Source organism: Pseudomonas sp. LjRoot277 (assembly GCF_964253845.1).
GTDB lineage: Bacteria > Pseudomonadota > Gammaproteobacteria > Pseudomonadales > Pseudomonadaceae > Aquipseudomonas.
This window is the reverse complement of record NZ_CAXURI020000001.1, coordinates 6,528,183-6,641,536: the sequence shown is the minus strand read 5'-3', so window position 1 is coordinate 6,641,536 and position 113,354 is coordinate 6,528,183. Positions and strand designations below refer to the sequence as shown.

The 113,354-nt window shown below is 58.8% G+C and carries 104 protein-coding genes, 1 tRNA gene and 1 pseudogene (2 of these 106 cut by a window edge); 58 read left to right on the top strand and 48 right to left on the bottom strand.

What is annotated here, in order from left to right:
- The 7 genes from ACSQ87_RS30710 to ACSQ87_RS30680 form a co-directional block, all read left to right on the top strand.
- Nucleotides 1–346, top strand: partial view of a MarR family winged helix-turn-helix transcriptional regulator gene (locus ACSQ87_RS30710; protein WP_033052997.1) — the 3' portion only. It extends 83 nt beyond the left edge of the window; only the last 346 of its 429 coding nucleotides appear in the window; its start codon lies beyond the left edge, outside the window; it ends in the stop codon at nt 344–346.
- Nucleotides 343–2,415 (top strand): FUSC family protein, encoded by a 2,073-nt coding sequence (locus ACSQ87_RS30705; RefSeq protein WP_436275044.1) that lies wholly within the window; start codon nt 343–345, stop codon nt 2,413–2,415. Before ACSQ87_RS30710 ends, ACSQ87_RS30705 begins: the two co-directional genes overlap by 4 nt.
- A complete protein-coding gene (locus ACSQ87_RS30700) occupies nt 2,412–2,621 on the top strand; it encodes a DUF1656 domain-containing protein (RefSeq protein WP_008148151.1) in 210 nt (69 codons plus the stop codon). Before ACSQ87_RS30705 ends, ACSQ87_RS30700 begins: the two co-directional genes overlap by 4 nt.
- On the top strand, nt 2,618–3,505 hold the full coding sequence (locus ACSQ87_RS30695; RefSeq protein ID WP_403139364.1) for an efflux RND transporter periplasmic adaptor subunit: 888 nt from the start codon (nt 2,618–2,620) through the stop codon (nt 3,503–3,505). The genes ACSQ87_RS30700 and ACSQ87_RS30695 overlap by 4 nt, the downstream gene beginning before the upstream one ends.
- Nucleotides 3,502–4,950 carry an efflux transporter outer membrane subunit gene (locus ACSQ87_RS30690; protein WP_436275043.1) on the top strand — a complete coding sequence of 483 codons (1,449 nt, stop codon included), beginning with the start codon at nt 3,502–3,504 and terminating at the stop codon, nt 4,948–4,950. Before ACSQ87_RS30695 ends, ACSQ87_RS30690 begins: the two co-directional genes overlap by 4 nt.
- A gap of 82 nt (nt 4,951–5,032) precedes the next feature.
- On the top strand, nt 5,033–5,671 hold the full coding sequence (locus ACSQ87_RS30685) for an NADH:ubiquinone oxidoreductase subunit N (RefSeq protein ID WP_150656890.1): 639 nt from the start codon (nt 5,033–5,035) through the stop codon (nt 5,669–5,671).
- Between the two features lie 293 nt (nt 5,672–5,964).
- On the top strand, nt 5,965–7,470 hold the full coding sequence (locus tag ACSQ87_RS30680) for a YdgA family protein (RefSeq protein ID WP_436275042.1): 1,506 nt from the start codon (nt 5,965–5,967) through the stop codon (nt 7,468–7,470).
- 119 nt (nt 7,471–7,589) lie between these two features.
- Here the strand turns inward: ACSQ87_RS30680 and ACSQ87_RS30675 are convergent, their stop codons facing one another.
- Nucleotides 7,590–9,119, bottom strand: coding sequence for an FAD-dependent oxidoreductase (locus tag ACSQ87_RS30675; protein ID WP_436275041.1), 1,530 nt, complete (start codon nt 9,117–9,119; stop codon nt 7,590–7,592).
- 139 nt (nt 9,120–9,258) lie between these two features.
- Here ACSQ87_RS30675 and ACSQ87_RS30670 point away from each other — a divergent pair, with 139 nt between their 5' ends.
- The 6 genes from ACSQ87_RS30670 (at nt 9,259) to ACSQ87_RS30645 (ending at nt 13,706) form a co-directional block, all read left to right on the top strand.
- Entirely contained in the window at nt 9,259–9,819 is a 561-nt protein-coding gene (locus ACSQ87_RS30670; RefSeq protein ID WP_223432425.1) for a YbhB/YbcL family Raf kinase inhibitor-like protein, read from the top strand.
- Nucleotides 9,820–9,908: 89 nt separating this feature from the next.
- Entirely contained in the window at nt 9,909–11,621 is a 1,713-nt protein-coding gene (locus ACSQ87_RS30665) for a vWA domain-containing protein (RefSeq protein ID WP_436275040.1), read from the top strand.
- 1 nt (nt 11,622) lies between these two features.
- A complete protein-coding gene (locus tag ACSQ87_RS30660) occupies nt 11,623–12,189 on the top strand; it encodes an RNA polymerase sigma factor (RefSeq protein WP_436275039.1) in 567 nt (188 codons plus the stop codon).
- Nucleotides 12,186–12,818 (top strand): hypothetical protein, encoded by a 633-nt coding sequence (locus ACSQ87_RS30655; protein ID WP_436275038.1) that lies wholly within the window; start codon nt 12,186–12,188, stop codon nt 12,816–12,818. Before ACSQ87_RS30660 ends, ACSQ87_RS30655 begins: the two co-directional genes overlap by 4 nt.
- Before the next feature lie 20 nt (nt 12,819–12,838).
- Entirely contained in the window at nt 12,839–13,105 is a 267-nt protein-coding gene (locus ACSQ87_RS30650; RefSeq protein ID WP_436275037.1) for a hypothetical protein, read from the top strand.
- A 268-nt stretch (nt 13,106–13,373) separates the two neighbouring features.
- Complete coding sequence (locus ACSQ87_RS30645) at nt 13,374–13,706, top strand: type II toxin-antitoxin system HicB family antitoxin (protein ID WP_436275036.1); 333 nt, start codon at nt 13,374–13,376, stop codon at nt 13,704–13,706.
- 118 nt (nt 13,707–13,824) lie between these two features.
- On the opposite strand, the gene ACSQ87_RS30640 is transcribed toward ACSQ87_RS30645, so the two are convergent.
- Nucleotides 13,825–13,901, bottom strand: a tRNA-Arg gene (locus tag ACSQ87_RS30640).
- Nucleotides 13,902–14,251: 350 nt separating this feature from the next.
- Between ACSQ87_RS30640 and gabD the strand changes: the two genes are divergently transcribed.
- The 3 genes from gabD (at nt 14,252) to ACSQ87_RS30625 (ending at nt 18,533) form a co-directional block, all read left to right on the top strand.
- Nucleotides 14,252–15,694 (top strand): NADP-dependent succinate-semialdehyde dehydrogenase, encoded by a 1,443-nt coding sequence (gene gabD, locus ACSQ87_RS30635; protein WP_436275035.1) that lies wholly within the window; start codon nt 14,252–14,254, stop codon nt 15,692–15,694.
- Between the two features lie 197 nt (nt 15,695–15,891).
- Complete coding sequence (gene gabT, locus ACSQ87_RS30630) at nt 15,892–17,169, top strand: 4-aminobutyrate--2-oxoglutarate transaminase (protein WP_436275034.1); 1,278 nt, start codon at nt 15,892–15,894, stop codon at nt 17,167–17,169.
- A gap of 149 nt (nt 17,170–17,318) precedes the next feature.
- Nucleotides 17,319–18,533, top strand: coding sequence for an HDOD domain-containing protein (locus ACSQ87_RS30625; protein ID WP_436275033.1), 1,215 nt, complete (start codon nt 17,319–17,321; stop codon nt 18,531–18,533).
- 127 nt (nt 18,534–18,660) lie between these two features.
- On the opposite strand, the gene ACSQ87_RS30620 is transcribed toward ACSQ87_RS30625, so the two are convergent.
- Both ACSQ87_RS30620 and desA read right to left on the bottom strand, forming a co-directional pair.
- Nucleotides 18,661–19,650: a GGDEF domain-containing protein gene (locus tag ACSQ87_RS30620; RefSeq protein ID WP_436275032.1), complete on the bottom strand. Its 990-nt coding sequence runs from the start codon at nt 19,648–19,650 to the stop codon at nt 18,661–18,663.
- 238 nt (nt 19,651–19,888) lie between these two features.
- Nucleotides 19,889–21,076 (bottom strand): delta-9 fatty acid desaturase DesA, encoded by a 1,188-nt coding sequence (gene desA, locus ACSQ87_RS30615; protein ID WP_008148210.1) that lies wholly within the window; start codon nt 21,074–21,076, stop codon nt 19,889–19,891.
- 147 nt (nt 21,077–21,223) lie between these two features.
- On the opposite strand from desA, the gene dibA reads away from it, so the two are divergent.
- From dibA to ACSQ87_RS30585, 6 genes are all read left to right on the top strand, one after another.
- On the top strand, nt 21,224–23,143 hold the full coding sequence (gene dibA, locus ACSQ87_RS30610; protein WP_436275031.1) for a phosphodiesterase DibA: 1,920 nt from the start codon (nt 21,224–21,226) through the stop codon (nt 23,141–23,143).
- Nucleotides 23,144–23,399: 256 nt separating this feature from the next.
- On the top strand, nt 23,400–23,582 hold the full coding sequence (gene oscA, locus ACSQ87_RS30605) for a sulfur starvation response protein OscA (protein WP_007945260.1): 183 nt from the start codon (nt 23,400–23,402) through the stop codon (nt 23,580–23,582).
- 143 nt (nt 23,583–23,725) lie between these two features.
- Nucleotides 23,726–24,739, top strand: coding sequence for a sulfate ABC transporter substrate-binding protein (locus ACSQ87_RS30600; protein WP_046047285.1), 1,014 nt, complete (start codon nt 23,726–23,728; stop codon nt 24,737–24,739).
- A 70-nt stretch (nt 24,740–24,809) separates the two neighbouring features.
- On the top strand, nt 24,810–25,628 hold the full coding sequence (gene cysT / locus ACSQ87_RS30595; protein ID WP_030131597.1) for a sulfate ABC transporter permease subunit CysT: 819 nt from the start codon (nt 24,810–24,812) through the stop codon (nt 25,626–25,628).
- 12 nt (nt 25,629–25,640) lie between these two features.
- Nucleotides 25,641–26,513: a sulfate ABC transporter permease subunit CysW gene (gene cysW, locus ACSQ87_RS30590; RefSeq protein WP_046047287.1), complete on the top strand. Its 873-nt coding sequence runs from the start codon at nt 25,641–25,643 to the stop codon at nt 26,511–26,513.
- 3 nt (nt 26,514–26,516) lie between these two features.
- Complete coding sequence (locus ACSQ87_RS30585; protein WP_046047288.1) at nt 26,517–27,506, top strand: sulfate/molybdate ABC transporter ATP-binding protein; 990 nt, start codon at nt 26,517–26,519, stop codon at nt 27,504–27,506.
- 109 nt (nt 27,507–27,615) lie between these two features.
- On the opposite strand, the gene ACSQ87_RS30580 is transcribed toward ACSQ87_RS30585, so the two are convergent.
- Entirely contained in the window at nt 27,616–28,140 is a 525-nt protein-coding gene (locus tag ACSQ87_RS30580; RefSeq protein WP_436275030.1) for a DUF962 domain-containing protein, read from the bottom strand.
- Nucleotides 28,141–28,224: 84 nt separating this feature from the next.
- Here ACSQ87_RS30580 and ACSQ87_RS30575 point away from each other — a divergent pair, with 84 nt between their 5' ends.
- From ACSQ87_RS30575 to ACSQ87_RS30560, 4 genes are all read left to right on the top strand, one after another.
- Nucleotides 28,225–28,911 carry a Crp/Fnr family transcriptional regulator gene (locus ACSQ87_RS30575; RefSeq protein WP_436275029.1) on the top strand — a complete coding sequence of 229 codons (687 nt, stop codon included), beginning with the start codon at nt 28,225–28,227 and terminating at the stop codon, nt 28,909–28,911.
- 70 nt (nt 28,912–28,981) lie between these two features.
- Nucleotides 28,982–29,347 carry a response regulator gene (locus ACSQ87_RS30570; protein ID WP_436275028.1) on the top strand — a complete coding sequence of 122 codons (366 nt, stop codon included), beginning with the start codon at nt 28,982–28,984 and terminating at the stop codon, nt 29,345–29,347.
- A 110-nt stretch (nt 29,348–29,457) separates the two neighbouring features.
- Entirely contained in the window at nt 29,458–29,706 is a 249-nt protein-coding gene (locus ACSQ87_RS30565) for a helix-turn-helix domain-containing protein (protein ID WP_056745799.1), read from the top strand.
- A complete protein-coding gene (locus tag ACSQ87_RS30560; RefSeq protein WP_436275027.1) occupies nt 29,699–30,931 on the top strand; it encodes a type II toxin-antitoxin system HipA family toxin in 1,233 nt (410 codons plus the stop codon). The genes ACSQ87_RS30565 and ACSQ87_RS30560 overlap by 8 nt, the downstream gene beginning before the upstream one ends.
- Here ACSQ87_RS30560 and ACSQ87_RS30555 read toward each other — a convergent pair whose 3' ends face one another.
- On the bottom strand, nt 30,932–31,936 hold the full coding sequence (locus ACSQ87_RS30555) for an AraC family transcriptional regulator (RefSeq protein ID WP_223432438.1): 1,005 nt from the start codon (nt 31,934–31,936) through the stop codon (nt 30,932–30,934).
- Nucleotides 31,937–32,036: 100 nt separating this feature from the next.
- Here ACSQ87_RS30555 and ACSQ87_RS30550 point away from each other — a divergent pair, with 100 nt between their 5' ends.
- From ACSQ87_RS30550 to ACSQ87_RS30515, 8 genes are all read left to right on the top strand, one after another.
- Complete coding sequence (locus ACSQ87_RS30550; RefSeq protein WP_436275026.1) at nt 32,037–33,110, top strand: fatty acid desaturase; 1,074 nt, start codon at nt 32,037–32,039, stop codon at nt 33,108–33,110.
- A gap of 380 nt (nt 33,111–33,490) precedes the next feature.
- The gene (locus ACSQ87_RS30545) at nt 33,491–34,072 is read left to right on the top strand and encodes an alpha/beta hydrolase (RefSeq protein ID WP_223432440.1); all 582 of its coding nucleotides are present in this window, start codon (nt 33,491–33,493) and stop codon (nt 34,070–34,072) included.
- A 61-nt stretch (nt 34,073–34,133) separates the two neighbouring features.
- Nucleotides 34,134–35,066 (top strand): sigma 54-interacting transcriptional regulator, encoded by a 933-nt coding sequence (locus tag ACSQ87_RS30540; protein WP_436275025.1) that lies wholly within the window; start codon nt 34,134–34,136, stop codon nt 35,064–35,066.
- A 163-nt stretch (nt 35,067–35,229) separates the two neighbouring features.
- Nucleotides 35,230–36,012, top strand: coding sequence for a MetQ/NlpA family ABC transporter substrate-binding protein (locus ACSQ87_RS30535; RefSeq protein ID WP_033058537.1), 783 nt, complete (start codon nt 35,230–35,232; stop codon nt 36,010–36,012).
- Between the two features lie 654 nt (nt 36,013–36,666).
- On the top strand, nt 36,667–37,332 hold the full coding sequence (locus tag ACSQ87_RS30530; RefSeq protein WP_008148239.1) for an amino acid ABC transporter permease: 666 nt from the start codon (nt 36,667–36,669) through the stop codon (nt 37,330–37,332).
- Nucleotides 37,313–37,972: an amino acid ABC transporter permease gene (locus ACSQ87_RS30525; protein WP_223432442.1), complete on the top strand. Its 660-nt coding sequence runs from the start codon at nt 37,313–37,315 to the stop codon at nt 37,970–37,972. Before ACSQ87_RS30530 ends, ACSQ87_RS30525 begins: the two co-directional genes overlap by 20 nt.
- Entirely contained in the window at nt 37,969–38,751 is a 783-nt protein-coding gene (locus tag ACSQ87_RS30520; RefSeq protein ID WP_436275024.1) for an amino acid ABC transporter ATP-binding protein, read from the top strand. Before ACSQ87_RS30525 ends, ACSQ87_RS30520 begins: the two co-directional genes overlap by 4 nt.
- Nucleotides 38,748–39,614 (top strand): transporter substrate-binding domain-containing protein, encoded by an 867-nt coding sequence (locus ACSQ87_RS30515; protein ID WP_436275023.1) that lies wholly within the window; start codon nt 38,748–38,750, stop codon nt 39,612–39,614. The genes ACSQ87_RS30520 and ACSQ87_RS30515 overlap by 4 nt, the downstream gene beginning before the upstream one ends.
- A 227-nt stretch (nt 39,615–39,841) precedes the next feature.
- Here ACSQ87_RS30515 and ACSQ87_RS30510 read toward each other — a convergent pair whose 3' ends face one another.
- Nucleotides 39,842–41,002 carry an AAA family ATPase gene (locus ACSQ87_RS30510; RefSeq protein WP_436275022.1) on the bottom strand — a complete coding sequence of 387 codons (1,161 nt, stop codon included), beginning with the start codon at nt 41,000–41,002 and terminating at the stop codon, nt 39,842–39,844.
- Between the two features lie 157 nt (nt 41,003–41,159).
- Here ACSQ87_RS30510 and ACSQ87_RS30505 point away from each other — a divergent pair, with 157 nt between their 5' ends.
- From ACSQ87_RS30505 to ACSQ87_RS30495, 3 genes are read left to right on the top strand one after another with little or no spacing between them, the layout of a single operon-like run.
- Nucleotides 41,160–42,263, top strand: a complete 1,104-nt coding sequence (locus ACSQ87_RS30505; RefSeq protein WP_436275021.1) for an efflux RND transporter periplasmic adaptor subunit — start codon at nt 41,160–41,162, stop codon at nt 42,261–42,263.
- A complete protein-coding gene (locus ACSQ87_RS30500) occupies nt 42,260–43,327 on the top strand; it encodes an efflux RND transporter periplasmic adaptor subunit (protein ID WP_150656853.1) in 1,068 nt (355 codons plus the stop codon). Before ACSQ87_RS30505 ends, ACSQ87_RS30500 begins: the two co-directional genes overlap by 4 nt.
- On the top strand, nt 43,324–46,398 hold the full coding sequence (locus ACSQ87_RS30495; protein WP_436275020.1) for an efflux RND transporter permease subunit: 3,075 nt from the start codon (nt 43,324–43,326) through the stop codon (nt 46,396–46,398). Before ACSQ87_RS30500 ends, ACSQ87_RS30495 begins: the two co-directional genes overlap by 4 nt.
- Nucleotides 46,399–46,583: 185 nt before the next feature.
- Here ACSQ87_RS30495 and ACSQ87_RS30490 read toward each other — a convergent pair whose 3' ends face one another.
- The 7 genes from ACSQ87_RS30490 to ACSQ87_RS30460 form a co-directional block, all read right to left on the bottom strand.
- On the bottom strand, nt 46,584–47,210 hold the full coding sequence (locus ACSQ87_RS30490; protein ID WP_436275019.1) for a class I SAM-dependent methyltransferase: 627 nt from the start codon (nt 47,208–47,210) through the stop codon (nt 46,584–46,586).
- Nucleotides 47,211–47,262: 52 nt separating this feature from the next.
- Nucleotides 47,263–47,907 carry a methionine ABC transporter permease gene (locus tag ACSQ87_RS30485; RefSeq protein ID WP_436275018.1) on the bottom strand — a complete coding sequence of 215 codons (645 nt, stop codon included), beginning with the start codon at nt 47,905–47,907 and terminating at the stop codon, nt 47,263–47,265.
- Nucleotides 47,897–49,018 (bottom strand): methionine ABC transporter ATP-binding protein, encoded by a 1,122-nt coding sequence (locus ACSQ87_RS30480; protein WP_436275017.1) that lies wholly within the window; start codon nt 49,016–49,018, stop codon nt 47,897–47,899. Before ACSQ87_RS30480 ends, ACSQ87_RS30485 begins: the two co-directional genes overlap by 11 nt.
- A 2-nt stretch (nt 49,019–49,020) precedes the next feature.
- On the bottom strand, nt 49,021–49,830 hold the full coding sequence (locus ACSQ87_RS30475; RefSeq protein ID WP_223432451.1) for a MetQ/NlpA family ABC transporter substrate-binding protein: 810 nt from the start codon (nt 49,828–49,830) through the stop codon (nt 49,021–49,023).
- Nucleotides 49,831–50,004: 174 nt separating this feature from the next.
- The gene (locus tag ACSQ87_RS30470; protein WP_436275016.1) at nt 50,005–51,363 is read right to left on the bottom strand and encodes an LLM class flavin-dependent oxidoreductase; all 1,359 of its coding nucleotides are present in this window, start codon (nt 51,361–51,363) and stop codon (nt 50,005–50,007) included.
- Nucleotides 51,363–52,568 (bottom strand): SfnB family sulfur acquisition oxidoreductase, encoded by a 1,206-nt coding sequence (locus ACSQ87_RS30465; protein ID WP_436275015.1) that lies wholly within the window; start codon nt 52,566–52,568, stop codon nt 51,363–51,365. The genes ACSQ87_RS30470 and ACSQ87_RS30465 overlap by 1 nt, the downstream gene beginning before the upstream one ends.
- A 23-nt stretch (nt 52,569–52,591) precedes the next feature.
- Entirely contained in the window at nt 52,592–53,833 is a 1,242-nt protein-coding gene (locus tag ACSQ87_RS30460; protein ID WP_223432454.1) for an SfnB family sulfur acquisition oxidoreductase, read from the bottom strand.
- 302 nt (nt 53,834–54,135) lie between these two features.
- Between ACSQ87_RS30460 and ACSQ87_RS30455 the strand changes: the two genes are divergently transcribed.
- Nucleotides 54,136–55,236, top strand: coding sequence for an IS110 family transposase (locus ACSQ87_RS30455; protein ID WP_436273574.1), 1,101 nt, complete (start codon nt 54,136–54,138; stop codon nt 55,234–55,236).
- Between the two features lie 388 nt (nt 55,237–55,624).
- Here the strand turns inward: ACSQ87_RS30455 and ACSQ87_RS30450 are convergent, their stop codons facing one another.
- The 5 genes from ACSQ87_RS30450 to ACSQ87_RS30430 form a co-directional block, all read right to left on the bottom strand.
- Nucleotides 55,625–56,389: a hypothetical protein gene (locus ACSQ87_RS30450; protein ID WP_436275014.1), complete on the bottom strand. Its 765-nt coding sequence runs from the start codon at nt 56,387–56,389 to the stop codon at nt 55,625–55,627.
- A 504-nt stretch (nt 56,390–56,893) separates the two neighbouring features.
- Entirely contained in the window at nt 56,894–57,649 is a 756-nt protein-coding gene (gene tcyN / locus ACSQ87_RS30445) for an L-cystine ABC transporter ATP-binding protein TcyN (RefSeq protein ID WP_056745630.1), read from the bottom strand.
- A 4-nt stretch (nt 57,650–57,653) separates the two neighbouring features.
- Nucleotides 57,654–58,319 carry a cystine ABC transporter permease gene (tcyL, locus tag ACSQ87_RS30440; protein WP_074872530.1) on the bottom strand — a complete coding sequence of 222 codons (666 nt, stop codon included), beginning with the start codon at nt 58,317–58,319 and terminating at the stop codon, nt 57,654–57,656.
- On the bottom strand, nt 58,319–59,113 hold the full coding sequence (gene tcyJ, locus ACSQ87_RS30435) for a cystine ABC transporter substrate-binding protein (RefSeq protein WP_150656844.1): 795 nt from the start codon (nt 59,111–59,113) through the stop codon (nt 58,319–58,321). Before tcyJ ends, tcyL begins: the two co-directional genes overlap by 1 nt.
- Before the next feature lie 240 nt (nt 59,114–59,353).
- The gene (locus tag ACSQ87_RS30430) at nt 59,354–60,346 is read right to left on the bottom strand and encodes a D-cysteine desulfhydrase (protein WP_436275013.1); all 993 of its coding nucleotides are present in this window, start codon (nt 60,344–60,346) and stop codon (nt 59,354–59,356) included.
- Between the two features lie 192 nt (nt 60,347–60,538).
- Between ACSQ87_RS30430 and epsC the strand changes: the two genes are divergently transcribed.
- Both epsC and betT read left to right on the top strand, forming a co-directional pair.
- Nucleotides 60,539–61,465: a serine O-acetyltransferase EpsC gene (gene epsC, locus ACSQ87_RS30425; RefSeq protein WP_033058482.1), complete on the top strand. Its 927-nt coding sequence runs from the start codon at nt 60,539–60,541 to the stop codon at nt 61,463–61,465.
- 394 nt (nt 61,466–61,859) lie between these two features.
- Nucleotides 61,860–63,815: a choline transporter BetT gene (gene betT / locus ACSQ87_RS30420; protein ID WP_223432635.1), complete on the top strand. Its 1,956-nt coding sequence runs from the start codon at nt 61,860–61,862 to the stop codon at nt 63,813–63,815.
- 8 nt (nt 63,816–63,823) lie between these two features.
- Here betT and ACSQ87_RS30415 read toward each other — a convergent pair whose 3' ends face one another.
- Both ACSQ87_RS30415 and ACSQ87_RS30410 read right to left on the bottom strand, forming a co-directional pair.
- On the bottom strand, nt 63,824–64,084 hold the full coding sequence (locus ACSQ87_RS30415) for a hypothetical protein (protein ID WP_223432632.1): 261 nt from the start codon (nt 64,082–64,084) through the stop codon (nt 63,824–63,826).
- A 135-nt stretch (nt 64,085–64,219) separates the two neighbouring features.
- Nucleotides 64,220–64,960 carry an SDR family oxidoreductase gene (locus ACSQ87_RS30410; RefSeq protein WP_436275012.1) on the bottom strand — a complete coding sequence of 247 codons (741 nt, stop codon included), beginning with the start codon at nt 64,958–64,960 and terminating at the stop codon, nt 64,220–64,222.
- A gap of 128 nt (nt 64,961–65,088) precedes the next feature.
- On the opposite strand from ACSQ87_RS30410, the gene ACSQ87_RS30405 reads away from it, so the two are divergent.
- On the top strand, nt 65,089–65,979 hold the full coding sequence (locus ACSQ87_RS30405) for a LysR family transcriptional regulator (protein ID WP_436275011.1): 891 nt from the start codon (nt 65,089–65,091) through the stop codon (nt 65,977–65,979).
- A gap of 155 nt (nt 65,980–66,134) precedes the next feature.
- Nucleotides 66,135–67,172, top strand: a complete 1,038-nt coding sequence (gene mgrA / locus ACSQ87_RS30400; protein WP_223432629.1) for an L-glyceraldehyde 3-phosphate reductase — start codon at nt 66,135–66,137, stop codon at nt 67,170–67,172.
- A 134-nt stretch (nt 67,173–67,306) separates the two neighbouring features.
- Here mgrA and tauD read toward each other — a convergent pair whose 3' ends face one another.
- From tauD to ACSQ87_RS30365, 7 genes are all read right to left on the bottom strand, one after another.
- Entirely contained in the window at nt 67,307–68,149 is an 843-nt protein-coding gene (gene tauD, locus ACSQ87_RS30395; RefSeq protein ID WP_436275010.1) for a taurine dioxygenase, read from the bottom strand.
- 38 nt (nt 68,150–68,187) lie between these two features.
- On the bottom strand, nt 68,188–69,021 hold the full coding sequence (gene tauC, locus ACSQ87_RS30390) for a taurine ABC transporter permease TauC (protein ID WP_223432628.1): 834 nt from the start codon (nt 69,019–69,021) through the stop codon (nt 68,188–68,190).
- A complete protein-coding gene (gene tauB, locus ACSQ87_RS30385; protein WP_046045496.1) occupies nt 69,018–69,812 on the bottom strand; it encodes a taurine ABC transporter ATP-binding subunit in 795 nt (264 codons plus the stop codon). The genes tauC and tauB overlap by 4 nt, the downstream gene beginning before the upstream one ends.
- Nucleotides 69,813–69,827: 15 nt before the next feature.
- Nucleotides 69,828–70,805 (bottom strand): taurine ABC transporter substrate-binding protein, encoded by a 978-nt coding sequence (gene tauA, locus ACSQ87_RS30380; protein ID WP_008149275.1) that lies wholly within the window; start codon nt 70,803–70,805, stop codon nt 69,828–69,830.
- Nucleotides 70,806–71,143: 338 nt separating this feature from the next.
- Nucleotides 71,144–72,727: a glutamate--cysteine ligase gene (gene gshA / locus ACSQ87_RS30375; protein WP_123367067.1), complete on the bottom strand. Its 1,584-nt coding sequence runs from the start codon at nt 72,725–72,727 to the stop codon at nt 71,144–71,146.
- Nucleotides 72,728–73,030: 303 nt separating this feature from the next.
- The gene (locus tag ACSQ87_RS30370; protein ID WP_017335909.1) at nt 73,031–73,414 is read right to left on the bottom strand and encodes a PaaI family thioesterase; all 384 of its coding nucleotides are present in this window, start codon (nt 73,412–73,414) and stop codon (nt 73,031–73,033) included.
- Nucleotides 73,414–75,738 (bottom strand): Tex family protein, encoded by a 2,325-nt coding sequence (locus tag ACSQ87_RS30365; RefSeq protein WP_436275009.1) that lies wholly within the window; start codon nt 75,736–75,738, stop codon nt 73,414–73,416. Before ACSQ87_RS30365 ends, ACSQ87_RS30370 begins: the two co-directional genes overlap by 1 nt.
- A gap of 361 nt (nt 75,739–76,099) precedes the next feature.
- Between ACSQ87_RS30365 and ompR the strand changes: the two genes are divergently transcribed.
- Together ompR and ACSQ87_RS30355 are read left to right on the top strand one after the other, a co-directional pair.
- Complete coding sequence (gene ompR, locus ACSQ87_RS30360; RefSeq protein ID WP_008149284.1) at nt 76,100–76,840, top strand: osmolarity response regulator transcription factor OmpR; 741 nt, start codon at nt 76,100–76,102, stop codon at nt 76,838–76,840.
- Between the two features lie 115 nt (nt 76,841–76,955).
- Nucleotides 76,956–78,269 carry an ATP-binding protein gene (locus ACSQ87_RS30355; RefSeq protein ID WP_008149285.1) on the top strand — a complete coding sequence of 438 codons (1,314 nt, stop codon included), beginning with the start codon at nt 76,956–76,958 and terminating at the stop codon, nt 78,267–78,269.
- Nucleotides 78,270–78,434: 165 nt separating this feature from the next.
- Here ACSQ87_RS30355 and rimK read toward each other — a convergent pair whose 3' ends face one another.
- Together rimK and ACSQ87_RS30345 are read right to left on the bottom strand one after the other, a co-directional pair.
- Nucleotides 78,435–79,340 (bottom strand): 30S ribosomal protein S6--L-glutamate ligase, encoded by a 906-nt coding sequence (gene rimK, locus ACSQ87_RS30350; RefSeq protein WP_008149287.1) that lies wholly within the window; start codon nt 79,338–79,340, stop codon nt 78,435–78,437.
- Nucleotides 79,337–79,798, bottom strand: a complete 462-nt coding sequence (locus tag ACSQ87_RS30345) for an ATP-dependent zinc protease family protein (protein WP_176471525.1) — start codon at nt 79,796–79,798, stop codon at nt 79,337–79,339. Before ACSQ87_RS30345 ends, rimK begins: the two co-directional genes overlap by 4 nt.
- A gap of 234 nt (nt 79,799–80,032) precedes the next feature.
- Here ACSQ87_RS30345 and ACSQ87_RS30340 point away from each other — a divergent pair, with 234 nt between their 5' ends.
- From ACSQ87_RS30340 to ACSQ87_RS30330, 3 genes are all read left to right on the top strand, one after another.
- The gene (locus tag ACSQ87_RS30340) at nt 80,033–80,440 is read left to right on the top strand and encodes an RNA-binding S4 domain-containing protein (protein WP_223432625.1); all 408 of its coding nucleotides are present in this window, start codon (nt 80,033–80,035) and stop codon (nt 80,438–80,440) included.
- A 251-nt stretch (nt 80,441–80,691) separates the two neighbouring features.
- Entirely contained in the window at nt 80,692–81,594 is a 903-nt protein-coding gene (gene hslO / locus ACSQ87_RS30335) for an Hsp33 family molecular chaperone HslO (RefSeq protein ID WP_008149293.1), read from the top strand.
- A 179-nt stretch (nt 81,595–81,773) separates the two neighbouring features.
- Nucleotides 81,774–83,315, top strand: a complete 1,542-nt coding sequence (locus tag ACSQ87_RS30330) for a phosphoenolpyruvate carboxykinase (RefSeq protein WP_150656829.1) — start codon at nt 81,774–81,776, stop codon at nt 83,313–83,315.
- A 61-nt stretch (nt 83,316–83,376) separates the two neighbouring features.
- Here ACSQ87_RS30330 and ACSQ87_RS30325 read toward each other — a convergent pair whose 3' ends face one another.
- From ACSQ87_RS30325 to ACSQ87_RS30290, 8 genes and pseudogenes are all read right to left on the bottom strand, one after another.
- Complete coding sequence (locus tag ACSQ87_RS30325) at nt 83,377–85,185, bottom strand: ATP-binding protein (protein WP_223432623.1); 1,809 nt, start codon at nt 85,183–85,185, stop codon at nt 83,377–83,379.
- Nucleotides 85,178–86,389: a hypothetical protein gene (locus tag ACSQ87_RS30320; protein ID WP_223432622.1), complete on the bottom strand. Its 1,212-nt coding sequence runs from the start codon at nt 86,387–86,389 to the stop codon at nt 85,178–85,180. Before ACSQ87_RS30320 ends, ACSQ87_RS30325 begins: the two co-directional genes overlap by 8 nt.
- A 3-nt stretch (nt 86,390–86,392) precedes the next feature.
- Nucleotides 86,393–86,548 carry a hypothetical protein gene (locus ACSQ87_RS30315; protein WP_223432621.1) on the bottom strand — a complete coding sequence of 52 codons (156 nt, stop codon included), beginning with the start codon at nt 86,546–86,548 and terminating at the stop codon, nt 86,393–86,395.
- A gap of 307 nt (nt 86,549–86,855) precedes the next feature.
- Nucleotides 86,856–86,990, bottom strand: a pseudogene (locus ACSQ87_RS30310) (DUF1493 family protein); the annotation flags it as partial.
- Nucleotides 86,991–87,050: 60 nt separating this feature from the next.
- The gene (locus ACSQ87_RS30305) at nt 87,051–87,533 is read right to left on the bottom strand and encodes a helix-turn-helix domain-containing protein (protein ID WP_223432620.1); all 483 of its coding nucleotides are present in this window, start codon (nt 87,531–87,533) and stop codon (nt 87,051–87,053) included.
- An 82-nt stretch (nt 87,534–87,615) separates the two neighbouring features.
- Nucleotides 87,616–87,969 (bottom strand): DUF1493 family protein, encoded by a 354-nt coding sequence (locus ACSQ87_RS30300; RefSeq protein WP_436275008.1) that lies wholly within the window; start codon nt 87,967–87,969, stop codon nt 87,616–87,618.
- Nucleotides 87,970–88,254: 285 nt separating this feature from the next.
- Complete coding sequence (locus tag ACSQ87_RS30295) at nt 88,255–88,551, bottom strand: hypothetical protein (RefSeq protein WP_436275007.1); 297 nt, start codon at nt 88,549–88,551, stop codon at nt 88,255–88,257.
- A 434-nt stretch (nt 88,552–88,985) separates the two neighbouring features.
- Nucleotides 88,986–89,279, bottom strand: a complete 294-nt coding sequence (locus ACSQ87_RS30290; RefSeq protein ID WP_436275006.1) for a hypothetical protein — start codon at nt 89,277–89,279, stop codon at nt 88,986–88,988.
- A 309-nt stretch (nt 89,280–89,588) separates the two neighbouring features.
- Here ACSQ87_RS30290 and ACSQ87_RS30285 point away from each other — a divergent pair, with 309 nt between their 5' ends.
- From ACSQ87_RS30285 to ACSQ87_RS30270, 4 genes are all read left to right on the top strand, one after another.
- Nucleotides 89,589–90,092 (top strand): polysaccharide deacetylase, encoded by a 504-nt coding sequence (locus ACSQ87_RS30285; RefSeq protein WP_436275005.1) that lies wholly within the window; start codon nt 89,589–89,591, stop codon nt 90,090–90,092.
- Nucleotides 90,093–90,221: 129 nt separating this feature from the next.
- On the top strand, nt 90,222–92,156 hold the full coding sequence (locus ACSQ87_RS30280) for a RecQ family ATP-dependent DNA helicase (RefSeq protein WP_436275004.1): 1,935 nt from the start codon (nt 90,222–90,224) through the stop codon (nt 92,154–92,156).
- 102 nt (nt 92,157–92,258) lie between these two features.
- Nucleotides 92,259–93,485 carry a 3-hydroxyacyl-CoA dehydrogenase NAD-binding domain-containing protein gene (locus ACSQ87_RS30275; protein ID WP_436275003.1) on the top strand — a complete coding sequence of 409 codons (1,227 nt, stop codon included), beginning with the start codon at nt 92,259–92,261 and terminating at the stop codon, nt 93,483–93,485.
- 37 nt (nt 93,486–93,522) lie between these two features.
- Nucleotides 93,523–93,942, top strand: coding sequence for an acyl-CoA thioesterase (locus ACSQ87_RS30270; protein WP_150656818.1), 420 nt, complete (start codon nt 93,523–93,525; stop codon nt 93,940–93,942).
- A gap of 69 nt (nt 93,943–94,011) precedes the next feature.
- Here the strand turns inward: ACSQ87_RS30270 and ACSQ87_RS30265 are convergent, their stop codons facing one another.
- The 4 genes from ACSQ87_RS30265 to ACSQ87_RS30250 all read right to left on the bottom strand — a co-directional run bounded on the left by ACSQ87_RS30265 (nt 94,012) and on the right by ACSQ87_RS30250 (nt 99,025).
- Nucleotides 94,012–94,503, bottom strand: coding sequence for a glycine zipper domain-containing protein (locus tag ACSQ87_RS30265; RefSeq protein WP_436275002.1), 492 nt, complete (start codon nt 94,501–94,503; stop codon nt 94,012–94,014).
- A gap of 355 nt (nt 94,504–94,858) precedes the next feature.
- A complete protein-coding gene (locus ACSQ87_RS30260; protein WP_436275001.1) occupies nt 94,859–97,207 on the bottom strand; it encodes an FdhF/YdeP family oxidoreductase in 2,349 nt (782 codons plus the stop codon).
- Nucleotides 97,204–98,043 carry a formate dehydrogenase accessory sulfurtransferase FdhD gene (gene fdhD, locus ACSQ87_RS30255; RefSeq protein ID WP_223432611.1) on the bottom strand — a complete coding sequence of 280 codons (840 nt, stop codon included), beginning with the start codon at nt 98,041–98,043 and terminating at the stop codon, nt 97,204–97,206. The genes ACSQ87_RS30260 and fdhD overlap by 4 nt, the downstream gene beginning before the upstream one ends.
- Nucleotides 98,044–98,137: 94 nt before the next feature.
- Entirely contained in the window at nt 98,138–99,025 is an 888-nt protein-coding gene (locus ACSQ87_RS30250) for a LysR family transcriptional regulator (RefSeq protein WP_008149327.1), read from the bottom strand.
- Between the two features lie 136 nt (nt 99,026–99,161).
- Between ACSQ87_RS30250 and lysM the strand changes: the two genes are divergently transcribed.
- The gene (gene lysM / locus ACSQ87_RS30245) at nt 99,162–99,602 is read left to right on the top strand and encodes a peptidoglycan-binding protein LysM (RefSeq protein WP_223432609.1); all 441 of its coding nucleotides are present in this window, start codon (nt 99,162–99,164) and stop codon (nt 99,600–99,602) included.
- 159 nt (nt 99,603–99,761) lie between these two features.
- Here the strand turns inward: lysM and yrfG are convergent, their stop codons facing one another.
- Entirely contained in the window at nt 99,762–100,424 is a 663-nt protein-coding gene (yrfG, locus tag ACSQ87_RS30240) for a GMP/IMP nucleotidase (protein WP_436275000.1), read from the bottom strand.
- An 89-nt stretch (nt 100,425–100,513) separates the two neighbouring features.
- On the opposite strand from yrfG, the gene nudE reads away from it, so the two are divergent.
- Nucleotides 100,514–101,080, top strand: coding sequence for an ADP compounds hydrolase NudE (gene nudE / locus ACSQ87_RS30235; protein ID WP_059406365.1), 567 nt, complete (start codon nt 100,514–100,516; stop codon nt 101,078–101,080).
- On the top strand, nt 101,077–101,904 hold the full coding sequence (gene cysQ / locus ACSQ87_RS30230; RefSeq protein ID WP_436274999.1) for a 3'(2'),5'-bisphosphate nucleotidase CysQ: 828 nt from the start codon (nt 101,077–101,079) through the stop codon (nt 101,902–101,904). Before nudE ends, cysQ begins: the two co-directional genes overlap by 4 nt.
- Nucleotides 101,905–102,004: 100 nt before the next feature.
- On the opposite strand, the gene ACSQ87_RS30225 is transcribed toward cysQ, so the two are convergent.
- The 4 genes from ACSQ87_RS30225 to rfbC form a co-directional block, all read right to left on the bottom strand.
- Nucleotides 102,005–102,460, bottom strand: coding sequence for a YiiD C-terminal domain-containing protein (locus ACSQ87_RS30225; protein WP_436274998.1), 456 nt, complete (start codon nt 102,458–102,460; stop codon nt 102,005–102,007).
- Nucleotides 102,461–102,500: 40 nt separating this feature from the next.
- Nucleotides 102,501–103,892 (bottom strand): sigma-54-dependent transcriptional regulator, encoded by a 1,392-nt coding sequence (locus tag ACSQ87_RS30220; RefSeq protein WP_436274997.1) that lies wholly within the window; start codon nt 103,890–103,892, stop codon nt 102,501–102,503.
- Nucleotides 103,889–105,697, bottom strand: a complete 1,809-nt coding sequence (locus tag ACSQ87_RS30215) for a sensor histidine kinase (RefSeq protein WP_223432605.1) — start codon at nt 105,695–105,697, stop codon at nt 103,889–103,891. The genes ACSQ87_RS30220 and ACSQ87_RS30215 overlap by 4 nt, the downstream gene beginning before the upstream one ends.
- 106 nt (nt 105,698–105,803) lie before the next feature.
- Nucleotides 105,804–106,349, bottom strand: a complete 546-nt coding sequence (gene rfbC / locus ACSQ87_RS30210) for a dTDP-4-dehydrorhamnose 3,5-epimerase (protein WP_223432604.1) — start codon at nt 106,347–106,349, stop codon at nt 105,804–105,806.
- Between the two features lie 422 nt (nt 106,350–106,771).
- On the opposite strand from rfbC, the gene ACSQ87_RS30205 reads away from it, so the two are divergent.
- From ACSQ87_RS30205 to ACSQ87_RS30190, 4 genes are all read left to right on the top strand, one after another.
- Nucleotides 106,772–109,684 carry an aminotransferase gene (locus ACSQ87_RS30205; protein WP_436274996.1) on the top strand — a complete coding sequence of 971 codons (2,913 nt, stop codon included), beginning with the start codon at nt 106,772–106,774 and terminating at the stop codon, nt 109,682–109,684.
- Between the two features lie 213 nt (nt 109,685–109,897).
- Nucleotides 109,898–110,776 carry an N-carbamoylputrescine amidase gene (aguB, locus tag ACSQ87_RS30200; RefSeq protein ID WP_223432602.1) on the top strand — a complete coding sequence of 293 codons (879 nt, stop codon included), beginning with the start codon at nt 109,898–109,900 and terminating at the stop codon, nt 110,774–110,776.
- 5 nt (nt 110,777–110,781) lie between these two features.
- Nucleotides 110,782–111,888, top strand: a complete 1,107-nt coding sequence (aguA, locus tag ACSQ87_RS30195; RefSeq protein WP_436274995.1) for an agmatine deiminase — start codon at nt 110,782–110,784, stop codon at nt 111,886–111,888.
- A 244-nt stretch (nt 111,889–112,132) separates the two neighbouring features.
- Complete coding sequence (locus tag ACSQ87_RS30190; RefSeq protein ID WP_046045525.1) at nt 112,133–112,345, top strand: hypothetical protein; 213 nt, start codon at nt 112,133–112,135, stop codon at nt 112,343–112,345.
- Nucleotides 112,346–112,556: 211 nt separating this feature from the next.
- Here the strand turns inward: ACSQ87_RS30190 and ACSQ87_RS30185 are convergent, their stop codons facing one another.
- Nucleotides 112,557–113,354, bottom strand: the final stretch of a protein-coding gene (locus tag ACSQ87_RS30185) for a TonB-dependent receptor (RefSeq protein WP_436274994.1). Its footprint extends 1,293 nt past the window's final position; only the last 798 of its 2,091 coding nucleotides appear in the window; its start codon lies off the right edge, out of view; the stop codon is at nt 112,557–112,559.

The following is a 113,354-nucleotide window of genomic DNA, read 5'->3' as shown; positions in this document are numbered from 1 at the left end:
CGAAGCCTGCGCCGTTCCGTTGTTGATGATCGGGCGTTTGGGCGAGGGTGTGCGGCAGGTAACGGTGGCGCAGGCGGCTGGGATGGAGAGTCCGTCCCTGGTGCGCCTGCTGGATCAGCTGTGTCATGCCGGTTACGTCTGCCGTACTGAAGACGCCCATGACCGGCGCGCCAAATGCCTGAGCCTGACCGAGACGGGTCGTGAGTTGGTGCAAGCCGTCGAAATCGAGCTGGTGCGTTTGCGCCATGAAGTGCTCGAAGGGATCGATCAGAGTGATCTGGAAGCGGCGTTGCGGGTGCTGAGGGCTTTTGAATCGGCCAATCATCTGCCGGTGATCAACCCTTGAGCGGATTTTTTAACGGCATGCCCCCGGCGCGGGACTGGTTCTACGGTGTGCGGACATTCGCGGCATCGATGATCGCGTTGTACATCGCCATGCTCATGCAAATGCCCCGGCCGTATTGGGCGATGGCCACGGTCTATATCGTTTCCAGTCCGTTTGTCGGCCCTACCAGTTCCAAGGCGTTGTACCGCGCGGTCGGCACCCTTCTCGGTGCCGCCGCCGCGGTTTTTTTCGTACCGATGTTTGTCCAGAGCCCCTATGTGCTGGTGGTGGTCATCGCGCTGTGGACCGGGATTCTGTTGTTTCTGTCGCTGCACCTGCGCACCGCCAACAGTTACGCCTTGATGCTCGCCGGTTACACCCTGCCGCTGATCGCTCTGCCGGTGGTGGATAACCCGTTGGGGGTGTGGGACGTGGCCGAAGCACGGACTGAAGAAATCTTCCTCGGCATCGCTGTGGCGGCGGTGGTTGGCGCCATGTTCTGGCCCCGGCGGCTGGCGCCGGTGTTCAACGATTCGGTGAACACATGGTTTGCCGATGCCTCGACCTACAGCCTGCGTTTCCTCAGTCGCAACGTGCAGCCGGACGAAGTCAGCGCGCTGCGCTCCTCGATGGTCGCGACCTTCAACACGCTGGAATTGATGATCGGTCAGTTGCCCCACGAAGGCGCGCGGCCGCAAACGGTGCGCAACACCAAGGAATTGCGCGGCCGCATGATTCACCTGCTGCCAGTGATTGATGCCCTCGATGACGCGCTGTATGCCCTTGAGCGGCGCACGCCCGAGCTTGTGGATAAGTTCGCGCCGCTGCTGGCTGCAACCACTGAATGGCTCGGCCACAAAGATGCCGACCTCGCCCGCTGGCAAGCGCTGAAAGACCAACTCGAAGCCCTGCAACCGTCCGCCGAAGCGCTGGATGATCGCAAGCAGCTGCTGTTCTCCAACGCCCTGTATCGCCTCGGCGAGTGGATCGATGTGTGGCAGGACTGTCGCAGCCTGCAGTACGCCATCCAATGCGAAAGCCAGGACAACTGGCGCGCGGTGTATAGGCACTGGCGGCTCGGTCGGCTGTCGCCGTTTCTCGACCGTGGGCTAATGCTCTATTCGGCGGCGTCCACGGTCACCGCCATCATCGTAGCTTCGGTGTTGTGGATTCTGCTCGGCTGGACCGACGGTGGCGCCGCGGTGATTCTTGCGGCGGTGGCGTGCAGCTTTTTCGCGTCGATGGACGACCCGGCGCCGCAGATCTACCGGTTCTTTTTCTGGACGGCGATGTCGGTATTGTTCGCCAGTCTTTATCTGTTTCTGGTCCTGCCCAACCTGCATGACTTCCCGATGCTGGTGCTGGCGTTTGCCGTGCCGTTCATTTGCATCGGCACCCTGACGGTCAAGCCGCAGTTCTATCTGGGCATGCTGCTGACCTTGGTCAACACCTCGTCCTTCATCAGCATTCAGGGCGCCTACGACGCGGATTTCCTCAGCTTCGCCAACTCCAACCTGGCCGGCCCCGTGGGCTTGTTGTTCGCCTTCGTCTGGACCCTGATCGCCCGGCCGTTCGGTGCGGAACTGGCGGCCAAGCGCCTGACCCGTTTCAGCTGGCACGACATTGTCAGCCTCACTGAACCGGCGTCGCTGGCCGATCACCGGCACCTAGGCGTGCAAATGCTTGATCGCCTGATGCAGCATTTGCCGCGCCTGGCCATGACCGGCCAGGACACGGGCATCGCCCTGCGAGAAGTGCGCGTGGCGCTGAACCTGCTGGATTTACTCGCCTATACACCGCGAGTACTCGGCGTACCGCAAGTGCTGCTGCATCAGGTGGTGGCCGAGGTTGGCGAGTATTTCAAGGCCTGCCTCAAGGCTGGCGAACGGTTGCCGGCGCCGAGTCCGTTGCTGATGACCCTTGATCGCACCCGTCGTGCCCTCAACACGGAGTGCGATGAAGACGCCCGTTTGCATTTGCTGCACGCCCTGAGCGGCCTGCGTCTGTCGCTGCTGCCAGGGGTGGAATTCGTCGGCACCGGCGAGCTCGAAGAACCGCTTCCCCATGGCATTGATGGAGCGCCTTTATGATCGGTGACCTGGATATCAGCGGGGTGTTCCTGCCCACACTGCTGGTGCTGATGGGCATTACGTACGTGTTGTTCCTGCTGGTGCACGGGTTGCTGACGCGTCTGCACTTTTACCGTCTGGTCTGGCACCGGGCATTGTTTAACGTGGCTCTCTACGCTTTGCTGCTCGGCGCCGTGGACTCACTCAGTCGATACCTGATGACATGAAAAAACCTTTTTTGACCCTCGGTCGCGTGGTGCTGACCCTGCTGATCGTGACCTTCGCCGTTGTCGTGGTCTGGCGCATGGTGATGTATTACATGTTCGCGCCCTGGACCCGGGACGGCCACATTCGTGCCGATATCGTGCAGATTGCGCCGGACGTGTCCGGGCTGATCCAGCGAGTCGACGTGCGTGACAACCAATTAGTCAAACGTGGTCAAGTGTTGTTCAGCATTGATCAGGACCGTTTCAAACTGGCCCTGCGTCAGGCCAAGGCGGCGGTCGCCGACCGTCAGGAAACCCTGGCGCAGGCGCAACGCGAAGCCAAGCGTAACCGCGGCCTCGGCAATCTGGTGCCAGGTGAGCAACTGGAAGAGAGCCAGTCCCGGGTGGCCCGCGCCGAGGTGGCGCTGATGGAGGCCCAAGTGGCGGTGGACAGCGCCCAGCTCAACCTCGACCGCTCGACCATCCGCAGCCCGGTGGATGGCTACGTCAACGACCGTGCACCGCGCAATCAGGAATTCGTTACCGCCGGGCGTCCGGTGTTGTCGGTGGTGGACAGCAATTCATTCCACATCGACGGTTATTTTGAAGAAACCAAACTGGACGGCATTCATGTCGGCCAGAGCGTCGATATTCGGGTCATCGGCGACCGCGCTCGCCTGCGCGGGCATGTGGAAAGCATCGTCGCCGGCATCGAAGACCGCGACCGCAGCAGCGGCAGCAATCTGCTGCCCAACGTCAACCCGGCGTTCAGTTGGGTGCGGCTGGCCCAGCGGATTCCGGTGCGGATTGCATTCGATGACGTGCCGGCGGATTTCCGCATGATTGCCGGTCGCACGGCGACGGTTTCTATTATGGATGACCACCAGCAGGAGCCCGCGAAATGAGCAGGGCCTCGGGTTTGGCTACCGCCGGGTTAGGCCTGTTGCTGTCGGCCTGCCAGGTGGTCGGGCCGGATTATCACTTGCCGGACGAGGCCGCCGTCCACCGTGAAGACTTGCAGGGCGACTTGGTGGTGAACGGCAAAAATGTCGTCTCGGCACCGGTGCCCAGCGATTGGTGGCGCTTGTATCAGGATCCGCACCTCGATCGATTGGTCGAGCAGGCCATGGCCTCCAACACTGATTTGCGCGTGGCGGCGGCGAACCTTTCCCGAGCCCGCGCGCAGGTCGATGAAGCTCAAGCGGCCGGTGGCTGGAGCGGCGGCGTGAAGATGGGCGCCCAGCGTTTGCAGGAGTCCGGCGAAGCATTCCTGCTGCCGGAGAAAGTGCCGGTGGCCAACGTCGGCGACATTGGCATTACCACCTCATATCAGTTCGATTTGTTCGGCACTTTGCAGCGCGGCATCGAGGCGGCCAAGGCTAATGCCGATGCGACTCAAGCAGCGGCCGATACTGCGCGGATTACTTTGGTAGCCGATGTGGTCCGGGCCTACACCCAAGTCTGCGCGGCCAACGAAGAGCAGGAAATCGCCCAGCATTCCCTCGACTTGCAGGCCCAAAGCACCACGCTGATCCAGCGTCTTCGCGACGCCGGGCGCGGAGATGAAACCCAGGTCACCCGCTCGCAAACCCAATTCAAATCCTTGCGCGCCGACATGCCGCGTTACGAGGCGGCGCGTCAGGCCGGGTTGTTCCGGTTGTCGATGCTGTTGGCCAAACCTGTGGATCAACTGCCGGTCGGCACCGACCGCTGCGCGGAGCTGCCAAAGATTGCGCAATTGTTGCCGGTGGGTGACGGCGCCACCTTGCTCAAACGCCGTCCCGATGTGCGGCAGGCCGAGCGTCGATTGGCTGCGTCGACCGCCGGCATCGGCATCGCCACCGGCGAGTTGTACCCGGACATCAGCATCGGCGCGACCGTCGGTACCGTCGGCATCCTGGAAAACCTCGGCAAACCGGCGACCAATCGCTGGGGCTTCGGGCCGTTGCTGACGTGGACCGTGCCGTCCAACGGCTCCCGGGCGCGAATCCGTGAGGCCGAAGCCGCCACCCAAGGCGCGCTGGCGCATTTCGATGGCGTGGTGCTCAACGCCATCCGCGAGACCCAGACCGGCCTGGCCCAGTACTCCGCGTTGCTGCAGCGGCGCGACGCACTGGCCGACGCCGAGCAGTCGGCACAACTGGCGGCAGACCAGACTCACCGCTTCTTCCAGGCCGGTCGCGCATCGTTCCTGGCGGACTTGCAAGCGACCCGCACCTATACCGACGTGCGGGCGCAACTGGCTTCCGCCAGCACGCAGGTTGCCATGAGCCAGATCGATTTGTTCCTGGCATTGGGTGGTGGCTGGGAAAGCGGACGAACGCAAGGCACGAACTCCGGCAAACCCTGAGGCCGTTGCTATGCTTTGAGTTGATGAGGTCGCGCGTCGAACTCATCAATCAAGGCTCGCGTTGGTCATGGGGATTCCAATAATGAAAAACCCTTATGCTCCCGGCTTCTGGTGCGCTATAGCGGCATTGGTGTTGCTATCGGCCACTTATTTCTACGGCATCATGCTGGCCCACCAGATCGACAAGGCACTGGTGTTCCTCGACAGCGCCACGGCACTGATTGCCGTGATGGCAATCGTGGTGGTGGCCTGGGCTTCAGTCCAGGGCGCGCGCATCAAAAAAAGGCAACTCGAACAAGGCAAGACCCTGGTGCTGATCTGGGACACCAAGGTCGCGCTGCGCCGTGTCGAAACGGTGTTCGATCGGTATTTCTGGGGCAGTTACTGGCAACCGGGGCGTACGTTCCAGGAAGTCATGGGCGAACTCACCGGCACACCGCTGGAAAAAAGCCTCGAAACCCTGAAAAAACAATGCCAGGCGCTGGACAAGCAAGTGTCCGAGGACGGCTGGCACTGGCTCAATAACGCCCGAGAACTCTCCGATGTCGCCACCGCCATGGCCCGCGAACGTTATCAACTGGACTTCTGCGACCCGCGCTCGGAATCCCCCAGCGGCACGGCGGTGATCAATCGCGACTTCGAAGTGCTGGTCTATACATGGACTGCACGGCTCAAGAGCTTTGATCATCAGCTTGATGAGATCGAGGTTCAGTATTCCTGAATTGATGTTGCCTGTACTGACGCCTTCGCGAGCAAGCCCGGCTCCCACATTGGATTTGTGATCGACACAAAATCCTTGTGGGAGCGGGCTTGCTCGCGAAGGCGATCTAATGACCGCCGAAACTCTCAACCCCCCTGTGTGCTCATAGACACTCTTTAACCTTTAATCATTGGGCCGCCCGGTGCGCCTGATGCTAATCTCCATCGCACTTTTAACGCAGTCGTGACCACAGCCCGTCATGGGTTCAGGGAAGACGACCACACTTCAAACAACGGACATTGATCGGGTCATTCATGAATAAATCAGCAGGCGTGCTTCTTGGAATCGTCGTTGCCATCGGCGCAATCAGCGCCGGCGGTGCCTGGTACACCGGCACCAAACTCGAAGGGGTGCTGAACACCTCGATCGCCAACGCCAACAAAGAGCTGCAAGCCGCGCTGGTCGGTTCCAACGGCACGGCGTCGCTGGAATTGGTGTCGCTGGAACGCCATGTGTTCAGCAGCACCGCGCACTACCGCCTCAAGGGCGAAGGCGAGATGTTCGGTGAGGCACCGGTGGAGCTGCTGTTCGTCGATCACATCGAACACGGCCCGCTGCCGTTTTCGCGCCTGGTGTCGCTGAAGTGGCTGCCGGTCCTGGCCACCAGTCACTACGAACTGGAAAGAACGCCTAACACCGAGAAGTGGTTCGCCGCCGCCAAGGACAAATCGCCACTCACGGGCGTGGTCAACATCGGTTACGACAATGCCACCAACGGCACTCTTCAATTGCTGCCGCTGGACGTGGCGCTTGACGACAAGTCCAGCCTGAAATTCTCCGGGCTGAACCTCGATGTCGCCGCCAGCGCTCAAGCGCAGAAGGTCAAGGCCGACGGCTACATGGACAGCCTGACGCTAAGCACGGTCGCCGAAGATCAGACGCCGGTGAAGGTCGAATTGAACGGCCTGACCCTGGCCAGCAACCTGACAAAAAGTACCTACGGCTACTACACCGGCGAGAACACCGTCGAGCTGACCGACAGCAAGACCACCTTCGGCGCCAAGCAGTCGGTCTTGGGTTTCAAGAAATTTGAAATGAAGAACCAGACCGAGGAATCCGGCACCAGCGCTTCGGGGCGTGCCGATTACAAGGTGGGTGAGGTGACCCTGAACGGCAAGGCTGTCGGGTCTGCGCAGATGGCCATGAGCCTGAAGAACCTCGACATCCCGGCAACAATGTCGTTGATGCAGATTTACCAGACCAAACTGCAACCGTACGAGAGGGCCGCAGCTGAGGCCGTGGCTGCGGGTGAACCGGCGCCAGAGCTGGTCCTGACCCCGGCCGAAGAGGCGCAGGTCAAAACCGGCCTGGAGAAACTGCTGGCCGCCGGCCCGCAGGTCGCCCTGGAGAACCTGTCGTTCAACACCGCCAATGGCGAAAGCCGCGCCAACCTGGTGCTTGATCTGACCAAACCACAATCCATGGACCTGCCGTCCGACCAACTGACCCAACAGCTGATCGCGCTGCTGGACGTCAACGTGAAAGTGTCCAAACCAATGCTCGTTGACCTGCTGAGCGTGCAGTCGCAAATCGACGGTCAGACCGACGCCAAGCTCATCGCCGATCAGGCCACCGCCACCGCCGACATGTTTGGCAGCATGGCAGTTGGCACGCAGTTGGCAAAACTGGAAGACAACAACATCGTCGCCAAACTGCACTACGCCAATAATCAGGTGGATTTCAACGGGCAGAAGATGACCGTCGAAGAGTTTGTCGGGTTTGTCATGAGCAAATTCGGCGGTAATGTCGCCGTCGAGTAAAACCAGGGTTTACAGACCGACGCCCGGCCTCTGCGCAACGCAGACGCCGGGCGTTTTGCTGTCTGGCTTGTGGCGAGGGAGCTTGCTCCCGCTGGAGGCCGAAGGACTCCCACAGCCCGTTAATTCAGATCCCGAATCAGCCGCCACGCCTCATCCACCGGCAATGGCTGCTTCATCCGTTCGGCGAGCAGCGCTATCGCACGTTCTTCATCGCAAGCCACCGCGGCGACCACCAATCCCTCCTTGCCGAACAGGCCGATAAAGGGTGGATGGTCAGGGTCGCCTTTGAACTCGACCTCATCCCAGGTCGCGGCGTGGCCGAGGTAGTCGTAGTTTTTACCGAAGTGCCAGGTCCAGAAATAAGGCACGTCGAGGTAATGCTCGTCGCCGCCGAGCATGTTCATCGCCGCGATCCGCGCCTGTTGCTGTGCCAGACGCCAATGTTCGATCCGTTGGGGCTGGCCGTTGAGCGGGAAGGTCGCGATATCGCCGGCGGCCCAAAGCCCATCGGTCACGCGCATCCCGCCGTCGACCTTCAGCGACTGGTCTTTTTCCAGGGGAAGGCCGGTAAATGCGCCGGTTGCCGGGCTGACGCCAATGCCGACCAGTACCAAATCCGCCGGTAAACGTTGACCGTTATCCAGGCGCACCGCTTCGACCTTGGCGGTTCCTTCGATGTGCGTTGCGTTGCCATCCGTATGAAACACCACGCCGTTGGCCTCGTGCAGGGCACGAATCGATTTGCCGACGGCCTCGCCAAACTGTTTGGCAAAAGGCACGGTGTGGCGGGCTAGAACGGTGACGTCCAGGCCGTATTGACGCAGGGAGGACGCGGATTCCATGGCTATAAAACTGTCGCCAATGATCACTGCTCGTTGGCCTGGTTTTGCCGAGCCCAGAATCCGTTGCGCCTGATCCTTCGAACGCAGCACGAACACCTGCGGCAGATCGGCGCCAGGCAGCGTCAGTGGATTAGGTGTGCCGCCGGTGGCGAGCAGGGCCGCGTCGTAACTCAGCGATTGACCATCAGCCAGGCGCAACGTCTTGTTCGCGGCGTCCAGGCTCGTCACTTCAGCGTTTATTCGCTCAATGCGCTGCTCTTGGTAAAAGTGTTCATCACGCAGCGGCGGGACTTCTTCCGGCGGCATTTCCCCGGCAATCACGAATTTGCTCAAGACCGTGCGGTCGTAACCGGCCTCGGTTTCACGGTCGATCAACAGCACCCGGCCACCGAAGCCCTTTTCGCGCAACGCTGCCGCGCACGCCGTGCCTGCCGCACCGGCGCCGATGATCACAAAGGATCGCTCGTCATCCGCCGGAGGGGTGTGTGCGTCGGACATCGGTTGATCGTCGACCCAGACCTCGTCATCGCGCACTTCCAGCGGATAGCGCTTGAGGCTGTCCAGGGCCGGCGGTTCGCACAGCGCACCGTCCTCGATCCGGTACGCAGCCTTGTGCCACGGGCAGATCAAACGTCCGTGGCACAGAGCGCCGTCGGCCAGCGGCGCCCCGGCATGGGGGCATTCGCCCTGAAAGGCGCGTAACTGATCGCCCACCCGCAGCAGGACAATTTTCGTGTCTGCGATCTGGACCTCAAGGCCCCGGTTTTCGGACACATCGGCGAAACGGGCGACGCAGTGCAGTGCCATGATCACTCTCCAGGCAAGCGTTTCACTTAAGAGTTTGGCGCTTATCTGGAGGTTCAGCCAATTCCCGCTGCCACCGAATGAGCGGTCCGGCTATAGTTTGCACGCCGACGACGGCCCCACCCGCACAAGGTGCTCCGGTATGACCCGATTGACCTCTCTGAACCCTTGGCTGGCGGCCGTTGCAGTCGCCCTTTGCGTGCAATTTCCGGCGCAGGCCCAGGAGCGTTTTACCCTGAACATCCCTGGCGTAACCGACGATCGACTGTTCACCTCGGCTGCCGCCAGCGATGCGCCCAATTGTGGTGGGCACAACCAGTCACCGGCCTTGAACTGGAACGCCGGCCCGACGGGTACCCTCAGTTACGCCATCGTCATGCATGACCCCGATGGCGCGAAAGGCCAGGGTGTCGATCATTGGGTGCATTACGGCATCAAACCAACCACTCACCAGATTCCGGCCGGTGTCGGCGCCAAATCCGGCCTCGAAGGCGTCGGTGGCACGAACGTCAAAGGCACCACGACCTATGTCGGCCCTTGCCCTCCGGTCGGCGATAGCGCGCACCACTACATCATCCAGATTTATGCCCTGGACCTGGCACCGGACGCCTTGCCCGCTGGCCTTACCCGCGCACAGCTATTGGAAAAGATCAAAGACCATGTGCTGAGAAACAGCAGCGTAGTGCGGCGTTATCACCGCTGAAGATTCTTTTCACTGCGGTTTAACCCGAACCTGTCGGGCTGTCCGTCTCAGAGGATGAATGGATCAATTTCCTCCTGAGGTCAGCCCCCATGTCCCTCCCTCTGCATTTCCTCCGCCCGGCCGCCCAGGGTTTCGCCGCCGGGTTGCTGCTGGCCATTGCCGGTTGCGGCGTTTCATCCAAACCTGATTCCGCCTCGGCTCCTCCACCGGCTCAAGGTGCGCTGCCAGTTGAAGTACTGGTGCGCAGCGAGGCTGTCATGGCGGACACCTCGATGGCCAAGCGCAGTGTTCACCCGGCACCGACGGCAAGCTATGCGCCGCTGCCAGCGGGCGAAGCATCTCCGCAGGGATATCGGGATGAGCAACGGGAGCAGTATCAAGCGCTGGCGGATAACCCGATTCACAGCGTGGCCGAAGCGCCCGTCTCGACCTTCAGCGCCGACGTCGACACCGGTGCTTACGCCAACGTCCGCCGCTTGCTCAATCAAGGGCGCCTGCCACCGGAAGGTGCGGTGCGACTGGAGGAAATGGTCAATTACTTCCCCTACGATTACGCATTGCCCACCGATGGCTCACCCTTCGGCGTGACCACAGAGCTGGCGCCGTCGCCGTGGAACCCGCATACCCGATTGCTGCGCATCGGCATCAAGGCCTCGGACCGCGCGGTTGCGGAACTGGCCCCGGCGAACCTGGTGTTTCTGGTGGACGTGTCCGGCTCGATGGACCGACGCGAGGGTTTGCCGCTGGTCAAAAGCACCCTGAAATTGCTGGTCGATCAATTGCGCGAGCAGGACCGGGTTTCATTGGTCGTCTATGCCGGCGATTCGCGTGTGGTGCTGGAGCCGACTTCCGGACGCGACAAAGCGAAGATTCGTACAGCCATCGATCAATTGACCGCTGGCGGCTCCACCGCCGGGGCGTCAGGCATCGAACTGGCTTATCAAATGGCGCAGCAGGCGTTTATTCCCAAGGGCATCAACCGCATCCTGCTGGCCACCGACGGTGACTTCAACGTCGGCATCAGCGACTTCGACAGCCTCAAGCAAATGGCTGTGGATAAGCGCAAGACCGGTGTTTCCCTGACCACATTGGGTTTTGGTGTGGATAACTACAATGAACACCTGATGGAACAGTTGGCCGATGCCGGCGACGGCAACTATGCCTACATCGACAACCTGCGCGAGGCGCGCAAGGTGCTGGTCGATCAGCTCGGTTCGACCCTCGCGGTCGTGGCGAAAAACGTGAAGCTGCAAGTGGAGTTCAACCCGGCACAGGTCAGCGAATATCGGCTGTTGGGGTATGAGAATCGTGCGTTGAAGCGTGAGGATTTCAGTAACGACAAGGTCGATGCCGGTGAAATCGGCGCAGGACATACGGTGACGGCGTTGTATGAAATCGTGCCGAAGGGTGAGAAGGGCTGGCTGGAGCCGTTGCGGTATGGCAATCCAGGGGCCGCTGTTTCCGAAAAGACTGGGGAATTGGCGATGTTGCGCGTGCGCTATCAGTCGCCTGAGGGTGGGAACAGTCGCTTGATCGAGCGGCCGATCGCCAACGGTCAGGTCGGCAAAGCCAGTGATGACCTGCGATTTGCGGCGGCCGTGGCAGCGTTTTCCCAGCAGCTCAAGGACGGGCGTTATACCGGTGATTTCAGCCTGAAGGACACCGAGGTTTTGGCTCGCGGTGCGCGGGGCGAGGATCGATTTGGTCTGCGGGCAGAGTTCGTGCAATTGGTGGAGTTGGCGCAAAGTCTGCGAACCACGACCGCATCGAATAGTGAGCCGCTAAAAGGAGGCTACAACTGAAATGTCAGCGCCTGAATCGAGCGACGAATCGCTGCTGGCCCGTTATCGCGCAGGCGACGGGCCGGCGTTCGAGATTCTGTACGCCCGTCACCGCCAAGGGCTCTACCGATTCCTGCTCGGCCTGAGCGGCAAGTCCGAGCTGGTCGAAGAGGTTTACCAGGACACCTGGCTGAGCCTGATCCGCAGCACCAGTCAGCCACAAGGCCGGGCGAACTTTCGTACCTGGCTCTACCAGATTGCCCGCAATCGCCTGATCGATCACTGGCGCAAACACGGAATCCACAACCCCTTGCACGACAGCTATGACGAACAGCTCCACGCGCTGAGCGATGACGCTGCTGATCCCGAACAACTGCTGAGCCTGAGCCGTGACAACCAGCGCCTCGAAGCGGCCCTGCAAAACCTGCCCGCTGACCAGCGCGAAGTGTTCCTGCTGCGCGCCCATGGCGATCTCGACCTGCCGCAGATCGCCACCCTCACCGAAACACCGCTGGAAACCGTCAAAAGCCGCTTGCGCTACGCCCAGCAAAAACTGCGTCGGCTGCTGGCCGAGGAGGTACTGACATGACTGACGCCCGTCCTACGCCAGAAGACGAAGTGTTGAAGCACTATCGTGAACACGCGACCGGCGAACCACCGCCCCATCTCGACGCGTTCCTCCTGGCTGCCGCACACCGTGAAGTCCCTGTGCAGAAGCCAGGTCTGTGGAAACGCTGGGTTCAGGCCTGCCAGAAACCCCGTTGGCAAGTCGCATTTGCCAGCCTCGTCGGTGTGGCCCTGATGCTTGCATTGGTGCAACGCACGGAGGAGCAGCTGCCGAGTTACGACTTCGCCCCTGCACCCAAAGCTTCTGTGCCGATCGCCAAAAAAGAAGCCGCAGAGGTATCACCTTCGGTTGCTCGCTCGCTGGCTGCCCCGGCCGGCGCGATGTCCGCCCCCGCGCCTGCGGCGCCAATGGCCGATTTTGCCGCCCCCGCGCAGAACGAATCGATCAGCGCTGAAATGGCTGATGAAGCGAAGGTCAGCAAACGCTCGGCGATAGCTCCAGCAAAGTTTATCGACGATCAATTAAGGGAAGTGATCCGCCTGCAAAAGGTTGGTCAGGATCAAGCGGCCGCTGACCTGATGGCGACATTGCACAAACGCTTTCCCAAGGAAAATCTCACGGCCAGACTCAAGGATTTGCAGAAAAACTGAGTGGTAGAGCGGTCAGTCATTTGGCATCGACACCCGAAAGCGCGCACTATCAGCCCATAGCCGATGCGTTGGAGGAAGTCATGGCGAAAAAAATCGACCGCATCGCCCAAATGCTCAACTGCCCGGTGAAGGGTCAGGAATTACGGCGAGCAGTTACTGAGAGTCGTAAGGAGTTTCTGCTGGCGAAGCAGGCAGAAGAAGTGCTTGAGGAAGACGTTCTTGATGATGAAGTGGTCGAGGACGAAGAGGATGATGAATACGACGAGTTTGATTGGACGACTGAATGAAACACCGCATTAAGCCCGATTCCGACCATGACACGGGCTCACAGCTTGATCGGTTCCTTACAAATCGTCCACAACACGGCCTCTATCGGTTGAAGTGCTTCGGTGCTGAGACTGCTTAGGGGTTTTTTATTGCCTAGGATTTTTCCGTCTTACCGGTCGCGTTTCTGTCAGTCTTGATCACTTCCATCCGTTCAGGCCCAGAAGAATCAGATTCGGGAAGCCAGGTTCGTGATGCTCGGGCTTTCCTTGAACAAGCAGGAGTCACCCCATGAGCGTAATGAATTACAAAGGCTATGCCGCCCGAATTGAATACAGCGAGGAAGATGGCCTGTTTGTCGGCCATATTGCTGGTATCAGAGATATTGTTGGGTTTCATGGCGAGTCAGTACAGGAGCTTCGAGATGCATTTGAAGAGGCCGTCACTGATTATCTGGAGGCTTGCGCCAAGCTCGGGCGCACACCGCAGAAGCCCTATTCTGGCCACCTCAGTCTGCGCTTAGCGCCGGCACTCCACGCAACTGTCGCCGTAAAAGCGCAGTTAGCCCACAAGAGTATCAATCAGTGGGTAGCTGAGGTTCTTGATCGTGAGGTGCATGCCTGACCACTGCCATTGCACCTTCCTGAAAAGAAGCCAGAAGGTGTAAACCTTATTCAGGACGCGACAACACCCACAAAAAAGCCCCAGACCCTAAGATCTGAGGCTTTCTCGTTTCTACGTATGGTGCACCAGGCGGGATTCGAACCCACGACCACTGCCTTCGGAGGGCAGTACTCTATCCAGCTGAGCTACTGGTGCAATGCGGGCGCCATGATACTCATATGCACTGCGGGCGTCCATGCTGCTGAATCGCCTGCGTTTTTCCAAAGCGTAACCTGCGATTGCTACGTTGATCAGAAAAATTAGGCAAATGCGGCGTTTTCGTTCTTTTTTTCGAACAGGCTATTGTCCTTTACCCCCTTTGATCCTAGGATTCGTTTGAGATTTCAAACGCTCTTGTCTGGGTGCTGAACCGCACGAGTTTCAATCAGTGCGCTATTTATGTGCTTCAGCCCGGTGAATGATTTCCCTGACGGCAGCCTATAAGGCGCCTTTCTACAATCATAATTCGCTCCGCGCTTGCCGCGGTGCTGTTAAGGAAAGCCGACATGCAGCTTAAAGACACCCAGTTGTTCCGCCAGCAAGCCTTTATCGATGGCGCTTGGGTTGATGCGGACAATGGTCAGACGATCAAGGTCAACAACCCGGCAACGGGCGAAATTCTGGGCACCGTGCCGAAAATGGGCGCTGCCGAAACCCGCCGGGCAATCGAAGCCGCTGACAAAGCGCTGCCGGCCTGGCGTGCACTGACCGCCAAGGACCGTGCGAACAAGCTGCGTCGCTGGTTCGAACTGATCATCGAGAACCAGGACGACCTGGCTCGCCTGATGACCCTCGAACAAGGCAAGCCATTGGCCGAAGCCAAGGGCGAAATCGTTTACGCCGCTTCCTTTATCGAGTGGTTCGCTGAAGAAGCCAAGCGCGTCTATGGTGACGTGATTCCGGGCCACCAGCCAGACAAGCGTCTGATCGTGATCAAGCAGCCAATCGGCGTGACCGCTGCAATCACCCCGTGGAACTTCCCGGCCGCGATGATCACCCGTAAAGCCGGCCCGGCCCTGGCCGCCGGTTGCACCATGGTGCTCAAGCCAGCTTCGCAAACTCCGTTTTCCGCATTCGCTCTGGCTGAACTGGCCCAGCGTGCCGGCATTCCAGCCGGTGTGTTCAGTGTTGTGTCCGGCAGTGCCGGCGACATCGGCAGCGAGCTGACCAGCAACCCGATCGTGCGCAAACTGTCCTTCACTGGCTCGACCGAAATCGGTCGTCAGCTGATGGCTGAATGCGCCAAGGACATCAAGAAAGTGTCCCTGGAACTGGGCGGCAACGCGCCGTTCATCGTGTTCGACGACGCGGACCTGGATAAGGCCGTCGAAGGCGCGATCATTTCCAAATACCGCAACAACGGCCAGACCTGCGTCTGCGCCAACCGTCTGTACATTCAGGATTCGGTCTACGACGCGTTCGCCGAGAAGCTGAAAGTGGCAGTCGCCAAACTCAAGATCGGTAACGGTCTGGAAGACGGCACCACCACTGGCCCGCTGATCGACGAAAAAGCTGTGGCCAAGGTTCAAGAGCACATTGCTGACGCGATCAGCAAAGGCGCAACCGTTCTGGCGGGTGGCAAGGTCATGGAAGGTAACTTCTTCGAGCCAACCATCCTGACCAACGTGCCGAACAACGCTGCCGTGGCCAAGGAAGAAACCTTCGGTCCATTGGCTCCACTGTTCCGCTTCAAAGATGAAGCCGAAGTGATCGCGATGTCCAACGACACCGAGTTCGGTCTGGCTTCGTACTTCTATGCTCGCGACCTGGGTCGTGTGTTCCGTGTGGCTGAAGCCCTGGAATACGGCATGGTCGGCGTCAACACCGGGTTGATCTCCAACGAAGTCGCGCCGTTCGGCGGCATCAAGGCGTCGGGCCTGGGCCGTGAAGGCTCCAAGTACGGCATCGAAGATTACCTGGAAATCAAATACCTCTGCCTGGGCATCTAAGCTCGAAGGGATAAGTCCGGCTGAGCATTGCTTCAAACGCAAAGGGCACGAGAGCGCTGTCCCTTTGCGTGCAACAAACGGAATTTTCTCTGTGGCCGGGAAAGCTGTGGCAGTCGATCATCGCATGCTGCCGTAGTTGCCTCCCCGCTGCATTTTCCTTGAACCACGCCGCCCGATGAGCGGTGAATGAGGACTTTATGAGCAAGACTAACGCATCCCTGATGAAACGCCGCGAAGCCGCTGTACCACGCGGTGTTGGCCAGATTCACCCGATCTTCGCCGAGTCCGCGAAGAACGCCACCGTGACCGACGTTGAAGGTCGCGAGTTCATCGACTTCGCCGGCGGTATCGCCGTGCTGAACACCGGCCACGTGCACCCGAAAATCATCGCCGCCGTGACCGAGCAGCTGAACAAGCTGACCCACACGTGCTTCCAGGTACTGGCTTACGAACCGTACGTAGAAGTGTGCGAAAAAATCAACGCCAAGGTGCCGGGTGATTTCGCCAAGAAAACCCTGCTGGTGACCACCGGCTCCGAAGCCGTGGAAAACTCCATCAAGATCGCCCGTGCCGCCACGGGCCGCGCCGGCGTGATCGCGTTCACCGGCGCTTACCACGGTCGCACCATGATGACCCTGGGCCTGACCGGTAAAGTCGTGCCTTACTCGGCCGGCATGGGCCTGATGCCAGGCGGCATCTTCCGCGCGCTGTACCCGAACGAACTGCACGGTGTGAGCATCGACGATTCGATCGCCAGCATCGAACGCATCTTCAAGAACGACGCCGAGCCGCGTGACATCGCTGCGATCATCATCGAGCCGGTTCAGGGCGAAGGTGGTTTCTACGTCGCGCCTAAAGAGTTCATGAAGCGCCTGCGCGCGCTGTGCGACCAGCACGGCATCCTGCTGATCGCTGACGAAGTACAAACTGGCGCTGGTCGTACCGGCACCTTCTTCGCCATGGAACAGATGGGCGTTGCTGCCGACCTGACCACCTTCGCCAAATCCATCGCTGGCGGCTTCCCGTTGGCCGGTGTTTGCGGCAAGGCCGAATACATGGACGCCATTGCTCCAGGCGGCCTGGGCGGCACTTACGCCGGTAGCCCGATCGCTTGCGCCGCGGCCCTGGCCGTGATGGAAGTGTTCGAAGAAGAACACCTGCTGGACCGCTGCAAAGCTGTCGGCGAGCGTCTGGTCACTGGCTTGAAAGTCATTCAGGCCAAGTACCCGGTGATTGGCGAAGTCCGTGCCCTGGGTGCGATGATCGCGGTCGAGCTGTTCGTTGATGGCGACAGCCACAAGCCGAACGCTCCAGCGGTAGCCGCCGTTGTGGCCAAGGCTCGCGACAAGGGTCTGATCCTGCTGTCCTGCGGCACTTACGGCAACGTTCTGCGCGTCCTGGTACCGCTGACTTCGCCGGACGAGCAACTGGACAAAGGTTTGGCGATCATCGAAGAGTGCTTCTCCGAGCTGTGATCTCCAAGCTCTGATCGATTTGTGAACTGATCGACAAAAAAACCCGCTTCGGCGGGTTTTTTTGTGTCCCTGGAACCCATCGATGGCAAATGCGCTGTATCGAATGGCCAGCATTGACTAAGGTGCAAGCACTACTTTGGAGTGTGTAAATGACTGCTGTGGTGTTACCCGCTGCGCCGCGTGTGCTGATTGCCGAGGCGGACCCCTGGTCCCGCGACCTGCTCAAGCAGGTGGTGTTGAATGTGCGCTGCGACGCACGGCTGGACCTGTGTGCCGATGGTCAGGAAGCGCTGCACCTGTTGGCGGAAAATCCTTATGACCTGGTGATCGTCGACTGGGAGCTGCCCGGCGTCGATGGTTTGAATGTCTTGCGCAATGTGCGCCAACGCAAGCGTAATCCACCCCTGCCGTTCATTCTGATGAGCAGCCGCAATGACAGCGCCAGTGTGCGCGAAGTCTTGCCCCTTGCGCCTGCGGCGTACCTTACCAAACCCCTGAACATGGAAAGCCTGACCGACCGCCTGCAGGATTTGCTGCTGAACGCCGGTGAAGAGCTGTCTTGTGAAACGCCTTCGCTGTCGCCAGGCATGACGTTGGCGGTTTATCTGGAGCGTCGACGTGAGCTGGCCGACGGTGCACCACTGATGACCGACGTACAGTTGGCGGTCAAGCGCAGCCTCAATCCCAATGGCCTCGATCTGACACTGCTGCATGACGAGATCCGCACCGATCCGCAAATCACCGCTGTGCTGATCGCCGCTGCCAACAGCGCGGCCCAGCACCATGGCGCCGCCGTACAGACCCTGTCCCAGGCGCTGCACCGCCTCGGCACCGGGCAAAGCATGAACCTGATTCTGGGGCTGGCCCTCAAGCGCAGTGCCCGCCTCAGCGATCCGTTTCTGGCCGACTATGCCGAGCGCTATTGGGAGTTGTCGCTGCGCACCGCCGAGTATGGCCGGACCCTGGCGCGCTTGCTGGATCTGGATCAGGAGCGTTGTTATTGCGCCGGCATGCTCCATCGCCTCGGCGACCTTGCGCTGTTGCGGTGTTTGCAGGAGTGGAAGCAGGCCGGTGGTGAGCTAGATGAATGGGAGGCGGTTGGCGAGGCGCTGGCCGAATTCGGCGCGGCTTATGGTTCGGCGCTTCGCACCCGCTGGCGCCTGCCGCTGGAGCTGCGAGAGCTGATTGCGGCGGTCTACCAGTTCGGTGGCGGGGTTTACTCCCGCGAAGCGCTGGTGATGAACATGGCTGCGCAACTGGCGCGACTGACCGAACATGAGGGCATTGACGACCTGGCGAAGAGCCGAACGGCGCGGTTGCTCAAGATCGGGTTGCCGGAAATGATGCGCCTGCGCAAGAAATAGGCATCACGCAAAAACCTGTGGGAGCGAGCCTGCTCGCGATAGCGGTCTATCGGCCAATATCAATGCTGAATGTCAGTCCCTCATCGCGAGCAGGCTCGCTCCCACAGGGGGATTGGGTGTTGACCTATCAGCCCACGACAATCCGGTTCTTGCCCTGATGTTTGGCCTGGTACATCGCCGCATCCGCGCGGGCAAACAGGCTATCGATGCTTTCGTCCTCGGCGGTGAGGCTGGTCAGACCCTGGCTGACGGTGATGCCGAACGTCTGGTCGCCATGGCTGAAACTTAAGCGCTGAATCTCCCGTTGCAGGCGCTCGGCCACTTGCATGGCCATGTCTGGCGCACAGCCGGGAAACACCGCTGCGAATTCCTCACCGCCAACTCGCCCGAACACATCACCTCGACGCAACATTGCGCGACCGCTCTCGGCGATTCGTTGCAGCACGTTGTCGCCTTCCTGGTGGCCGTAGGTATCGTTGATTACTTTGAAGTCATCGATGTCCAGCAGCAGGAAGGCCAGTGGCGTGCCTTGGTGCCGTGCCTGTTCGAATTCACGGTGGGCGCAGTCGAAGAAGTGTCGGCGGTTGCTGCTCTGGGTCAGCACGTCGGTGGTGGCCAGGCGTTGCAGCTCGGTTTCCATCTGCTTCTTGTCAGTAATGTCTTCGGCAATGCCGACGATGATCACCGGTTGCCCCGGCTCGGCCTGACGGTTGATGAAGCACTTGTCACTGATCCAGCGGACCTGGCCGTCGGCGGCAATGATTCGGTATTCGCGGTCTTCATCGGCGCCTTTGACCAGTACTTCGGCCAGGCTGCGTTCGGCATAGTCCAGATCGTCGGGGTAAATGCTGTCGCGCCATTGGTTATAGTCGGACAGCAACAAGCCTGCGGAGCGGCCGAAAATCCGTTCATACGCGGGGCTGACATACAGCACCCGACGGGAATCCCAGTCGAAGGCCCAAAGCACCGCGTTGACGCTCACCAGCAGAGCGCTGAACAGCTGTTCGCGTTCGCTCAGGCGCGCCACTTCGCCTTGTGCATGCATTAGCGCCAGCAGGGTTTGCGAGGCCTCGGGCCACTGCGGGAGGGATGAGTCTTGTAGGTTTTTATTGACCATCGACACAAAATCTCAAAGGGCGTGTGCCGCTCGAGGTTCGAAAGCGGCCAATACCAGAGCCCGCCTGGATGGCGAAGTGTCTTTGAGATATAGGATTTGGAGCTTAGTTCCCGCCTTCTGTGGTGAGGGAGCTTGCTCCCGCCGGGCGGTACTGGCGACGTGTTTTTCAATGAAAGAACGCGTCGTCAGGTTTTGCGACTGCTGCGCAGCCGAGCGGGAGCAAGCTCCCTCGCCACAGTCAGACTGCAGCGGCGGGGCGCAGGGAGTAGGTTTTCAACTGATCGGCGAAGTCGCGCAGGGATTGAATCCCGCTGGCCTCGGCTTCGTGTACCCAATCCTTGATGGCGGCCAGCATGTCGTGACCATTTGAGCTGGTCTTGACCCAGATCTGCTGCAAGGCCAGGCGTTTCTCGTAAATTACCTTCAGCGCCTGACTGTGTTCGAGCATGGTCTGGATGCGAATGTGGTGTTTGTCATCCAGCAGGCTGGTTTCCCGCGAGAGCAGACGCTTGGCGCGGTGGAACTGGTGACGGACCGAGTGATCGACCTTTTCCAGCTCTTGTTTGACCAGCGGTGCGATCACCAATTTGCGGTACTGGGCCATGATCTGGAAGCGATTGTTGAGGATCGCCATGGCGGTGTCCATGTCCAGGTTGCCTTTGCCTTCGACCCGATGGGCGATGGGCGCGACCCGCTGAACCTTGGCCAGACGCAGGAAGCTGAAGACCTGGATCCAGGCCCAGCCGAGATCGAATTCCCACTTCTTCACCGACAGTTTTGCCGAATTAGGGTAGGTGTGATGGTTGTTATGCAGTTCTTCGCCGCCGATCAGGATGCCCCACGGCACCAGATTGGTTGCCGCATCGCGGCATTCGAAGTTGCGGTAGCCGATGGCATGGCCCAGGCCATTGACCACGCCGGCGGCCCAGACCGGGATCCACATCATCTGGATCGCCCAGATGGTGATACCGATGGTGCCGAACAGCAGCAGGTCGATGACGCCCATGATCGCCACGCCCAGCAGCGGAAAACGGCTGTACAGGTTGCGTTCGATCCAGTCTTCGGGGCAGTTCTTTCCGTAGATGCGCAGAGTCTCGGGGTTTTCCGCCTCGGCGCGGTACAGCTCGGCGCCTTTGCGCAGAACGGTGGACAGGCCCTTGATGACCGGGCTGTGCGGGTCATCGACGGTTTCGCATTTGGCGTGGTGCTTGCGGTGGATAGCGGTCCACTCACGGGTGTTCTGTGCCGTGGTCAGCCACAGCCAGAAGCGGAAGAAATGTTTCAGGCCGGCATTGAGCTCAAGCGAGCGATGGGCTGAATAACGATGCAGATAGACCGTGACGCCGATGATCGTCACGTGGGTCATCAGCAGGGTGACTGCCACCAGTGACCAGGGTGACAAGCCGAGAAAACCTTCGTACCACATAGGCTATTTGGCCCTCGATAAAGAAAATAACAGCCGTTGCATTATCACTAAGCTCACAGATAAAACCAGTCGCCCTTTCAGATAAGAGTGGCTGGATGTTTCTTTAAACTATAATTCCATCCTTTTTGAAGGGATATGGACGGCCGAATGTCTGCCACCTATCGCGATGCTTTGCGTGCAGCGCTGCTTTATCTTCTGGTTTCTGTAGGTTGGCTGCTGTTTAGCGGTTATTTATTGAACAGTTTCTTCGATAGCTCTGCTGAGCTAATGCGATGGCAACTGATCAACGGTTATGCCTGGGTGGTGTTCAGTGCCGGTTTGATTTTTCTCGCCCGGGCGCGATTGTTTCGTTGCCTGGGGATCGGCGCAAATTTGCGTGAGCGCACTGAAGAGCGCGAGCGTTTGCGTCAGGCGGCCGCGGTGTTCGATTGCACCCGCGAAGGCGTGCTGGTCACTGATAGCGAAGGCTTGATCGTCCATGTAAACCGGGCCTTCATGGCAATCACCGGCTATCAGAGCGAGGAGGTACTCGGCCAGCGCCCCAACTTGTTCAAGTCCGGTCATCACCCACCGGCTTTCTACCAGGCGATGTTCGCGACACTCAACAGCACCGGCGAGTGGAGCGGAGAAATCTGGAACCGTCGCAAAAGCGGCGAGATCTACCCGCAATGGCAGACCATCCGCATCATTGATGACGAGAGGGGGCGGCGCAGCCATTACGTGGCAGTGTTTTCCGACATTAGCGCAATCAAGAACTCCGAACATGAGCTGACGCACCTGGCTCACTACGATCCGCTGACCGATCTGCCCAACCGCTTGCTGTTCACCGACCGCACCGAGCAGGCCCTGGCTTCGGCGCAGATCCACAAGCGCGGCTGCGCGTTACTGATGATCGATCTTGATCACTTCAAGATGATCAACGACAGCCTCGGGCATAGCATTGGGGACCAGTTGCTCAAGGGCGTTGCCGAGCGCTTGAAAGCGATGGTCGGTCCGGGAATCACCCTGGCGCGCCTTGGCGGTGACGAGTTCGCCGTGCTGGCTGAAAGCTGTCCGCAAATGGTGCACGCGGCGGCGTTGGCTCAGCGGCTCATCGATGGCCTCAAAGAGCCGTTCCAGATCGATGGGCATCAGTTGTTCGTCAATATCAGCGTCGGCATCAGCCTGTTCCCCGGCGACGCCTTGAGCGCCGAGCAGCTGTTGCGCAACTCCGACTCGGCGCTGTTCAAGGCCAAGAGTGCCGGTCGCAACGGCTACGCCCTCTATACCGAAGAGTTGACCGCCCATGCCCAGCAACGGGTCGAGACTGCATTCGAATTGCGCCGTGCTCTGGAGCAGCAGGAGTTGCGGGTTTATTACCAGCCGGTTCACGACCTCAAGACCAGCCGCCTGATCGGCGTCGAGGCATTGGTGCGCTGGGAGCATCCGCAGCGAGGGTTGGTGTCGCCGGCAGAATTCATCCCCATTGCCGAGCGCACCGGTCTGATCGCCGAAATTGATGCCTGGGTGATGCGCCAGGCCTGTGAGCAGATGTGCCAGTGGCAGCAGGCCGGGGTGGTGTTGTCGTTTGTCGCGGTGAATGTTTCTTCTCGATTGTTCGCCCGCCGTGAGTTGTTTGGGCAGGTGGCGAAGGTGCTGCACGAAACCGGGCTGGATCCTGCCTGTCTGGAGCTGGAGGTCACTGAGAGCGCTGTGATGGATGACCCGGAAGTCGCGCTGGAGCAGATGCACAGGTTGCGTGAATTGGGCGTGCGGCTGGCCATCGATGACTTCGGTACAGGCTATTCGTCGTTGCTGCGCCTCAAGCGGATGCCGGTACAGAAACTCAAGATCGATCAGGGCTTCGTTGCGGGGTTGCCGTGGGATGAGGATGACGCGGCGATTGTGCGGGTGATCATTGCGCTGGCCCAGAGCATGGGGATGCAGGTTCATGCCGAAGGGATCGAGCAGGTTGAGCAGGCGGGCTTTTTGCTCGAACACGGCTGCGATCTGGGGCAGGGGTATTGGTTTGGACGGCCGGTGCCGGCGGCATCATTGGATTGGGCTCGGGCGCCAATGATTTCCTGAAAAGCAAAAAGATCGCAGCCTTCGGCAGCTCCTACAAGGGATCGGTGAACCCCTGCATGAGCTGCCGAAGGCTGCGATCTTTTGATCTCCAGGCTAATAACGTTCCGCAATCCCTTGTGCCATCAAATAATATCTTTTAGTTATATTAAAATTCTTAAATAGTCTTTTTAAGAATATCAGCGCTTATCTACTATTGGTCTCACGCCGCAAGCAGTCTCGCCACTGCCAGGCAACCTCTAGTTGAAGGAGCAGCACCATGAGCGCATCCCTACGTAGCGTTGACGGCCAGGACGAAGCAACCATTTTGCGTGAGATCCAGAGCGCCTTGCGCGATCTGCGTTTTGGCGCAGTGGAAATCACCGTGCACAACGCCCAGGTAGTCCAGATCGAACGCAAAGAGAAATTCCGGTTGCAGAACCCAAGCAACAAACCGAGCTGAAACAAAGATCAAAAGATCACAGCCTTCGGCAGCTCCTACGGGGAGCTTTGTGTAGGAGCTGCCGAAGGCTGCGATCTTTGGCAGGCAACCCCGATTCCAGACCATAAAAAGCCATTACAAACAGAATTCCAGGAGCTTTCACCATGTCGTCGATTCGTCATTTCGCTTTGGCCGCCCTGGCCAGTGCCCTTTTTGCTGGTTCCGCGGTTGCCAAGGATTACGAACTGCTCAACGTGTCGTACGACCCGACTCGCGAGCTGTATCAGGACTACAACGCCGAATTCGTCAAGTTCTGGCAGAAAGACCACGCCGGCGACAGCGTGAAAATCCAGCAGTCCCACGGTGGTTCGGGCAAGCAGGGCCGGGCAGTGATCGACGGTCTGCGTGCCGACGTGGTGACCCTGGCCCTGGCCGGTGACATCGACGAAATCGCCAAACTCGGCAAGACCCTGCCAGCGGATTGGCAGAAGCGTCTGCCGGAAGCGAGCACGCCTTACACCTCGACCATCGTGTTTCTGGTGCGCAAGGGCAACCCTAAAGGCATCAAGGACTGGGGCGACCTGACCAAAAATGGCGTGGAAGTCATCACCCCGAACCCGAAAACTTCCGGCGGTGCACGCTGGAACTTCCTCGCGGCGTGGGCCTATGGCCTGAAAGCCAACGGCGGTAACGAAGCCAAGGCCAAGGAATACGTGCAAACCCTGTTCAAGCACGTTCCTGTGCTGGACACCGGTGCTCGCGGTTCGACCATTACCTTCGTCAACAACGGTCAGGGCGACGTGTTGCTGGCCTGGGAAAACGAAGCCTTCCTGGCCCTGAAAGAAGACGGCGGCGCTGACAAATTCGACATCGTCGTGCCTTCGCTGTCGATCCTCGCCGAACCTCCGGTAGCCGTGGTCGACAAGAATGCCGAGAAAAAGGGCAACACCGAGATCGCCGACGCGTACCTCAAGCACCTGTACAGCCCGGCCGGCCAGGAAATTGCGGCAAAAAACTTCTATCGTCCACGTGACAAGGATGTTGCCGCCAAGTACGCCAAACAGTTCCCGACACTGGACCTGGTGACCATCGACAAGGACTTCGGCGGCTGGAAAACCGCTCAACCGAAATTCTTCAACGACGGTGGCGTGTTCGACCAGATTTATCAGGCGCAATAACCTGAAATAAGCCATAAACGAGCCTCGAATTCCGATTCGAGGCTTTGCGCGTTCTCAACCAAGGACTTTTATGTCGCGTCGTATCTCCCCCGTCATACCCGGCTTCGGGCTGACGCTGGGCTACACCTTGGTGTACCTCAGCCTGATTGTGCTCATTCCACTGGCGGCGATGTTCGTGCATGCCGCTCAACTTACCTGGGACCAGTTCTGGGCGATTATCTCGGCGCCACGGGTGCTGGCGGCGTTGAAGCTCAGCTTCGGCACCGCGCTCTATGCCGCGATCATCAACGGCATCATCGGCACGCTGCTGGCCTGGGTGCTGGTGCGCTACACGTTCCCCGGTCGCAAGATCATCGACGCGATGATCGACCTGCCGTTCGCGCTGCCCACTGCCGTGGCCGGTATCGCGCTCACTGCGTTGTACACCCCCACAGGGTTGGTGGGTCAGTTTGCAGCGGACCTGGGTTTCAAGATCGCGTATACCCCCCTCGGCATCACCCTTGCCCTCACTTTTGTGACACTTCCATTCGTAGTACGTACCGTACAGCCAGTATTGGCTGATATCCCGCGTGAAGTGGAAGAAGCGGCGGCGTGCCTGGGTGCAAAACCGTTACAGGTTTTCCGCCACATTCTGGTGCCCGCATTGTTGCCAGCGTGGCTGACCGGTTTCGCGTTGGCCTTTGCCCGCGGGGTCGGCGAGTACGGTTCGGTGATTTTCATCGCCGGCAACATGCCGATGAAAACCGAGATTTTGCCGCTGCTGATCATGGTCAAACTCGACCAGTACGATTACACCGGCGCCACGTCCATTGGTGTACTGATGCTGGTGGTTTCCTTCGTCCTGTTGCTGCTGATCAACTTGCTGCAGCGGCGCATCGAAACCCCATAAGGAGGCGCGAAAATGTCCCAATCGTCTATTAGCGCCGCTTCCTCGGCCAACGCCGCCCGCCGTGGCAGTGCCACTTCGCGGCGAATCCTGATCAGTCTTGGCTGGTTGGTCTTTGCACTGTTTCTGTTGCTGCCACTGTTCATCGTGGTGTCCCAGGGACTGAAAAATGGCCTCGGTGCGTTCTTCACCGCGATCTTCGAACCCGACGCGCTGTCGGCCCTGAAGCTCACGGTGATCGCTGTGCTGATTTCGGTGCCGCTGAACCTGGTGTTCGGCGTCAGCGCCGCGTGGTGCGTGAGCAAATACTCGTTCCGCGGCAAGAGTATGTTGGTCACGTTGATCGACCTGCCGTTTTCGGTGTCGCCGGTAATTGCCGGTCTGGTCTACGTGTTGATGTTCGGTGCTCAGGGCCTGTTTGGTCCGTGGTTGCAGGACCATGACATCCAGATCGTCTTCGCCTTGCCGGGCATTGTGCTGGCGACGATTTTCGTCACCGTACCGTTCGTGGCGCGCGAACTGATCCCGTTGATGCAGGAACAAGGCACACAGGAAGAAGAGGCCGCGCGTCTGCTCGGGGCCAATGGCTGGCAGATGTTCTGGCACGTCACCGTTCCCAACATCAAATGGGGCCTGATCTACGGCGTGGTGCTGTGTACGGCGCGGGCCATGGGTGAGTTCGGTGCGGTGTCGGTGGTTTCCGGGCACATTCGCGGGGTGACCAACACCCTGCCGCTGCACGTCGAGATCCTCTACAACGAATACAACCACGTGGCCGCGTTCGCTGTGGCGAGCCTGTTGCTGATCCTGGCGCTCTTCATCCTGCTGCTCAAGCAGTGGAGCGAAAACCGTATTAACCGCCTGCGCGCCAGCGCCGCGGAGGAATAAGTCATGTCGATCGAAGTGCGTAACGTCAGCAAGAATTTTCACGCGTTCAAGGCGCTGGACAACATCAGCCTGGACATTCAAAGCGGCGAACTCGTGGCGCTGCTTGGCCCGTCGGGCTGCGGCAAGACCACCCTGTTGCGGATCATTGCCGGTCTGGAAACCCCGGATAAGGGCAACATCGTGTTCCACGGTGAAGACGTCTCCGGCCACGACGTGCGTGATCGCAATGTCGGTTTCGTGTTCCAGCACTACGCGTTGTTCCGCCACATGACCGTGTTCGACAACGTCGCGTTCGGCCTGCGCATGAAGCCGAAAAACCAGCGCCCGAGCGAAAGCCAGATCGCGGTGAAAGTCCACGAGTTGCTGAACATGGTGCAACTGGATTGGCTGTCGGATCGCTACCCGGAACAACTCTCCGGCGGTCAGCGTCAACGTATTGCCTTGGCTCGCGCGCTGGCGGTTGAACCGAAAGTCTTGCTGCTCGACGAACCCTTCGGCGCCCTCGACGCCAAGGTCCGTAAAGAACTGCGTCGCTGGCTGGCGCGGCTGCACGAAGACATCAACCTGACCTCGGTGTTCGTGACTCACGACCAGGAAGAAGCGATGGAAGTCGCCGACCGCATCGTGGTGATGAACAAGGGCGTGATCGAGCAGATCGGCTCACCGGGCGACGTTTACGAAAACCCGGCCAGCGATTTCGTTTATCACTTCCTGGGTGACTCGAACCGTCTGCATCTGGGTGAAGACAACCATGTGCTGTTCCGTCCGCACGAAGTGTCGCTGTCGCGTCATGAGCTGGAGGATCACCACGCGGCCGAGGTGCGGGATATTCGTCCGCTGGGCGCGACGACACGGGTGACGCTGAAGGTCGAAGGCCAGAGCGAGTTGATCGAAGCTGAAGTGGTGAAAGATCACGACAGCCTGATCGGGTTGGCGAAGGGCGAAACCTTGTTCTTCAAACCCAAGGTCTGGCAGAAGCTCGCCAACATTTAAGATCAAAAGCTTCGCGAGCAAGCCCGCTCCCACATTAGATCTCCAGTGAACACACCATTTGTGAACACCATCGATTAAATGTGGGAGCGGGCTTGCTCGCGAAAGCGATCTACGCCGCAGCGTTATTCTGACGAAGACGCACCACTCCCACCCGCGCCTCGATCTGCTCTTTCAGGTCATGCCGCAACCCCAGCAAAAACGCCAACTCAACCACCACAAACAACGGCCCGACAATCAACCCCGTCACATCATCGACAAACGCCGGTTTGCGTCCTTCGTAGTGATGACCGACAAACTGAATCGCCCAACCCACCACAAACATCCCGATGCCGCTCGCCAGCCAGACCAGCGTACTCTGCTGCGCGAGCACATGACCCAGCCAAACACATAGCCCCAATAACACCGTCATCAGCACGCCCAGCCGTAACTCCAGTCGCAGATAAAACCACGCCGAAGCCAGCGCCAAGAGCACGACCGGTGACACCCAAACCCCGGCCAGCGACCACTCGGGCCGTGAAAGCAGCACCGCAACGGCGACAACGATCAGCGGAATACCGATAAAGTGGCTGGCAATATTGCGCGGGTCACGGTGATAGGCGGCGTATTGACTGAGATGGTCGACGAGGCTTTTCATTGTTGTTCCTCCTGTTGGGTGATGGATCATGCCCCGGGTCCACATTTCGCTCTGTCAGGCAGACGACAATCTCCAGGAGTTTTCATGGACATGCAGGTTTGGCGTTCGCGGCTGGATAAAGGGCAGTGGTTCAGCCATTTGCCTGTTCCCTTGAAGGATAGTCTGCTGGCCGCCGCCAGGGTGCGGCGGTTGTCGCCGGGCCAGCGGCTGTTCAAGCGCGGCGATCCACCGTGCGGGCTGTACGCGGTGCTCGAAGGTTCGGTGCGCATCGGCGCAGTGAGCGAGCAGGGCAAGGAGGCGCTGTTGAGCCTGGTGGAGTCGCCCCACTGGTTCGGCGAAATCTGCCTGTTCGATGGCCAGCCGCGCACCCATGATGCATTCGGTCTGGGTCATTGCACCCTGTTGCACATCCCGCAAGCTGTGCTGCTGACGTTGCTTGATGAGCAACCGGCGTACTGGCGGCAACTGGCGTTGCTGATGAGCCAGAAACTACGCCTGACCTTCATCAATCTCGAACAGCTGAGCCTCATGCCAGCCGCCGCTCGACTGGCTCATCGCTTGCTGATGATCGCCGAGGGTTATGGCGAGATCGACCCGCCACGCAGTGTATTGCAGCTGCCACAGGAACAATTGGCGTCGATGCTTTCGCTGTCGCGCCAGACCACCAATCAGATTCTCAAGGACTTGCAGGGGCAGGGGATTGTGAATCTTAAGTACGGCGAGATCGAGATTCTGGATGCGCAACGATTGCGGATGTTGGCGATTATCTAAAACCCGGCGTTAGTGGTGGGCTTTGGACGCGAAGGCGCCTAGCCTGTGATGACGACAATCGAGGTGTGCCATGCGTGTGCTGTTAGTGGAAGACGAACCTGAGACCGCCAAACTCCTGGCTAAAGGTCTGAGCGAGGCAAGTTACTCAGTCGATGTGGCGCTCAACGGCATGGACGGCCGGCGCTTTATCGAGTCTGGCGAATACGAGCTGATCATCCTCGACGTGATGCTGCCGGGGCTCAATGGCTGGCAGTTGCTGCAGCAGATCCGCAAACTGGGTGAAACGCCGGTGCTGTTCCTGACCACCAAGGACGGCATCGAGGATCGTCTGCGCGATCTGGAGTTGCATGAGGATGATTACCTGCTCAAGCCGTTTGCCGTCAGTGAACTGGTGAAGCGAGTGCGCAAGTTGTTGCGGCGGGATCGGGGGCGCTGAGACCGGGTCCGATCAATCAATGAGCTAGACTTCGACTTGGTTATGCATTAAATACAATGCAAATAGATTATTTCAATAAATATGCACTGTATATGATGCAGGTGGGCGCGATGGAAAACCTCGGCGAACTGATCAGGTTGCTGCGCAAAGAACGAAAGATGTCTCAACAGGACCTGGCAAAGCAGTACGGCATGAGCCGTTCCACGATTTCGGGTATCGAGAACAACACCATTTCCGAAATTGGCCTGCGCAAGGTTGAAGCGATCCTCAATGGCTTCGGGTACGAGCTGACGGCCGTGCCGCGGCGGTCGACGCGTCCGACACTGGACACCCTCAAAAAGGTCAACTTCCATGGGTGAGCAGCAGGAAAAGGACCGGCTGCACATCAGTGTTTCCGGCACAACGGTCGGAACCCTCGGCCGTGCTCAGTCTCGCATTGATTCAGTGTTTGCCTACGCCGAAGACGCGCTGGAAGAAAACGCCATCTCGTTGACCATGCCCGCTCGTCTCGAGAGCTACACGTGGGAGCGAGGTGTCCCGCCGGTTTTTGAAATGAATCTACCGGAAGGCTCTCTGCGTGAAGAATTGACTCGTCGTTTCAGCAAAGCGATTCGAGGGTTTGACGACTTCGCGATGCTGGCGATCGTCGGCCCGCACCAGCTTGGGCGAGTGGGGATTAAAAACGCGCAAGAGGCAAGTGAACGGCTACCTGAAACCAGCCTCGCAGAACTGCTGGTTCATGACGGTGCGCAAGGTTTGTTCGAAGATCTGCTGCACACCTATGGCCAATATTCGGGCGTTTCCGGTGTGCAGCCGAAGGTGCTTATCCGTGACAGTGCGACAACTGTCGACCGATTGACCCATCGAGGGGCAACGCACCTGGTCAAATCGTTTCGGCCGGAGGAATACCCGGAACTCGCTGCCAACGAGTACTTCTGCATGAGGGCTGCGCGGCATTCGGGTCTTGATGTGCCGGTTTTCGACCTGAGCGATCACGGTAAATTTCTGGTCGTCGAACGTTTCGATCTGAATGAAAGAGGTTATCTGGGCTTTGAGGATTTCTGCGTGCTCAATGCCTGGCCTTCGAAGGCCAAATACGATGGTTCGTACGAAGGCGCCGCGAGGCAGATCAAGGAGTTTGTCTCCCCGCCATTGCTCAACGAAGCCCTTGAGTCTTTTTTCAAAGTAGTGGCGTTGTCATCCGCTCTGAAGAATGGCAATGCTCACCTCAAGAACTTCGGTGTGCTGTACGAACATTGTGGTGCTGATGCGCAAATCAGACTGGCTCCGGCCTACGACATCGTCACGACTTCGGTCTACATCAAGGCAGACAGTATGGCGTTGCTGTTAGGCGGATCAAAGGCGTGGCCCAAATACAAAATGTTGATGCGTTTTGGTCGGTCGGCTTGCAACCTGACCGAGGGACGGTGCAATGAATTGCTGCAGCAAGTCGTTCATGGAATGGATGTAGCGCTGGCGGAAATGGTTGATTACATCAGGAAAAATGGCGCCTTTGCCATGGTGGGCGAAGCGATGATCGAACAGTGGAAATCAGGTGTAGCGCGCAGCTTGGTCAAAAGCTGATTACCGCAACCCATCCCGAAACTGCCCCGGCGTCATTCCCGTCCACCGTTTGAACGCCCGGCTGAAGCTGCTCGTATCCGCAAATCCCAGCAGGTAGCTGATCTCGCTCAATGAGCATTGCGGATCGCGCAGATGCAGCAGCGCCAGGTTCTCGCGACTCTCGTTGAGCAGCGTATCGAACCGGCAACCTTCGTCCGCCAGATGCCGTTGCAGGCTGCGCAAACTCAGGTGCAGGGCGTGGGCGATGTGTTCGGCGCTGGGTTCGCCTTCCGGCAATTGCTCCTCAATGGCGTCGCGAACCTTGCGTTCCCAGGTCATGGGTTTGAGTTGGGCGAGGGTGCGTTTGAGCACGGTTTCGTTGTGCTCGGCCAGTTCCGGGTTGGCGTCGTCCAGGTGGCTGTCGAAGTCCACGACGGCGAACTCCAGTCGGTCTTCATCGGCGGCGAAGTACACCGGTGAGCGGAAGACTTTGTGCCATTGATGCGGGTCCGCCGGTTCCGGGCGACGCAAGTACACCGCCAGCGGGGCGTAATCGCGGCCCAGACGATTGCGGCAGGTGCGTACGTAAATCGCTGTGAAGGCGTCGATGGCTTCGAAGGCCGGGGCCGGATTGCCTGGCGGGATTTTCAGGCGGAAACGGTAGCGGTCCTCGGCGCGAGTCAGTTCCAGATCCAGAGCATCGCTGACCACCTGGTGATAACGCACGATGCGCTCGAACACTTCTCGCAGACTGCCGCTGGCCACCAGCGCATAACCGAGTGCGTGAAACGTGGTGGGGCTGACGAAGCGCGATACCCGCAAACCAATCGCCGGATCACCGCTGACCTGCACCGCGATTTCCCACAGGCGCGTGGTGCCGGACAACGGGTAACGGGCGTTCGGGTCGTCCATCAGTTGCGGGTCGAGCCCCGCCTGTTGGCACAGGGCGGTGCTGTCGAGGCCCAGGGCATCGAGTTGCTTGCGCAGGGCGCGGGTCCAGCTGGCGAGGGAGGTCGGTTCAGTCATGCTGATTGGCGCTTCCGGTCAACAGGTTGGCGTTCACGGCTACCGCGTTGCGAGGGTTCACAAGGCAGGATGCGAACATCAATAATAAGAGGATGGAAGCATGCACGGTACTTCTGCAAGTCCCCAGCGACTGAATGCAGCTCAGCGATCAGCGCATATTCGCCAAGTGGTGCTGGCCAAGGGGGTCGAACTGCGTCAGCGCTACCCGATTCTCAACCATCAGGACGCCCTGGGCGCGGGAATTCTGGCCTTCGCGCTGGTCGGCATGATTGGCTCGGCGACGCTCTACATGACCGGGCACATGGCGTGGTGGGTGTGCCTGCTGCTCAACGCATTTTTTGCCTCGCTGACTCACGAGCTGGAACACGACCTGATTCATAGCATGTACTTCCGCAAACAGCGCGTGCCGCACAACCTGATGATGGGACTGGTGTGGCTGGCCCGGCCGAGCACGATCAATCCGTGGATTCGTCGGCATCTGCACCTCAATCACCACAAAGTCTCCGGCACAGAATCCGACATGGAAGAGCGCGCCATCACCAACGGCGAACCCTGGGGTTTTGCGCGGCTGTTGATGGTCGGCGACAACGTGATGTCGGCGTTCATCCGTATGCTGCGGGCCAAGACCTGGGCTCACAAAATCAGCATCATCAAGCGCACCCTGAAGGTCTACGCGCCACTAGCGCTGGTGCATTGGGGCGCCTGGTACATGTTCCTGGGTTTCCATGCGGCCAATGGCATCGCCTATCTGATGGGAGCGTCGATTGAATGGTCGGCGACTACTTTGTCGGTGATGCAGGTGATCGACATCGCTGCCGTGGTGATCATCGGGCCGAACGTGTTGCGTACCTTTTGCCTGCATTTCGTCAGCTCGAACATGCACTACTACGGTGACGTGGAGCCGGGCAATGTGATCCAGCAGACCCAGGTGCTGAACCCTTGGTGGATGTGGCCGTTGCAGGCGTTCTGCTTCAACTTCGGCAGCACTCACGGGATTCATCATTTTGTGGTGAAGGAACCGTTTTACATCCGTCAGATGACCGTGCCAGTGGCGCATAAAGTGATGCGCGAGATGGGTGTGCGGTTCAATGATTTCGGGACGTTTGGGCGGGCGAACCGATTTGTGCGCACGGAAACAGCAGAGGCGCAGGAGGTTCGTGCCGCTCAGGCTTGATCGATGCGCCCGGAAACTCAAAACAACAATGCTCGTCATCAATCTGACCCAAAAGGTCGCTACGTTATGACGCGAGCAGTGGTACTCAGCGGTCACTGTGGTGTGATTGGTATATGTTTTTTTAATCTAATAAAGTAATTAAATATTCCTTTATTAGATAACAGTTTCAGCCAATCATCGCATCCAGTGATGTTGATCGCGCTAACAGATTTTGAGTTTCCGGGGCCGTCTCCTTGGCAGGGTGCGGCCCCTTTTTTTGTCTGTCCCAAACTGCTGCATATTCTTTATTGGTCTTAATAAATAGCTTCTTATTCCTTAACGAATATAACTCTCCTCCCTATACTTGCTCAGGAACAGACACGCAGCAGGAGAGTTCCCCCATGCGCAACGAATCAATTCGCTACCTGATTGTGCCGGGCTGGCAAGGATCGCCAGAAGATCATTGGCAAAGCCATTGGCAGAACAGCCTGCCGAACAGCGCACGAGTGGAGCAGGCCGACTGGCTGACGCCGCGTCGTGAAGACTGGGTCGCGGCACTGGCTGAGGCGATTGCCGCTGACAGCACGCCGGTGATCCTGATCGCCCATAGCCTGGGTTGCATCACTGTCGCGCATTGGGCGGCCACCGCGCCCGTGCAGTTTTTGCGTCAGGTTCGCGGCGCCTTGCTGGTCGCCCCTGCGGACGTCGAGCGTCCGGCCTGCGCACCGGCCCTGCGCAATTTCGCACCAATTCCAACCCACCTGCTGCCGTTCCCGAGTCAGGTTGTCAGCTCCGACAACGACAGCGCCGTCAGCACACCGCGTGCATTGGAACTGGCACGTCACTGGGGCGCCGAGGCGGGGATTTTGTCGGGTGCCGGGCACATCAACGTGAAGTCTGGTCACCAGCGCTGGGAGCAGGGTTTTGCCTATCTCTATCGCCTGCAAAACCGCATGGAACACCACGCCCTGCGACGTGCTTGAACCCTTTCTTTTTTTTAAAAATTCGCCCCCGTCTCCCGGCGGTTCAGGGCGGGAGTCTGCCATGAGTTTTGAAGCCTTCGGTCAGCCGCTGCTGACCTTCCCCGACGCAGAAAAAAGTCCCCTGAGCATTCGCGCCAAGGCGCTGGTGTTTGTCGATCCGCGTTCGCGTCAGTTACGCCAGGATCTGGAGTTACTCGCACCGCGCTCGATCTCGGTGTTGATCCGTGGCGAAACCGGCAGCGGCAAGGAATTGCTTGCGCGACACATCCATCGTGCGAGTGATCGCGGCGGGTTGTTCGTCTCGGTCAACTGCGGCGCGATCAGCCCGACTTACGCCGATGCTGAATTGTTCGGTTATGCCGCTGGCAGTTACAGCGGTTCGGCCAGCAGTCGTGCGGGTTGGTTCGGTTCTGCCAACGGCGGGACGCTCTACCTGGATGAGATTGGCGACCTGCCGCTGCCGATCCAGATCAAATTGCTCGCGGCGCTGGAAAACCACGAAGTCACCCGTGTCGGCGCTCACCAACCGAGCCCGGTGGACGTGCGCCTGGTCGCCGCTACCAGCATCGACCTGGCCCAAGCGGTGGCCGCTGGAAAATTCAATGAGCGGCTCTACCACTACCTCAGCGAAGGCCAGCTCGAACTGCCGGCCCTGCGTGAACGGGTGGGCGATATTCTGTCGCTGTCCGAATATTTCCTCGGCATCTATAGCCAACGGCTGGACCTGCCGGTGCCGCTGATCAGCGAAGCCGCGCAGCATTTGTTAGAGCAACACAGTTGGCCGGGCAACACCCGGGAGCTGGAAAACGTCATTCACTTTGCGTTGCTGGTCAGCACCGGCGATGAGATTTTGCCAGAGCATTTGAATCTGCCCGAGGCGCCGCCGTCATTGGTGCAGATTGAGCAACAAGCGGCTCAGCTGATTAAAAGCGGCACGGCTGCCGAGCGATCCGCGCTCAAGCATTTGCTCGAAAGCCTGACGCAGACGCTGTAGCGATCTGTATGAACAAAATGGAATATGAAAGTGAATAAAAGATATTGTTCGGGAATAAAAAATCCCGGTATTGTCCGCGTCACGCCAGCGATAGCACTTCACTGGCACTCGTACTAAACAAGCCGTCGTCGATGACGACCGTGATTTTCGATAAGGACACTGCATGAAAAAGGTTCTGTTGTTCACCGCATTGGCGGCTGCCCTGACTGCGGGCCTGGCCCAGGCTGGCGAGAAACTGGTAGTTGCGGCGACCCCGGTTCCACACGCCGAGATTCTGGAACTGATCAAACCCACCCTCGCCAAAGAAGGCGTGGACCTGGAAATCAAAGTCTTCACCGACTACGTTCAGCCGAACGTACAGGTCGACCAGAAGCGTCTGGACGCCAACTACTTCCAGACCCTGCCGTACCTGAAAAGCTTCAACGAAGGTAAAGGCACCCACCTGGTGACCGTGATCGGCGTGCACGTCGAACCGTTCGGCGGCTACTCGAAGAAAGTCAAAACCCTGGCTGAGTTGAAAGATGGCGCGACTATCGCTATCCCCAACGAAGGCAGCAACAGCGGTCGCGCCCTGATCTTGCTGCAGAAGGCTGGCCTGATCGAGTTGAAAGACCCGAAAAACGCTCTGGCCACCCCGAAAGACATTGCCAAGAACCCGCACAACTTCAAGTTCAAGGAACTGGAATCGGCCATGCTGCCGCGTGTTCTGGACCAGGTCGACCTGGACATGATCAACACCAACTATGCGCTGGAAGCAGGTCTGAACCCGGCTAAAGACGCGCTGGTGATCGAAGGTGCAGATTCGCCTTATGTGAACTTCCTGGTGGCTCGTCCGGACAACAAGGACAGCGTTGCCATCCAGAAACTGGCCAAGGCCTTGACCAGTCCTGAAGTGAAAGCATTCATCGAGAAGAAGTACAGCGGCGCGGTACTGCCGGCGTTCTGATTCGCGAGGTAAACCCCTTCAAGGTTTCAAACGCCGACGGCTGATACAGCGTCGGCGTTTTTTTATTGGGTGTTGGGAATTATTTGGAATGTGAGTTCGGCTTTAGAACCACCCCTCACCCCAGCCCTCTCCCCACGGGGGAGAGGGGGAAAGGGAGCAGATCCTCATGCTTTTCAAAACCTGAGTTCGACTCGATTTGTCAGGTCGATGTCACTCCAAGAACACATCGGTCAGTCCCCTCTACCCTCTGGGGAGAGGGTTAGGGTGAGGGGTGGTTCTAACTACTCCCGCGTATTCAACGCCCTGCGCAACGCCATCAACAACTTCACGATGTCCTGCGGATCCAGCCGCTGTGGCACTTTTACGTCAGCCATTTTCTCTTCCTTGTGATGGTTCGGCCGGGGAGTCTGGCCAAAAGCTGTGCATCCTTGGAGGGGGATTCTGAAAAAAAGATCCTTCCTACAGCGCAAAGAAAAATAGTCGTCTTCCGCCGCCACAGCAAATGCGGAGGATAGTTTTTTGCGTGATATCAATATGCTTTAACGGTATTTAAATTCTTCTTTTTATACCTTTAAAGTCGGTGCCTGTCGGGTAGTTATCCACTGCCCATGGACTGCACCACCGTCGCTTACCCTGCGGCGTCCAGGATGTTCAATGAACTTCGATTACGCATTTATCCTCAGCACCTTGCCGGCGTTTCTCAAGGCCGTGGGCGTGACGCTGCAGGTTGGCTTCATCGCTATCGGCACGTCGTTGCTGGTGGCGCTGATCAACGCGACGATTCTGGTGTTCCGCACGCCTTACTTGCAGCGCCTGGTCGGGCTGTATGTGGAGCTGGCGCGCAACACGCCGCTGTTGATCCAGCTGTTCTTCGTCTACTTCGCCTTGCCGGCACTGGGCATCAAGGTCTCGGGCTTTGCGGCGGCGATCATCACCATGACCTTCCTCGGCGGCGCCTACCTCACCGAAGTGCTGCGTGCCGGTGTCGACGCGGTGCCACAGGCGCAGCTCGAGTCCGGCCGCTCTATCGGCCTGTCCCACGGGCAATTGCTGCGCTACGTGATCCTGCCGCAAGCCGGGATCCTCAGCCTGCCGTCGCTGTTCGCCAATTTCATTTTCCTGCTCAAGGAAACCACCGTGGTCTCGGCGGTGGCGGTGCCGGAGATTCTCTACACCACCAAAAGCTACATCGCGCTCTACTACAAAACCTACGAAATGCTCGCCGTGCTGACGCTGATTTGCGTGCTGCTGTTTCTACCGCTGTCGCTATTGCTCAGCCGTCTGGAAAGGAGGCTCCAGCATGGCCAGTTCGGGTCTTGAATTGCTCTGGGTGTCATTGCCGCAACTGGGCAAGGGCGCTGCGCAAACCTTGTCGATCTCTTTCCTGAGCATCGCCATCAGCACCGTTGGCGGCGTGCTTTACGGTGTGCTGCGCACGCTGAATTCGAAATGGCTGAACGCGGTCCTGCGCGTGTATCTGGAATTGTTCCGGGCGATCCCGGTGCTGGTCTGGTTGTATTTGCTGTTCTTCGGTCTGCCGATTTTCTTTGGCCTGAGCATTCCGAGTTTCTGGTGCGCAGTGCTGGTGTTGTCGTTGTGGGGCGCCAGCGAAGTCGGCGAAGTGGTGCGCGGTGCGTTGCATTCGTTGCCTCGCGGGCAGCGTGAAGCGGGGTTGTCGATTGGCCTGGACGGCCCGCAACTCTACGGCTACGTGTTGCTGCCACAAGCGCTGAAACGCATGACGCCGCCGACCATCAACGTCTACACGCGGATCATCAAGACCAGCTCCCTGGCGGTGCTGATTGGCGTGGTCGACGTGATCAAAGTCGGCCAGCAGATCATCGAGCGCACCTACGAATCGGTGCTGATCTACGGCGCACTGTTCCTGTTTTTCTTTTTCATCTGCTACCCGCTTTCGGCCGCCTCTCGCGTGCTGGAGCGGCGCTGGACGCAAGCATGAGCGCATTGATCGAGTTCAAGGGTTTCAACAAGTTTTTCGGCGAGCAGCAGGTGCTCAACGGCATCGACCTGCAAGTGAAGTCAGGCGAAGTGATCGTCATCCTCGGCCCCAGCGGCTGCGGTAAAAGCACCTTGCTGCGCTGCCTCAACGGTCTTGAAGTCGCCCACAGCGGCAGCTTGAATTTTGCCGGCCTCGAGTTGTTGGACAAGGGCACCGACTGGCGCGAAGTGCGGCAGCAGATCGGCATGGTGTTCCAGAGTTACCACCTGTTCCCGCACATGAGTGTGCTCGACAACCTGCTGCTCGGCCCGCTCAAAGTGCAGAAACGCGACCGCCGCGAGGCCCGTGCCCAGGCTGAAGCGTTGCTTGAGCGCGTGGGCCTTTCGGACAAGCGCGATGCCTTCCCGCGCCAGCTCTCCGGTGGCCAGCAGCAACGCATCGCCATCGTCCGCTCGCTGTGCATGAACCCGAACGTCATGTTGTTCGATGAAGTCACCGCCGCCCTCGACCCGGAAATGGTCAAGGAAGTGCTGGAAGTTATCCAGGGCCTGGCCCGCGAGGGCATGACCCTGCTGATCGTCACCCACGAAATGGCCTTCGCCCGCGCCGTGGCTGACCGCATTGTGTTCATGGATGCCGGGCGAATCCTTGAGCAAAACCCTCCCGAGATTTTCTTTACGAACCCGCAAACCGCACGAGCGCAGCAGTTCCTGGAGAAGTTCTCCTACGTCGCCGCACTACCCAAAACGACTCAAACAAAGGAACTGGAACTGCTATGAAAACTGCCAAGACTTCACTGCTGCTACTCCCGCTGCTCGGCCTCGCGTTGCTGGCCGGCTGCAACAAAACCGAAGAACCCGCCAAACCAGCGGCCACCAGTGCCAGTTATCTGGAAAAAATCAAAGCACGGGACAAGCTGATCGTTGGTGTCTTCACCGATAAACCGCCGTTTGGTTTCGTCAATGAAGCCGGGCGTTATGTTGGTTTCGATACCGACATCGGCCGTCAATTCGCCAAGGACCTGCTGGGCGATGAAAACAAGGTCGAGTTCGTCGCGGTAGAACCGGCGAGCCGGATTCCGTTCCTGCAAAGCGACAAGGTCGATTTGATCCTGGCCAACATGACCGTCACCCCGGAGCGCAAGGAAGCGGTGGATTTCACCAATCCGAACCTTAAGGTGGCGGTGCAGGCGTTGGTGCCGCAGGCCAGTTCGGTGAAAAACCTTGATGACCTGGCGACGCGTACCACCATCGTCACCACCGGCACTACGGCCGATATCTGGCTGACCAAGAACCATCCGGACTGGAAGCTTCTGAAGTTCGAGAAAAACTCTGAATCCCTGCAAGCGCTGGCCAATGGGCGCGGCGATGCGTATGCGCAGGACAATCTGGTGCTGTTCAGTTGGGCAAAGCAGAACCCTGGCTATCGCGTGCTGACCCAGACGTTGGGCGCTGAAGCGCCAATTGCGCCGGCGGTGAAGAAGGGCAATGTCGAGCTGCGTGATTGGGTGAATGTCGAGTTGGCGAAGCTGGGTGAAGAGAAGTTTTTGCTCAAACTGTATGACCAATATGTGCGTAAAGAGCTGAGCGATGACACCAAGCCTGAGAGCGTGATCGTTGAGGGTGGGAAGTGGCAGGGTTGATCTGCTGATTATTCGGTGAGGCTAGAAACCACCCCTCACCCCAGCCCTCTCCCCACGGGGGAGAGGGGGAAAGGGAGCAGATTGGGGGCCTTTCAGAACCTGAGTTCGACTCGGGCTTTCAGGTCGATGTAGCTCGAAAGTACAACTCGGTCAGTCCCCTCGCCCCTTGGGGCGGTCCGACGCTTCGGGAGGGCTAGGGTGAGGGGGTGGATCTAAAGCCCAGCCAATCAATCCGGCCAATACCACGCCGGTTCATCCAATATCCGCTGCCCGACAATCCCGGTCTGGCCCAATGTCTTCTCCAGCACAATGCAATTGCACTCCGGATCCTCCTGCAACGCCGAAATCAACCGCCGTGCATGAGAAACCACCCACACCTGACACTGCTCTGACGCCCGAATAATCAACCGCGCCAACGCCGGCAACAGGTCCGGGTGCAGACTGGTTTCCGGCTCGTTCAGCACCATCAGCGTCGGCGGCCGAGGCGTCAGCAGCGCCGCCACCAGCAACAAATACCGCAACGTCCCGTCCGACAGCTCGGCCGCTGATAACGGCCGCAACAACCCTTCCTGATAAAACTCGATGGCAAACCGTCCGCCCTGCAACTGCTCGATATTCAAGCGCGCCCCGGGGAACGCGTCGCTGATCGCGGTCTGCAAAGCCTCCGGATCGCCGATTTCGCGGATGGTTTGCAACGCAGCGGCGAGGTCGCGGCCGTCGTGATGCAATACCGGCGTACGGGTGCCCAATTGCGGTTGGCGCGCCGGCGCGTCGGCGTCGCTGCGAAAGTGATCGTAGAAGCGCCAGCGGCGGATGAACTCGCGCAGTTGCAGGACTTCCGGTGAGGTGCGCAAGCTGCCGACCTGATCGAACAGGCTGTCGAAATTCGGCGTGTGCTGGGTCAGTACTTCCCAGCTGCGACCTTCGCGAGCGCGGATCATCGGGCCTTCGCGGTCCACCAGCAGGCTGGCGGAGCGGTAGAACGGCCCGGACCAGATGCATTCTTTTTTGATTTCCGGGTCGAGGGCAAAGTACGAGCGCGTCGGTGCCGGCAGGCCCAAGGCAATCGAATAGCTGAAATCTTCCCCGGCAAACCCCAGACGCAGGCGTACTGCGCCGTGTCGAACGGTCGCCTCGATCGGGACTTCGCCATTACGCATCCGTCGGCTGATGTTTTCCGGCCCGGCCCAGAAGGTCGAATCCAGCCCACCCTCGCGGGCCAACGCATTGACCACGCCGCCCTGAGCGGTTTCCGCCAGCAGGCGCAACGCGCGGTAGAGGTTGGATTTGCCGCTGCCGTTGGGGCCGGTGATCAGGTTCAACCGACCCAACGGAATCACCAATTTATTGATCGAGCGGTAATTGGCCACCGCGAGGGTTTTGAGCATGGGAAGCTTCCTGCTGCGTGGTGCGCGATTCTGCCTTATTGTCGACGTCATCGTGCGCCAGGCTTTATTTCAAACCGTGAGGCGCACCCTTGGAACCCTGTTCTAAGCTCACAGTCGTATCGCCATTGGCACGAACGTACAACGCAAAGGAGTCTGCATGGTGGGTCCCGGATTGAAAACAGTGGTTGGCCTGAGCCTCCTTGTCCTGCTGAGCGCCTGCGGCGAGAAAAAACCGGTCGAGAAGGACCGCCCTCGGGTGTTCGTGCAAGAGGTCAAATCGGCGGATTACGCGGCGACGGTGACCCTGACCGGTGATGTTCAGGCGCGGGTCCAGACCGACCTGTCGTTCCGCGTTGCCGGCAAGATCATCCAGCGTACAGTCGATGTCGGTGATCGGGTTTCGGCCAAACAGGTTTTGGCAAAACTCGATCCCAAGGACCTGCAAACCAGCGTCGACTCGGCCCAGGCGCAGGTTGTTGCCGAACAGGCCCGAGTCAAACAGACCGCTGCCGCGTTTGTTCGCCAGCAAAAACTCCTGCCCAAGGGCTACACCAGCCAGAGCGAATTCGATTCCGCCCAAGCCGCCTTGCGCAGCAGCCAAAGCGCCCTGACGGCGGCCCAGGCGCAACTGGCCAACGCCCGTGAACAACTGGGTTACACCGCGTTGGTTGCCGACGCGCCGGGAGTGATTACCGCGCGTCAGGCCGAGGTCGGCCAAGTGGTGCAGGCCACCGTGCCGATTTTCAGCCTGGCGCGCGATGGCGAGCGCGACGCGGTGTTCAACGTCTACGAATCGCTGCTGACAGAGCCGCCAGAAGGCAAAACAGTGGTCGTCAGCCTCCTCGACAAACCTGAGATCAAAACCACCGGTACCGTTCGGGAAATCACCCCGGCCGTCTCCGCGCAGACCGGCACGGTGCAGGTCAAAGTCACTCTCAACGGACTACCGGAAGGCATGCAGCTCGGTTCGGTGGTGAGTGCCACGGCCAAGACGCCAGGCAAGTCGGCGGTCGAATTGCCCTGGTCGGCACTGACAAAAAATCTCAGCGACCCGGCCGTATGGCTGGTGGACGACGAGGGCAAGGCACAGCTGCACACCGTCACTGTCGGTCGCTACCTGACCGGCAAAGTGATCATCAGCGCCGGCCTGAAGGGTGGCGAAAAAGTCGTCATTGCCGGCGCCCAGTTGCTGCACCCCGGCGTGAAGGTGGAAATCGCCGAAAACACCTATAAGGATTTAGCCGAAGGAGCCCAGCCATGAAGCGTCTGTTACTGGTTTGCGCCGGTGTGATGCTGGTGGCCTGCTCGAAAAAAGAACCGCCGCCGGAGCCAGTGCGTCCGGTGCTGTCCATCAAGGTCCAGTCCCTGGACGAAGAAAGCCTGGGCCGCTTCGCCGGCAGCATCCAGGCCCGTTATGAAAGCAATGTCGGCTTCCGGGTGCCGGGACGCATCGCCAGCCGTAATGTCGATGTCGGTGCCGAAGTCGATAAGGGCGCGCTGCTCGCTACACTCGACCCCACCGATCAGCAGAATCAGTTGCGTTCCGCTCAGGGTGATCTGGCCAACGTCCAGGCGCAACTCATCAACGCTCAGGCCAATGCCCGGCGTCAGCAAGAGTTGTTCGATCGTGGCGTGGGCGCCCAGGCGCAACTCGACGTCGCACAGACCGACCTCAAAACCACCCAGGCCTCCCTCGATCAAGCGAAGGCTGCGGTCGATCAGGCCAAGGACCAGCTCAACTACGTCGAACTGCGCGCCGACCACAAGGCCATCGTCACCGCGTGGAACGCCGAAGCCGGGCAAGTCGTCTCTGCCGGCCAGCAAGTGGTGACCCTGGCGCAACCGGACATCAAGGAAGCGGTGATCGACCTGCCGGACACGCTGGTCGACCAGTTGCCGGAAGACGTGGTGTTTCAAGTTGCCGTCCAGCTCGCCCCGAGCATCACTACCACTGCCATCGTTCGCGAGATCGAACCCCAGGCTGAAAGTGCGACCCGCACCCGCCGCGCCCGCCTGAGCCTGACCGATACGCCGCCGGGGTTTCGCCTGGGCACGGCGATCAGCGTGACCCTCAGCTCTGCGATCAAACCGCGTATCGAACTGCCCCTGACCGCGCTCCAGGAGGTCGATGGCAAACCGCGGATCTGGGTCATCGATCCGCAGACCCAAACCGTTTCCCCGCGAGACGTCAGCCTGATCAGCCGCACTGACTCAACGATGGTCCTGGCCAACGGTGTGAAGTCCGGCGAGCGAGTGGTCAGTGCCGGCGTGAACAGCCTGAAACCGGGGCAAAAAGTAAAAATCGATGAGGACAGCCCGCAATGAAAGGGAGTTTCAACTTATCCGAATGGGCCCTCAAGCATCAGTCGTTTGTCTGGTATTTGATGTTCGTCGCGCTGCTGATGGGCGTGTTCTCGTACCTGAACCTCGGCCGCGAGGAGGATCCGTCGTTCACCATCAAAACCATGGTGATCCAGACCCGCTGGCCGGGCGCGACTCAGGAAGAAACCCTCAAGCAGGTCACTGACCGGATCGAGAAAAAACTCGAAGAACTCGACTCCCTCGACTACGTGAAAAGCTACACCCGCCCCGGCGAGTCGACGGTCTTCGTTAACTTGCGCGATACCACCAGCGCCAAGGACATTCCGGAAATCTGGTACCAGGTGCGCAAGAAGATCAACGACATTCGCGGCGACTTCCCCCAAGGCCTGCAAGGGCCGGGATTCAACGATGAGTTCGGTGACGTGTTCGGCTCGGTGTACGCCTTTACCGCCGACGGTTTATCGATGCGCCAATTGCGCGATTACGTCGAGCAAGTCCGCGCCGAGATCCGCGAAGTGCCGGGGCTGGGCAAGGTCGAGATGGTCGGTGAGCAGGACGAAGTCCTCTACCTGAACTTCTCCACTCGCAAACTGGCGGCGCTGGGCATCGATCAGCGTCAGGTGGTGCAGAGCCTGCAATCGCAGAACGCGGTGACGCCGGCCGGTGTGATCGAGGCCGGTCCCGAGCGGATTTCCGTGCGCACGTCCGGACAGTTTGCCTCCGAGAAGGACCTGGAAAACGTAAACCTGCGACTCAACGATCGCTTCTACCGCTTGGCTGACGTCGCCGAAATCAGCCGTGGCTACGTTGACCCGGCGACGCCGGAATTCCGCTTTAACGGCCATCCTGCCATCGGCCTCGCCATTGCGATGAAGAAGGGCGGCAACATTCAGGCGTTCGGCAACGCGCTGCACCAGCGCATGAATGACCTGACCGCCGACCTGCCGGTGGGCGTCGGCGTGCACAACGTTTCCGACCAGGCCGAAGTGGTGGAAAAAGCCGTCGGCGGCTTCACCAGCGCATTGTTTGAAGCGGTGGTGATCGTGCTGATCGTCAGCTTCGTCAGCCTCGGCGTGCGCGCCGGGCTGGTGGTGGCGTGTTCGATCCCGCTGGTGCTGGCGATGGTCTTCGTCTTCATGGAATACAGTGGCATCACCATGCAGCGGATTTCCCTCGGCGCGCTGATCATTGCGCTCGGGCTGCTGGTGGACGACGCGATGATCACCGTCGAGATGATGGTCACGCGCCTGGAAATGGGCGAGACCAAGGAGCAAGCGGCCACGTTCGCTTACACCTCGACCGCGTTCCCGATGCTCACCGGTACGTTGGTGACGGTGGCCGGTTTCGTGCCCATCGGCCTGAACGCCAGCTCGGCCGGCGAGTACACCTTCACGCTATTCGCGGTGATCGCGGTGGCCATGATCGTGTCGTGGATTGTCGCGGTGCTGTTCGCCCCGGTGATCGGCGTGCACATCCTCAGCGCCAACGTGAAACCTCACGACGCAGAACCGGGGCGCATCGGTCGGTCGTTCAATTACGGCTTGCTCTGGGCCATGCGCAATCGCTGGTGGGCGATCGGCATCACCGTTGCACTGTTTGTGGCGTCGGTGTTTTCCATGCAGTTTGTGCAGAACCAGTTCTTCCCGTCCTCGGACCGTCCGGAAATCCTCGTCGACTTGAACCTGCCGCAAAACGCCTCGATCGCCGAAACCCGCAAGGCTGTGGACAAGCTCGAAGCGACGCTCAAGGACGATCCGGACATCGTGCGCTGGAGCACTTACATCGGTGAAGGTGCGATCCGTTTCTACCTGCCCCTCGACCAGCAATTGCAGAACCCGTATTACGCGCAACTGGTGATCGTCAGCAAAGGCCTGGAATCGCGTAATGCCCTTAGCCAGCGCTTGCGCGAGCGGCTGCGCAAGGATTTTGTCGGTATCGGCAGCTACGTCCAGGCGCTGGAAATGGGCCCGCCGGTGGGGCGGCCGATTCAGTATCGGGTCAGTGGCAAGGACATCGATCAGGTGCGTAAACACGCCATCGCCCTGGCCACCGAACTGGATAAAAACACTCACATCGGCGAGATCATTTACGACTGGAACGAACCGGGCAAAGTCCTGCGCATTGACATCGCGCAGGACAAGGCGCGGCAATTGGGACTGTCATCGGAAGACGTGGCCAATCTGATGAACAGCATCGTGGTCGGTGCGCCAGTGACACAGGTCGATGACGATATCTACCTGATCAACGTGGTGGGTCGTGCGGAAGACGCTGAACGCGGCACCCCGGAAACCCTGCAGAATTTGCAGATCGTCACGCCGGGCGGCACGTCGATTCCGCTGCTGGCGTTCGCCACCGTTCGCTATGAACTTGAGCAGCCACTGGTCTGGCGCCGCGACCGCAAACCGACCATCACCATCAAGGCGGCGGTGCGCGACGAAATTCAGCCGACCGACCTGGTGAAGCAACTCCAACCCGACATCGATAAATTCGCCGCCAGTTTGCCGGTGGGCTACAAGGTCGCTACCGGTGGCACCGTCGAGGAAAGCGGCAAGGCCCAAGGGCCGATTGCCAAGGTCGTGCCGTTGATGCTGTTTTTGATGGCGACCTTCCTGATGATCCAGTTGCACAGCGTGCAGAAGCTGTTCCTGGTGGCCAGCGTTGCGCCGCTCGGCTTGATCGGCGTGGTGCTGGCGCTGATCCCGACGGGCACGCCGATGGGCTTTGTGGCGATTCTCGGGATTCTGGCGCTGATCGGCATCATCATCCGCAATTCGGTGATTCTGGTGACGCAGATCGATGCCCTGGAGAAGGACGGTCATGCACCGTGGGATGCCGTGGTGCAAGCCACGGAGCATCGTCGCCGGCCGATTCTGTTGACGGCAGCGGCAGCGAGCCTGGGGATGATCCCGATCGCCCGGGAAGTGTTCTGGGGGCCGATGGCCTACGCGATGATTGGCGGGATTATTATTGCGACGTTGCTGACATTGCTGTTTTTGCCGGCGCTGTACGTGGCCTGGTACAAAATCCGCGAACCGAAGAAAGGTGATCGGCTTGAGACCCACCCCTCACCCTAACCCTCCCGAAACGTCGGACCGCCCATAGGGAGAGGGGACTGACCAAGGTGTCTCACGTTATACATCGACCTGAAAAATCGAGTCGAGCTCAGGCATTGAGAACGATGAAGATCTGCCCCCTTTCCCCCTCTCCCCTCTGGGGAGAGGGCTGGGGTGAGGGGTGGATCTTCATGACACACCCAATGTCACCCCTTACGCCAAACACTCGCCAACCAAGGCTGCTGCTCCCGCGGCAGCCCCGCCGGCCGGTAGTAATGCTCCAACTCCACAAACGCCGCCTCCGTCAGCAATTTCTTCCACGTCTCAAGATCGTGGTACGCCCCATAACGCGGCCCATTCCACCCCTCCTGATTCTCGCCACGCGGATTGGAACTGAACAACACCCCGCCCGGCTTCAAAGCTCCGCGCAATTCCTTCAACACCCGAGGCAATTCCTGACGTGGAATATGAAACAGCACCGCATTGGCGAAGATCCCGTCAAAGCGCTCAGCCGGCAAATCCAGCTTCAGAAAATCTTGCTGCCAGACCTCACAACCACTGTCTTCGCGTGCCATCTGTGCAAACTTCTCCGAGCCATCAAGCCCGACAGCGGTGTGGCCCATGCGCGTGAAGGTTTGCAAATCACGACCCGGCCCGCAGCCAAAGTCGAGAATGTCGAACGGTGCCTCCCCCTGAATATGCCGCAGCAGCGCATCAATGTTCTGGCTGACATCATGATCGCGAGTCCCTTCGCGAAAACTTTCAGCCACCGAGTTGTAATGGCCCAGGGTGGTGGAGGTGATCTGCTCGAGGTCGGTGGGGGTCTGTTTCATGGTCGGCTGCGCAGGCAATTGGGATTTGCCGAATATACGCCATGAGCCAGACTCAACGCTTGTTCAATCCCCGAGCCAACCGATCCCCGCCCAACTGAATCACCGCCACCAACACCACCAGCAACACAATCACCGTCAACATGATCTGGCTATCAAACCGCTGATACCCGTACCGGTAGGCGATGTCTCCCAGTCCACCCGCACCGATCGCCCCCGCCATGGCCGATGAGTTGATCATGGTCACCAAGGTGATGGTGAAACCGCCGACAATCCCCGGCAGCGCCTCAGGCAACAACACATGCCAGACGATATGCCAGCGCCGGCAACCCATCGCCTGCGCCGCTTCGATCAACCCGTGATCAACCTCACGCAAACTGACTTCGGCAATGCGCGCAAAGAACGGTGTAGCGGCGATGGTCAGCGGCACCACGGCCGCCCAAACGCCGTACGTGGTGCCGACGATCAACCGGGTAAACGGAATCAGCGCCACCATTAAAATCAGAAACGGAATCGAACGAAACAGGTTCACGAACGCACCCAGCGCACGGTTCGGCGCCGGTGCTTCATAGATTCCGCCTTTGGAACTGGTGACCAGAATCACCGCCAGCGGAATGCCCGCCAGCAGCGCGATCAATGACGACACGCCGACCATCAGGAAGGTGTCGATGAAGCCTTGCAGCAAGCGATCAAACCACATAACCCAGCACCTCCACCTGTTGCGCCCAGTTGCCGGCGCGTTGACGCAAATCCTCTGCGCCGAGGGACGAACCGGTCACCGCCAACAGCAATTGCCCCAGCGCATGGCCCTGAATCCGTTCCACGCCCCCTTGCAGCAAGCGCACGCGACCGCCGAGGGCGCTGAACAACGCGGCCAGGTCGGGCTCATCGCTGGCGCTGCCGGTGAACTGTAAACGCAGCACAACAGCGGCGTCCGAGGACTGTGGATGTGGCTGCAAGCGGCTTCGCAGTTCTTCCGGCAAACCGTGTTGCAACGGCGCCAGCAAGGTTTTGCTGACCTCGTGCTGCGGGTTGCCAAAGACTTCCCAGACCGGGCCTTGCTCGACGATTCGTCCGTGTTCCAGCACCACGACCCGATCACAGATATCGCGGATCACCGCCATCTCATGAGTGATCAGCACGATGGTCAGGCCCAGGCGCTGATTGATCTCGCGCAGCAGGCCGAGGATTGATTGCGTGGTTTCCGGGTCCAGCGCCGAAGTCGCTTCGTCGCACAGCAGAATCGCCGGGTCATGCACCAGTGCCCGAGCGATGCCGACGCGCTGTTTCTGCCCGCCGGAAAGCTGCGCCGGGTAGGCCTTGTGCTTCTCTTGCAGGCCCACCAGTTCCAGCAATTCGCGGACTTTCTGCTCGCGTTTTTCCTTCAGTACGCCGGCGACTTTCAGCGGCAACTCGACGTTCTGCCACACCGTCTTGGCCGACATCAGGTTGAAGTGCTGGAAGATCATGCCTATGCGCCGACGCAGCGCCACCAGGCGGTCTTCATCGAACTCGCCGATGTCGACCTGATCGATCAGCACTCGCCCCGCGCTCGGTTGTTCCAGGCGGTTGATGGTGCGAATCAGCGACGACTTGCCGGCGCCGCTGCGGCCGATGATGCCGAACACTTCACCGCGCTGGATCGCCAGGTCGATGCCGTGCAGCGCCGCCACCGGGCCTTGCTGACCGTTGTAGGTTTTACCCAGGCCGATGAAGCGTACGTGGGCGCGGTTGAGTTGCGGGTGCAGTTCGGTCTGTTCGACTTTGTGGGGCTCTGGAGTTTCCAGTCGCAGTTGGGTGGCTGCCGTCATATTCAGCTTTCCCAACCAGCTTGGTAGAGCTTGCCGTGGGCTTTATCCAGGGCCGCGCGTACGGCCGGCGAATGCTGGTAGATATCGACGAATTTGATCAGGCGCGGGTCGGTTTTGCTTTTCGGCTGGATCACGAACTGGATCACGTATTCCTTGTGATCGAGGCCGTCGAACAGTAGGGCAGAGCTGGCATCGAAGGTCTTCGACAAGCGAATGTAGGCCGGGTAACCCTGAACCAGATCGGCGTCGTCATAGGCGCGTACCAGTTGCACGGCTTCGACCTGAAGGATTTTGATTTTTTTCGGGTTGGCAATGATGTCTTCTTCGGTGGCCTTGTAGCCGACACCCGGTTTGAGGGTGATCAGGCCAGCCTTGGCCAACAGTTGCAAACCACGACCGCTGTTGATCGGGTCGTTGGCAATCGCCACGCTGGCGCCTTCCGGCAGCTCGTCAAAGCTTTTGTATTTCTTCGAGTAGAGGCCGACGTTGTTGATGATTCCCGGCGCGAACGGCACGAGGTCAAAACCGGCGGCGGCCTTGGCGTTTTCCAGGAACGGGACGTGCTGGAAGTAGTTCACGTCGATGTCGCCGGCAGCGAGGCTGACGTTGGGCGCGATCCAGTCGCTGAACTCCACCAGGTCGACTTGCAGGCCTTGTTTCTTGGCTTCTTCGACAGCGGCTTCCAGGGGAATGGCGAAAGCGGCGGTGGTGCCGACCTTCAGTGGCGCGTCGGCGGCGAAGGAGATGGAGCTGAAAAGGCCGAGGGCCAGGGCCAGTGCTTTGACTGGGTGAGTTAAGAGTTTCTTGGTCATGATGGTTATTCCAGTCAATTATTTAATGTGTGCACGCATTGTGGCGAGGGAGCTTGCTCCCGCTGGGCTGCGGAGCAGCCCCAATGCCATTCAGTGAGGTGTGTCAGGTACAACTCGGTTGCAGGTTTGCGCCTGCTTCGCAGCCGAACGGGAGCAAGCTCCCTCGCCACAGGGTTAGCGTCGGAACGCGGAACCGGTGTGTTGCTCAGGCAAATGCGCCTCGCCGTGAAACAGTTTTTCTCGCAGACTGCCGCTGTCGTAAGCGGTCTTGTACGACCCTCGGCGTTGCAACTCCGGGATCACCAAGTCGATGAAATCCACATAGCTTTCCGGTGTGACAATTCGGGTCAGGTTGAAGCCATCCAGACCGGTCTCGGCGATCCACGATTCCAGCTCATCGGCGACTTGCTCAGGCGAACCAACCACCGTGATGTAGCGACCACCCAGCGCGTGTTGCTCGAGTAATTTGCGGCGGGTCCAGTCGTTGTTTTGCAGGTTCTTGGTGGCGGACTGGATCGCGTTGCTCTTCACGTACTGGATCGGTTCGTCGATGGCGTATTCGGAGAAATCGATTCCGGTGGACGCCGAGAAATGCGCCACGCCGGCCTCGGCACTGGCGTAGCTCAAGTACTCGGCGTGCTTGGCCCAGGCAGCCTCTTCGGTTTCGCCGACAATCACGTTCAGCCCCATGAACACCTTGATGTCTTCAGGGTTGCGCCCGGCCTCGACGGCACTGGCGCGCACCTTGTCCACTTGAACCTTGGTCGATGGTTTGTTCTGGCCGCTGATGAACACGCACTCGGCATGTCGTCCGGCGAACAGCAATCCGCGATCCGAACTGCCGGCCTGGAACAGCACGGGTGTACGTTGCGGCGACGGTTCGCAGAGGTGATAACCCTCGACCTGATAGAACTCGCCCTTGTGCTCGACCTTGTGCACTTTCTCGGGCTGCGCGTAGATCCGCTGCTGCGGATCGTTAAGCACCGCGCCGTTTTCCCAACTGCCTTCCCAGAGTTTGTAGAGCACTTGCAGGTATTCGTCGGCCTGGTCGTAACGACGGTCGTGTTCCACCTGTTCGCTCAAACCCATGGCTTTGGCGGCGCTGTCGAGGTAGCCGGTGACGATGTTCCAGCCGACCCGGCCACGACTCAGATGGTCGAGCGTGGACATGCGTCGGGCGAACAGATACGGCGGTTCGTAAGTCAGGTTGGCGGTGAGACCGAAGCCAAGGTTTTTGGTGACCGCGGCCATGGCTGAGACCAGCAGTAGCGGGTCATTGACCGGCAACTGGATGGACTCTTTAAGCGGTACGTCTACCGAGTTTTGGTAGACGTCGTACACGCCGACGATGTCAGCGATGAACAGGCCGTCGAACAGTCCGCGCTCCAGCAATTGCGCCAGTTCGGTCCAGTATTCGATCGTTTTGTATTGGGTTGAAGTGTCCCGTGGATGCGTCCACAGACCATGGTTGATGTGCCCGATGCAGTTCATGTTGAACGCGTTGAGCAGGATCTTCTTTTTGGCATCGGCCATCAGATGGTCCCTCGCAATGGAGGGTTTTCATCGTTGAGGTAGTAATTGCCGACCGCGTGATACTTCCAGCGCACAGGGTCGTGCAGCGTGTGTACCCGAGCGTTGCGCCAGTGACGGTCCAGACCATGTTCGATCAGGGTTGCCTGGCTGCCAGCCAGTTCAAACAGCGTGCTGCCAGCGGCGAGGGAAATCTCGGTGCTGATGGCGCGGGCTTCGGCGACGGCAATCGACGCGGCGGCGACGGTCTCGGCGTTGGTGTCGGCCTGAGCTTTGTCGAGGAATTCGCCGGAGCGTTCCAGCAAGGCTTCAGCGGCGTGCAGGCGAATGCTCAAGTGACCGAAGCTCTTGATGGTCAGCGGGTCCTCGGTGGCTTTGTCGTTGCCGGAATCGATCCACGGCCGGGTCTTGGTGCGCACGAAATGCAGCGCATCCTCATAGGCAGCACGGGCGATACCGGTGTCGATAGCGGCATGAAGAATCTGCGCCAGCGGGCCGACGGTGGTCGGGCGCTCGAACGCACTTTGGAACGGGATCACGTCTTCGGCGGCGACGTAAACATCTTCAAATACCACCGAACCGCTGCCGGTGGTGCGCTGGCCGAAGCCGCTCCAGTCGTCGATCACCGTCAGACCCTTGGCGTTACGAGGGACGAAAGCGAGTTGCTGAACGCCGTTTTCATCCACGACCGACGTCGGAATGCGCTGGGCATAAATCGCCCCAGTGGCGTAGAACTTGCGGCCGTTGATGCGATAGCCGTCACGTTCTCCATGCAGATCAGGGGTCAGGCTGGTGACGCGGTCATGGGCAGTTTTGGTGCCCAGTTCCGCGAGGGCATTGCCGAAGCGTTGACCGGCCAATACTTCTGCGTACAGGCGCTTCTTCTGCTCTTCGCTGCCATTCACACGCAACACTTCGAGCGCGTAGAAGTGGTTCTGCGGGATCTGGCCGAGGGAACCGTCAGCCTGGGCGATCAGCGCGATCACCTTGGCCAGGGTGATGTTGGAAACCCCGGCGCCGCCATATTCTTTTGGCACGCTGATGCCCCATAGACCCGAGCGGGAAAACACTTCCAGTTCCGGGTGTGGCAAACGGCGTTCGCGGTCGCGCAGGGCGCTGTCGCGTTTGAAATCTTCGGCCAGGTCACTGGCGACGATCAAGGCTTGCTCATCGCTGGTTATGACCGCGACGTGGTGAGAAAGAGTCATGTGTTTCTCCAGAGATCTGGTCGTTAAATCCAGGAGTGGCGAGCGGGAAGCGTGCCGTTCAAGTGGTAAGTGCCGACGGCGTGATATTTCCAGCGCACCGGGTCGTGCAGCGTGTGCACGCGGGCGTTGCGCCAGTGACGGTCGAGGTTGAATTCGGCGAGGGTGGCGCGGCTGCCGGCCAGTTCGAAAAGCTTTTCGCTGGCCAGCAGCGAGATCTCGGTGGTCAGGACTTTGGCTTCGGCCACGGCAATCGAAGCGCGGGCGGCAGACTCGGCGGTGAGCGGTGCGGCGTTGACTTGATCGAGCACTTGCCCAGCCTTGCGCAGCAGCGCTTCGGCGGCGTGCAGTTCGATTTTCAGTTTGCCGATGTCGGCGATCACATAGAGGTCGTCGCTGGCCCGTTCGACCTTGGCGTCGATCCATGGCCGAGCACGGGTTTTCACGAACGCGATGGCATCGTCGATGGCGCCCCGGGCGATGCCGGCGTCAATGGCTGCTTGAATCAGCTGCGACACGGCACCCTGAATGTTCGGGCTGTCATTGATCTTCCAGTTGTCCACCACCAGCTCGGCGTCGACCTGCACGTTGTTGAGCAAAATGGTGCCGCTGGCGGTGGTGCGTTGGCCGAAGCCCGACCAGTCATCCACGATGCGCAGGCCAGGAGTGCCGCGACGAACGAAGGCCAGCACTTGCTTGCCGTCGTCGTTCAGCGCCTTGACGGCGACCCAGTGGGCGAACAGGGCACCGGTGGAATAGAACTTCTGCCCGTTGAGGATGAAGCCGTCGCCGTTGGCGGTGATTCGCGCCTTGAGTTCAAGGGTGTTTTTGGTGCCGCGTTCAGGCCCCGCGTTACCGATTCGCCAGCCGTCGAGCACGCTTTTGAACAGCTGCTTTTTTTGCGATTCGGTGGCGCTGCCGAGTACCAGGTTGAGAATGCCGAACTGGTTCTGCGGGATCTGTCCCAGTGCCGGGTCGGCCGCGGAAATGATCGCGAAGACTTCGGCCAAAGTGACGAACGAAACCTGCGGGCCACCGTACTCACGCGGGATGGCAATGCTGCCCAAACCGCTGCGGGTGAATTGTTCGATTTCCGACCACGGCAGCTTGCGCTGCTGGTCGCGTTTGGCCGCTTGCAGGCGGGCGACTTGCGCCAGCTCATGGGCGGCCTTGATGGCTTGTGCGTCGTTGCGCAAGACCTGCGCGGGCAACAACAACGGGGCGATGTCCAGATCACTCTGGACGATTGCATCTGCCAGACTGGACATCAGTGCCGCTCCTTGGCTGCACGCAATGCCCTGGCGATCTGCACTGGGGTGATTGTGTTCCGGACCATACCTACCTCACATCTCATGGAAACGTCGCGATGGTTGCGACGAACGAAAACAAGAATGTCCGGTGGTCCGGTGCATATACCCTAAGCGTGTATAAAAATTAAATAAACTAACTTTTAGGAATATGCATAGAAGGGTCTCACACAACCTTGTAATTGAATGGACTCGCCCAAGCCGAGGCGTCTGTGCGCCACGGTGGCATTCTTATAGAAGCCAACGACAGCGAGGGCGAGGCCATGAAAAAGCATACGACGATCAATCAGTTTTTGTCAGCCGATCTGGCGGCATGCACCACAGTTGCGGTGGATCTTGCCAAAAGAGTCTTTCAGTTGGCCGGGGAGGATGCTCTCGGTCAGGTGTTGTTCGAGAATCGAATCAAGTCACGTGAGGCCTTTCAGGCATTTCTTCATAAGCTTTCAGCGAGCGTGACGGTGTTGGTGGAAACCGGGCCAGGCGCTCAGGCATGGGCACGATTGCTGCAGACGCAGGGTAATCCGGTCCGCATCCTGCCGGCCCAACATGTGGCCAATCATCGCAGCGGTCCGAAAAATGATCGCAACGATGCATTGGCTATCTTGCGCGCAGGCCGCGATTGCAAGATCTCAGCCGTACCGCTCAAGAGTGCGGCGGCGCTGGCGATGCAGGCTCTGCACAGGGCCCGGCAGGGATATGTACGGCGACGCACTGCGGTCGGCAATCAGATGCGCGGTTTACTGCTGGAACATGGTGTGGCTATGGCGCAGGGTGAAATGGCTATCAGCCAACTCGTGCCTCGGATAGTGGAAGATGCCACCCAGCCGTTACCCGATTTGCTGCGCGAACTCATCGCCGAATTGCTGGGTGAATGGGGTCAACTGGGCGAACGCATCAACGTGCTGACCGGTCGGCTGGAAGCGGCAGCGAAGGAGGATGAGACGGCGAAGCGGCTGATGACGGTGCGCGGCGTTGGCCCGATCATCGCCACGGCGCTGCTGGCCAAGCAGACCGAGCCTAAACGCTTTGCCAACGCGCGCTTGTTCGCCGCCTACTTCGGTTTGGTGCCCAGCCAGCACAGCAGCGGGGAGAAGGTCCGGTTGGGCAAGATGAGCAAGCAGGGCGATGCTTACTTGCGCAGTCTGACGATCCAGGGTGCCCACGCCGTTTTAAAACAGCTACGACCCGATTCACAGCAGCCGGATGACCAACGTCTCCAGCGTTGGATATCCCGCCTGGGTCGCAAGGAGGCAGCCGTGCGATTGGCCAACCGCAACCTGCGCATCCTCTGGGTGCTACTGCAAAACGACCAGACTTATCGTCGCCAGCCAGGCACTGGCCAGGAGGCGGCGATGAGTCACTGATAACAGAGTTCTGCCACCGGGGCGTTAAGCGCTCCAACCCATGCTGAAGAACATTGACCCAGGTCAGACCGTCGCGGATTGATGCCTAAGCTGCTACTGGCCCTTGAGGCCTTACTGTAATCGGCATACCACGAGCTTACCCAATGTTGGCCAGAAGCCGTTGAAGGCTTCCTCGAACAGGCCTCATACATAGATGCAACCGGGTAGCAGTGTTCAAAAAGCAGGTTGAACGTGGGGGCGAGTCCATACATAGCAGCTGGCGAAGCCTGCGTCCGGCTGCGCAGCAGTCGTGAAATCAGACACTGCGGTTATTCAGTTAAACCGCGAGCTCCGGTTTGACGACTGCTGCGCAGCCGGACGCAGGCTTCGCCAGCTGCTACATGGGATCTCAGTGTTTGCGGGGTTCGGCGGCCATCAGTATCTCTTTAGGCGGGACCTGCAAATAGGGATTGGCGCAACCGATCTTCAACCTGCGCGGTGGTGCCCAGCGGGAGTTGTTACCCACCCGGTCGAGGATGCAGTAAGTCACTTCCAGCCGCATGTCTTCGCCGGCTTCGAGAATGATCGCCGGCGGCACCCAGACCTGGATCGGCTGGCCGACATCGCCGGCCTTGAGTCGTGGCAGATCCATTCGCACATCGCCCCAGCGCAGGGTGATTTCGTCGTCGATGGCCATGTTCAGGTAAGGCTCGATGGTCAACGGGACACCGCGTTTGATCTGGTTCGGATTGACTCCCTGACGGCGAATGGTCTCGGGGATGTTCACGGGCTCCAGACTCTGGTTTTCATCGCCGCACAGCGCAGACGGTTGGCCGCCGGGGCAGTCGAGTTTGATCTGCACCCGTCTGATGGCTGAAAGGGTTGGTCCTTGCCCGATCTGCATGATCCGGTAGTGAATGCGAGAGGTGCCATTGGCGATGAAGCTCTCGGGCACACGCAGTTGGACCGGTTGACCGACATAGTCGGCCGTCAGCACTCTGGAAGCCACGTAGCAGTTATCCCAGAACAGTTCGATCAAGTCGCCTTCGTCCATACCGGCGTAGGGCGCCACATCGATCAGCAGGTGCTCCGCCGAAGTGATGTTGATGCAGGTCTTGTGGGATTGCGCCAGGCTCGGGGCCGCAAGTTCGGGTTTGTTCGAAGTGCTTGTCATGGGGTTTCTCCTTGAAGCCTTGCAGCGAAAGTCCGTTTCTGAAAGTTCGAAAGGCGTGAATTACCGAGCAACAAATCTGTTCACTGTGTATGAAATTAAATAGTGGATGAGTGCGAGGTTAAACGCCTGTTGGAGACTAGATAAGAGTGCGCTTGAATAGGTGTCAATAGAGCTGGCTAGTTAAGTATTGAATCTAGTGTTATTCAGAAAAATCCTACGCATTGAAGTTAATAAGCTGCACCGCTCTGTCGAACTTGACCTTGTTTTATGGGCTTTCAGCGCGTTGCTGACGGGGAAGGCAGGTTCGATGAGGGCGCTGGGTTTGGCGAATTTCAGGCGGGGTTATTCTGTTGCAGAACATATATATATGTACCGCGCGCAGCTGTAAAAAATTATCTATTATTTGGACGAGTGAATAAACGAGGAGAACACATCGATGGGTTTTATTAGTAGGGGTAGTTGTCACTTCCTTCCATGGAAGTTGACAAGTAGTGAGGCGATGTTTCAGTGGTGAGCGTTATTCAGAAACTTGCTGAGAAACTGCTTTGTCCGTTCTTCTTTCGGGTTGGCAAACAGCGCCTTGGCTTCGCCTTGTTCAACGATCACACCTTTGTCGAAAAACACCACGCGGTTCGCCACGTCCCGGGCAAAGCCCATTTCGTGGGTGACGATGACCATGGTGCGTCGCTCTTCGGCGAGGCTGCGGATGGTTGCCAGCACTTCACCCACCAGCTCCGGGTCGAGGGCTGAGGTGGGTTCGTCGAACAGAATCACTTCCGGCTCCATCGCCAGCGCGCGGGCAATCGCCACACGCTGTTGCTGACCACCGGAAAGGCGACGCGGGTACGCGTCTTCCTTGCCCGCCAGACCGACCCTGGCCATCAGCTTTTTACCCAGGGCAACGGCTTCGGCGTGCGGGATCTTCTTTACGATGATCGGGCCTTCGATAACGTTTTCCAGGGCGGTGCGATGAGGGAACAGGTTGAAGTTCTGGAACACGAAACCCACGTGCTGGCGCAAACGTCGCACCAGGCCTTGCTGCTGGTTCAGCGGACGGCTGCCATCGATCTCGATGTCACCGACCTTGATCCGGCCGCTGGTGGGTTCTTCCAGGAAATTCAGGCAACGCAGGAACGTGGTTTTACCCGAGCCGCTAGGCCCGATGATCGCCACCACCTCGCCTTCCTTCACTTCCAGATCAATGCCGTTGAGCACCACTTGACCCTTGAACTGCTTTGTCAGTTTTTCCACGACAATCATTGGGTCAGGACTCCAGGTCGTGCCGATTGACCCGTGCTTCCAACTGGTTCTGCAGGTGCGAAAGCACCGTGGCCAGAACCCAGTAGATCAGCGCGGCGGCAAGGTACATGGTGAAAATTTCAAAGGTACGGGCGGTAATCAGCTGCGCCTGACGGAACAGTTCCGGCACCTGAATAGTGGCTGCCAGCGCGGTGTCCTTCACCAGCGAAATGAAGCTGTTGCCCAGCGGTGGCAGAGCCGTGCGCATCGCTTGCGGCAGGATGGCCCGGCGCAGCGTCTGCGCGCGGGTCATGCCGATACTCGCGGCGGCTTCCCACTGACCGCGCTCGATGGAGCTGATCGCGGCGCGGAGGATTTCGCAGGCATAGGCCGCCATGTTCAGCGAGAAGCCGATCAGGGCAGCCGGCAGCGGATCAAGTTCTATGCCCAATTGCGGCAAGCCGTAATAGATCACGAACAGTTGCACCAGCAACGGCGTGCCGCGAAAGAACGACACGTAGATGCGGGCGATCCAGCTCACCAGTTTGAAGCGCGACAGGCGCATCAATGCCAGGCCAAAGCCCATCACCAGGCCGAAGAACATCCCGCCCAGGCTCAAGATCACCGTGTAGTACGCGCCCTTCAGCAGGAAGGGCGCGGAATCCAGCGCGAGTTGGAAAGCTTCTCCCATTATTGAGTGACGTCAGCGCTGAAGTATTTTTCCGACAGCTTTTTCAGCGTGCCGTCGGCACGCAGCTTGTCGATGGCCTTGTTCACTGCGGCCAGCAGCTCAGGCTCGCCTTTGCGCAGGGCAATACCGGCTTCCTGGCGGGAGAACGCTTCGCCAGCGGCGGCAGTGTCCTTGGCCTTCCTGGCATATTCCAGCGCGGCCAGGCGGTCGATCAGAATGGCGTCGATGCGGCCGACGCGCAGATCCTGGAACTTGGTTGGATCATCTTCGTAGGTGCGGATGTCAGCCTTAGGCACATTCTCTTTCACCCACTGCTCGTAGTTGGTGCCCAGGCCTACGCCGACTTTCTTGCCGGCCAGATCGGCGGCAGTCTTGATGGTGTCTTTGTTCTTGGTCAGGGTCAGCGCCTGAATCCCGGAAACGGTGTAAGGCGTGGAGAAGTCGTACTTCTTCTTGCGCTCTTCGGTGATGGTCACCTGGTTGATCACCGCGTCCAGACGCTTGGATTCCAGGGCTGCGAGGATGCCTTCCCATTTGGTCGGCTGCAGTTTTACCTTCACGCCCAGCTCTTTGGCCAAGGCTTCGGAGAACTCGACTTCGAAGCCGGCCAGCTTGCCGTCGGCGTCGACGAAACTGAACGGTGGGTAAGTGCCTTCCAGGCCAACGTTGATCACGCCAGCGTCTTTGATTTTTTGCAGCTGCTCACCGGCAACCGCTTGCCCCAGCAGACCGGCGCTCAGCGCCAGGCCCAGCGAACCTACCAGCAGGTTTCGACGTAGTGCGGAAAAATTCATGACAAGCCCCTGTGTTTTCTTATGAAGACGCTTTTAGGAATGTTGGCAAATTCGGGATTTGAACGACTGCAATATCCTGCCCTAAAGCATCGTATGCGTCTCGCTGCAAATTCGCCTGCGGCGTGACTATATGATGGCGCCTTTAGATTGGAAAATAATGAATAATAAGTTTATTATTCTTTTATTGAATATAAAGCCGGAGATCGAGATCGTACCCACGCAGAGCGTGGGAACGACCATTCAAAGAAAGTCTTTGTAGGCAAACAGTGCCGGCGCCCCACCGGTATGCAGGAAGATGATCGGGCCATCATTGAAGCGCTGACGGCCGATGCCATCGAGCAAACCCGCCATGGCCTTGCCGGTGTAAACCGGGTCCAGCAGCAAACCTTCCTGACTTGCCACCAGCTTCACGGCGGCCAACGTCCCGGCATTCGGTTCGCCGTAGCGCGGGCCGAAATACTCGTCCCACAACTCGACCTTGAAACTCGCTAGCAGGCTCACGCCCAGCAGCTCGGCAGTGCGTTCGGCGAGGCCCTGGACTTTCGGGCGCTGGTCTTCGTCGCTGCGAGAAACCGTGACACCAATCACTGGCAAATCCGGCAGTGCTTCACTCAACGCCAACGCCAGACCGCTATGGGTCCCGGCGCTGCCCGAAGCCAAAACCACGGCCGCGAATGTCAGCCCGGTGTCCTTGATCTGCTCGGCCAATTCCAGCCCGGCACGGACATAACCCAAAGCACCCAACGCATTGGAGCCGCCAATCGGCACCAGATACGGCTTCTTGCCGTTGTTGCGTAGGCGATCGGCCAGGGCCTGCAGTTGTTCGTCGGCGTTGTCGAGGTTTTCCACCAACTCGACCTTGGCATCGAACAGGTCCAGCAACAGTCGATTGCCGTTGCCGACATAGTTAGCGTCGTCGGTACCCAAGGGGTTTTCCAGCAGGGCTACGCAGCCCAGGCCAAGCTTGGCCGCAATGGCGGCAGTCTGGCGCACGTGGTTGGACTGAAGCGCGCCAGCGGTGATCAAGGTGTCGGCGCCTTGTGCCAGTGCATCGGCCGCCAGGTATTCGAGCTTGCGCAGCTTGTTGCCGCCCATCGCCAGCGGCGTCAGGTCATCACGCTTGACGTACACATCGCGGCCCAGCCAGGTCGACAGGCGTTCGAGTTTTTCCAGGGCGGTAGGATGACCGAGCAGGTCGAGGCGGTTAAAGCGGGCAAGCTGTTGTTTGATCATGGGTCCGTACTGGCGGAGGGAGATGACAGGACTATAGGCACGCCTATTTAGCGGGGCAACTGCCAATCGGCCTTATGCCAAAAAGTGCTGAGCAAAGCACAATCAGTTCTTAATTCGGCTTCCAGACCATGCCGTAAAGTAATCGCCGTTGACGCGGCCAGACAGTCCGGCCGCCCGTGAGGAGTTTTTACCGTGAGCGAGCGTTCCAGTCATTGGCAACTGCAGACCATCGTCAGCCAACTGCGCACGGCGCGTGACCAGTGGCGTCTACAAAATGGCCGCGCCAGCACCGAACAGGGCGGTCGCGAGTTGCCTTCCCGAGCGGCTATGGCAGAGATTCTCGAAGCCCTCTGCGGCGCGTTGTTCCCGATGCGCCTGGGACCGGTGGATTTACGCGAGGAGAGTGAAGACTTCTACGTCGGCCACACGCTGGACGTTGCATTGAACGCGTTGCTGGCTCAGGCGCGACTCGAATTGCGCTACGCCGCTCGCCACAGTGCCCAGGCCGACACCGAAGTAGAGGCCAAGACCATTCAGATCATTCAGGACTTCGCCCTCGCATTGCCGGGGCTGCGCAGTCTGCTCGACACCGACGTGCTGGCGGCCTATCACGGCGATCCGGCGGCTCGTAGTGTCGATGAAGTGTTGCTGTGCTATCCGGGGATTCTGGCGGTGATTCACCATCGCCTGGCCCATCATTTGTACCGCGCCGGATTGCCGCTGCTGGCACGAATCAGCGCGGAAATCGCGCACTCGGCCACCGGCATCGACATTCACCCTGGCGCGCAGATTGGTCGCAGCTTCTTCATTGATCACGGGACGGGTGTGGTGATCGGCGAGACCGCCATCATCGGCGAGCGTGTGCGGATTTATCAGGCCGTGACGTTGGGCGCCAAGCGCTTCCCGGCGGATGAAGACGGTCAGTTGCAGAAGGGGCAGCCGCGACATCCGATTGTCGAGGATGACGTAGTGATCTATGCCGGTGCGACAATTCTGGGCCGGATCACCATCGGCAAGGGCTCGACCATTGGCGGCAATGTCTGGCTGACCCGCAGCGTGCCGGCGGGGAGCAACCTGACTCAGGCAAATCTGCAGCATGATGACGGGACGCAGAAGTAAGCCCGGTTGACGATATCCCTGTGGCGAGGGGGCTTGTCGGAACGCCGCATCGCCCCGTTCGGCTGCGCAGCAGCCGCAAAGCTAGCCAATAGCCTGTGTCAGGAATCCGGATCACCCATTTTGGGGCCACTTCGTGGCCCAACGGGGGCAAACCCCCTCGCCACATCCCATCCTTGAGCTAGCGTACGAACAGTGCCGCCGAGCCTTGCGATTAGTCCTTAGCACCCTATTCATGTTTAACTTGAACGCTCATTCAAGTTAAACCGTCGGTTTGCTGCCCGCTCACAACAGGAGGCTTGCCTTTGCCGAGTCCGTTACTGATTGCCCTGTTTCACCCCCTCGAGGTGCACCTTTCATGAGTGCATCGCCCACCCCCGCCAGCGGCCAGGTCCGCATGAATCCGCCGGTGTTTTACTTCTCGGCGACGTTCATTTTGCTGTTCGGCATCATCGTCATCGCCATGCCTGAACAAGCCGGCGCCTGGCTTCTGGAAGCGCAAAACTGGGCGGCCAACACGGTCGGCTGGTACTACATGCTCGCGATGACCCTGTATCTGGTCTTCGTGGTGGTCACCGCCTTGTCTGGCTACGGCAAGATCAAGCTCGGTGCCGACCACGACGAACCCGAATTCAGTTACCTGTCCTGGGCCGGCATGCTGTTCGCTGCCGGCATCAGCATCACGCTGTTTTTCTTTTGCGTGTCCGAACCGCTGACCCATTTGGCGCAACCCCCGCAAGGTGAAGCCGGCACGGCGGATGCGGCGCGTCAGGCGATGCAGATTCTGTTTCTGCACTGGGGCCTGCACGGCTGGGGTGTGTTCGCTTTCGTCGGCATGGCGCTGGCTTACTTTGCCTACCGTCACAACCTGCCGTTGGCCCTGCGTTCGGCGCTCTATCCGCTGATCGGCAAGCGCATCAACGGCCCCATCGGTTACGCGGTGGACGGCTTCGGCATCATCGCCACGGTGTTCGGCCTCGGTGCCGACATGGGCTTTGGCGTGTTGCACCTCAACTCGGGTCTGGACTATCTGTTTGGCATCGCTCACACCCAGTGGATTCAGGTCGGCCTGATCACGCTGATGATGGGCGCGGCGATCATCGTCGCCGTGTCCGGCGTCGATAAAGGTGTGCGCGTAATGTCCGACATCAACATGCTGCTGGCCTGCGCGCTGCTGCTGTTCGTGTTGTTCGCCGGCCCGACCCAGCATTTGCTCAACACCTTGATCCAGAACATCGGCGACTACCTCGGCGCCTTGCCGATGAAGAGTTTCGACCTGTATGCCTACGACAAACCCAGCGACTGGCTGGGCGGTTGGACGGTGTTCTATTGGGCCTGGTGGATCGCATGGTCGCCGTTCGTGGGCCTGTTCATCGCACGGATTTCCCGTGGCCGGACCATCCGCGAATTCGTCTTCGGCGTGCTGTTGATTCCGCTCGGCTTCACCCTCGCGTGGATGTCGATCTTCGGCAACAGCGCCATCGATCAAGTCCTCAATCACGGCATGAGCGCGCTCGGTATGTCGGCCATCGATAACCCATCGATGACCCTTTACCTGCTGCTGGAAACCTACCCGTGGAGCAAAACCGTCATCGCGGTCACGGTGTTCATCAGCTTCGTGTTCTTCGTGACGTCTGCCGATTCCGGCACCGTGGTGCTGTCGACACTGTCCGCCAAGGGCGGCAATCCCGATGAAGACGGGCCGAAATGGCTGCGAGTGTTCTGGGGCGCAATGACCGCGCTGGTGACCAGTGCGCTGCTGTTTTCCGGCAGCATCGATGCGCTGAAGTCAGCGGTGGTGCTGACCTCGTTGCCGTTCTCGATGATCTTGCTGTTGATGATGTGGGGGCTGCACAAGGCGTTCTACCTGGAGTCGCAGAAGCAGATCGCGCAACTGCATTCGCTGGCACCGGTGTCCGGCTCGCGGCGTGGCGGCTGGCGTCAACGCCTGAGTCAGGCCGTGCATTTCCCGTCACGGGATGAGGTCTATCGCTTCCTCGATACGACGGTGCGTCCGGCAATCGAAGAAGTCTCGGCGGTGTTCGTCGAGAAGGGGTTGAAGGTGGTCACTCAACCGGACCCGACCAACGACAACGTCAGCCTGGAAATCGGTCATGGCGAGGAGCATCCGTTCATTTATCAGGTGCAGATGCGTGGCTACTTCACACCGTCGTTTGCCCGTGGCGGCATGGGTTCCAAGGAACTCAATAACCGTCGTTATTACCGGGCCGAAGTGCATTTGAGCGAGGGCAGTCAGGATTACGATCTGGTGGGTTACAGCAAGGAGCAGGTCATCAACGACATCCTCGATCAGTACGAACGGCACCTGCAGTTCTTGCATTTGGTGCGTTGATCGAACACTCACGTCTCGGTGGTCAACACCATGAACAACACCAGCGCCGCCACCGGTACACCGAACACGGCGCTGCCGACCACCAGTTCCGTGCTGAACAGCTGGCCGGCATTGACCATGCCGACCGCGCCGTTGATCAAGGTCAGCGCCAGCCACAGTACGACAAAACTGAAGGCCAGGACTTGGCGACTGAAGCCGATTTTCTCGCCGATGAACAGCATCAGCGCCAGGAGGATCAGGCCGAAGGTGATGATGATCGTGGTGTGCATGATGTGTTCCGCCCTTCGAATGTGTGTTGCTTTTGGCGCCGCCTTCGCGAGCAGGCTCGCTCCCACAATGTCGTAGCAATCCTGTGGGAGCGAGCCTGCTCGCGATAGGGGCGCTGCGGTGTCAAGTGAGCATAGTTAAACCAGCCCGCCGTTGACGCGCAGGATTTGCCCGTTGACCCACGCCGAATCAGGACCGACCAGGAAAGACACAACGCGGGCGATGTCTTCTGGCTGAGCCAGACGTTCCAGCGGGGCCATCTTGGCGAAGTTCTGGATCTGCTCTTCGCTCTTGCCGTGCAGGAACAGGTCGGTTGCGACCGGACCGGGGGCCACGGCATTGACGGTGATATTGCGACCGCGCATTTCCTTGGCGAACACCTGGGTCAGGGATTCCACTGCCGCTTTGCTGGCGATGTACACCGCGTAGCCCGGCAGGTTCATGCCGGCGGTGCTGCTGGAGAAGTTGATGATCCGCCCGCCAGCGTTCAGGCGAGTAGCGGCTTCACGCAGGGTGTTGAACGTGCCGCGAGCGTGAATGTTGAAGTTCTGATCGAAAAGCTCATCCGTGTGTTGCGCCAGCGGCAGGACTTTGAGGATACCGGCGTTGTTCACCAGCACATCGACTTTGCCCAGTTGCGTTTCGGTCTCGTCGAACATCCGGCGTACGTCGTCGGCGTTCGCTACATCCGCCTTGATCGCTATGGCCTGGTGGCCGGCCTGACGCAATTCGACCACCAGTTTTGAAGCTTCGGTGGCACTGCTGGCGTAGTTGATGGCGACGGCGAAACCTTGTTTGGCCAGTTGTTTGGCGATCACCGCGCCGATGCCGCGGGAGGCGCCGGTCACGATGGCAACTTTCGAAGTTTGAGTAGTCATGGCGGTGATTCCTTTGAAGTTAATGGCTTGGGTGAAGCCAGATTCACATGTTTACTCAGGCGGATAAATGCACGAGAGTTGCCTTGACTGTTCAATAATCGCCAACAATCGACCGCCAGGAGACCCGCGTGGATCAAGTCAAAGCGATGAAGGTTTTCGTGCGGATCTACGAGCGCAGCAGCTTCACGCTGGCGGCTGATGACTTGAACCTGCCGCGGGCGACGCTGACCCACACGCTGAATCAATTCGAAGCCTGGCTCGGTACACGTTTATTGGAGCGAAGCACTCGAAAGGTGCGTCCTACGCTGGACGGCGAGGCGTACTACCTGCGTTGCGTGCAGCTGCTGGCGGAACTGGAAGAAGCCGAACTGGCGTTTCGTAGCGTCGCGCCGAAGGGCCGGTTGCGCGTGGATTTGCACGGCACGCTGGCCAAACACTTCGTCATTCCGGCATTGCCAAAGTTCATGGCGCGTTACCCGGACATCGAACTGTCCATCAGCGAGGCCGACCGCTTTGTCGACCTGATCGCTGAAGGCGTCGACTGCGTGCTGCGCGCCGGCACCTTGGGCGATTCCGCGCTGATCGGCCGCCGCGTCGCCAACCTGCGCCAAATCACCTGCGCCAGCCCCGCGTACCTGCGCAAATACGGCGAACCGAAAAGCCTCGACGACCTGAAACATCATCGTGCCGTGAACTATGTATCGCGCACGACTGCGAAGTTATTTCCCTTCGAATTCATGGTGGATGGCGAGCTGAAGGAAGTGGCTATCGATGGCGCGCTTTCAGTTTTCGGCGCGGAAATTTATGCGACGTCGGCGATTGCCGGGTTGGGCCTGATCCAGTGCCCGCATTACCGAATGGAAACGCAGATTTCCCAAGGCCTGGTGCAGGAAGTCCTGATCGACACGCCACCGCCACCAATGCCGGTTTCGGTGTTGTATCCGCACAACCGACACATGTCGCCACGGGTTCGGGTGTTTGTGGATTGGCTGGGGGAAGTCTTTGCGGGGGCACAGTAGCCGCGGTTCCAAAGATCAACGGGCGGCAAAGATGAAATATGTGAAACGTTTCAGCATTTTCTCGAGTCCGAGGTTTATCGGCGTTTGTCTGGGCGTATGCTGGGCAACTTGCGAAACAGTCGATACCAACTTCAAGACAGACAAGAGAGGATTCGATGACCTACACCGCTGCCGAAAACCGCTACGACTCCATCCCTTATCGCCGCGTGGGTCGCAGCGGGTTGGTGCTGCCGGCACTGTCCCTGGGCCTGTGGCACAACTTCGGCGACAGCACGCCGATCGACACCCAGCGCGCGTTGTTGCGTACTGCGTTTGATCTCGGCATCAATCATTTCGACCTGGCCAACAACTACGGCCCGCCGTATGGCAGCGCCGAGATCAATTTCGGTCGTTTGCTGCGTGAAGACTTCAAGCAGTATCGCGACGAGCTGATCATCTCGAGCAAGGCCGGTTGGGACATGTGGGCCGGCCCTTATGGTCAGGGCGGCGGTTCGCGCAAATACGTGCTGGCCAGCCTTGATCAGAGCCTGCAGCGCCTGGGCCTGGACTACGTGGACATCTTCTATTCTCACCGCTTCGACCCGGACACGCCGCTGGAAGAAACCGCCAGCGCACTGGCCACCGCCGTGCAACAGGGCAAGGCGTTGTATATCGGCATCTCCTCCTACTCGGGCGTTAAAACCCGTGAAATGGCCGCACTGCTGAAAGAGTGGAAAGTCCCGTTGCTGATTCACCAACCGGCTTACAACCTGCTCAATCGTTGGGTGGAAAAAGACCTGTTGGATACGACGGACGAACTCGGTACGGGCGTGATTGCGTTTACGCCGCTGGCTCAGGGTTTGTTGACCGACAAGTACCTCAATGGCGTGCCGGCGGACGCGCGGGTCAATCGTCCGGGCGGTGGTTCGTTGCAGGCGGCGCATCTGTCCGAAGCCAACATCGCTCATGTGCGTGCGCTGAATGAGATCGCCAAGCGTCGCGGTCAGAGCCTGGCGCAGCTGGCATTGGCGTGGACGTTACGCGATCCGCGCGTGACGTCGGCGCTGATCGGTGCAAGCCGGCCGGAGCAAATTATCGAGAACGTCGGGGCGTTGAAGAATTTGAGCTTTAGCTCGGAGGAATTGGCGGAGATTGACCGGTTTGCCCAAGAGGGTGGGGTCAATCTTTGGGAGAAGCCCTCTACAGCTGAGTAAGTATTCGGCGCCAGAACCTTTGGCGCCTGTCAGATTGCCTTCGCGAGCAAGCCCGCTCCCACATTAGATTGCGTTCTCATGTGGGAGCGGGCTTGCTCGCGAAGGGGCCAGAACAAACAGTAAAGAATCCGGGGTTACCGGAAGAACGGCACATCCCCCAACACCGTCGCCCGCTGCATCACCCGCCGCGCGGGTCGGTAATCATCCACGGCGTAATGCTGTGTCACGCGGTTATCCCAAAACGCCACGTCGTCCTTCTGCCAACGCCAGCGAATGGTAAATTCCGGCCGTGTCGCGTGGGCAAACAGAAACTTCAGAATCACCTCACTTTCGGTCTCCGACAGCTCATTGATCTTCGACGTGAAGCCTTCATTGACGAACAACGACCGACGTCCGCTCACCGGATGGGTGCGAATCACCGGGTGTGAAAGCGGCGGGTTTTTCCTGCGCGCTTCTTCCCACTGGGCCAAGGCTTCCGGCGTGTTGCCATAGCGTTCCAGCGGGAACGAACGAGTGAAATCGTGGGTGGCGGTCAGCCCTTCGAGCAAGTTTTTCATCGGCGCCGAAAGCGCTTCATACGCCGCGATACCGCTGGCCCACAGCGTGTCGCCACCAAACTCCGGCAACAATTTGGCGCTGAGCACCGCGCCCAGGGCCGGGGTCGGCAGGAAGGTCACGTCGGTGTGCCAGATCGCGTTGTCGCGCACGTCGGTGACGGCGGTGTCGAGGATCAGCACTTCGGGTTGTTCCGGCACATTCGGGTAGATCGGATGAATGTGCAGGTCGCCGAAATTGGCGGCGAAACGCGCCTGTTGCTGCGGTGTGATCGGCTGATCGCGGAAGAACAACACTTGATGCTTGAGCAGCGCCTGCTCGATGGCGTCGCGCTGCACCAGATTCAGTGGTTGGCTGATGTCGACGCCGCTGATGTGTGCGCCGAGGGCGTAGCTTAAGGGGACGATGGTCAGGTTGCTCATGGTGTTCTCTTCAATCCGGGGCGCCGATCCAAAAATATTTAGTGAGCCATGCCATGCCACGGCACCAGTTTACGTTGCAGGGCGCGCAAGCCCATCTCCATGGCGAAGGCAATCAATGCGATCACCAGAATCCCCAGCACCACCACATCGGTGACCAGGAACTGCGCGGCCGACTGCACCATGAACCCCAAACCACTGGTGGCGGCGATCAATTCGGCGGCGACCAGCGTCGACCAACCCACACCCAGGCCAATGCGCACACCGGTCAAAATGTCCGGCAACGCGCTCGGCAGAATCACATGGCGAATCAACTGCGCCCGGGTCGCGCCCAACGACTGCGCGGCGCGCAATTTGGCCGGGTCAACGGTACGCACCCCGGTCGCGGTAGCGATGGCGATCGGGGCGAAGATCGCGAGGTAGATCAGCAAGACTTTCGACAGCTCACCGATGCCGCACCAGATCACGATCAGCGGCAGATAAGCCAACGGTGGAATAGGGCGGTAGAACTCGATCAGCGGATCGAGAATGCCGCGAGCGATGCGGTTGTGGCCGATGGCGATGCCGACCGGCACGGCGGTCAACACCGCGAAGCCCAGACCCAGACCGATTCGGCTGAGACTCGCGCCCAGGTGCTGCCACAACGTTGAATCCATGTAGCCGGTGGTCACCAGCAGCCAGCCTTTTTGCAGCACCGCGGACGGTGGCGGCAGGAACAGCGGTTCGATCATTCCAGTGGCGGTGACGGCCCACCAAATAGCAACGAGAGCGACCAGCGTCAGTACGCTGATCCAGCGCGTGTTCAAACTGCGACGTAGCGCAATTACCGTCGAACTCGACTTCACCGTCGCGGCGGGAATTTCATAGGTGCTCATGCGCGCTCCTGCCGCTGGACGGCGCTGCGTTGGGAGAACACTTTGGCGAGCACGTGTTCGCGGGTTTCGATAAAGCGCGGGTCGGACTTGATTGATCGAGCGGACTCACCGGCGGCATAACGCTGACCGAAATCCAGGCTCAGGCGCTCAACGATTTGCCCAGGGTTTGGTGCCAGCAGAATCAGGTCCGTGGCGAGAAACACCGCTTCTTCGATGTCGTGAGTAATCAGAAATACCGGTTTTGCGGTGCGCTGCCAGACTTGCAGCAGCAACTCCTGCATTTGTTCGCGAGTGAAGGCGTCGAGGGCGCCGAAGGGTTCGTCCATCAGCAAAACACGCGGATCAGCAGCGAGCGCACGGGCCAGACCGACTCGTTGCTTCTGGCCGCCCGAGAGTTGCCAGATTCGACGGTTTTCGAAACCGGAAAGGTCCACCAAGGCGAGCATTTCCCGGGCGCGCAGTTCACGTTTTTCCCGCGCAATGCCGGCCAGTTCCAGGCCGAAACCGACGTTGGCCAGCACGTCCTGCCAAGGCAGCAGGGCATCGTCCTGGAACACCACGCCGCGTTCGGCGCTCGGACCTTTGACCGGCACGCCATCAAGGGTGATGCGCCCGGCGCTGGGCTCGACGAAACCGGCAATCAGGTTCAACAGCGAGGTCTTGCCACTGCCGGACGGACCGAGGGCGACCAGCAATTGCTGGGGCCCAAGGCTCAGGGAAATATCCGCCAGTACCGGTTCGGCGGCGCCGGGGTACTGTGCGCTGATGCGCTCCAGCTGAAGCAAAGCCATCGCGGTTAACTCCGATCAGTTGGTGATGTACTTGGCGCTGACGTAGGGGGCGTAATCCGGCAGCACGGCTTCAACCTTGCCTTGTTCCTTGAGGAACGCAGCGGTGTCGGTGATGGCCTTGGTGGTCGGCGCGCCGAGGGTGATCACCTGATCAGCCGCCAGCGGGAAGACGTTGCCTTGCAACAGCAATGGAATGTCGCTGGCCTTGGCGCCGGAGAGTTTTACCAGCTTGTCGACATTGGATTGGTTGGCGAGCCAGGCTTTCGGGTCTTTGCGGTAATCGGCGTAGGCATCGAGGGTCACTTTGGCGAACGCGGTGACGATTTCCGGGTGCTTCTCGGCGAAGTCTTTACGCACGATCCAGGCATCAAAGGTCGGCGCGCCGAACTTGGCCAGTTCACCGGAGGTGATCAGTACTTTGCCATTCTCCTTGGCAACACCGAGGGCTGGGTCCCACACGTAAGTGGCGTCGATGTCACCGCGCTTCCACGCGGCAATGATGGCTGGCGGAGCGAGGTTGAGGACGGTGACTTTCGACGGATCGATGTTCCAGTGCTTCAGCGCGGCCAGCAGGCTGTAGTGGCCAGTGGAAACGAACGGCACGGCGATTTTCTTGCCGATCAGGTCTTGTGGGGTTTTGATCCCGGAACCGTCGCGAGCCACCAGGGCTTCCGCGGCGCCGATCTGCGTGGCGATGAGGAACGTTTCTACCGGGACTTTGCGGGTGATTGCCGCCGTCAGGGGGCTGGAACCGAGGTAACCGATCTGCACGTCGCCGGAAGCGATGGCGGCGATGATGTCGGCGCCATTGTCGAATTTGCGCCAGTCGATCTTGGCGTTGGTGGCTTTTTCGTACGCGCCGTCGGCCTGGGCGACTTTTGCCGGGTCTACGGTGGTCTGGTAGGCGACGGTGACGTCAGCCGCCTGGGCAAAGAAACTCACCGCAGCCAGAGACGCGGCTGCCAGCAGGCGAAGGGGGAAAGTCAGTTTCATTGAGAAGCTCCTTGTCAGGCGACCGAGAGTCGGCGTGAAAAGGAGACTAAATGATATAAGAATCCGAAAATAAATAACTTTTTAGAATGAGCTTATGAGCGGAAAATTCTAAGGGACGGGTGAGAGGGTAGTAGATTTTGCGATTGTGTGCAGTCAGGTGGATCGACCCCTCACCCCAGCCCTCTCCCCACGGGGGAGAGGGGAAAGGGGGCCGATCTTCATGCTTTTCAGACCCTGAGTTCGACTCGGGATTTCAGGTCGATGTATGACGTGAGACACCTCGGTCAGTCCCCTCTACCCATTGGGGAGAGGGTTAGGGTGAGGGGTGGATCTTGAGGTCAGTTGCTGATCGCCAAAATGCTCGCCTGATACGACCCGACAAACACATCGAAATCGCCGACTTCGTTCTGCTCCAGCTCAATCTGCTCGGCCAGCGACGAACGCGCCCGGTCTTCAAATTTCGCCTGATCTTCGCTTGAAAGCGGCTCGCTACGGAAAAACTCCGCATGTGCCTGGCTTTGACGCAGGGAGAACTGAGCAAAGCTCTCCTTGTGCTCAGCCATCGCCGCCAGCACCTGGGCCGATGGCGTCAGCGATGGATCCTTGACCTTGGCCAGCTGCGCATCCAGTGCCTTGCTATGTGCATCGCCGCCATGACTCTGATCCAGCATCGCCGCCAGCGGTGCAATCTTCTCCAGCAACTCGCTGGCCCACTCTTTCAGGTCCACCGGATGACCGTCGCGTTGCAGTTGCAGGCCAGGACGGCGACCTTCCTTGACCACACTGAGGAAGTTCGAGGTCGCGTTGCCGCACGAGGTATTGGTCAGCAGCGGGCTGTCGTTTAGCGCGCAATACAGCAGGAACGCATCAAGGAACCGCGACTCCGGCAGATCGATGCCCATCGGCAGGAACGGGTTGATGTCCAGGCAACGCACTTCGACGTACTGAATGCCGCGAGCCACCAGCGCCTGAATCGGCCGTTCGCCGGTGTAGGTCACGCGTTTCGGGCGGATGTTGGAGTAGTACTCGTTTTCGATCTGCAGGATGTTGGTGTTGAGCTGAACCCACTCGCCGTCCTGATGCGTGCCGATTTCGACGTACGGCGCGTAAGGCGTTGCGACCGCTTTGCGCAGGCTGTCGGTGTAGCTGGCCAGATCGTTGTAGCAAGGCGTCAAACCGGCCTGGGCGTTGCTCTGGTAACCCAGATCGCTCATGCGCAGGCTGGTGGCGTACGGCAAGTACAAGGTGTCCGGGTCCAGTTGTTCCAACTGATGCGAGCGGCCACGCAGGAAACCGGCGTCCAGCGCTGGCGAAGCACCGAACAGGTACATCAGCAGCCAGCTGTAGCGACGGAAGTTACGGATCAGGGCGATGTAGGCCGACGATTGATAGTCGCGGTCGGTCCCGACAAAGCCTTCAGCCTCTTTAAGCAGCGGCCAGAGCTTTTCCGGCAGGGAAAAGTTGTAGTGAATCCCGGCGATGCACTGCATGGTCTTGCCGTACCGCAGAGCCAGGCCCTTGCGGTAGACGTACTTGAGCTGACCGATGTTGGAGGTGCCGTAATAGGCTATCGGGATGTCTTCCTCGGCCGGCAACGGGCACGGCATCGATGGACTCCACAGGTACTCGTTGCCGAGCTTGCTGTAGGCAAAACGGTGGATCTTGTCCAGGCTCGCCAGCGTATCCGCCGGGTCGGGCAGGGCGGGCGTGATGAACTCCAACAGCGACTCGGAATAGTCGGTGGTGATTTGTTCGTTGGTCAGCGCGGAACCCAATTCTTCCGGGTGCGGCGTTTGCGCCAGGCGACCTTCGCCGGTCACGCGCAGGCATTCACGTTCGATGCCGTGAAGGCACTGTTCGAGCAGAGAGAGGTTAGCGCGCTCGCCGAGCAGAGCCAGGCGGCGGTTGAGAAGTTCGCTCAAGTTGGATTCCTTCACGCGTCAGTCGCCCCAATATGGGGGTGGGCAAGACGGTCTACAAGGGTGAAGTTGAAACTGGCGTTGTCGCCTGGTTTTGGATCGCCACAATCCCTGTGGGAGCGGGCCTGTGGCGAGGGGGCTTGCCCCCGTTGGGTTGCGAAGCAGCCCCAAAATCTCTGATGTTCCAAGATATTGTGAGTGCTACGCACTCAAACGGGGGCAAGCCCCCTCGCCACAGGCGCTCCCACAGGAAACTCCGACGCTGCGGTCATAGCGCCGAAATTAACTCAAATTGATGATCACTAGCTACAGGACAGCGAACGTGCCTTGTGCTTTTGCGACGAGTTTGTCGCCTTGCATCACGTCGGCTTCGACCACCAGCGTGCGCCGGCCCGGGTGGATCACCCGCGCCGTGCACATCACTTCACCGTCTGCGACGGCGCGAATGTAATTGATCTTGCATTCGATGGTCGCGCTCTGCTGGTCAAACCCATGGGTGCTGGAACAGGCCAGGCCCATGGCAATGTCCACCAGACTGAACAAGGCCCCGCCGTGCAGCTTGCCGCCGCGATTGCGCAGTTCTGGTTCCAGCGCCAGGGCGACTTGCGCCACCCCGGCCTCCAGACTGTGCAAGCGACACCCCAGCAACTTGAAAAAAGCGCTTTCGGTCAGCCCGGCCGGGATGTCCATCAGCGTTTCTTCAACTGCTTGGCGTTGGCGAACAGCGAAGCCATGGCGTTGTTGGCCGGGGCCGCCGCCGTGGTTTCTTTACGCGGTGCGGTGTTCTGGGACTGGCGTGGCGCCGAACCCGGACGTGCACCACGGGCACCGTCGATTTTCTCGCCCGGGGTGTCGCTCATGCGCATCGACAGACCAACGCGTTTGCGCGGGATATCGACCTCCATGACCTTCACTTTCACCACGTCACCGGCTTTCACCGCTTCACGCGGATCCTTGATGAACTTCTCTGAAAGCGCAGAAATGTGCACCAAACCGTCCTGATGCACGCCGATATCGACGAACGCGCCGAAGTTGGTCACGTTGGTCACCACGCCTTCGAGGATCATCCCCAGCTGCAGGTCCTTGAGGTCTTCGACGCCTTCCTGGAACTCGGCGGTCTTGAACTCGGGACGTGGATCGCGGCCAGGTTTTTCCAGCTCTTGCAGGATATCGGTGACCGTTGGCAGACCGAAAGTTTCGTCGGTGTACTTTTTCGGATCAAGACGCTTGAGGAAGCTGGCGTCGCCGATCAGCGAGCGAATGTCGCGGTCGGTCTCGGCAGCGATGCGCTGGACCAGCGGATAGGCTTCCGGGTGAACCGCAGACGAATCCAGCGGGTTGTCGCCGTTCATGACGCGCAGGAAGCCAGCGGCCTGTTCGAAGGTTTTCTCGCCCAGACGAGCGACTTTCTTCAATGCAGCACGAGTCTTGAATGCGCCGTGCTCGTCGCGGTGGCTGACGATGTTTTGCGCCAGGGTCGCGTTGAGGCCGGAGATGCGGGCCAGCAGCGCCACGGAGGCGGTGTTCACGTCCACGCCCACGGCGTTTACGCAGTCTTCGACCACGGCGTCCAGGCCGCGTGCCAGCTTCAGCTGCGACACGTCATGCTGGTACTGGCCGACGCCGATGGATTTCGGATCGATCTTCACCAGCTCAGCCAGTGGATCCTGCAGGCGACGGGCAATTGACACCGCGCCACGGATCGACACGTCGAGGTCCGGGAATTCCTTGGAAGCCAGTTCCGATGCCGAGTAAACCGACGCGCCGGCCTCGGAGACCATGACTTTGGTCATCTTCATGGCTGGGTATTTTTTGATCAGTTCAGCGGCCAGCTTGTCGGTTTCACGGCTGGCGGTGCCGTTGCCGATGGCGATCAGGTCCACTGCATGCTTGGCGCACAGGGCAGCCAGAATCGCGATGGTCTGATCCCACTTGTTGTGCGGCACGTGCGGGTAAACCGTGGCGTGATCCAGCAGCTTGCCGGTGGAATCGACCACGGCCACCTTGCAACCGGTGCGCAGGCCCGGGTCGAGGCCCAATGTGGCACGCGGGCCAGCCGGCGCCGATAGCAGCAAGTCATGCAGGTTGTGAGCGAACACGTTGATCGCTTCGGTTTCTGCGCCATCGCGCAGTTCGCCCAGCAGGTCGGTTTCGAGGTGGGTGTAGAGCTTGACCTTCCAGGTCCAGCGCACCACTTCGCCCAGCCATTTGTCGGCGGCGCGGTTCTGGTTCTGAATGCCGAATTGCTGGCCGATCATGCCTTCGCACGGGTGCATGGCGCCCGGCAGTTCGTCGCCGACTTTCAGCGCCGAACTCAGAATGCCTTCGTTGCGGCCACGGAAAATCGCCAGCGCGCGGTGCGACGGCATGCTTTTCAGCGGTTCGTCGTGTTCGAAGTAGTCGCGGAACTTGGCGCCTTCCTCTTCTTTTCCGGCGATCACGCGGGCGCTGAGGGTGGCTTCCTGCTTGAGGTAGCTGCGCAGCTTGTCCAGCAGGCCGGCGTCTTCGGCGAAGCGTTCCATCAGGATGTATTTGGCGCCTTCAAGGGCAGCCTTCACATCGGCGACGCCTTTTTCGGCATCGATGAAGCGCGCGGCTTCAGCGTCTGGCGTCAGGGTCGGGTCGTTGAACAGGCCGTCGGCCAGCTCGCCGAGGCCGGCTTCCAGGGCGATCTGGCCCTTGGTGCGGCGCTTCTGCTTGTACGGAAGGTACAAGTCTTCGAGGCGGGTTTTGGTGTCGGCGAGTTTAATGTCGCGTTCAAGTTGCGGGGTCAGCTTGCCTTGCTCCTGGATGCTGGCAAGGATGCTGATACGCCGTTCGTCGAGTTCTCGCAGGTAGCGCAGACGCTCTTCCAGATGACGCAACTGGATGTCATCGAGGCTGCCGGTCACTTCTTTCCGGTAGCGGGCGATGAAGGGCACCGTGGAGCCTTCATCGAGTAGCGCGACGGCCGCTTCGACCTGTTGTGGGCGTACACCGAGTTCCTCGGCGATGCGGCTGTTGATGCTGTCCATAAAACCACCTGACAAATTGTGAAAGCAGGCTCGCAGGCGCAGAGATAAAGGCTCGGCGAGTCTGGTTGAGCGGCCTGGCCTGCGCCGCTACCTGGATCAACAGGTATCCCGTTGACCCGTGAAATCGAACAATTACTGCCGGCGCCATGAAAATAAAAAACGGCCACCTACAGTAATGATCAGACGTTGCCTGACACAAAAGGCCGCGCATTATAACCAGCGTTCTGTCATTCGGGGGCATCGCAGGCTGTAGGCATAAAGCCCCGATTTCTGGCGATCAAGGAAAAATCTGCTAACAATGCACACGGTGCGTATAACGGCAGCTACGCCATAATGCGCGCCGAGATCAAAGGAGCATCTAATGAGCAGCACTGCAAACATTGCTGAAGGCGAAAAAATTCTTATTGTTGACGACGATCCAGGGCTGAGCAGCCTGCTGGAACGGTTTTTCGTCAGCAAGGGCTACCGCGCCCGCGCCGTACCGAACACGGAACAAATGGATCGCCTGCTGGCGCGTGAAGTGTTCAACCTGGTCGTCCTCGACCTGATGCTGCCCGGCGAAGACGGCTTGACCGCTTGCCGCCGCCTGCGCACCGCGAACAATCAGATCCCGATCATCATGCTCACCGCCAAGGGTGATGAGCTGAGCCGTATCAAGGGCCTCGAACTGGGTGCCGATGATTACCTGGCCAAGCCGTTCAACCCGGACGAGCTGATGGCGCGTGTCAAAGCCGTCCTGCGTCGTCAGTCGGCTCCAGTGCCGGGCGCTCCGGGCAGCGAAGACGAAAGCGTGACCTTCGGTGACTACGAATTGTCCCTGGCCACCCGCGAACTCAAGCGCGGCGACGAAGTGCACATGCTTACCACCGGTGAGTTTGCGGTGCTCAAGGCATTGGTCATGAACGCCCGTCAGCCACTGACCCGCGACAAGCTGATGAACCTGGCCCGTGGCCGCGAGTGGGATGCCCTGGAGCGTTCCATCGACGTGCAGATTTCCCGTCTGCGCCGGATGATCGAGCCCGATCCGTCCAAGCCGCGTTACATCCAGACAGTCTGGGGCGTGGGTTACGTGTTCGTTCCGGATGGCGCCGCCACCAAGTGATCGGTGATTTGTAGGAGCGGGTCTTGCGGGCAACGGGTCAGATGACCTTGCTCGCAGACTCGCGATCCGCAATATGCGAGCATCGCTCGCTCCTGCAAGTGTGTAGCGGTTATCCATGAAAACCCCCGTTTGGTTCCCCCAGAGTTTCTTCTCCCGCACCCTTTGGCTGGTGCTTATCGTCGTCCTGTTCTCCAAGGCGCTGACCCTGGTTTATCTGTTGATGAACGAAGACGTGCTGGTGGACCGCCAATACAGCCACGGCGTCGCCCTGACGCTACGCGCCTATTGGGCGGCCGATGAAGAAAACCGCACGAAGATTGCCGATGCCGCGACCCTGATCCGGGTAGTGGGTGCTGGCGTGCCGGAAGGTGAGCAACACTGGCCTTACAGCGAGATCTATCAGCGGCAGATGCAGGCGGAGCTGGGTGCCGACACCGAAGTCCGATTGCGCATGCACTCGCCGCCGGCCCTGTGGGTCCGGGCGCCAAGCCTGGGTGATGGCTGGCTGAAAGTGCCGCTTTACCCGCATCCGTTGCGCGGCCAGAAAATCTGGAACGTACTCGGCTGGTTCCTCGCTATCGGTCTGCTGTCCACCGCCTCGGCGTGGATCTTCGTCAGCCAGCTCAATCAACCATTGAAACGTCTGGTCTATGCCGCAAGGCAACTCGGCCAGGGCCGCAGTGTGCGCCTGCCGATCAGCGACACGCCAAGTGAAATGACCGAGGTTTACCGCGCCTTCAACCAGATGGCGGAAGACGTCGAACAGGCGGGGCGTGAGCGCGAATTGATGCTGGCCGGGGTGTCCCACGACCTGCGCACGCCGCTGACCCGTTTGCGGTTGTCTCTGGAGCTGATGGGCGACCACAGCGACCTGACGGACGACATGGTGCGCGACATCGAAGACATGGACGCGATTCTCGACCAGTTCCTGGCGTTCATTCGTGATGGTCGTGACGAGTCGGTGGAAGAGGTGGACCTGAGCGATCTGGTGCGCGAAGTCGCGGCGCCATACAACCAGAATGAAGAGAAAGTGCGCCTGCGCCTGGAACCGATTCAGCCGTTTCCGTTGCGTCGGGTGTCGATGAAGCGGCTGCTGAACAACCTGATTGGCAACGCCTTGCATCACGCGGGCAGCGGGGTTGAGGTAGCGGCTTATGTGTCCGGCGATACCAGCGCGCCGTATGTGGTGCTGAGTGTCATGGACCGTGGGGCGGGGATTGATCCGTCCGAGCTGGAAGCGATTTTCAACCCGTTTACTCGGGGTGATCGAGCCCGGGGCGGGAAGGGGACCGGGTTGGGTTTGGCGATCGTGAAGCGGATTGCTTCGATGCATGGTGGGAATGTTGAGTTGCGCAATCGGTCCGGTGGCGGGCTGGAAGCGCGGGTGCGGTTGCCGTTGGGACTGATGTTGCCGCGGGATGCGGTTTAAGAGATCAGCATTGTCGTTGGGGCTCAAGGCCTCTTCGCGAGCAAGCCCGCTCCCACAGTAGATCGTGTCAGACACTGATATTGTGTTCGCCGCAGATCAAATGTGGGAGCGGGCTTGCTCGCGAAGGCGGCCTGCCCGTCACCACAAAAGCCGGCTTTTGTACCCTTAACCCTTGCCTTTGGTGCGCGTCATATTCGGCCCACCATTTTTCTCCAGATGCTCAATGATGATCCCCGCCACGTTCTTGCTGGTGGTGGTTTCAATTCCTTCCAACCCCGGCGACGAATTCACTTCCATCACCAACGGCCCGTGATTGGAGCGCAGGATATCCACACCAGCGACCGCCAATCCCATGACCTTCGCCGCGCGCAACGCCGTCATGCGTTCTTCCGGCGTGATCTTGATCAGGCTGGCACTGCCGCCGCGATGCAGGTTGGAGCGAAACTCCCCCGGCTTCGCCTGGCGTTTCATCGCCGCTATCACCTTGTCGCCCACCACGAAGCAGCGAATGTCCGCCCCGCCGGCTTCCTTGATGTATTCCTGAACCATGATGTTCTGCTTCAGGCCCATGAACGCCTCGATCACCGACTCCGCCGCCGTCGCCGTTTCACACAGCACGACGCCGATGCCCTGAGTGCCTTCCAGCACCTTGATCACCAGCGGCGCACCGTTGACCATCTCGATCAAGTCGGGAATGTCATCCGGGGAGTGCGCAAACCCGGTGACCGGCAAACCGATTCCTCGGCGCGACAGCAATTGCAGCGAGCGTAATTTGTCCCGCGAGCGGGCGATGGCCACCGATTCATTGAGTGGAAAAACGCCCATCATTTCGAACTGACGCAACACCGCGCAGCCATAAAACGTCACCGACGCGCCAATCCGCGGGATCACCGCATCGAAACCTTCCAGCGGCTTGCCGCGGTAGTGGATCTGCGGCTTGTGGCTGGCGATGTTCATGTAGGCGCGCAGGGTGTCGATCACCACCATTTCATGGCCACGCTCGGTACCGGCTTCGACCAGGCGACGGGTGGAATACAGACGCGGGTTCCGCGACAGCACAGCGATCTTCATGCAACACCTGTGGAGGAGGTAGATACCGGGAACACCGGCTTGTCTTGTACGTACTTAATGCCCGGATTGACCACCAACTGGCCGTCGATCAAGGCTTTGGAACCGAGTAACAGGCGATAACGCATGGACTTGCGGCAGGCGAGGGTGAATTCGACCCGCCAGACCCGATCACCGAGGGCCAGGGTGGTGCTGACCACGTAACGCATCTGTGCGTGGCCGTTGGAGCTTTTGATGGTTTTCATCGTCACCAGCGGTGCTTCGCAGCGCCGGTGACGCAGTTGCACAACCGTGCCCAAGTGAGCAGTAAAGCGCACCCACTGTTCCCCGTCGCGCTCGAACGGTTCGATATCGGTGGCATGCAGGCTGGAGGTGCTGGCGCCGGTGTCGATTTTTGCGCGCAGGCCCGCGACTCCCAAATCCGGAAGCGCCACCCACTCGCGCAGACCGACAACGGTCAAATGGTCAAATGTCTTCAAAGGTGCTCAACCGGTAGAAACCGCTCAGGCCGCACGCGGCCGAATTCGCGGTATTCACGCAGAATAATGGGTAAAAGGCGACAGATATCTACGGCCCGGATTTCCAGCCCTCAAGGGAGGCACTGGAACGTGTGCATTGTAATCCGAGTCGGCGTAATTCATGGCACGACAGAAACGGTAGTACAGTTCAGCAATATTTCAGAATGAGGAAATTCCATGGCACAAAAAAGCGAAGAGGACGACAAAGTCCGTCTCGATAAGTGGTTGTGGGCCGCGCGTTTTTATAAAACACGTGCCTTGGCCAAGGCGGCGATTGAAAGCGGCAAGGTGCATTGCCGGGGCGAGCGCTGCAAACCGGGCAAGGAGCCGAGGATCGGCGACGAGTTTCAGATTCGCGCAGGGTTCGAGGAACGCACGGTGGTGGTTCAGGCGCTGTCGATCGTACGCCGAGGCGCGCCAGAGGCTCAGGCGCTCTACGCCGAAACCGACGCCAGCATCGCCAAGCGCGAGGCGGCTGCGGCCATGCGTAAGGCTGGGGCGTTGGGCGTGAGCACCGATGGCAAACCGAGCAAGAAGCAGCGACGGGATTTGTTCAAGTTTCGTGGAAGCAGTAACGACGAGTAAGCCAGTGAAAGTGCCACTCGTCGAAAACCACACACAGCCTCTGATCTGTAGGCCATAACCAAAAGGCCAGCAGTACCAGAGGCAAAAAATTGGATAAAGCCAACCGGCGTACCTTCCACTTGCTTGGAACAAACCCGGTTTGTTCATAAAATGCCGCTCACGGCTGAACATCGCACACCCAAAGGGTGCCGCAGAGGCGCAATTCCTCACTGTTTGAAATCATTTTGTCATTACTTCAGATACCCAGACCTATGACCGATTTACCGGATACCGACTACACCCAACGCTTCATCTTCGATGACAGCGACACCCGCGGCGAGCTGGTTGCGTTGGAGCGTAGCTACGCCGAAGTCCTCGCTAAACACCCGTACCCGGAGCCGGTTGCGCAACTGCTCGGCGAGCTGATGGCGGCGGCGTCGTTGTTGGTCGGCACCTTGAAGTTCGATGGTTTGCTGATTCTCCAGGCCCGTTCCGAAGGCCCGATCCCGCTGCTGATGATCGAGTGCTCCAGCGAGCGTGAAATCCGTGGCCTGGCCCGCTACGAAGCCGACCAGATCGCGCCGGATGCGACCCTCGCCGACCTGATGCCCAATGGCGTATTGGCGCTGACCGTCGACCCGACCCAGGGCCAGCGTTACCAGGGCATCGTCGACCTCGATGGCGAAACCCTGTCGGAGTGCTTCACTAATTACTTCGTGATGTCCCAACAAGTCGGTACGCGTTTCTGGTTGTACGCCGATGGCCGTCGCGCTCGTGGCCTGTTGCTGCAGCAGCTGCCTGCTGATCGATTGAAAGACGAAGAAGAACGCGCCGCCAGCTGGCAGCACATCACCGCGCTGGGCAGCACCCTGACCGCCGATGAATTGCTGAGCCTGGACAACGAAACCATCCTCCATCGTCTCTACCACGAAGAGCAGGTTCGTCTGTTTGATGTGCAGAAATTGCGCTTCCGTTGCAGCTGCTCGCGCGAACGTTCTGCCAATGCGCTGGTCAGTTTGGGTCTGGAAGATGCCCAGTCGCTCGTGATCGAACACGGCGGCAACATTGAGATTGATTGCCAGTTTTGCAACGAGCGCTACCTGTTCGACGCCGCCGATATCGCTCAATTGTTCGCTGGTGCGGGTGTTGATACGCCGTCAGATACCCGTCACTAAAACGGTTCAGCGCAGGTAAATTCACTGGTTAGTGCCGGAATAACGCCGTTACGACGGGAGGGCCCTACTATTTTTGGGCTTTTCTGGCATAATCCGGCCCACTTTTTTCGCGGTAGTAGTGCACGACTTTCTACTACAAAACGTTTGGAGCACTCGGCCAATGGCCGACGGGGAACCTCATGACGCAAGCCAATAACGCCGTGTACACCGATCTGAGTGTTGATGATCTGGTCAAAGAAGCCCTGAATCGCGGTGAAGGCGAGCTTGCCGATACCGGCGCGCTGGTTGTTCGCACCGGTCACCGCACCGGCCGCTCACCAGTCGATCGTTTCATCGTTGACGAGCCGTCCACTTCGGCTTCCATCGCCTGGGGCCCAATCAACCGCAAGTTCCCGGCCGACAAGTTCGATGCCCTGTGGGACCGCGTTGAAGCGTTCAACAACGCGCAAGAACATTTCGTTTCCCACGTGCATGTAGGTGCGGCTGAAGACCACTACCTGGCCGTGAAGATGACCACTCAGACTGCCTGGCAGAACCTGTTCGGCCGTTGCCTGTTCATCAACCCGGAAAAGTACAATCCGGCTGGCCGTGATGAGTGGCAAGTGCTCAACGTTGCCAACTTCGAGTGCGTGCCAGAGCGTGACGGCACCAACTCCGACGGTTGCGTGATCCTCAACTTCGCTCAGAAGAAAGTGCTGATCGCCGGCATGCGTTACGCCGGTGAAATGAAGAAAGCCATGTTCTCGGTGCAGAACTTCCTGCTGCCGGCTGCCGACGTGCTGCCAATGCACTGCGCCGCCAACATCGGCGAAGCGGGCGATGTGACCCTGTTCTTCGGTCTGTCCGGCACCGGCAAGACCACCCTGTCCGCCGATGAAAGCCGTTACCTGATCGGTGACGACGAGCACGGCTGGGGTGAAGGCGTTGTCTTCAACATCGAAGGCGGCTGCTACGCCAAGTGCATCGACCTCTCCGAGAAGAACGAGCCGGTCATCTGGAAAGCCATCAAGCACGGCGCAGTCCTGGAAAACGTCGTTATCGATGACGCCAAGCACGCCGATTACGCCGATGTCAGCCTGACCCAGAACAGCCGCGCCGCTTACCCGCTGGAGCACGTTGCCAAGCGTTCCGAGAAAAACCTCGGTGGCGAGCCAAACGCTGTGATCTTCCTGACCTGCGACCTGACCGGCGTGCTGCCGCCAGTGTCGATCCTCAGCGAAGAACAAGCGGCCTACCACTTCCTGTCCGGCTACACCGCACTGGTGGGCTCGACCGAAATGGGTTCCGGCAGCGGCATCAAGTCGACTTTCTCCACCTGCTTCGGCGCACCGTTCTTCCCGCGCCCGGCTGGCGAATACGCAGAACTGCTGATCAAGCGCATCCGCGGCTTCGGCTCCAAGGTCTACCTGGTCAACACCGGCTGGACCGGCGGCGGCTACGGCGTCGGCAAACGCTTCAACATCCCGACCACTCGCGGCGTAATCGCAGCGATCCAGAGCGGCGCGTTGATCGGTGCTGAGACTGAGCACCTGGACACCATCAACCTGGACGTGCCGTTGGCTGTGCCGGGCGTTGAGACTGGCCTGTTGAACCCGCGTAATACTTGGGCTGACAAGGCTGCTTACGATGAAGCCGCTAAGGCACTGGCTGGGTTGTTTGTTGAGAACTTCAAGAAGTTTGAAGTGAGCGACGCGATCAAGGCTGCTGGGCCGAAGTTGTAAGGCTTGGATTTAGCGAATGAAAAAGCCGCCCTTCGGGGCGGTTTTTTTATAACTTTTTAAATCAAGAAGCACTAGTGTCTTGTTTTTGCCATCGTTCTATAACTGTCTCGAAAACGACTTCTTGCCAGTTTGTATTCCATTCTGTGAAGACATTTACGCTTGCAGATTTTGGTTCAGGACTTGGTTTTTTCAAGCGAACCAAACTTGGCATTAGAACTGCGTCACCTACGATTAAAGCTTCACCTTGGGCTAGACTTGGAAGAAGGTCAACTAAACCATTGGCGCTGTCTGGAAGAAGTGCCTTTATATAACCTTGGTCAATGGTGTTCGTGAGTCTTAAAGATATGAAGTTGCTGCATTGAGAGAATATTGTATCTGACACTTCTGAAGGGCGTTGACTGACTACCATTAGGCTTAATCCGTACTTTCGCCCCTCTTTAGCTATTCGTTCAATTGATTTTTTAGATGCTTTGAACTCTGCATTGTTAGAGCGCGGAATGTAATTGTGCGCCTCTTCACAAACTATCATGAATGGGACATTGTTGGTTTCTTCAAGCTTATGTTTCAATTTTGAATAATGAAATGCGAAGTCAAAAACAAGTCTAGAAATAAGGCTTACGGTTATGCTCAGCACCTCGAAGGGGATTCCGCTTAGATCAACAATCGTGACGTTTGATTTTTCTAAGTAACCTAGGAATTGCTTAAGAATATCTTCGAAATCCTTAGTTTCGTATTCGGCACCGGTAGCTTTTGTAGGCTTAAGTAAAAATTCTAGTCTTTTGTCATGAAGTTTGGTTTCCAATCTAGAAACGAATCTGTCAAATTCGCCATTGAAACCTCCGTCTTTGGAAACTTTTTCTCCTATTGTTGCATGTTTTCCATTTCCAGATGATTGCTCGAATTCAATGCTGTCCCATAGGCACTCTTCTGAATATACCTGTTTTGGTGTGGCAAGAGTTGCTAAGTAAGTGTTTCCGTCTTTTTCATATGTGGTGAGATTGTTTTTATTGTTTATGTAGTTGAATACTTCGGTGATGCTAAAATATACAGGTGTGTCGTAAGTGATTGAGGTTAGTCCTGTGTTATATTTTTCCTTGTTTAATATTACGGCCTTCTTAAACTGAGAGATTTGGTTGTGAGCACCCTGTTCGCTCCCTTCAATAAATAATGATTCAAGTTCCTCAGAGTTCATTAACCAGTATGGAAGTTTAAGGCCATCTACGTTTAGTAAGTTAAGGTTGAATTTTTGAGACTCATGCATTGTGAATGCCGATGCATATTCAGAGTGCATGTCAAATATTATGATGTGTGAGTTTTTTTGGATTTCTTGGTTTAAATTTTCATTGTTGTTGATGCCTATGGCATTATGAAGAATTCTAGCGACAGTGCATGATTTTCCGGAGCCTGTTGATCCTACAATACCAATATGTTTTCCAAAAAATTTATCGCCATCTACATGGAATTCAATGGCCTTGTTGTTTGATAGGGTGCCTACTTTGTAGTTGTAGTTACCTGTTCTGGAAAAAATTATATCAAGATCGACTGCTTCGAATACATGAACTTTTTCGGTTGGTACCGGCAGTACTTGAGTGCCTCGGCTGAATACGTACTCTCCGTTATCGTTTTTCATTAGAGCTCCTGCTGGAGCAGACTCAATGATAAACTTCCATTCGAGCTTCCCATCTTTATCAACGTGTTGACCACTAATGTTTTTTATTGAGGCTACTGCGAAGTTATGGTTGCCGTCTTCGATTTTTAAAAATTTCCCAACTTGAAGCTCGGACTTGAATTTCTCAAAATCTTCAAGCCCATTTATTTCTATTGTTATAGATGTCGGTGAGCTTGATACAACATAACCTATGCTACTCATATGTTTCCCTCAGATGAATAATGTATTCGAGCTCGTGAAAATTGTTCACGCCTATTAGATGTATATTTGTATCGCTTACATCAATGCTGACGGGGATTTCGTTGCAAATGAAAAAGAACTCATCACCTTTTTTGTAACCCAGTCCCTCCGGGTAATCAATAAATGCGAGTAATCTTACGTGAAACTCCCTGTCTTCAATTTTGTTATTGGTTTTCTTCAAGATTGGTTCTTTATAGAACTCCTCAGGGATAAAGTTGTTTCCTATCAATCCTGTGTTTGACTTTATACCTTTGGTGTATAGACGGTATTGGATTTCTTGTAGAACTTCTCTGGTGCAATCAATCGCGAACAAAGGAGGCTTTATATGCGTTGGTTTGTAATGGTAAATTGAAACAAAATTACTAATAAAGGTTACTATGTTGCTTGAAAAGTCGCTGATGCTATTTTGTTCGAAATAGAAATAGCGGTTTTGAGAGTTGGTGTTCAGATTCGTTTTCAATTGCTTGCGCATTGTTTGAAGTATTTCTTTTTTGTTCTTTAGTGCTAGTGTCCATTTGGTGATGACTGTGTTGGTAATCCCCAACAAATATCGTAGTAGTTCTAATTTCGTGATTTTTCTATCTGCTTCGTCCGACAGGCTGGATTTTTTTGCGATGTGACTTAGGGCGTTCGGATAAAGTATGCAGGGTGTGTCTGACGACTTTATGTTAAGAAGTTCCAGTTTCTCTTTGACATTGTCTTCGATAGTGTCTAGAGAAGGACCGAATTCTAAATCCACCATTGCGGCAAAATCTGCTGAAGAAAATGGCTGGACAATCCGTTGTACAATTTTTACGTGATTTAAATCCTGAGTTGCCAGAGCGGCATCAATCTCTATCGTTGTGATTTTTCTGATTGATTCTACTTCGCTTGGAACGTGTACAAATATTTTGTATCCTATGTTTTTTGGCGCACTTTGCTTTGAGTAGGCTTCTGCCATCTGTAATAATGGTTTGTAAATTAAGCTCGTTGTGAAGTTTGCGACTGACTCATGGTATTTACATTGAATGGCAGTTGTTTCTCCAGAGTCGGACTTTATGTCTATATCTTCGATTACTCCTTCTATCGTTACTTCTTTGTCCTGCTCGGCATCTAAAATTTCTATTAGGGTTTTGTTGAATTGATAGAGGAAACCCTTAATCGTGCTATCGGCGACACGAGTCATTGATCAAGTCTCTTTGATTTTTTGGGTTGTGAGAGGATTGTTGCTGGAAGTACACATAAGTGCGGCGTGATGAAAAGAGCGGTTGCGATCAATTAAATTGGGGTTTTTTCTATTTTTGCAGGCACTCAAAACTAGGTTTTCCATATCCTTGGCATTCATCGCATCCACCTTAAGGGAAAGCTTTTTACCGCCGTATCACGAATCTGACAGAGGGCGATTGTCCATAGAGGTTACTGTGCCATCATTTTTGCGTCAGATTCCTTAAGACTTTCGTATGGGTAACGTTCGTGATCTGATTTTTGCAATCGAAAGGATTCTGGGAAGGAATCATTTACAGAAACGTAGGCGATTATCTGAGCATGTCCAGACGATCAAAAAAAAAGATTGGAAGATCTGAACGTGACCACCCTCCACTCGATTTCAAAGAGGGAAGGATCAGGTTCAAATGCAAGGAAAAGCCGGCCTGCTAGTAACTGTTAAAGGCTTCGGTCGCCTCGTAGAGCATTCCGATGGTTGGCGGCAGTTTGTCGACACATCGCTTGGCCCTGCGTTTGAGGAACACATCGTAGCCTTCGGGTTGGAAATAGTGATACCTGCCGTAGTGGGTGGGAGCGGTTTCTCAGCGTTGGACCCATGCACGCGCCACAATCTACCTAACTCGCTATGAGCAGGATTCCGGCTTCTTTTTTCTCGTAAATAAAGCGGACAGTGAGTGGGTATTCAGCGGGAAGTCGCGAAGATCGTTCTCGCTGAGATGCTGCTGACGGATAACGCTACTTGTCTGAGTTCTGGATGGTTTGCTTACCTGGGTGGCAGTTGGTTTTTTTTCGCGCCCGGTTTTTTTGGCCCTTGGGGTTCGACTTAACTGAGCGTCCTGTAATCGACGTCCCGTTTCATCGGATTCGCCAACCTTGTTCAAGTCGTCCTCCAGACCCAATACGTGCAAAACAGAGAGGTAAGCACCCATCGTCACCCCCGCACCACCCGATTCCAGAGAGCGCAACGTCATGACAGACATGCCGGCTCGCTCTGCCACTTGTTTAGCTGTCAGCCTTCGACGTAAACGAGCCAGTTTTAGGCGTTCGCCGAGGTCGGTAAGCAGCCGTGCAATACGCGGGAGAAGTGGCGCTGTTTTTCTAGCCATGTAGCTAATTTTCCTTCACTTCTGAGGTGATAGCGCCAGAATAATTGCAGTTCGGCGTGCCGTTTCAGAAGCGGCATCTGCTTTATTTGCTTTCCAGTTCCTGCGTATCCCAGCGTTGGACCTTGATGGCGCGATAGAGCATGCCGATGGTCAGCGGGATTTTGTCGCCGCGACCCTTTGCCCTTCGCTTGAGATGCACATCAAACCCTTCCGGCTGAAAGTAGCGATAGGCGTCGTAGTCCGCGAAGTCGATCCCGAACTGTTCTTCTAGTGCTTCCATCAAATGCCGCGCATCAGCGCCGTCGCAGCCCAGGTCGAAGTTGATCGAGGTGGTGAGGCCGATGGTTTTGCGTTCGGGGAGACCGAGTTCTTCGTGCAGCAGCTGCATGAGCAGGTGCATGGCGTGGTCGTCGGGGAAGTTGGGGGCGAGGTTCATGGGGCGTCTTCTGTTTAGGACCATTTCGTGAGACGGATTAAGCCTGGTTTTGCGATGCGTTGGATGTCGATCAGAGCTGCGAACATGGAATTCGTGGGAAGGCTGGCGCTCACTCCGTACGATCTCGTACATTTGTTGCACGCTTTCCATCAGCTCATCAAAAATGTGCTCACGGTTATCCCCGGGTTTGGCGTTCCAAAGCTCTGCGTCCCTTTCGAGAGCTGGAACGCGGAGCGTCCCTTGAGGCATTCCCACGCAGAGCGTGGGAACGATCTTCGTTCGGCGTCAGGTTGGTGCTTTCCAGCCCATCATGCGTTGTTGGGCGACTTTCAGTAGGTCGCAGCCGTCCTGAGTCAACAGGTAGATGGCGTGGGTGATATGCGGGATGTCTTCCACGTCACCGTTTTTGAAGCATTGGCAATGTAGGGTTTTGAGTAGGTCGCCGGAGGCTCGGATGCGCTGGAGGGCGGCTTCGAGGATGTCTTGCGGATTGGCCTCTGTGTCGATGAGCAGGGGCGGGGAATCGGTGAGGTTGGTTTGGAGTGGGCGGTAGCGATCGGGGAATGCGTTCAATTTATTCATTGGTTTTAGCCTCAAATGCATCAGAAATAACCGCCGCCATCGTGACCAAGCGATGGGAGGCGGACTGTGTTCGGGTTGGTCAACCGATGAGGCTCACATCCCGGCACGCCCGAAGGCGTCCCAAACACAGCCACCATATGGCGTGCAGGCACTTGAAGTGCCGGCAGCATACAACGGACGCGTAGATATGAGCCATTCGGGTGACCAAGCCCGAATCGCTGATTTGGCAGCGACAGTCCGGACTATAGATGTGAGAGTCCGGGTGGCGATAGGCGACAAGGTGTCTTCGGTTGTAGGACCGGGATGAAGCTTTGATAGGGCGTTGCCTACGGACTTATGCCTTCCGCAATTTCTCTCGTTTGATTGTTATCAGGTGCACCGCATTATCGTTCTTCGCGGGCAAGCCTTGCTCCTACAGGGGTTGTGGTTGGGCATCAGGCGCCGGTGATTTTCGGGAGTCGTTGGCGGGCGATATCGAGCAATTCATTACCATCCTGAGTCAGCAGATACAGCGCATTGACGATGTTGGGAATATCACTCGCATCCGCCTGTTTGAAGCACAGGCAATAAAGCGTTTCGAGCAGTTCGCTGGCGGCGCGGATGCGTTGGCGGGCGGCGTCGAGGATTTCGAGAGGGTCGGCCTCTGTATCGATGACCAGCACGGGGGTGTCGCTGTAGCGGGATTTGAGCGGGCGATAGCGTTCTGTAAACGTGTGGAAGGTGTTCATCGAGGTTCGTCCTGTGCGAAATCGGGAGGTGGCTCCCGGCAGGCCGAGACACTGTTTTCAGCCGCGCCGCAGACTATAGAAGGGCACGGCGCCGCGCGGCAATACAGCTCCGATGGACAGGTTTTGTAGGGGTTTACCTGCCTTTTCGGACCGAACCTACGCGTTTCCCGAGGCTTTTTACGCCTAAACCCTTAGACGGCAAATTTCCTACGGGTTTGTCAGGCGCAACGCAGCAAACCTCTGTATGGTGCGCGCCAGAATCAGTAGGACGTTTCGAAACGTCCGTCCAACGCTTAAAGGGAATTAGGTATGCAATGGCTACGTATGGCCTCGATTTTGTTGCTGTGGGCCGGGGTTTGTCGCGCGGCGGGTGCTGCTGACGCCGACAACTCGATGGTCCTGGCCAATATGGACCGCACCGGTTGGCCGGATGCGCTGACCAGTCAGGCGAACATGGACACTGCTTTCCGTGCTGAAGTGCTGATGTTCGGCAAGGCATTGCTGGCCAGCGAAGCGCTGGACGAGCAGAGCCTGAAACAACGACTGGGCGTGCAGGATGTGAAGCTCAAGTCGGTCAGGCAGGTGCGTGACGGGCTGTGGGATCGGCTGCTGACCACCTACCGCAGCGCCAGCCAGAACTGCGACGGTGAACCCTTCTGCCCCCGCGTGCGAAGCGTCGCTGATTTGCGTCAGTTGGCGGCGGCCTTCACCGGCGAAATCAGCCCGGCGCATGCCATTTGGGCGAGCAAGAGTCAGGTGTTCCATGAGCAGGCGCTGAATGAGCAGCTGCGCGTGGCGGTGTTGGTGCCGTAGCCTCATCGTCTGCTGACGATCGTTCGAAGCTGTATCATCCCGTATCGTTTTGGTCCCCGACCTTTTCTCGACTCGCTGCGTTTGCCGGCTAGGCTTTGGGCTTCGCAGCGGTCAACGGAGTGACAGCTTATGCACAACACCCTGGAACAGGTTTTCGGTTATCCACAGTTTCGGCCCGGCCAGGAAGCGGCGGTCAGCGCGGTGTTGGCCGGGCGTTCGGCGGCGGCGATTTTCCCCACCGGCTCGGGCAAGTCCCTTTGTTATCAATTGCCAGCCTTGCTGCTGCCGCACCTGACGCTGGTGGTCTCGCCGCTGCTGGCGTTGATGCAGGATCAGTTGGCGTTCCTTCAGCGCCACGGCATTGCGGCGGGCAGTATCGATTCGGCCCAGAGCCGCGATGACGCCAGCGACGTGATGGCTCGGGCCAAGTCTGGCGAGCTGAAGATTTTGATGATCTCCGTGGAGCGCTTGAAGAACGAACGTTTCCGCAATTTCTTGCAGCAGGTGCCGATCTCGTTGCTGGTGGTGGACGAGGCGCACTGCATCTCGGAGTGGGGCCACAACTTTCGCCCCGACTACCTCAAGCTCCCCGACTATCAGCGCCAGTTCAACATCCCTCAGGCGCTACTGCTGACCGCCACTGCGACACCCAAGGTGATCGCTGACATGGAGGCCAAGTTCGCCATCGCCCCCGACGATGTGGTGACCACCGGTTTCTATCGGCCGAACCTCAATCTGTTGGTCGAGCCGGTGCGCGGTCAGGACAAACGCCGACGCCTTGTCGAATGGATGAGTCAGCGTCCCGACCAGCCGAGCATCGTCTACGTCACCCTGCAGAAAACCGCCGAGCACATTGCCGAACATCTGGTCCGCAACGGCATTCAGGCCGAGGCCTATCACGCCGGTCTGCCCCACGAACAACGCGAAGCCATTCAGAAACGGTTCATGGGCGGGCAGTCCAATTGCATCGTTGCCACCATCGCGTTCGGCATGGGCATCGACAAAAGCGACATCCGCAACGTGGTGCATTTCGATCTGCCCAAATCCATCGAGAACTACAGCCAGGAAATCGGTCGCGCCGGGCGTGACGGGCAGCCATCCGACTGCCTGGTATTGGCCAACCGCGACAGCCTCAACGTGCTGGAAAATTTCGTCTACGGCGACACGCCCGAACTGGACGGCATCCGCTATGTGCTCGACGAGTTGCAAGCCGCCGCGCCCGAGGGGCAGTGGGAGTTTCTGTTGGGGCCGCTGGCGGACCAAAGCAACATCCGCCAATTGCCGCTCAAGACCTTACTGGTGCAATTGGAGCTGCGCGGAATTATCGCGCCGCGTTACGCCTATTACGCCGAATACCGCTTCAAATACTTGCAGGAACCCGAGGCTTTGCTGGCCCGCTTCGAGGGTGAGCGCAAGGACTTCGTCGCGGCGATCATCCAGACCTCGAGCCGCGCACGGACCTGGGCCACGGTGAATTTCGACGCGCTGTATGAACAGCATCAGGCCGAGCGTAATCGCGTGGTCAAGGCGCTGGATTATTTCCAGGAGAAGGGCTGGGTCGAACTCGAAAGCAAGCAGATGACTGAGGTCTACAGCCTGCTGCAAACGGACTTTGATGCCCAAGCACTAAGCGAAGAGCTACACGCCTACTTCACCCGGCACGAGCGCACCGAGATCGCGCGGATTCACGCCATGCTGGATCTGTTTGCCACGGACCATTGCCTGGGTTATCGCCTGGCCGAGTACTTCGGCGATGAAAACGCGCCGCAGCAGTGCGGGCATTGTTCGGTGTGTCACGGGGATGTGGCGCGACTGCCCGCGCCACCGGAATTGCCGGCGCTTGTGGATAAAAACTTCGAGGCGTTGTGCGGTGATTTTATCCACAGGCATGAGCAGCACACCGGCAACGTTCCGTCGGCGGAACGCGTGACGCGGTTTTTGTGCGGCATCGGCGTGCCGCTGTTCACCAAGCTCAAGGCACGGTCGATTTCCGGGTTTGCGGCGCTGGAGGATTATCCGTATGCCGAAGTCCGGGCTTGGGCCGAGGCGCATTTGCCGGCGTAAATCCATCCGCTGAATGTTGCTCATCACAGGAATAAATTTCAAAAGTGCGCGGTAGCTGACTATGGTGAAGGCTGTCTTTGGATCGCCAACAAGAGAACAACTATGAGCCAGACAACGTTCACTATTCTGCGCGCCGCTGTCATTGGCGCCGGCACCATGGGCCGTGGCATTGTCATGTGTCTGGCCAACGCCGGCGTCCCGGTGCAGTGGGTCGATAACAATCCACAGATGCTTGAGCAGGCGCTGGCTACCGTGGCGGACACCTATGCCCACAACGTGCGTCAGGGACGGATCGATCAGGCCGAAGCGGACGCTCGCATAGCGAGGGTAACGGCGGCTGCTGACTACGTGGCGATCTGCGATGTCGATCTGGTGATCGAAGCGGTGTACGAAAACCTCGAACTCAAGCAGAAAATCTTCCGTGAACTGGACGGTCTGCTCAAACCTGAAGCGATTTTGGCCAGCAATACCTCGGCGCTGGATATCGATGCCATCGCCACGGCCACTCGCCGTCCGCAACAGGTCCTGGGCCTGCACTTCTTCAGCCCGGCGCACATCATGAAGCTGCTGGAAATCGTTCGGGGTGCGCAGACTTCACCGGCGGTGCTTGAGGCTGCTCTGGCACTGGGCAAGCGCATGGGCAAGGTCAGCGTGGTGTCGGGCAACTGCCACGGTTTCATCGGCAACCGCATGCTGCATCCGTATGTGCTCGAAGCGCGCAAGATGTTGCTCGAAGGCGCTTATCCCTATCAGGTCGATGCGGCACTGCAAGGTTTTGGTTTCGCCATGGGGCCGTTCCGCATGTACGACGTGGTCGGCATCGATCTGGAGTGGCGCGCTCGGCAGTTGGCCGGCAAAGGGCAGGATGCGCCTGAGGTTCAGGTGGACAATCGTCTGTGCGAATTGGGTCGTTTCGGCCAGAAGAGTGGCAATGGCTATTACCACTATGAGCCGGGCAGTCGCCAGGCTGAGCACGACGTTGAAGTCGATGCGCTGGTGTTGAAGGTTAGCGAAGGGTTGGGCTTCCAGCGTCGCGAGATCGGGCCTGAGGAGATTCTGGAGCGCTGCTTGCTGGCATTGGTCAACGAGGGTGCAAAGATTCTCCAGGAAGGGATTGCCGAATCGGCGCACGACATCGATCTGGTGTACCTCAATGGCTACGGCTTCCCAGCGGACAAGGGCGGGCCGATGGCCTGGGCGGACCAACAAGGATTGGAGGATATTCATCAGCGATTGTTGCAGCTGGAAACCAAGCAGGGTGATCAGTGGGCACCGGCTCGATTGATCGGGGAGCTGGCGGCGGTGGGTAAAGGGTTTGCGGATCGGTAAACTTCACCTGTTCGATCGATCCTCAAGGCGAGAACCCATGACTCAACGCACCGACTACCCCCACTTCCAACCCATCACCACCCGCTGGCACGACAACGACGCTTATGGTCACGTCAACAACGTTACCTACTACAGCTTCTTCGACACGGCAGTGAACACCTACCTGATCGAAGTCGGCGGTCTGGATATCCATGATGGCGAAGTGGTTGGCTTTGTAGTGAGTTCGGCCTGCGATTATTTCGCGTCCATTGCCTTCCCGGACCGGATAGAAATCGGTTTGCGGGTGGGCAAGTTGGGCAACAGTTCGGTGCAATACGAGCTGGCGGTGTTCAAGGCCGGGGAAGACGAAGCCTGCGCGGCAGGGCGCTTTGTGCATGTGTTTGTGGATCGGGTCTCTAATGAGCCGGTGGCGATTCCTGCCGGGTTGCGCGGGGCGCTGCAGCGGTTGGTGGTTTGACGGGCAAAAAAAATCGCAGCCCTTGGGCTGCGATTTTTTGATGCATCGGCAAGCGAGGCGATTCAAGCCTCAGTCGCGATAGCGATGGTGATGCTTGCGATGCCCATAGGCATGACCGCGCCCCGGATGGTCGTCACGGTAGTAACGACGATCACCATGGCCGCCACGATAGGAACGACGATCATCATCATCGTCATCATCGCTCTTGTTGCCCATGTAGTTACCCAGCGCGCCACCGGCGCCGCCGCCTGCTGCGGAGCCGATCAGGCTGCCGGTGGTGCCGCCCATGCTGCGGCCGACCACGTTACCGCCTGCTGCGCCCAACGCACCGCCAATGGCTGCTTCGCCACGGCTGCGTTTGTCTGCGCCAACAGCACTACCACCCGCGCCGCCCAGGGCCGCGCCAATGGTGGAACCTGTACTGCCGCCTAATGACTGACCGACGACCGAGCCCAGAACCCCGCCCAATGCGCCGCCCACACCTGCTTCGGTGGTGCCGCCAGCAGAAGCTAAGCCACTGACCAGGCCAAGGGACAACAAGAGAATCGAGGAGAACTTCATTAGAGGAACCTCAAGGGGATGACGGCGCGATCCTGAGGCTGTGTCATGGTCGTGACAATCGAAATCCGACGAGTAACACGACTTGAGCACATTTCTATAAGTTACTGTTTTTTAGCCGGAACTTAAGTGTTTTTCGCCGGTCTTTAGCTACTTCGGATAGGCCGTTTTCATGCAAAACGGCCTTTTTTGTGGGCGATTGGAAAGTTCTGGCTCAGGAAGTTTCGTTGAATGATCCACCGCTTTCGCGAGCAAGCCCGCTCCCACACTCGATCTTCAGCGAACACAGATTTTGCGTACAACTGAGATTGAATGTGGGAGCGGGCTTGCTCGCGAAGAGGCCATATCAGACGACGCGTTAAGCCGACTTGGCCATGATGAGCTGGGTCTCACTCGCCGCTTCCAACCGGATCGCCACAAACTTCGACGTCGGTGTATGGCTGCCATCCCCGGTGCTTTCCAGCGGCACCAGCGGATTCACTTCCGGATAGTAAGCCGCCGCTTGCCCGGCAGGAATATCAAACGCCAGCAGCGTAAAGCCCTTCACCCGACGCTCACGGCCATCATCCCAGATCGAAACGATGTCAGCCTTCTGCCCCGGCTTGAACCCCAGGCGAATGATGTCGGCTTCGTTGACGAACAACACATCACGCTGACCTTTCACGCCGCGATAGCGGTCATCAAGCCCATAAATCGTGGTGTTGTACTGATCGTGAGAGCGCATCGACTGCATGATCAGGTCCGGCAATACGCCGGTGGCGCGAGTGCGTTCGTGCACCAGGTCTTCAGGCAGGATGTTCGGACGGAAATTGGCGCGCCCCGACGCGGTATTCCAGCGGCGAGCACCGGCGCTGTTGCCGAGGTAGAACCCGCCCGGGTTCTGGATCTTCTCGTTGAAGTCCTGGAAACCCACAACGGTGTCGGAGATCAGGTCGCGGATGCGCCGGTAATCGGCCACCAGCCAGTTCCAGTCCACCGGTTTGCTGCCCAGGGTCGCGGCGGCGATGCCGGCAATGATCGAAGGCTCAGAGCGCATCTGGTTCGACAGCGGCTGCAACTGGCCGTTGGAGGCGTGAACCATGCTGAACGAGTCTTCGACGGTCACCGCTTGCGGGCCTTCGGTCTGGATGTCGATGTCGGTGCGACCCAGGCACGGCAGGATCAACGCGTCTTTACCGTGCGCCAAATGGCTGCGGTTGAGCTTGGTGCTGATTTGCACGGTCAGGTCGCAGTTGCTCAGGGCCTGGAAGGTCCGTGAGCTGTCCGGGGTGGCTTGGGCGAAATTGCCGCCCAGACCGATAAAGACTTTCGCGCGGCCGTCGGCCATGGCATGGATCGCCTCGACCACGTTGTGACCGTTTTCACGCGGCACCTTGAACTTGAAGCGACGCTCCAGGGAATCGAGGAACGCCGCCGGCGGACGTTCGTTGATGCCCATGGTCCGGTCGCCCTGCACGTTACTGTGGCCGCGCACCGGGCACAGACCGGCGCCGGGCCGGCCGATGTTGCCGCGCAGCAACATCAGATTGGCGATTTCCTGGATGGTCGCCACCGAATGGCGATGCTGTGTGATGCCCATCGCCCAGCACATGATCACGTTCTTGCCTTTGGCGTACATCCGCGCCGCTTGCTCGATTTCAACCAGCGTCAGTCCGGATTGATGGACGATCTGCTCCCACGAGGTGTCGTCGACGATGCCCAGGTATTCCAGCACGTTGACACTGTGTTCATTGAGGAAGTCGTGGTCGAATACGGCAGGCTCACCCGTCTTCTGTGCGTCACGCTCCCACTGCAGCAGGAACTTGGCCATGCCGCGCATGATCGCCATGTCGCCGCCCAATGCCGGACGGAAGTACGCGGTGTTGGTCGGCTTGTCGCCGTTGGTGAGCATTTCGATCGCGTGTTGCGGGTGCTGGAAGCGTTCCAGGCCGCGCTCCTTCAAAGGGTTGATGCATACCACCTGAGCGCCGCGTTTCACCGCTTCGCGCAGCGGTTCGAGCATCCGTGGGTGGTTGGTGCCAGGGTTCTGACCCCAGACAAAAATCGCGTCGGCGTGTTCGAAGTCGTCGAAGGTGACGGTGCCTTTGCCGACGCCGACACTTTGCGCCATGGCCACACCGCTGGCCTCGTGGCACATGTTCGAGCAATCGGGGAAGTTATTGGTGCCATAGGCACGCACGAACAATTGATACAGGTACGCCGCTTCGTTGCTGGCGCGGCCCGAGGTGTAGAACTCGGCCTGATCCGGGCTCGACAGGCCCTGCAAATGTTTGGCGATCAAGGAGAACGCAGCTTCCCAGCTGATCGGCTTGTAGCGATCGGTTTCGGCGTCATAGCTTAATGGCTCGGTCAGACGACCCTGATATTCCAGCCAATAGTCACTTTGCTCCAGCAACGAACTGACGCTGTGTTTGGCAAAGAACGCACCGTCGACACGGCGTTTGGTCGCTTCCCAGTTCACTGCTTTGGCGCCGTTCTCGCAGAACGCCACCATGCCGGCCTCATTGGAATCGCCCCAGGCGCAGCCGGGGCAGTCGAACCCGCCGTTCTTGTTGGTTTTAAGCATCATGCGCAGGTTTTTCAGCGCGTTGTCGCTGGTCAACCAGGCCCGGGCGACGCTGGCCAGCGCGCCCCAGCCACCGGCCGGGCCTTTGTAGGGCTTATAGCGCGGAACGGGTTTCTGGTCGGCTTGACGATGTTGACTCACGCTTGGTTCTCCGTCGCAGGGCTGTAGACCCGCGGCGCACTTTTCTGCGGCAGGTGGATGAGATTGAGGTTGTGGCGACGGGCCCATTGCACGGCAAGGCCCGTGGGCGACGACAGGCTGACCAGGGTCTGGATACCTGCGCGCAACACTTTCTGGATCAATTCGAGACTGCAACGGCTGGTGACAATCACCAGCCCGCCGGTGGTCGGGATCTTTTGTCGGATCAGTCCGCCAATCAGCTTGTCGAGTGCGTTGTGTCGGCCAATGTCTTCGCGACCCATCAGCAATTGGCCCTGACTGTTCATGAACACGGCGGCGTGCACCGCGCCGGAGTACTGGCCAAGAGGCTGAAACGCACCGATACGCTGACGCAAACCATCGAGCCATTCGGCGGGTGGCAAGGGTGCGCCGGGCAACACCTTGAGGTCTGGCAACGCTTGCTCCACCGCTTCCACTCCGCAGAGTCCGCAACCGCTGGTGCCAGCCATTTGCCGACGCTGTTGCTTGAGGTTCCAGAAGGCGCGGTTGGCGATGGTCACTTGCGCGTATTGCGCTGAACCCGAGCCGCTGAGTTGCAGGTCATAGATATCGCAGGCGTCTTCGATGATGCCGCTGCCGAGGCTGAAGCCGACGATGAAGTCTTCAAGATCGGTCGGCGTCACCAACATGACCGCCTGACTGATACCGTTATAAGCGATCGCCAACGCGACTTCTTCGGCCAGCGCGGTGCTGGCTGATTCGGTGTCTTGAAGGTCGCAGTAACTGTACGTCTGGCTTGCGGCGGGCGCTGGCGTTTCGAGAGCTGGCGCCGCGCAGACAGGGTGCTTGGCGTTCATGAGGCATCACCGACGGTTTAGGCTGCTTTAAGCCTAGGCGCGTCAACTTGTCGCGTCTAATCGCTAATACTGATCTACCGATAGATGGCGTCGATCAAGAGCTCGGCAGCGATTGCTGAAGAATCGCGAAACAGGCTTCCGCGAGCGCCGAACGCGGGGCACTGCGACGCATGATCAGCCCCAGCCGGGCGAGGGTTTGAGCATTTTCGATGGGGTGCAGGCGCAAATGATCGGTGAGTTTCTCCAGACCGCCGTCCAGCGGCATCACGGCGCAGCAGAATCCTCCGTGCACCGCTTGTAACAATTGGTGGACGGCATCGGTCTGCAGCAACGGCTGCGGGGTGAGGCCGCGACTGTGGAAATTGTGGTCGATGGACTGCCGAAAATGCATGCCGCTGGTGAGCATGCCCAGCGGCAGTTCGATCAGCGACTCCCAACTCAGCGGCGCCTCGCCGAAACTGAAGAAGCGCTGATCGTAGAGCAGGCCCATGCGGGTTTCGCTGAACGCCAGGGAGTCGAAGCGTTCGCCGTCCAGTCGCTCCAGGTACGAAACGCCGAGGTCCAGGCGATTGTTTGCCAGTTGTTCCAGGATCTGTTCAGAACTCAGGGCCGAGAGTTCGAAGCGCAGGTTCGGGTGTTCGGCGTGCAAGCGTTGCATCAGCGGCAGCGGATCGAAGCTCGACAGCGGCACCACGCCCAGACGCAACGTACCGACCAGATTACCGCGACAGGCCGCCGCTTCGGCCTGCAAACCGTCGTAGGCCGCCAGCACAGTGCGCGCCCAGGCCAGCACCCGTTCACCCGGCGCGGTGAAACCTTCGAAGCGCTGCCCGCGATTGACCAGCGGCAGCTCGAGTTCTTCTTCGAGGCTGCGCAGGCGCATGGACAGGGTCGGCTGGGTGATGTGACAACGCGCAGCGGCCTGGCCGAAATGCCGGGTTTCGTCGAGGGCGATGAGGAATTTCAGTTGCTTGATGTCCATCTTCGCTCCAGGGCGCGGGAAGGTGCGGATTCTAGCGCTTGGGGGGAAGCGGCGTCATTGGTCGGGTTGGAACCGCAAGTGACAGCCTTGGTCTAGGCTTTTGCGTCTGGAACCCAAAACCCAAGGAGAGCGCACCATGAGTATTTTTAGCTTTGTGAAAGAAGCAGGTGAAAAACTTATCGATCTGCTGACGCCAGGCAACGCAAATGCCAGCGAGCAGTTGAAGGAACACATCAGCAAGGTCGGCCTGGGTAACCCGAATGTGCAGGCGACGGTGGAGGGCGACAAAGTCACCGTGACCGGCGAAGTCGGCAGTCAGGAGGAGAAGGAAAAAATCCTGCTGGCGGTGGGCAATATTGCCGGTGTCGGTAGCGTGGATGACCAGATCACCGTAACGGGTCCGGTTGCTCAGGCCGCGCGGTTCGTCACCGTGAAAAAGGGCGACACCCTCAGCGCGATTGCCAAGGCTGAGTATGGCGACGCCAACAAGTACAACAAAATCTTCGAGGCCAACAAGCCGATGCTGTCTCACCCGGACAAGATCTATCCGGGGCAGTCGTTGCGTATTCCTGAATAACCCTTAAGACCGTGTGATGGCCTTCGCGAGCAAGTCGAATCGTCGCACCGCCGCTCCCACATTTGATCTCCAGTGAACACATCATTTGTGTACGACGCAGATCCGTGTGGGAGCGGCGGTGCGACGATTCGACTTGCTCGCGAAGCAGGCACCTCGGTCTCAAAGGCCTGCAATCAACTCCCGATAATCCCCCACCGCCGCAAACTCGGCCGTGTCCTTCGGCCCTTTACGGCTGTCCGGCTCACTCACGGCCAACAGATGCGCCACCCCAAAATTCCGCGCGCTACGCAGGATCGGCAACGTATCGTCGATAAACAGACTGCGTGCCGGGTCGAAACCGATGTCCGCCTGCAGGGCATCCCAAAATTGCGGGTTTTCCTTGGCGAAACCGTAATCATGCGAGCTGATCAACCGCTCGAAGTACGGCGCCAGTTGGATTCTTTCCAGTTTCAATGACAGCGAATCACGGTGTGCATTGGTGATCAGCACCACGCGCTTGCCGGCCTGTTTGATGGCGGCCAGAAAGGTGTCCGCATCCGGTCGCAGGGCAATCAAATGCGCGGTTTCCAGTTTCAGTTCGCGCACCGGCAGTTTGAGTTCGGCGCTCCAGAAATCCAGGCAATACCACTGCAACTGGCCGGCGTTGCGTTCGAACAACGGCTGCAATTCCATCTCGGCCATGGCCCGGCTCACCCCGTGCAATTCGGCGTAACGCTGGGGCAGGTGCTCCATCCAGAAATGGTTGTCGTAGTGCAGGTCCAGCAGCGTGCCGTCCATATCCAGCAGAACGGTGTCGATGTCGCGCCAGGGCAGCAGGGACATAAAAAACTTCTCCAGCGGTAAAAAGATATCCGAGGTAAACAATCAGGATAGGCCGGGTATAGTAACGCGTTCACGCCAAGGAGCTTTTCATGCGCCAGAAACCCACCATCCTCGCCCGCGAGATCGTCGCCACCAGCCGTTTGTTCTGCGTCGAAGAGCTGAAGTTGCGCTTTTCCAATGGCGTGGAGCGCACGTATGAGCGACTGGTGGGCAAGGGCGCCGGTTATGGCGCGGTGATGATTGTGGCGATGCTGGATGCGGACCACGCGGTGCTGGTTGAAGAGTATTGCGGCGGCACCGATGAATATGAGCTGTCCTTGCCCAAAGGCTTGATCGAGCCGGGCGAGGACGTGCTGGCGGCGGCCGAGCGGGAGCTCAAGGAAGAGGCCGGGTATGGCGCGCGGCAACTGGAGCATCTGACTGAGTTGTCATTGTCGCCCGGTTACATGAGCCAGAAGATCCAGGTGGTGCTGGCGACCGATCTGTACGAAGAACGCCTTGAAGGCGATGAGCCCGAGCCGATGGGCGTGGACAAAATCAACCTGCGAGAGTTGTCGGCCCTGGCCCAGAACCCGCGATTCACTGAGGGTCGTGCATTGGCAGCGCTTTATCTGGCCCGTGATCTACTGACTCAGCGTGGAGTGTTCCAGCCATGATTTTCCCCCATCCGTTGATGGCGCCTGTTGTTGAACTGGCGCTGAAAGCCGGTGCAGCGATTTTGCCGTTCTGGCGTGCCAACGTCGCCGTGACTGCAAAATCCGATGATTCCCCGGTGACGGCCGCCGACATGGCCGCTCACCATGTGATCCTGGCCGGGTTGACGGCGCTGGACCCGAGCATCCCGGTGCTGTCCGAAGAAGACGCCAACATTCCCCAGAGCGTGCGCGCCGGGTGGCAGCGTTGGTGGCTGGTGGACCCGCTGGACGGGACCAAGGAATTCATCTCTGGCAGCGAAGAATTTACCGTCAACATCGCGCTGATCGAGCAGGGGCGTGTGGTGTTTGGCGTGGTGTCGATGCCGACCAACGGGCGCTTCTACGTCGGTGGTGCGGGGCTGGGGGCGTGGCGTGGCGATAAAGACGCGGCGCCTTCGCCGATTCAGGTTCGCGACGTGCCAGCCGCAGGTGAGGCGTTTACGGTGGTTGCCAGTCGTCGGCATTCGAGTCCTGAGCAGGAGCGCCTGCTGGCCGGGTTGAGCGACAGTCTGGGTGAACTGCAATTGGCCAATATCGGCAGTTCGCTGAAGTTCTGTTTGTTGGCGGAAGGGGCGGCGGATTGTTATCCGCGGTTGGCGCCGACTTCGCAGTGGGACACGGCGGCGGCGCAAGGCGTGCTGGAAGGGGCTGGCGGTGAGGTGCTGGATTTGAGCGGTGCGCCGTTTAGTTATCCGGCGCGGGAATCGTTGTTGAATGCGTTTTTCCTGGCGTTGCCGGCCAAGGCTGCGTGGCGGGAAAAGTTGTTGGCTTTGGCTCGGGGTTGAAGATCAAAAGATCGCAGCCTCGTTTCACTCGACAGCTGCTACAGGGGGACGCGTTTCTCTGTAGGAGCTGTCGAGTGAAACGAGGCTGCGATCTTTTGCTTTAGCGGTGGAGTACGTACTGTCCCGTAAACGTCACAGCATCGTCATCACTGTCGGCATTGACGATCCGAGAATGCAGTGTCAACCGCGCCCGTCCATATCGCTTATACATCGCCAAAAACTTCTTCCACACCGCTGCACTCGGCGCATGGCAAATCGCTGTCGCGTCCATGGTCACCGGCAGCGGATAGCTGATCTGTCCTTCCTGAATCACGATGTGCCCGCCTTCAACCCCTTCTTCACGCAAACGCAAATGCAGCCAGCCCCAGCCCGCCAGCACGGCGCCGCAATACAGGCTACCGCCGAACATGGTGCTTTTATGATTGACGTTGGCCTCCAGCGGCAAGTGCAAACGCAGTTGCTGGTCGTGCCAATCGAGCACTTTGAGGCCCATGTCCCGCGTAAGGGGAATGTCGCGATGGAGGACTGATTCCAGATGACGGCTGTCGCGGCTCATGCACGGATCTCTTTTTTGAAGATGATGTTTTGACGGTAGCTCAATCGGGTTCGTCGGTGTGGCTGCTGCCACTGTCGGCGAAGTTCAGCCCGTGCTTGCGTAGTTTGTCGTGCAAGGTCTTGCGTGGGATGCCAAGGGCTTCGGCGAGGCTGCGCACCGAGCTGTGAGAGCGTGCCAGTTCGGCGGCGATCAAGCTCTTCTCGAAGTTTTCCACTTGTTCGCTGAGACCGCCGCTGACCACGTCGACCGTCATGCCGACAGCGCCATCCGCTGCGTTATTGTCCAATGCCAGTTCCAGGCCCAAGGCAAAGCGTTCGGCGGCGTTCTGCAATTCCCGCACGTTACCCGGCCAAGTGTGGCGCAGCAGCAGCGCGCGTTGGCCCGGTTGCAACTCGTGGGGTGGCAGACCGTGACGAGCGCTGGCTTCATCGGCGAAATGCTGGAACAGCATCAGCGCATCTTCGCCGCGCTCACGCAGCGGCGGAATACGTAGCGGTGCGACGTTCAGACGGTAATACAAGTCGGCACGGAAGCGGCCCTGATCGGCGGATTGACGCAGGTCTTCCTTGGTTGCGGCGATGATGCGGATGTCCAACGGGATCAGCTGATTACCGCCCAAGCGCTCGACCACCCGCTCTTGCAGCAAGCGCAGCAATTTCACCTGCACGTCCAGGCTCATGCTTTCGATTTCATCAAGAAACAACGTGCCGCCATTGGCGAATTCGAACTTGCCGATGCGGCGCTTTTGCGCGCCGGTAAAGGCGCCGGGCTCGTGACCGAACAGTTCGCTTTCTACCACCGACTCGGCCAGGGCGCCGGCATTGATCGCCACGAATGGACCATTACGACGGCTCGACAGATCGTGCAATGCACGTGCGACAACTTCTTTGCCGGCGCCGGTTTCGCCAAGGATCAGCACATCGGCCTTGGTCGCTGCCAATGCACCGATCTGCTCGCGCAGGCGCAGCATCGGCGCCGATTGCCCGACCAGTCGAGCGCTCAGTTCGTTGCGATCGCTCAGGGCCAGACGCAGGCTGCGGTTGTCCAGCACCAGCCGGCGCAGTGCGAGGGCGCGGCGCACACTGTCGAGCAGGGCGTCGCTGGCGAAGGGTTTTTCCAAAAAGTCATAAGCCCCGGCGCGCATGGCCTGCACCGCCAGCGGCACATCGCCGTGACCGGTGATCAACAGCACCGGCAGCTCCGGGTCCTGGGCATGCAGTTCAGTCAGCAGTTCAAGACCGTCCATGCCCGGCATGCGGATGTCACTGACCACCACGCCGGGCCAGTCGCGCTCCAGTTGTGCGGCCAGGCCCTTGGCTTCGGCCAGTGGCAGGATTTTCAGGCCGGCGAGGTCCAGGGTCTGGCCCAGGGCCTGACGCAGGTGCGGATCGTCGTCGATCAGCACGACCTGGATGCGGTTGTCGATGGTCATGCACTTCGGTCCTCGGACGGTTGCAGGCTCACACCCGGCGCGCCTGCACGCAGCTTCAGGGTAATCAGGGCGCCACCTTCCTTGTGGTTGGAGAACGACAGTTCACCACCGAAGGCGCGCATCAGGGTTTCGCAAATCGCCAGCCCTAACCCAAGCCCCTGAGTGCGGGTCTTGGTGGTGTAGAAGGGCTCGCTGGCGCGGCCAAGTGCCTCCAGGCAGAACCCGGGGCCATTGTCGCGAATGTACAGATTGACGCCGTCGGCAGTGGATTGGGCACTCAACCAGAGCTTACGCGGCGGGCCTTTTTCCGTCAGGGCGTCCAGGGCGTTGGCCAGCAGATTGCCGAGCACCTGACGCAGACGGGTTTCCCCGGCCTCGACCCACAGGGTGGCGGCCGGCAAGTCGCGGATCAGCTCGACCTCCATGCTGCGTCGACGCTTGGCCAGCAGCGCCAGCGCATCGTCCAGCGCCGGTTGCAGGGCGACGCTTTCCGGGGCGTGGCGATCGCGCCGGGCGAAGGCGCGCAGGTGGGCGATGATCGAGGCCATGCGCCCGGTCAGTTCGCTGATCAGCTTGAGGTTGCCGCGCGCATCATCGGTGCGCTGATGATCGAGCAGTACTTCGGCGTTTTCTGCGTAGCTGCGGATCGCCGCCAGCGGTTGATTGAGTTCGTGGCTGATGCTCGCCGACATGGTGCCAAGGGCCGACAGTTTGCCGGCCTGCACCAGATCATCCTGAGCGCGAACCAGCTCTTGCTGGGCCTGTTCGCGCTCCAGCACTTCCTGTTTCAATCGACGGTTGAGGCCTTCAAGGTCGCTGGTCCGCTCGGCTACCCGACCTTCCAGTTCGCGACGGGCCTTGGCTTCGAAGGCGATTCGTTCGAGGTAATGACGGCGTCGCTGCATCATCAGACCCAGCAGCAACATCAACACCAACAACGTCGCGCCGCCGATGGCGACGACCGTGCGTACCGGGCGATCGATCAAAGTGCGTGGGGCGAGGATGCTGACGTTCCAACCGGTTTCTGCGATGGGCTGGGTTTGTGTCAGCCAGGCGTTGGGGTTGAGCCGCAATGGTTTGGGATCACGGGTCGGATAAGGTTGAATCGCAGTAATAGCTTTGCGTTCCTCTTCGCCCAACGGGCGGGTCGAGCGGAATCGCCACTCGGGCCGCGACGTGAGAATGACCACGCCGTTATGGTCGGTCAGCAGCAGTTGTTCCGGGGTTTTGCCCCAGAGGCTTTCGGTGTGGTCCAGGTCAACCTTGACCACCAGCACGCCGATGATCTTTTCGCCGTTACGCACGGCGGCGGCGAAGAAATAGCCGCGCTTGGCCGAGGTCGTTCCCAAACCGAAAAAACGCCCAAGTCGCCCGGCCATGGCTTCGCTGAAATACGGCCGGAAGGAAAAATTACGCCCGACGAAACTGTCGTGTTTGTCCCAATTGGACGCGGCCAGGGTCTTGCCCGTGGTGTCCATCAGATACATGACTTCGGCGCCGGTCTGGGCGCTGATGTTTTTCAATAAACGGTTGGCGTTGCCCTGGGTGACGCCATCGTCGGGCGCGCCGAGGACGGCTCGCAGGGCTGGCAGATCGCCGAGGATCTGCGGCAACACTTCATAACGGTGCAGGGTGCCCAGCAGGTTGGCGACGTAAAGGTCGAGCGTCTGACGGTTCTGCCCGGCCAGCTCGCTGCGGTAGTAACGCTCGGCCAGATGCTCCAGCGGCCACAGCAACGGCGCCAGGCACAGGGCGAGCAGGGCCAGGCTGCGCCAGCGGGGTCTGCGGGGGAGGGTTGGAGTCATGAGCATCGAGCGCCTGTGGGTACAGGCGCATTATGCCTAGGCTTGCGGGCGCAGTCTGCGCGCCGTGGGTCAGGTACGCCTGTGCTGCGAAGATTCAGACGGTGTTTCAGGAAAAGACTTCAGCGTCCTTGAAGAACGCGGCAGCCTGATCTTTGCCGGACAGTTGTGGTGCTTCATCCAGTTGCCAATCGATGGCCAGGTCCGGATCGTCCCAGCGAATGCTGCGCTCGGCGGACGGGGTGTAGTAGTCGGTGGTTTTGTAGAGGAATTCGGCGAACTCGCTCAGCACCACGAAACCGTGGGCGAAACCCTCCGGGACCCACATTTGACGATGGTTCTCGGCGGACAGACGCACGGCCACCCACTTGCCGAAATGTGGCGAACTGCGGCGAATGTCCACCACCACGTCGAGTACTTCACCGGCTGTGACGCGAACCAATTTGCCCTGAGTGTTTTCCAGTTGGTAATGCAGGCCACGCAATACGCCTTTTTGCGAGCGGGAATGATTGTCTTGAACGAAATTCGTCTCCAGGCCAGTCATTTCTTTGAAAGCCTTGGCATTGAAGCTTTCATAGAAGAAACCGCGCTCGTCACCAAATACCTTGGGTTCGATGATCAGAACACCGGGCAGATCGGTGGTGACTACTTTCATGGTCTTTCTCCAGCAATTGGCGTTGATGGGCGTCATTCTTGCGCAAAGTGGCGGCGGGCGCGAGTGGGCCGTGATTCAGGTGCTGAAGGTTTTGTATCTCCAATGGTCTTAATCCGAGCCATCGTTCGCTACATTCGCTTCGCCGAAGTACCAGTGCTTGGACTATAGGCACTGTCCGTCCGTTTTCATTGACGTGAATAAAATTTCATTATCCACGATGAAAAAAGGCCTTGTCAGGAAGGCTACGTTGATCATCTGCCGGGCGCATTCTTTTCGTGCAGCCGATGTAGCTTGTTTCCCCCAGTGGAAGGCAATCCGAGATTAGGAAAGTTCAATAGAGAGGTTGCAGGCTTGAAGGGGGGTTGCGTATCGCCCCAAGCAGTGGCGATATAAGCGCCTAATAAAACTTCAGGGGTCGTTGTATGCCGCTCGCCACGTTGATTCATCGCGCCAGTTTGCCCAGCCCGCAAGTGTCTGCGGTGCAAGCGCTTGAGCTGTTGAAGGGACATTACGGGCTGAGTGGAAGGTTGCAGGCCCTTGGTAGCCAGCAGGATCTTAACTATCTGGTTGACAGCGACGAGGGGCGTTTTGTCCTGAAAATCTGCCGTGGCGATTACTCGGCGCAGGAGCTGCACGCCCAGCACGCCGGGCTCAAGCATTTGGGTGAACACCCTGATGTGCATGTGCCGCGAGTGATTCCCGCTAAAAACGGTGCAGACCTTCTCTCCCTGGAAGTCGGCGGCCAACCGGTGCATGTGCGCCTGCTCGATTACATCGAAGGCCGGTCGCTCACACACCTGGATCATCTGCCCGGTTCAGTGGTGGCCGGTTTCGGTCGGCTCTGCGGTGAAATGGACCTGGCGCTGGCCGGTTTCGATCATCCGGGCCTCGAGCGCACCCTTCAATGGGACGCCCGCCACGCCAACGCGCTGATCGCGCATTTGCTGCCGGTCATCAACGACGACCTGCAACGCCGGCTGATTGCCGATGCGGCTGAACAGGCCGAGCGTCATTTGCAGCCGCTAGTGGATAAGCTGCCGGTGCAAGCCATTCACATGGATATCACCGACGACAACGTGGTGTGGCAGCGAGATTCGCAACGCCAGTGGCAATTGCAGGGTGTGATCGATTTCGGCGACCTGGTCCGTACCTGGCGCATCACTGATCTGTCGGTGACGTGTGCGGCGCTGCTGCACCACGCCGATGGCGATCCCTTCTACATTTTGCCGGCGGTCCAGGCCTATCACGCCGTCAATCCGCTCACGCATGAAGAGCTACTGGCGCTCTGGCCGCTGATCGTCGCCCGTGCGGCGGTGTTGGTGCTCAGCGGCGAACAGCAGGTCAACATTGATCCGGGCAACGAATACAGCCGCGACAATCTCACCCACGAGTGGGAGATTTTCCGCGTCGCTACATCGGTGCCGTTGGCGTTGATGGAAGCGGCGATCCTGACCTCGATCGGCCAGAGTCTGCCGGGCATCGGTAGCGAAGGCTTCGCGCCGCTGCTGCCGAGTCTGGTGGGTCGTGAGTTTGCATTGATCGATCTGGGCGTGCTCAGTCCGCATTTTGAGGCTGGCAACTGGGAGCAGGAGGGGATCGATCAACGTCTGTTGACCGAAGCTGCTGCGGCTCATGGTCTGGCAGCCAGTCGTTATGGGCAATATCGCTTGTCCCGCACCCGACCGGACAGCGCCACTGAACCCGACACTTGCCCATTGCACGTCGAATTACGAGTGCCCCGCGGCACGGTGGTCGAGTCACCATTTGCCGGGGTGCTGCATCAGCCGGCGGCAGGCGTGCTGCAACTGGATGGCCCGCAATTGAGCGTGCGCCTGTGGGGCGTGACTCCGTCGCTGCACACGGGCGCAGCGCTGGTCAAAGGCCAGGTGCTGGGTTCCGTCAGCGGGCCGTTGATTGTGCAGTTGTGCCGGGGCGCTTCGTTCACGGCGCCGTTGTTTTGCACGCCGTCCCGCGCGGCTGCCTGGCAAGCGTTGTGCCCGTCACCGGCGGTGCTGCTGGGATTGGCCTGTGACGCCGAAGAAGAACTCGATTCGCAGACGTTGCTGGCGCGCCGTGACGCCAGTTTCGCCCGTACCCAGAAGCACTATTACGTCGACCCGCCGCGCATCGAACGTGGCTGGCGCAATCACTTGATCGACATGCAGGGTCGCTCCTACCTCGACATGCTCAACAACGTCGCGGTGTTGGGCCACGGTCATCCGCGCATGGCTGCTGTCGCCAGTCGTCAGTGGTCGCTGCTCAACACCAACTCGCGCTTCAACTACGCGGCGATTGCCGAGTTCTCCGAGCGTTTGCTGAAACTGTCGCCGGATTCCATGGACCGAGTGTTTCTGGTCAACAGTGGTAGCGAGGCCAATGACCTGGCAATCCGCCTGGCATGGGCCTACAGCGGCGGTCGCGACATGCTCAGCGTGCTGGAGGCCTATCACGGTTGGACAGTGGGCGCGGACGCGGTCTCGACCTCGATTGCCGACAACCCGAAGGCCTTGAGCAGCCGTCCGGACTGGGTGCATCCGGTTACCGCGCCGAACACCTATCGCGGCGAATTCCGTGGACCGGATAGCGCGCCGGACTACGTGCGTAGCGTCGAACACAACCTGGCGAAAATTGCCGAGCAGAAGCGTCAGCTGGCCGGTTTCATCTGCGAGCCGGTGTACGGCAATGCCGGCGGTATCTCGCTGCCGCCGGGGTATTTGAAACAGGTGTATGCGCTGGTTCGTGCACAGGGTGGTGTGTGTATTGCTGACGAAGTGCAGGTCGGTTACGGCCGCATGGGCAACTTTTTCTGGGGCTTCGAAGAGCAAGGCGTGGTGCCGGACATCATCACCATGGCCAAGGGCATGGGCAACGGTCAGCCGTTGGGCGCGGTGATCACCCGTCGGGAAATCGCCGAAGCGCTGGAAGCCGAAGGCTACTTCTTCTCGTCGGCCGGCGGCAGCCCGGTCAGTTGCCAGATCGGCATGGCAGTGCTGGATGTGATGGAGGAAGAAAAGCTCTGGGAAAATGCTCAGGTCGTGGGTGGGTATTTCAAGGAACGGCTTGAAGCGCTGATCGATATTCATCCGCTGATGGGCGCGGTGCATGGTTCCGGTTTCTATCTGGGCGTCGAGTTGATCCGCAATCGCGAAACCCTGGAACCGGCGACCGAAGAAACCACGGCGCTGTGTGATCGGTTGCGCGAACTGGGGATCTTCATGCAGCCGACCGGCGATTACCTGAACATCCTCAAGATCAAACCGCCGATGGTGACCTCGCGTCAGAGCGTGGATTTCTTCGTGGATATGCTGTCGAAGGTTCTCGCAGAAGGTCTGTAAACACCCATTCCTGCGGGAGCGTAAAGTTCGATTATTATCTGGGTATATCGAACTAATTTCGACAGATGGACTTTTTTAACCTTTTAAAGCCGATTTTTATCGGTTATAAAGTCGTCATTGCCCGCGGCGTGACCCACCACGCCCGGTCCTTCCCATTTCTGTCATTGGTCGATGCCACACTCGACCCTCAAGCAATTGCCCCGGAGATGATTCATGAGCCGCATCGTTACCGTCGCCGCCACCCAGATGGCCTGTTCCTGGGATCTTGAAGCCAACATCGAGACCGCTGAGCGGCTGGTCCGTGAGGCCGCGGCGAAAGGCGCGCAGATCATCCTGATCCAGGAACTGTTCGAGGCTCCGTACTTCTGCCAGAAGCCGAACCCGGATTACCTGCAGCTGGCCACGACCGTTGAAGACAACGTCGCCATCAAGCACTTCCAGAAAATTGCCAAAGAACTGCAAGTCGTTTTGCCGATCAGCTTCTACGAACTGGCGGGCCGCGCGCGTTTCAACAGCATCGCGATCATCGATGCCGACGGCAGCAACCTCGGGATTTATCGTAAAAGCCATATCCCGGACGGCCCTGGCTACCACGAAAAGTACTACTTCAATCCGGGCGATACCGGCTTCAAAGTCTGGAACACCCGTTACGCGAAAATCGGCGTGGGCATCTGCTGGGACCAGTGGTTCCCGGAATGCGCGCGCAGCATGGCGTTGCTGGGCGCGGAAATCCTGTTCTACCCGACCGCGATCGGCAGCGAGCCACACGACAAGACCATTTCATCCCGCGATCACTGGCAACGCGTGCAACAAGGCCATGCTGGCGCCAACCTGATGCCGCTGATCGCCAGCAACCGCATCGGCAACGAAGAGCAGGACGGCTACGACATTACGTTCTACGGCTCGTCGTTCATTGCCAACCAGTTCGGCGAGAAGGTTCAAGAGCTCAATGAAACCGAAGAAGGTGTGCTGGTTCAAAGCTTCGACCTGGACGAACTGGAACACATCCGCAGCGCCTGGGGTTCGTTCCGTGATCGTCGCCCGAACCTGTATGGCACACTAAAGACCCTCGACGGATCCCTGGAGTCCTGATCGCTATGACCACTTTGCACAGCACGCCGCGCGCCGACGGCTTTTACATGCCGGCCGAATGGGCGTCGCAAACCCAGACCTGGATGATCTGGCCCGAGCGCCCGGACAACTGGCGCCTGGGCGGCAAACCGGCGCAAGCCGCGCACGTCGCGGTGGCTAAAGCCATTGCACGTTTCGAACCGGTGACCGTGGCGGTTTCCGCCGGCCAATACGAAAACGCCCGTGCCCGTCTGGACGTGCCGAATATTCGTGTGGTGGAAATGTCCAGCGACGACGCCTGGGTTCGCGACACCGGCCCGACGTTTGTCATCAATAACCGTGGCGAAGTCCGTGGTGTGAACTGGGACTTCAACTCGTGGGGCGGTTTCGACGGGGGGCTGTATTCGCCGTGGAATCGCGACTCGCAGGTGGGCGGCAAGATCCTCGAGATCGAGCGCAGTCAACGCTACCGCACCGAGGGCTTTGTGCTCGAAGGCGGTTCGATCCACGTCGATGGCGAAGGCACGCTGATCACCACCGAAGAGTGCCTGCTTAACCGCAATCGCAATCCGCACATGAACCGTGCAGAGATCGAAGCGGTGCTCAGTGCGAATCTGGCTGTGGATAAAATCATCTGGCTGCCGGACGGTTTGTTCAACGATGAAACCGACGGCCATGTGGATAACTTCTGCTGCTACGTGCGTCCGGGCGAAGTGTTGCTGGCCTGGACCGATGACCCGCAGAACCCGAACTACCCGCGCTGCCAGGCGGCTATGAAAGTGCTGGAAAGCAGCACCGACGCCAAGGGTCGCCCATTCACGGTGCACAAGATGCCGATTCCGGGGCCGCTGTATGCGACCGAAGAAGAGTGCGCGGGTGTTGACCCGGTGGACGGGACTCAGGAACGTAATCCGACCGTGCGTCTGGCCGGTTCCTACGTGAACTTTCTGATCGTTAACGGCGGCATCATCGCGCCGAGCTTTGACGACCCGCTGGATGGCCCGGCAAAAGAGATTTTGCAGGCACTGTTCCCGCAGCACGAAGTGGTGATGGTGCCCGGCCGCGAACTGTTACTGGGAGGCGGTAACATCCACTGCCTTACCCAACAACAGCCAGCACCGCACAAGGAGTGAGTGAGGTTGTAACAGCTTGAGTTGATTGCAGAATCGATTCGGCAAGCGTTTTGCCTTCCTGTCTTGTAGAGAGCCCGCAGTCCATCAGGACTGCGGGCTTTTTTGTATCCACTTGTCGACAGTTGCGAAACCTTGGCACAGCTCTTGTATCTCTCATGGTGTAAACAGGGAGGGGGAGAACTGCGATGTTCTGTCATAAACCTTGGATAAGTTAGCCGCTCACAAACCAGGAGAGAGCGCGGAAATGAACGCCGAAATGAATGTTGTGAGCGAGCGGGCGTTGCATCCCCTGGCAGTAAACAGCGAATCGCTCCAGGTCCTGGCGCACTGGTTGAAGTCCAATGGAACGCGTCAGATCAGAGAACCTGATCCGCGCCGGATGATGATCGAACGCTACCCCGCTGGTTTATTCAGCGAAGCGGAGCTGGAAGCGTTGTGGGATGTGATGGAAGGATAAGAAGAAAAAACAACGGATTGGTAAAAGCGCTGCCGGGATGGCGGCGCTTTTTTATGGGCGAAGGTTTTTGTGATCACTGGAGATCAAAAGTGTGGGAGCGGGCTTGCTCGCGAAGGCGGTGTGTCAGTCGACATTAATGTTGAATGATCGATCGCCTTCGCGAGCAAGTCGAATCGTCGCACCGCCGCTCCCACACTGGATCGCAGTGAATTTAGAAACTGTAGGTGCCAGTCACGACCACGCTGCGCGGTTCACCCGGCTGAATCTGCGCCGCACTGGTGGCCGACGAGTAGTAGGTCTTGTCGCTGATGTTGTTCAGCGCCGCGCGCAAATCCCAATCCTTCTGCCGGAACCCGGCCAATGCATCCCAACGACCGTAACCCGGCAGCACGGTGGTATTGAGGTTGTCGGCATAACGCTGGCCCACCAGGGTCAGACCGGTTTCGGCGTACCAGCCCATTTCCGGTTTCCAGGTCAGGAACAGGCTGCCGTTATGCTTGGCCACGTTGCTGATACGTTTGCCTTCAAAGCCGTTGTTGTCCTTTTCGACCGTCGCGTCCTGCACACCCACGCCACCGCGCACGTACCAGTTGCCAGCAATCTTGCCGGTCCCGGTCAGCTCGATCCCGCGGGAACGTTGCACGCCAGTGAGCAAGGTCACGCTCGGATCATTCGGATCGCTGGTACGGCGGTTGTAGAGTTCCAGTTCGTAGATCGCCAACGTGGTGCTCAGGCGGTCATCGAGCCAGTCGCTCTTCACGCCGATTTCCTTTTGCTTGGTCAGCTCGGGACTCAGGTCGTTGCTATTGCCGGCGGCGCCTGGGGTGATACCGATCAAACCACCGCCGACCGGGGAAAAAGTCTTGGTCCAGGAGGCGTAGAAGGAATGATTCTGCAGCGGAGTCCACACCAGTCCTACACGCGGGCTGGTGCTATGGCTGTCGCGATCTTCGGAAATGTCCCGCAGCTTGTTGGTCGACTCGATGTCGAAGGTGTCGTAACGCAAGCC

Coding starts and splice junctions, on each gene's coding strand:
- ACSQ87_RS30700 (WP_008148151.1), top strand. CDS start 2,412: ATGATCGGTGACCTGGATATCAGCGGGGTGTTCCTGCCCACACTGCTG.
- ACSQ87_RS30695 (WP_403139364.1), top strand. CDS start 2,618: ATGAAAAAACCTTTTTTGACCCTCGGTCGCGTGGTGCTGACCCTGCTG.
- ACSQ87_RS30690 (WP_436275043.1), top strand. CDS start 3,502: ATGAGCAGGGCCTCGGGTTTGGCTACCGCCGGGTTAGGCCTGTTGCTG.
- ACSQ87_RS30685 (WP_150656890.1), top strand. CDS start 5,033: ATGAAAAACCCTTATGCTCCCGGCTTCTGGTGCGCTATAGCGGCATTG.
- ACSQ87_RS30680 (WP_436275042.1), top strand. CDS start 5,965: ATGAATAAATCAGCAGGCGTGCTTCTTGGAATCGTCGTTGCCATCGGC.
- ACSQ87_RS30675 (WP_436275041.1), bottom strand. CDS start 9,119: ATGGCACTGCACTGCGTCGCCCGTTTCGCCGATGTGTCCGAAAACCGG.
- ACSQ87_RS30670 (WP_223432425.1), top strand. CDS start 9,259: ATGACCCGATTGACCTCTCTGAACCCTTGGCTGGCGGCCGTTGCAGTC.
- ACSQ87_RS30665 (WP_436275040.1), top strand. CDS start 9,909: ATGTCCCTCCCTCTGCATTTCCTCCGCCCGGCCGCCCAGGGTTTCGCC.
- ACSQ87_RS30660 (WP_436275039.1), top strand. CDS start 11,623: ATGTCAGCGCCTGAATCGAGCGACGAATCGCTGCTGGCCCGTTATCGC.
- ACSQ87_RS30655 (WP_436275038.1), top strand. CDS start 12,186: ATGACTGACGCCCGTCCTACGCCAGAAGACGAAGTGTTGAAGCACTAT.
- ACSQ87_RS30645 (WP_436275036.1), top strand. CDS start 13,374: ATGAGCGTAATGAATTACAAAGGCTATGCCGCCCGAATTGAATACAGC.
- gabD (WP_436275035.1), top strand. CDS start 14,252: ATGCAGCTTAAAGACACCCAGTTGTTCCGCCAGCAAGCCTTTATCGAT.
- gabT (WP_436275034.1), top strand. CDS start 15,892: ATGAGCAAGACTAACGCATCCCTGATGAAACGCCGCGAAGCCGCTGTA.
- ACSQ87_RS30625 (WP_436275033.1), top strand. CDS start 17,319: ATGACTGCTGTGGTGTTACCCGCTGCGCCGCGTGTGCTGATTGCCGAG.
- ACSQ87_RS30620 (WP_436275032.1), bottom strand. CDS start 19,650: ATGGTCAATAAAAACCTACAAGACTCATCCCTCCCGCAGTGGCCCGAG.
- desA (WP_008148210.1), bottom strand. CDS start 21,076: ATGTGGTACGAAGGTTTTCTCGGCTTGTCACCCTGGTCACTGGTGGCA.
- dibA (WP_436275031.1), top strand. CDS start 21,224: ATGTCTGCCACCTATCGCGATGCTTTGCGTGCAGCGCTGCTTTATCTT.
- oscA (WP_007945260.1), top strand. CDS start 23,400: ATGAGCGCATCCCTACGTAGCGTTGACGGCCAGGACGAAGCAACCATT.
- ACSQ87_RS30600 (WP_046047285.1), top strand. CDS start 23,726: ATGTCGTCGATTCGTCATTTCGCTTTGGCCGCCCTGGCCAGTGCCCTT.
- cysT (WP_030131597.1), top strand. CDS start 24,810: ATGTCGCGTCGTATCTCCCCCGTCATACCCGGCTTCGGGCTGACGCTG.
- cysW (WP_046047287.1), top strand. CDS start 25,641: ATGTCCCAATCGTCTATTAGCGCCGCTTCCTCGGCCAACGCCGCCCGC.
- ACSQ87_RS30585 (WP_046047288.1), top strand. CDS start 26,517: ATGTCGATCGAAGTGCGTAACGTCAGCAAGAATTTTCACGCGTTCAAG.
- ACSQ87_RS30580 (WP_436275030.1), bottom strand. CDS start 28,140: ATGAAAAGCCTCGTCGACCATCTCAGTCAATACGCCGCCTATCACCGT.
- ACSQ87_RS30575 (WP_436275029.1), top strand. CDS start 28,225: ATGGACATGCAGGTTTGGCGTTCGCGGCTGGATAAAGGGCAGTGGTTC.
- ACSQ87_RS30570 (WP_436275028.1), top strand. CDS start 28,982: ATGCGTGTGCTGTTAGTGGAAGACGAACCTGAGACCGCCAAACTCCTG.
- ACSQ87_RS30565 (WP_056745799.1), top strand. CDS start 29,458: ATGGAAAACCTCGGCGAACTGATCAGGTTGCTGCGCAAAGAACGAAAG.
- ACSQ87_RS30560 (WP_436275027.1), top strand. CDS start 29,699: ATGGGTGAGCAGCAGGAAAAGGACCGGCTGCACATCAGTGTTTCCGGC.
- ACSQ87_RS30555 (WP_223432438.1), bottom strand. CDS start 31,936: ATGACTGAACCGACCTCCCTCGCCAGCTGGACCCGCGCCCTGCGCAAG.
- ACSQ87_RS30550 (WP_436275026.1), top strand. CDS start 32,037: ATGCACGGTACTTCTGCAAGTCCCCAGCGACTGAATGCAGCTCAGCGA.
- ACSQ87_RS30545 (WP_223432440.1), top strand. CDS start 33,491: ATGCGCAACGAATCAATTCGCTACCTGATTGTGCCGGGCTGGCAAGGA.
- ACSQ87_RS30540 (WP_436275025.1), top strand. CDS start 34,134: ATGAGTTTTGAAGCCTTCGGTCAGCCGCTGCTGACCTTCCCCGACGCA.
- ACSQ87_RS30535 (WP_033058537.1), top strand. CDS start 35,230: ATGAAAAAGGTTCTGTTGTTCACCGCATTGGCGGCTGCCCTGACTGCG.
- ACSQ87_RS30530 (WP_008148239.1), top strand. CDS start 36,667: ATGAACTTCGATTACGCATTTATCCTCAGCACCTTGCCGGCGTTTCTC.
- ACSQ87_RS30525 (WP_223432442.1), top strand. CDS start 37,313: ATGGCCAGTTCGGGTCTTGAATTGCTCTGGGTGTCATTGCCGCAACTG.
- ACSQ87_RS30520 (WP_436275024.1), top strand. CDS start 37,969: ATGAGCGCATTGATCGAGTTCAAGGGTTTCAACAAGTTTTTCGGCGAG.
- ACSQ87_RS30515 (WP_436275023.1), top strand. CDS start 38,748: ATGAAAACTGCCAAGACTTCACTGCTGCTACTCCCGCTGCTCGGCCTC.
- ACSQ87_RS30510 (WP_436275022.1), bottom strand. CDS start 41,002: ATGCTCAAAACCCTCGCGGTGGCCAATTACCGCTCGATCAATAAATTG.
- ACSQ87_RS30505 (WP_436275021.1), top strand. CDS start 41,160: ATGGTGGGTCCCGGATTGAAAACAGTGGTTGGCCTGAGCCTCCTTGTC.
- ACSQ87_RS30500 (WP_150656853.1), top strand. CDS start 42,260: ATGAAGCGTCTGTTACTGGTTTGCGCCGGTGTGATGCTGGTGGCCTGC.
- ACSQ87_RS30495 (WP_436275020.1), top strand. CDS start 43,324: ATGAAAGGGAGTTTCAACTTATCCGAATGGGCCCTCAAGCATCAGTCG.
- ACSQ87_RS30490 (WP_436275019.1), bottom strand. CDS start 47,210: ATGAAACAGACCCCCACCGACCTCGAGCAGATCACCTCCACCACCCTG.
- ACSQ87_RS30485 (WP_436275018.1), bottom strand. CDS start 47,907: ATGTGGTTTGATCGCTTGCTGCAAGGCTTCATCGACACCTTCCTGATG.
- ACSQ87_RS30480 (WP_436275017.1), bottom strand. CDS start 49,018: ATGACGGCAGCCACCCAACTGCGACTGGAAACTCCAGAGCCCCACAAA.
- ACSQ87_RS30475 (WP_223432451.1), bottom strand. CDS start 49,830: ATGACCAAGAAACTCTTAACTCACCCAGTCAAAGCACTGGCCCTGGCC.
- ACSQ87_RS30470 (WP_436275016.1), bottom strand. CDS start 51,363: ATGGCCGATGCCAAAAAGAAGATCCTGCTCAACGCGTTCAACATGAAC.
- ACSQ87_RS30465 (WP_436275015.1), bottom strand. CDS start 52,568: ATGACTCTTTCTCACCACGTCGCGGTCATAACCAGCGATGAGCAAGCC.
- ACSQ87_RS30460 (WP_223432454.1), bottom strand. CDS start 53,833: ATGTCCAGTCTGGCAGATGCAATCGTCCAGAGTGATCTGGACATCGCC.
- ACSQ87_RS30455 (WP_436273574.1), top strand. CDS start 54,136: ATGAAAAAGCATACGACGATCAATCAGTTTTTGTCAGCCGATCTGGCG.
- ACSQ87_RS30450 (WP_436275014.1), bottom strand. CDS start 56,389: ATGACAAGCACTTCGAACAAACCCGAACTTGCGGCCCCGAGCCTGGCG.
- tcyN (WP_056745630.1), bottom strand. CDS start 57,649: ATGATTGTCGTGGAAAAACTGACAAAGCAGTTCAAGGGTCAAGTGGTG.
- tcyL (WP_074872530.1), bottom strand. CDS start 58,319: ATGGGAGAAGCTTTCCAACTCGCGCTGGATTCCGCGCCCTTCCTGCTG.
- tcyJ (WP_150656844.1), bottom strand. CDS start 59,113: ATGAATTTTTCCGCACTACGTCGAAACCTGCTGGTAGGTTCGCTGGGC.
- ACSQ87_RS30430 (WP_436275013.1), bottom strand. CDS start 60,346: ATGATCAAACAACAGCTTGCCCGCTTTAACCGCCTCGACCTGCTCGGT.
- betT (WP_223432635.1), top strand. CDS start 61,860: ATGAATCCGCCGGTGTTTTACTTCTCGGCGACGTTCATTTTGCTGTTC.
- ACSQ87_RS30415 (WP_223432632.1), bottom strand. CDS start 64,084: ATGCACACCACGATCATCATCACCTTCGGCCTGATCCTCCTGGCGCTG.
- ACSQ87_RS30410 (WP_436275012.1), bottom strand. CDS start 64,960: ATGACTACTCAAACTTCGAAAGTTGCCATCGTGACCGGCGCCTCCCGC.
- mgrA (WP_223432629.1), top strand. CDS start 66,135: ATGACCTACACCGCTGCCGAAAACCGCTACGACTCCATCCCTTATCGC.
- tauD (WP_436275010.1), bottom strand. CDS start 68,149: ATGAGCAACCTGACCATCGTCCCCTTAAGCTACGCCCTCGGCGCACAC.
- tauC (WP_223432628.1), bottom strand. CDS start 69,021: ATGAGCACCTATGAAATTCCCGCCGCGACGGTGAAGTCGAGTTCGACG.
- tauB (WP_046045496.1), bottom strand. CDS start 69,812: ATGGCTTTGCTTCAGCTGGAGCGCATCAGCGCACAGTACCCCGGCGCC.
- tauA (WP_008149275.1), bottom strand. CDS start 70,805: ATGAAACTGACTTTCCCCCTTCGCCTGCTGGCAGCCGCGTCTCTGGCT.
- ACSQ87_RS30370 (WP_017335909.1), bottom strand. CDS start 73,414: ATGGACATCCCGGCCGGGCTGACCGAAAGCGCTTTTTTCAAGTTGCTG.
- ACSQ87_RS30365 (WP_436275009.1), bottom strand. CDS start 75,738: ATGGACAGCATCAACAGCCGCATCGCCGAGGAACTCGGTGTACGCCCA.
- ompR (WP_008149284.1), top strand. CDS start 76,100: ATGAGCAGCACTGCAAACATTGCTGAAGGCGAAAAAATTCTTATTGTT.
- ACSQ87_RS30355 (WP_008149285.1), top strand. CDS start 76,956: ATGAAAACCCCCGTTTGGTTCCCCCAGAGTTTCTTCTCCCGCACCCTT.
- rimK (WP_008149287.1), bottom strand. CDS start 79,340: ATGAAGATCGCTGTGCTGTCGCGGAACCCGCGTCTGTATTCCACCCGT.
- ACSQ87_RS30340 (WP_223432625.1), top strand. CDS start 80,033: ATGGCACAAAAAAGCGAAGAGGACGACAAAGTCCGTCTCGATAAGTGG.
- hslO (WP_008149293.1), top strand. CDS start 80,692: ATGACCGATTTACCGGATACCGACTACACCCAACGCTTCATCTTCGAT.
- ACSQ87_RS30330 (WP_150656829.1), top strand. CDS start 81,774: ATGACGCAAGCCAATAACGCCGTGTACACCGATCTGAGTGTTGATGAT.
- ACSQ87_RS30325 (WP_223432623.1), bottom strand. CDS start 85,185: ATGAGTAGCATAGGTTATGTTGTATCAAGCTCACCGACATCTATAACA.
- ACSQ87_RS30320 (WP_223432622.1), bottom strand. CDS start 86,389: ATGACTCGTGTCGCCGATAGCACGATTAAGGGTTTCCTCTATCAATTC.
- ACSQ87_RS30315 (WP_223432621.1), bottom strand. CDS start 86,548: ATGAATGCCAAGGATATGGAAAACCTAGTTTTGAGTGCCTGCAAAAAT.
- ACSQ87_RS30305 (WP_223432620.1), bottom strand. CDS start 87,533: ATGGCTAGAAAAACAGCGCCACTTCTCCCGCGTATTGCACGGCTGCTT.
- ACSQ87_RS30300 (WP_436275008.1), bottom strand. CDS start 87,969: ATGAACCTCGCCCCCAACTTCCCCGACGACCACGCCATGCACCTGCTC.
- ACSQ87_RS30295 (WP_436275007.1), bottom strand. CDS start 88,551: ATGAATAAATTGAACGCATTCCCCGATCGCTACCGCCCACTCCAAACC.
- ACSQ87_RS30290 (WP_436275006.1), bottom strand. CDS start 89,279: ATGAACACCTTCCACACGTTTACAGAACGCTATCGCCCGCTCAAATCC.
- ACSQ87_RS30285 (WP_436275005.1), top strand. CDS start 89,589: ATGCAATGGCTACGTATGGCCTCGATTTTGTTGCTGTGGGCCGGGGTT.
- ACSQ87_RS30280 (WP_436275004.1), top strand. CDS start 90,222: ATGCACAACACCCTGGAACAGGTTTTCGGTTATCCACAGTTTCGGCCC.
- ACSQ87_RS30275 (WP_436275003.1), top strand. CDS start 92,259: ATGAGCCAGACAACGTTCACTATTCTGCGCGCCGCTGTCATTGGCGCC.
- ACSQ87_RS30270 (WP_150656818.1), top strand. CDS start 93,523: ATGACTCAACGCACCGACTACCCCCACTTCCAACCCATCACCACCCGC.
- ACSQ87_RS30265 (WP_436275002.1), bottom strand. CDS start 94,503: ATGAAGTTCTCCTCGATTCTCTTGTTGTCCCTTGGCCTGGTCAGTGGC.
- fdhD (WP_223432611.1), bottom strand. CDS start 98,043: ATGAACGCCAAGCACCCTGTCTGCGCGGCGCCAGCTCTCGAAACGCCA.
- ACSQ87_RS30250 (WP_008149327.1), bottom strand. CDS start 99,025: ATGGACATCAAGCAACTGAAATTCCTCATCGCCCTCGACGAAACCCGG.
- lysM (WP_223432609.1), top strand. CDS start 99,162: ATGAGTATTTTTAGCTTTGTGAAAGAAGCAGGTGAAAAACTTATCGAT.
- yrfG (WP_436275000.1), bottom strand. CDS start 100,424: ATGTCCCTGCTGCCCTGGCGCGACATCGACACCGTTCTGCTGGATATG.
- nudE (WP_059406365.1), top strand. CDS start 100,514: ATGCGCCAGAAACCCACCATCCTCGCCCGCGAGATCGTCGCCACCAGC.
- cysQ (WP_436274999.1), top strand. CDS start 101,077: ATGATTTTCCCCCATCCGTTGATGGCGCCTGTTGTTGAACTGGCGCTG.
- ACSQ87_RS30225 (WP_436274998.1), bottom strand. CDS start 102,460: ATGAGCCGCGACAGCCGTCATCTGGAATCAGTCCTCCATCGCGACATT.
- ACSQ87_RS30220 (WP_436274997.1), bottom strand. CDS start 103,892: ATGACCATCGACAACCGCATCCAGGTCGTGCTGATCGACGACGATCCG.
- ACSQ87_RS30215 (WP_223432605.1), bottom strand. CDS start 105,697: ATGACTCCAACCCTCCCCCGCAGACCCCGCTGGCGCAGCCTGGCCCTG.
- rfbC (WP_223432604.1), bottom strand. CDS start 106,349: ATGAAAGTAGTCACCACCGATCTGCCCGGTGTTCTGATCATCGAACCC.
- ACSQ87_RS30205 (WP_436274996.1), top strand. CDS start 106,772: ATGCCGCTCGCCACGTTGATTCATCGCGCCAGTTTGCCCAGCCCGCAA.
- aguB (WP_223432602.1), top strand. CDS start 109,898: ATGAGCCGCATCGTTACCGTCGCCGCCACCCAGATGGCCTGTTCCTGG.
- aguA (WP_436274995.1), top strand. CDS start 110,782: ATGACCACTTTGCACAGCACGCCGCGCGCCGACGGCTTTTACATGCCG.
- ACSQ87_RS30190 (WP_046045525.1), top strand. CDS start 112,133: ATGAACGCCGAAATGAATGTTGTGAGCGAGCGGGCGTTGCATCCCCTG.